Source organism: Nodularia spumigena CCY9414 (genome assembly GCF_000340565.2).
GTDB classification, from domain to species: Bacteria; Cyanobacteriota; Cyanobacteriia; order Cyanobacteriales; family Nostocaceae; genus Nodularia; species Nodularia spumigena.
This window is the reverse complement of sequence record NZ_CP007203.1, coordinates 4,136,184-4,251,526: the sequence shown is the minus strand read 5'-3', so window position 1 is coordinate 4,251,526 and position 115,343 is coordinate 4,136,184. Positions and strand designations below refer to the sequence as shown.

Below are 115,343 nucleotides of genomic sequence, written 5' to 3'. Positions count from 1 at the left end.
GCTTACAATATTAGGCTGGCAATGAGAATAAATGGCTGCTTAGATATTTCGGCATTTGAAGCAGCTTTTCAAGAACTTGTGATCCGCCACGAAATTTTGCGAACTACCTTTACTAATGTGGAAGGAAATATTCAGCAAATTATTCATGAGCAAGTACCTAAAGAGCAACTAATATTTTTTAGAGATTTAAGAGAAGAAAAGAATGCTGAAGTAGTAGCGGATACCTTGATTCAAGAATCAGCAAACTCGCGTTTTGATTTAGAGAAATTATCACTGATGCGAGTTTTGTTAATGCAGATTAAGTCAGATGAATTTTTGTTTTGTTTGACTATACACCATATTATTGGTGATGCGCGATCGCTCGATATACTTTTCCAAGAATTTTTAACCTTATACTGTGCTTATACCCAACAAAAAACTGCTACCTTACCTCAACTACCATTGCAATATAAGGATTATGCTGCATGGCAAAATAAGTTGTTAGAAAGTGAAGAGGTACTAGAACAACATAATTATTGGTGCGATCGCTTTACCGAACAACCACCCATACTCAACTTACCAACTGACTTTCCCCGACCTAAATTTAAATCTTCTCAAGCAGCTTTATATACTTGTCGTTTTAGTCATAGTGTGAGTGAACAATTACGCACTTTGGCTACTAAGAATCATACAACTCTATTTATCACTCTACTAACTTTATTTAAAATATTACTCTATCGTTATACAGAACAGCGTGATTTAGTCATTGGTGTCCCGATTTCTGGACGCAATCATCCAGACTTAGAAAACCAAGTCGGATTTTATGTTAATACCCTAGCTTTAAGAAGTTTACTCCCAGAAAAGGGAACTTTTAAACAAGCACTGGCAGAAATTACCAACACTTGCCTCGATGCTTATGAATATAGTGATTATCCTTTTGATAAATTAGTATCTACCCTCGATTTAGAACGTGATTTATCACGAAATCCGTTATTTGATGTGATGTTTTCACTCCTCAGTCAAGAAAGCAAAGCAGTGATGAAAATTCCCGGACTTGAGCATCAAGAATACCCCCTGGCACCACGAACTGCTCAATTTGATTTGAGTTGGAGTCTCTTTGAAGATAGTAATGATTTAAGATTGGTCATAGAATATGAACCAGATATTTTTCGAGAAGAAACGATCTCCAGAATGAGCGGTCATTTTTTACAAATAATTCAGGAAGTAGTAAAAAATCCTCATTGCCAATTATCACAAATTAATTTATTAACTCCTGAAGAACGTGATCAGTTACTCATAGAATGGAATAAGACAGCAGTTTCATATCCTCAAGATAAATGTATCCATCAGCTATTTGAAGCACAAGTAAAACTTACCCCCGCAGCAGTAGCGGTAATATTTGAAGGTCAAACATTGACCTACCAACAGTTAAATGAACGAGCTAATCAGTTGGCTCACTATTTGCAAGCAAAAGGTGTAAACCGAGAAGTATTAGTGGGAATATTTGTAGAACGTTCCCTGGAGATGGTGATTGGAATATTGGGGATTTTAAAAGCAGGAGGAGCATATCTGCCTTTAGACCCTAGTTATCCAGCCGACCGTTTAGCTTATATGCTCTCAGATGCAGCGCTGTCAATATTGCTCACCCAGCAATCCTTAATAGCCTCTTTACCAACAAATCAAGCCGAGGTGCTGTGTTTAGATAGTGATTGGCAACTAATTGCTCACTATAGCCAGCAGAATACCGTCAGCCAAGTGACATCGGAAAATTTGGCTTATGTCATTTATACCTCTGGCTCCACAGGCAAGCCAAAGGGTGTGATGAATCTTCATCAAGGTATTTGCAATAATTTATTGCGGACAATGGATGCTTACCCACTGATAGCAAAAGATGCCTGGGTTGGCAAAAGCCAACGCATTGTGCAAATAACTCCCTTCAGTTTTGATGTTTCAGTCTGGGAAATCTTCTGGCCTTTAATAGCTGGGGCTACTTTAGTGGTGGCTAAACCTGACGGTCATAAAGATCCTAATTACTTAATTAATTTAATTGTCCAGCAACAAGTTACCCAAATCAATTTTGTTCCCTCAATGTTGCGAGTTTTTCTGCAACAGCCAAATTTAGAAAATTGCCGTTGCTTGCAGCGAGTATTTTGTGGTGGAGAAGCACTATCTTATGAACTTACTCAACAATTTTTTGAGCGCTTGGACTGTGAATTACACAATTTCTACGGGCCAACTGAAACAGCAGTTGATGCCACTTTCTGGCAGTGTACACCACAGTCTAATTATCAGATAGTTCCCATTGGTCGCCCAATTCCTAATACCCAAATTTACATCCTCAATTCTCAGTTACAACCAGTTCCCATTGGCATTCCTGGAGAATTGTATATTGGTGGTGTCTCTTTAGCTAGAGGTTATCTCAACAAACCAGAATTAACTGCCCAAAAATTTATTGATAATCCCTTTGGTCAGGGCAGAGTATATAAAAGTGGGGATTTAGCTCGTTATTTACCAGATGGGAATATTGAATATCTTGGTCGCATTGATAATCAAGTCAAGCTGCGAGGCTTACGGATTGAATTAGGAGAAATAGAATCGGTTTTAGACACTCATCCTCAAGTAGGGCAAACAGTTGTGATTCTGCGAGAAGATATTGCAGAAAATAAACAATTGGTAGCTTATGTACTGAGGAAAGACCAGTCATTAAATCCTGGTGAACTGCGTCGTTTTCTACAGGATAAATTGCCTGGTTACATGATCCCTTCAGCTTTTGTAATATTGTTAGATTTTCCCTTAAATCCTAATGGCAAGATAGACTACAAAAAATTGCCCAAGCCTGATGAAATATCCCTAGTCGAATCACTATATTTAGCCCCACGGAATCAATCAGAAAGTATTTTAGTCAAAATTTGGCAACAAATTTTGCAAATATCAAAAATAGGGGTGAATGACAACTTCTTTGATTTAGGTGGTCATTCATTACAAGCAATGAATCTCATGGCACTAATTTATCAAGAGCTTGAGATTGAAATTCCTTTATCAATGATTTATGAAAAGCCTACTGTAGGGGAATTGAGTGAGTATATCATCTATGCCAAAGAGATGAATATCCAACCAAAGGAACGTCCCTATGTAGTTTTCCATAAAGAGCGAGAAAAAGCAGTTTTCCTGTTTCCTCCCGCCTTGGGTTTTGCCGCAGCTTATGCAAATTTAGCTGAGTATTTAAGAGATTATGCTATCTACACTTTTAGATATATTGCCGATGAAGCAACTTTAGAAAAATATGCAGAATTGATAGACAACCTCACACCAAATCAAGATATAAAATTGATGGGACACTCAGCAGGTGGTTTTTTGGCAATGTTGATAGCTCAACAATTAGAAAGGCGCGATCGCGTGGTTTCGGATATAATTTTACTAGATACTTATCGAGGAGGTCGTGAAGCAACCCAAGCTGAAATGTCAGAAATTAAAGAAGGGGTTGATAGTTTCTTATTAAATCCCAAACGTCAAGAATTGAGACGTTACTTTATGGATAACCAAAAGTTACGCGATCGCACCTACAATCAAGTTTGGGAATACTTTAATTTTCTCTGGCATTCAGACCTCAAAAATTTGCAGATTAATGGGACTATTCATCTGATGCGTGCTGAGGAAAACTATGATTGTGAAGATGACTGGACACAAGCTACAAAAAGTCAACGAATCAATCATTATGCCTATGGCACTCATCGTGAGATGATTAATCCCCCCTATCTCAATCAAAACGCCACTATGATTAATGCGATTCTTAGTCAGAACTGAGAGGATGTTTGAAAAGCTCTTTGGGCATAAGCTGTAGATACCCCAGAAATCACCACTGATGCTCAAGAGGTCAGTTAAAAGCGTTGAATAATAATTTTAATGCCTCACTGTTATGGTATGTGAACTCATCCTTAGCTCGACTTTATCCAAAATTAAGAACTCGGTTTCTTTATCTTAGGACTTACGCACAAATCACGGAATAACGAACCACACCAGACGCAGAGGACACAGAGTTAAGAGGGCTTGAGAGGGTTTTTGCGTAAGTCCTGTATCTGACAAAAACCCTGGCTTTTCAGAAATTTGGATGTGAAATCATAGTCGCTGACCGTTGGTATCCATCAAGTAAAACTGGCTCTGTTTGTGGACATCAACAAGAAATGCCTTTAAAAGAAAGGATATTCCAGTGTGGCAATTGTGGGTATACCATAGATAGGGATTTAAACGCATCGATTAATTTATCGCGTTTGGCTAAAGCGTGAATGCTTACCGAGGGATAACTGCTCCCATGCTCCCATTGAAGTAAGAAATAAATGTCTAGAGTTGTCTAGGTGTTATATAGCAGACAGATATCACTAAATGAGCAGGTAAATACTATGAAAAAGGTAATCTGATACTTTCAGGAAAATTCATGGGACCTTATCCTACTGATGCCACTGAAACCGCTTATAACAGGAAAGATCGTAATGCTTTGAAATTTGGGTTTACGCCTCAATCTGAACTTTGGAATGGTCGCTTGGCGATGATTGGGTTTGTCGCTTACCTACATTGGGATCTCAATGGCTACAGCGTCCTGCGGGAAGTACTCAATTTCGGTTCCTAATACTGACTTTCTGAGTTTTAGACTTCGGCTGTTGAGAACATATCCATGAAGAAATACTGCTTGCTGTGGATACTAAGTAGGTGGGTAGGGAAAAACCAAACTATATTACGACTCGTAAACACCCATGAAACCCTTACCAATGACCAATGACAAAGGACAAATGACGACCCCCGCCAGTTAACTTTATTTACGCCCACCTACTTACACAGTGTCTTCACCGTCGTTACCTATTCTCTTAGCTGAAGACAGTTTTTGGTATGGCGATTATTATGTGTAATAATAATTAAGTTTCTTAATATTTCTACACAGTTGAGGATTATTAGCACTGCCTAGTGCAGAACGCTTACCACTAAAATTGGTTTCTGGCTAATACGCAGTGCTTTTCCATAACTGTATTTTGAGAATTTTCACCTGAATCCTACGCGGAGTAAAAGCGTGTTCCAGTTAGAACAACCACCATTACCTGAAATTAAAATCACTGCTACCACCCCGGCCGTGAAAAGTAAATCCCTATTTGGGGGCATTTTCATGGCGATCGCCATTATTAGTATATGGGCTATCAGCCTAGGTTTGTTACTTTATATTGATATATCCGAATTCAAGTTTTGGATGTTGTTGCCGCTCATATTTTGGCAAACATTTTTATATACGGGATTATTTATTACAGCTCATGATGCCATGCATGGGGTAGTTTTTCCCAAAAATCCTAAAATCAACCATTTCATTGGCTCATTGTGCCTGTTTATTTATGGTCTTTTACCTTATCAAAAACTTTTAAAAAAGCATTGGCTACATCACCATAATCCAGCCAGTGAAACAGATCCAGATTTTCACAACGGTAAGCATAAAAACTTTTTTGCTTGGTATTTATATTTTATGAAGCGTTACTGGAGTTGGTTACAAATTATCACATTAATGATTATTTATAACTTACTAAAATATATATGGCATTTTCCAGAGGATAATATGACTTATTTTTGGGTAGTTCCCTCAATTTTAAGTTCTTTACAATTATTTTATTTTGGAACTTTTCTACCCCACAGTGAGCCTGTAGAAGGTTATAAAGAGCCTCATCGTTCCCAAACTATTAGCCGTCCCATTTGGTGGTCATTCATAACTTGTTACCATTTTGGTTATCATTACGAACATCATGAATATCCCCATGTTCCTTGGTGGCAATTACCAGAAATTTATAAAATGTCTAAATCAAATTTGTGACGGTGGCATTAATATCACGCTAAATACTTTTCATCTGAGTAGCTACGTAAGGCGGGCATCTTTGCCCTCTCACACAAGATTTATTCTGGTTAAGATAAGAATAATTAAACGCCGATAAACGCCGATAAATCAAGATGTTTAATGCTTTTATTTGGTTTTTTTAGTGGGAAAGTTCTGTATTAATGTTGGTTTCAAGTAAAGGCGATCGCACAGATAAATAAATCAAGGGGCCGAATAGGGGAATCAAGGTGATTAACCAGAAAAATGGCTCATTTTTCATACCCCGACGTGCCATATCATCTCCCAATAATGCGGGAAATAATAGAGAAAGTACGCAGAAGTCTAAACTCATTACATGGATGAAGCGGCTAGTTTGCCACTGCTGTACAAAATTTCCCCAATCTCCTTGTAAACCATAGGCGACTAGAATCGCTGCGCCTATAGTCAAAATCAAACCCGTGATCCGAGAATCTAGTAATTTCAGCCAGAAATTCTTTTCACCAGAAAACTCCTGATTTGGTTCCCGTAAAGCTAAATAAGGCAATAAAGCAAAAGCACCGAGGGCAAAAGAAGCGGTAGCAAATGGCCATGCGGGTATTTTTTGCCCTCTACCATCCATAAACAAGACTGCACTATAAATTACAGGCCAAATGCCCATCACGTTAAATAATGCGATGACTAGGGGGTTAATACCTTCCCATTTACCAACGGAAAGATTTTTAATTAATTCAAATGTATCAGGTTGATCTGGGGGAGCAAAGAGAAAAGCATAGGTAAGAAATCCCAGCCATAGTAAACCAAAGGCAATTTTTCTAAACATAATTTAAACAAATTAACTAAAAGCGTCTGAGAGGTAATCAGCCGCAGCCGCTACAACTGCGATCGCACTATCATAATCTAGGCGGGTTGGCCCCAAAACTCCTACACTTCCTACAGGTAGCAAACCCCGGCGATAGGTAGAAGTAATTAAAGTGCAGGTACGTATTGGCTCTAGGGGGTTTTCTGTACCAATGCGAACCGTTACCTTAGACTTACCCGCCTCTTCTGTTTCCGGTTCTGCAAAGATTAATCGCCACAGTTGGTCTTGTTCTTCTTCCAGCAGTTGGATAATTGTCTGTACTTGTTGTAATTGAGAAAATTCTGGCTGACGCAAAACTTCCGCCACACCGCGAACCATAATTTGGGTTGTAGTTGGTGTCAGATGGCGACGAGTTAATTCTGTGACTGAACCTTTCAAGAATTCGCCATAGCGTTGGAACTCCTGATCTAAATCACTCCAGTCCAAGGTAGCTAATTCCAATAAACTGCGTCCCCGCAAGTGGGTATTCAAAAAGTTAGAGACAATCTTCAATTCATGATCTATTCCGTCTGCATCAAGTTTTGCTTCTTCCTCGGTGGGCGACAAATTCATCAGCTTGGAATGTGTCTCATAATCATCCGTCACCACAATCAGCATGATCTTGTTGGCTTCAATTTGCATTAATTGCAGATGTCGCAAGATTGCTGTAGTGGTTTGCGGCATAGTAATTAAGCTAATGCAGCCACTCACGGTGGCTAAAATTTGCGCTGCACCTTGTAGTACCGCTTCCAAACTCCAATCTTCCCAGTGGAGGCGATTTTGCAGCGCCAGTTCTACCTCTTTGGCTAAAACATCCGTTCGCGCCGCATCTCGCAAACCAGGTGTAATTAACTGGTCAACATAAATCCGATAGCCTGAGTCTGAAGGTATTCGTCCAGCAGAGGTGTGTGGCTGGTAAAGTAACCCAGATTTTTCTAGCACACCCATCACATTCCGAATTGTGGCTGAACTCACACCCAAGTCATACTCATCAACCAAAGCTTTTGAACCTACAGGCTCTGCTGTAGCGATATAGTGGCGTACTGTTGCCCAAAGTATATGCTGTTGTCGATTCGTTAACTGGACTTCCATAGGGTATGTTTTGCTGAAGGCAAATTTTAATTAAGCTGGGAAAAAATTTGGGATTTGAAAGCAAAAAATATGAATAGTAGTTAATTAATTTAGCAAAATATTTAATTTTGTTGTGTTTTACGAGCAAAGTCAGCATCTTTAAGTATTATTGCAGGTCTTTAAGAAAAAGCTGTATTTAAAAATACTTATTTTTAGACAGAATTCATATATGCAAAATCAGTAAAGTCCAACTGCTACTAAGAGGATGAATGCACAAGTCTAATTTATTATGAGCCTCGGCGACAGGAAGTCGCGGTCCAACAAACCAAACCCGCCTGCGCGGGTTAAAAACCTGACTTTTTCATTAGTCCACGCAGGTGGACTTTGCTTGTGTAGTAGCGAATTATATTCGCCCAAAACTTTTAAAACATCCTCTTAGAGTCGCGAGTTTTGTTTGCTAGATCCTCAACTGAAACGGTATTGTGTTTAGAATAGCATTGCTCAGAGGGAAATATTAGCCGCATCTTCGCAATGCCATCTTTCAAGGGATGATCAAACCGCTACGCCGAGTCAAAACAGAGGAAAGGGGGCTGGGGCTAGGGGAGAAGACCCCATACATAAATATGACTAATATTGCGGAATTGAATCATCAACTAATAGAGAATAGGCATCAATGCCACCCGTAATATTTTTAACATTTGTAAAACCTTGAACCATTAGCCACTGGCACATCTGGGCAGAGCGAATACCGTGATGACATAATACAAGGGTTTCAGCTTGGGGATTGAACATAGTGGGGACTTGATCGCCCCATTCTACAAATTCGCTCAGGGGGAGGTTGACAAAGCCTTCAATTCTAGCGGCTGCTAGTTCTTGAGGTTCGCGCACATCTACTAACTGAATACTTGCATCACCAAAAGACAGACGTTGCGCCAGTTCCTCTACACTAATCTGAGTAATGATTTGACCAGAAGGATTCCCTGTCATGAGATTTTTGTAAACAACCTTATATCCTTTATGGTGGCAGAAAATCTGTTTCGTAGCATCAGCATCTATTCCCACAGGAGTAGTTATTAGTCATTCCCTATCGCCCATTCAGCAGTTCTCAGGCGGTGGGCTGGCAAATCAAATCACTGTAAAATTTATTTCTGGTTTAGTATGTCTAATGTCAATGGTCAACGCTCATTGTTTGGTTTCTTGGTAGCTGGTGCGATCTCACTATTAATTATAGCCGCAGGTTTTTACTGGTTTTTCGCCAAGACTCCGGTTAAGTTCTTCGCCTCAACCTCACAGCCAAATGCTACTATATTCGTGTCAAAACTGGCTCCGGTGACGGTTTCGTTGCTGACAAATCCTGAGCGATTGCAGTCATTTGAGCGCAAAGGGGAATTATCTCAACTCAAAACCAGTTTATTGGCTAAGAGTGGCATCGATTACAAACAAGATATTCAGCCCTGGCTAGGAAATGAAATTACTCTCTCCGTTACTACTGTAGATATTGATCGCGATCCAGAGAACGGACGACAGCCAGGGTATTTAATGGCACTAGCTACCGAGAAACCAGAGCAAAGCCGTGAGTTTTTAGATTTGTTATTTTCTCGCAGGGTATTGGCTGGCGCAAATTTGGCTGTTGAGCAATATAAAGGCGTAAAGCTAATATCTGACAATTCCCAACCACAGCAAGATTCCCTCGCTGGTGCAGTTGTCGATGGCTTTGTCTTATTTGCCAATAATCCTAAAGTGCTGCGAGACGCAATTAATAACGTCCAGGCTCCTGATTTAAATTTGTCCAGTTCGTCTAAATACCAAAAAGCTGCCCAACAACTGCCTAAAACTTCCCTAGCTACAGCTTTTCTCAATCTTCCCGCCGTGGCAGAATGGCAAGGTTTAGAACTACCAGAAGCCACCTTCCATAGCCAAATTATTTCTTTGTCATTGAACCCCAAGGGACTGCTAGCAGAAACTAACTTTCTGACTGACTCGGAAATCATCTCGGCTGCTCCACCACTGACTCAACCTGTAGGGGCGTTAGAATATATACCAGATGCGGCAGGTTTGGTGATTTCCAGTTCTCATTTAAACAATTTGGGGAACAGCGATTTAGCTCAACTGTGGACACAAGTCAAAACGGCTTTCTCTGATTCGGGAACTGATGCAATTTCTAGCTTGGTAAAACCCTTGGCAGAACTGCAAAAAAACCAGGGTATAAACTTGGTAGAGGATATTTTTGGTTGGGTAACAGGAGAATATGCCTTGGCGGTGTTACCCCATGCGGGAGAAAGCGCTGCTGATTGGGTTTTTGTAGTGGAAAAATTAGAGGATGTTCCAGAAGGAATTTCTCGTTTAGATGCGATCGCCTCATCCCGTGGACTCAGTATTAGTTCTTTCAACTGGAATCAACAAAAAATCTTTGCTTGGACAGAGTTAACAGCTGCAACTAAACAAACCGATACTCAAGAACGCCGATCATTCGCCATCGAGGCCAAAGTTCAGGGAGTACACACAACTCTCGGAAAATACGAGATTTTTGCCTCTAATTTGGAAACTTTGGACGAAGTAATCACAACCAAGGAAAGTGCTTTGATTGGCAATAGCAATTTCCAAGATATTATTGCTGCTATTCCCCAACCGAATCAGGGGTATGTCTATCTTGATTGGACAAAAAGCCAAACTCTGTTAGAGCGTCAATTGCCGATTTTGCAGTTGGTGGAAATAGTGGGTAAACCGTTGTTTCAAAATTTGCGATCGCTCACAATCAGTAGTTACGGTCACGAGGAAGGATTACTCAAAGGTGGAGTATTATTCCGATTCTTGGACTGATAAATTTTTACAGAGGGTAAAAAAACGTTTTGTGACATTTTTCCTTTGATCCCGACTGTGAAATTTGCCAATTGTCCAAAAACTTATCTGGAATTGTTGCACAAAAATATGTTGTATATATCATCAAGATAAAGCCTGTTGGGATGCTCCTTTATGAAATACCTTCGCCCTCGGCATCATTTTCGAGGGAATTTTCTGGTGGTTATAATTGTCGCCATTACAGCTACACCTGCAATAGGAGAAACATCACTTTTTGGTACATTTAGCCTATCACCAGGTTTTGAGCCAGCAGCAGGAATAGTGACTGGTAACACAGGTGGTTCTTACTCCCTGTCTAACATTAGCAGACGCGATCGCGATCGAAATGCCTGCGTCGGTTTTGCTGACCCCCAACCAGATCACATTCTCAAGTTGGAAGAAGACTTTGATCGGCTCAACATACCAGTCAACAGTGGCGGGTATGACACCACGTTACTCATCCAAGGGCCAGACGACAACACAATTCGCTGCGGCGATGACACTGGTATAAACAAAGATGCCAGCATTGACGACAAAAACTGGAAAAGTGGTACTTATAGGATTAGTGTAGGTACTTTTAATCCTGGGATGAGGCGTAACTATACTCTAACAGTGCAGGAAAAATAACTCCCCACTCCCTACTCCCCACTCCCCACTCCCCAACTTTGAGAGTTGACACCAGGAACGATATTATGGGAAGGTAGCTCGTTTTGCTTTCCGAGGGTACTATCTCGTGCTATCTAGACTACGTGCTGATTTTCGCATCATATTTGAACGGGACCCGGCTGCCCGTAACTGGTTAGAGGTCTTGTTTTGTTACCCAGGTTTGCAAGCCCTGCTATTTCATCGGCTGGCTCACTGGCTGCATCATATTGGTCTCCCATTTTTACCCCGCTTGATTTCTCACACAGCTAGGTTTTTGACCGGAATCGAAATCCATCCAGGCGCAACAATTGGGCAGGGTGTGTTTATTGACCACGGCATGGGCGTGGTAATCGGTGAAACGGCCATAGTGGGCGATTATACCCTGATTTATCAAGGTGTCACCCTTGGGGGAACTGGTAAACAAACCGGCAAGCGCCATCCCACTGTGGGCGAAAATGTCGTAGTTGGAGCCGGCGCAAAGGTGCTAGGCAATATTCAAATTGGCAATAATGTCCGCATTGGTGCAGGGTCAGTTGTTCTCAGGGATGTGCCTACTGATTGCACAGTTGTAGGAGTACCTGGTCGTGTTGTCTATCGTTCTGGTGCGCGAGTCGCTCCCCTAGAACACAACAACTTGCCAGATTCGGAAGCTCAAGTAATTCGTGCTTTAGTTGATCGGATTGAATCATTGGAAGAACAAGTCCAAAATCTCCAAAACAATCAGTCTTCACCAAAAACTCATGTTTTGGCTGTTTCTGTAGTTTCTCCCGAAAGTGATTTGTTAAAAGATGCTCCCTTGTGTAGCCTCAGAGATAAAGCAATTCAAGAATTTCTCGATGGTGCAGGAATTTAAAGAGGCAGGGGGGCTGGGTGCTGGGTGCTGGGGGGAGAAGACGGTAACTTCCCAATGACCAATAGACATCTGATTACAAATAATGTAGAGACGTTCCATGCAACGTCTCTACAAGGGTGATGAAAGACGCATATTTAAATTCGTTCGATGACTAATGACTAATTACTAAGGATTAATTTCTTGGGTAGACCACTCTTCTTGCTCATCGCGGCAGTAAATTCGGCGATTTTGTGGTTCACCCCGCAATTCTAAATGGTCTACTTCCAGGGGGTCGAGTAGCAGTAGGCAAAAATTCGGCACTGGCTGGGCGGGATTAGGTGGTGATGGCTCAAAGGCTGCTGGTTTATCTACTCTGGGTTTACCAGGATCAGGCCAAGCAAATTGTAAACGCGCTGCATCACTTAATTCTTGCCAAATTTTGATCCGGGCTGGTTGGAAAATAGGGTGAGAATTATCATCTCTAATTAAAGTTAAGCAGCCAGAAAGCCGAAATTGTTCTCGCGTGTTGGGGAAGTACCAACAAATCTCTGCCCAAGGTTGTTGTTGTATTTGGTCAACTTTATCACTACGGGCATCAGTAATAAATTTTAACTGGTTGCTATCTTCCAGAAAACCACGAAAAACAACGGTACGGTTAGCAGGACGATTATTTTCCCGGACTGTTGCTAGTTGTAGGTAACGGGCATAAGCTAGGCTACGATTACGATGCAACGCACGAGCGATCGCACTCCGCCAAGGAGCAATAGACATTATTCTAATTACCTACCATTGTAATCTTTGCTGCTTAACTTCTAAAATATCTCAATAATCCTCAGTAAACGCTTTTCGTAACAGCGAATGGGGCATAAACTGATCATACTTTTGCAGTTCGAGGGCTTCTTGCTGTTTGAGCTAAATATTCTGCGGTAATTATTTTCTCACACAGTGAAACAAGTTCTGTTGGCAGATGTTTAAATTTATGCGGTTCGTTTTTTCAAAACTTTGCGTAAGTCCTGTTTAAAAATTTCTCTACACTCCGAACAAATATTTCCACACCCATTGCTAAGGCAGTTTCATCAAAATCAAATCGGGGATGATGATGGGGATAGGCTAAATTTTTGGCAGGGTTGGCAGATCCGAGGAAGAAATAACAACCAGGGACTTCTTGTAAGAAAAATGACATATCTTCACCGCCCATAGTTTGGCACTCTGGGACGATACCGATAGGGGTTTCAATCACTTCTTCTGCTACTGACTTCACCAGTTCTGCTATACCCGCATCATTGATGACTGGTGGATAAAGACTCCAGTATTCTAAGTCATATTTTGCCCCATGACTTTGACAAACTCCGGCGATGATTTGCTCAACTCGCTGGTTAAAAAATCCTTTTAAATCAGGGTTAAAGTATCTGATAGTACCACTCATGCGGGCTTGATCAGCAATAATATTCAGCTTCGTTCCTGCATGAAGTTCGCCGACTGTTACCACTGCGGAATCAATGGGGTTGACGTTACGGGCTACAATGGTTTGTAGGGCATTGACAATTTGGGCAGCAACGATGATAGAATCAATGGTTTGATGAGGCATAGCACCATGTCCACCTTTACCCAAAATGGTGCAGTTAAAGCACTCTACAGATGCCATTAACGCCCCAGGACGGACACCTACTGTCCCTAATGGCAAATTATTCCACAAATGTAACCCGATAATTGCATCCACATCAGGGTTTTTGAGTACCCCGGCTGCAATCATTGGTTGTGCGCCGCCTGGCCCTTCTTCGGCTGGCTGGAAGATGATTTTAACTGTACCGCTAAAGTTGTGCCGATGCTGCTGAAGATAGTATGCTGTACCAAGTGCGATCGCAGTATGTCCATCATGTCCACAAGCGTGCATCACTCCATCATGCTGCGATTTATAGGGAACCTCATTCAGTTCTTGAATTGGTAAAGCATCCATATCAGCCCGAATCGCCAACACTTTATCAGAACCGGGTTTGTTTCCCTTAATAATAGCCACAATACCAGTTTGAGCTATCCCTGTTTCATGCTCAATTCCCCATTCTTGCAACTTGCTCGAAACCAACTCAGCCGTGAGTTTTTCTTTAAACCCCAACTCTGGTTTTTGATGCAGTCGCCGCCGCCACTCTACCAATTGCGGTTGCAATGAGCGAATTTCCAGACGAACGCGAGATAAATCAACAGAAGAGTTGGGAAAAGTGGAAACCATGATCAAAACAAGCTCGTTTGAGTAAAGCTAACTGAGATTATTTTCCAAGTTTAATCTTTCTCAAAGAGTTCAGCGTGAATATTTCATCTGTGTTTTTTGGGGAATGCGGATTTAATTCAATACACTAACCTGCTATATAAAACCTAGACAAAACTAGACTTTACTTTCTACTTCAACGGGAGCATGGGAGCAGTTATCCCTCAGTAGACTTTCACGCCTTAGCCAGACGCGATTGTGTTCCAATTAAGTTTCTGAAAAAGACTACCACCATCATTGCTTGGTTTTCGCGTCGGCAATAGTCTCAATTCAATACTTGATATCACCGTATTATATATCAAGTAGTTGATTTTTTCCTAAAATATATATTGATTTTTGTCAATATAAGTATAGTTTTGTCTATGAAATTGTCAACTTAGGACTTGCTCTTTTCTAGCTTGACCTGGCAGAGGATTCAGGTTAACTTGATCACTGATTTTTCTTTTTTGACTAAATTTTTGCTAAGAATATGATCAGGGCCAATCTATCTGTTACCCAGAGCCGATGAAGTAAATTGTCATCTATCGAAAGTTAGAAAGATTCCCTGACTTTAAATACTTTACTTTAGATAGGTACATTTACACAAGCCAGTCTTGGAGGATAACTCTGGAAGTAGCCGATGGTAAATTTTGTTCAAGGAGGTATTTGAGTGCGCTTTCAATTTTTGGCGATCGCCAAGCGAGTCCTGTTGTCCAATTTTGCTTCTATTGAGCAGAAACAGGCATTATTAGACGAACATTGCCTTGGTAATAGCCGGAATGCGGCAAAGCAGATGCCAAATTTAGAGGTATCTAATCAAGCCTCCCACACACCAATGAGGCGGATATCACCCAAAGGTATTTTCGGTAAAGGTGTGATGGTGACAATGGCAAGTTCAATGGCTATAGCTGTTGTTTCGATCCCAAAAGCTTCCGCTCACGATTCCCATTGTGCCTTTTCTACAATCTCCCAGTGGTATCAGTAGCGATGCAGATAGCAGAATTGTTTCTGGGTGGATTTATTTGGACGGCTACCAAGTATTTCAGATAGCCGCAACAAAAACCAATTTATCCGAGCGTTCCCGAAATATCCAACAAAATTTAAATCAAATACACCAAAATTACTTAAGGTTACCTGAACCAGAAAATAACGTTGAAACCCAAACAATAAATGGATTACCAGTAATTTATGTTAATGGTCAATACCTGATGACCGTGACGACCGAAGATGCGAGATTGCGACGAGAAGAGCCACCTGTATCGGCAATTCAAATCACCGAACAGTTGAAAACAGCCTTGCAACGATCTAGCAGAGAGCGCACAACTGTAATTTTAATCAAACAAGCTCAAATTGCGGGTGGTATTGCACTGTTAATAATTGTGTTGAGCGGGGGAGTATATTACTTTCAACGCCGTTCCAAAGAACATTCCAAACACCCTATTTTGCCGATAGCCGATAATGCTCAACAACTGACAACTCAACTAAATAAACAGCAAGATCGAGATATTCAGGAAGTGAAAAAAATCCTGTTTCAATTAACTCAATACGGGATTTGGGGAGGTGGAATTGTTTTCATATTGGGTCTATTTCCTTATACGCGAGTGTTTCAGTTGGGGATTCTTTCGGCAGCCCAAATTCCTGTAAGATTGGGTGTTGTAATATTAGGAATTTATGTTGCAACTCGTTTCACCTATGCTCTGATTGACCGCTTCACCTCAACTTTGATCAGCAGTGGTATTTTATTAAACTCAGAAGCTTCCAGACGTATGGAACTGAGAGTTTCTACATTTTCTGGTGTGTCTAAAAGTATCATTACTGGGATTTGGTTGGGAATTGGTATCTTATTAGCCCTGATTTCCTTGGGTATAGATATTGTCCCCTTATTAGCCGGTGCTGGTTTAATTGGTGTGGCTTTATCTCTGGCTTCCCAAAGTTTAATCAAAGATGCGATTAATGGCTTTCTCGTCATCGTTGAAGACCAGTATGCTTTGGGCGATGTGATTGTTGTGGGCGATGTGGGAGGCTTAGTAGAAAATCTCAATCTGCGGATTACTCAGCTGCGGGATGCCGAAGGGCGTTTGATTACAATTCCTAATAGTGAAATTAAAGTTGTAGCGAATCTTTCTAGCCGTTGGTCACGCGCTGATTTAACTATTCCCGTTGCTTACCAAAATAACATTGATGATGCTTTACACTTACTGAAACAGGTAGCCTCGGAGATGAATCATGATCCGCACTGGAAACGTCTCATACTAGCACCGCCGGAAGTTCTAGGAATAGATAATTTTGGCGATCGCGGTTTGATGATTCGTGTCTGGATAAAAACACTCCCACTCAAGCAATGGGATGTAGGGCGAGAGTTTCGCCGTCGCTTGAAAATTGCCTTTGATCACGCCGGATTTGCTATTCCTGTTCCTCAACAAGGTATTTGGTTAAATGAAGGTCAATTGCTGCATTCAGAAGTTAATGGCAAATCTGAATAGTCATTTGTCATTTGTCATTTGTCATTTGTCATTGGTTATTTGTCATCAACCGAATTCAGATATGCGTCTTCGGTGAACTCTTATAGAGACGTTGTATACAACGTCTCTACATTCTCTTTGGTGGGGTTCTGGGTTGAATCGAAAACAAAGGATCAAGTCGATGTGAGATATTTAATTAGGGCGGAGTCAAAGACATAGACAATTCTGCTGCGTGTTTCTTCCACAGTGGGATATCCCCGTTCAATTTTTCAATAATGTAATCTCCCACACTCGCTTCTGAACATTTATGCTGCCACCAATTCAACGATTTATAGTGCAATTCTTCCATGAGTTGCTTATTATCTATCAGGTTTCCTAATATACTCTCTAAATCCTGCCAATCCTTTATTTGAATAATAGGCGCTCCATCTAAATACCACCTGGAAGGCAAAGCTTCTGCCACCAAAATACAACCATATTTCATACCTTCAAACAAACGAGTAGTTTCAAAAGACGTACCTCTGGGAACCAAACATATTTTAGTATCCATCATGATTTCGCAATAACTACGCTCATCTTCAGTAGTTCTATTACGGTAGCCCCCAGTAATGGATAACTCGATATTCAGACCAGGATTTTTTTTCTGAAACTTGTTTAAACTCGAAATCATTAGTTTTCGAGCCAGGGCTTTGGGAGTTCCTAACCAGTATTTCAAAGACCATAGGGGATATGGTATATGTATGATGCTACCAGAAAAATAAGTTTCATAGAGACGATCTTCGATATTCTTGATTGGCATATCTTTGGAGTTGTTGTAACCCAAAGGTATTTCATAAATTCTGCCAATTGGATCTTCGCCTAAAAACAAGCTTTTAAACTTGTGGAAATGATAATTAATCAGACCAGGCAAACCAACAAGCAATACTCTTAAAAATTGAATTAGCGTTAATAAATTTAGCAAAGAAAGTTTACGCAAGGGATTACATCCAAGTATTGGTTTTATACCTATGCATTTAAATACTGCCCTGACTTTGTGAGCATACTTGGGTATGCGATACCACTCATCGCCTATTACTAAAACAACAACATTTGTCCCATAGGATGGTAGTTCATCAATTTCATCCCAAGTTAGATAAAATATTAAACCGCTAACCTGCAAACTATTCTCAAGAATCTGTAATATTTTAGTAAAATATGTAGCTGAACCAAAGTTAATCGGTGGATTAATGTCATATATATCCCAAGGTATTGGTTGTTCTCCTCGTTTCATGTAGATATAATACTGATTGGCAAGTGCATTAATTACAGACATCTCAGTTTGGTTCATTTGTATAAAGAGAGGTAATGTTTGTTCACAATCTCAAGAAAAGGCTTTGCTGAATCAAAAGATGAATTCCCTTTTTGGGAAACAATTAAGACCTACAACCCAATTTTGTAGAGATGTCACGATAGAAGTTATCCCTGCAACCAATCGGCAATTGATACTTAAATGCAGCCATGCCAAATACTTTTGAAATGTTTGATTTAATTTTTTATACCTTTTTTTCTGAGGATACCCCTAATTACCTGGAGTTTGTCGGCTTATTTGTGTAGCTACAGGTAAAAGATTCAAGGTGAAGATAACTGAGCCTCACGTAGAATTGGTATGAGAAATAGGAAGATGCACGTGCAGAAAAAATCATTGGGTGCTTATTTTTTCTATATTGAATTCAATCATATTTTTTGATGATATTTATTAAGATTGTGTGTATTTTTAAACTTATTTTTTGAACATATTATAAACACTTGTATGAGCAATATATACTTAGCTAAGTGTAAATTTAATTAATATTTAATTTTAAATGTTCTTATTAATACTTTTTCAGTGCCTGTGTATTTTCATCTGAGCGCTCATAGGCTTGCAGAAATCAATAGACTAAACGAAGAGCGATCGTTAGGTAGCAGGTATGCAAAAAATGAAGGGATGCCTGTAAGCTGGGTTTAGACTACTCCAGATAATCGGATAACAGTGACTGCCGATCGCGATCGCCTGGGTCGTCAGCGAGTCAAGTTACACTGGCGTTGGAATGAGATTAATTCATCCTCATAGCTAGCAAATAAGCCCTTGCTTTATTAGAACATTTGTACTATAATGATCATAGCGCTCACAAAGCCTAGTAAAGACCAAAACGGCTCTGTAAAAGAGTTCACCGAAGATGGATTTAAGGGTTAGTCCAATGATGAAGCATTATATTCTCAACCTCAATCCGACTGCCAAGCACGAATGGGATCGGTGTATTTTACGTGACCCACTGACTGCGAAACGCCCGGATATTGCTAAATTAATCGCTGAAGCTGTTGGTACTGACACTGGTAGTTATTTAGTGAGTGTAAATATTCAAGTACAAGTTTTAGAACAAGCTGCTGCGCCTCAGTCCGAACAACTCTCGCTACCACTTCCAGAAGTAAATATCCCGTCACAACTGCGAGAAGTGGCGTAAGAGTTGGGGAGTCGGGAGTGGGGGGAGTGTGGGGAGTAGTTTTTTTATGAGGAAGAGGATTTGATGGTAGAACTAAGTCATTATCCCACTGCGATCGCTCAAGCTGCCGAACGGGTGGCTGAAATAGATTCTCAGTTAATGGCGGTACAGCAGCAAATTGACCGATTTGAAGGTAATGCGGATCGCGCTGCTGCTTTTGATGTGGATTTGAAAAATGATGCTCAACGCAAAGCCCGTCGGTTTGAAGTTTTGCTGGTGAATCAGGAATATCAACAGGCTATGGATACTCAGATTCGCTTAACTGGGGAAAAAGCCCATGCGATAGCTCATTTGGAATATCTGCGTAACCAGTTTAGTGTAGCTAAATTATCAGCCAGATTAGCGATCGCCCAACAACTGACTGACTTTGAATCTCGTGAATTAGTCGGTTTATAATCGCCTGTCAAATCTGTTCACTGATAACTGTTCACTGATAACTGATTTAATAGTTGAGCAATTTGTTGATTAATAGCGACTATATCAAAACGCTGACAAGCGATCGCTCTCCCATGATTCGCCATAGTTGCAATCATAGCTGTTTCTGCAACACAAGTATTAATCACCTGTGCCAATTCCGCAATTTCTCCAGGTGTCACCAAAAAACCATTAACGCCATGTTCCACTAATTCCATCGCCCCCCCAGCCTGAGCAGCTACCACAGGCGTACCGCATAGCATCGCCTCAACAATCACTCTCCCAAAGGGTTCTGGGGCTGTTGAGGTATGCGCTACCAAGTTACAAGCAGCCATTAATTGGGGAACATCTGCCCTAAATCCTAAAAACTTCACCCGGTTTTCTAATTTCAACTGTGCAACTTGTTCATGCAATTGCTGCACATAATCTTGTTCGCCAAACAAGGCATCACCAACTAAAATTACTGTTACTTCTGGCGGACATTGAGACAAAGCCGCAATTAAAATATGTTGCCCTTTCCAGGGTGCAAGCCGGCTGAAGTGTCCAACTACAAATTTGCCTTCTAGCCCTAACTTTTGCTGTAATTCTTTAACTTCAGATGCAGAAATTTGATAATTTTGGCACTCAAAACCATTATACACAATTTCGGTGATTTTTGCATTTCCTCCTGCTTGGATAAAGGCTGTTTGACTAGCTTGAGAATTAGCAATTACTAATGAAGCAAAACGATTTGCTAAAGTAACAGCAATCCGCAGGTTAGTTTGGCTAAAGTGTTCTAAGGAAAGAATATCATGTAAATGATAAACCAAGGGACGACGGGCTAAAAAGCTCGCCAGTGCGCCAATAACTAAGGCTTTTTGGGTGTTGGCGTAGATGACATCATATTCCTTAGCTGTTTGTACTACTTTAGCTAATAGTGGTGCAAGTTGTCCGACACTGGCTAAAGATTGCAGCAAATTACTTTGTTTGCGAACTTGAATTGCTTGAGTTGCTAACACTTCTACCGGGATATGATGCTGCTGGAGTAACTTTCTAAAATCACCATCTGCAAACAAGCCTACCAAAGCGCGATCGCCATAGGGTTTAGCAATATCTATTAAACAAAGTTCCGCACCACCAGGTTTACCGCTTTGGTCTAAAAACAGAATTTTCATATATGATAATCTTCTGGGTATATTCTACACTTAAGCTAAGAGAACATGGCGGACTTTTTGGGCTATTTGTTGCCAATCAAAATTATTGACTGCATACTCACGGCAGATTTCTCTTACAGGAATTGATAAATTTCCTAAAAGTATCTGGGCTAATTTTTCCGCAATGGCTGAAGCTTCGGCAGAAGTAGTAATTAAATCGGGGGAAAATGATGCTAAAATTTCTGGCATTCCCCCAATTGGGGTACATAAAACTGGAGTTCCACAAGCTAAAGATTCAATAATTGCTAATCCAAACCCTTCAAAAGATTGGCTAGGCATAACTGTTAATTCAGCCGCTTGGTAAGCTAGGGGTAATTGTGCATCAGGGAGAAAACCTAAAAATTTTACGTTGTCTTCTAAGCCTAATTCTTTAACCTGTTTTTGTAGTGTAGCTTGCAAATGACCACGACCAGCGATCGCTAGCCAAACATCAGGAACTTGTGGCTTAATTATCGCCAAGGCTTGTAATAATTTGTCAATCCCAACTCGCTGTACTAAGCGGCGAGATGTAAACAGAATGCGGCGATTTTCCGGCCAGTCTAGCTGCTTTCGTGCGGCTTGGCGTGACAAATTGGCTTGAAACCACTGAAGATTCACTCCCCCAGGGATAATATGAATTCTGCTCCAAGGTATTTGATACTGTTGATGTAAAATATTACCGAATGCTTTACTTAGAACAATAAAGCGATCGCAACGATTATAAGTGCTTTGTTCTATGAGTCGGCGCTTGAGAAAAAGACTAACTTGATTATTAACTGTTTCCTCTTGAGTTTCAGCCGCCCAAGGGCCATGAAAGTTAAATGTTATGGGTACGCCTTTGGGCAAAAGATCCAAAATCGGAAAGCTATATAATGCAAAATGCAGATTAATTGCATCTGGTTTACTGACTCTTGTTTTCTTAAACTTGTGACGAATAGATCCCATGCGTTGCCAAATTCTTTGATCTGGATCAGCCAAATTAGTCAACTTTATTGGCACATTTAATTCAGTTTCTGGTAAACCAACTCCACATAATTCTATTTGGTCTTGATTGGCTGCTAAGTTATGAGTTAGTTCATAAATATACCTTTCTAATCCTCCGGGAGTTTGGGGAAACCAGCCTATTCCTAGTGTGAGAATAGATGCAGATGTTGAATTAAAATGTTCTTTTTTATCTTCCACCTACTTAGCTCCTATCATATATTGAACCTGCATACAGCAGTTTGCAACTGAATCTAGTACATCAAAAAATCATTAACTAAAGATGTCGGGTACACAAATAAGTCAGTACTTCATCTCCATCAAAACTGCTGTATGTTTATTTTGATACTAATCAGCGATAAATCATTTTATGCTGCTAGTAATTCTATCCTGCCATTCTCAACAAAATCCGTAATTTTCACGTCCTACTCTGTAGATATTTTCCGAAAACAATAATTTATAAACTATTTATATTACCCTGTCAATACCTGTGTTTGATTAGTGGCATTATTTCAATTAGTTTGTCGTGAACTTTGGGGAAAGTTTGGTATTAAAGGTTACTATTTTTTCTTGATTAAAAGTCAATATTAATACATTTACAGTAAATTAAAATCATGTGTTTTTTTGGTAAATTTTTAGTAAACATGGAATTTTTAGCAAGAATTATTTATCATTAAATATGTAAATCAAGAGAAAACCTGAAATTCGTGGCAGATAATTAAATTTCGGTATTTTAGGTTTTTAAATTCATTTTTGTGCTGATTATTGGTATTTAATTAGGAGTTAAGCACAAGTTAAGTAGGTCGGCGTAAATAAAGTTAACTAGCTAGGGTCGTCATTGGTCATTTGTCATTGGTCATTAGTAAGGGTTTGGGTCTTGTTTACGAGTCTTAACATATTTTGGTTTATTCATGCTTACCTACTTAGGAAAGAATGAACCACGTTCGCGTTAGCGTCTCCCCTTCTCCCAAAGGGAGAGGCTAGCGCCAAGGGAGAAGGAAAGAGGTTTGAGAGAGATTTTGCGTCAGTCTTGTTAATCTCAGTGACTCAATTTTATGATTCATAACGCTTGAAAATAATATGCGAAATAGATTAATACAGCAGTTGGGCGAAATTTACGACAAGCTGAATCAATACATCAATAGACTAACTGGAAATAGAAATTTTCACAGGTTAAAATTTGTCAATTTTGTCTTATTTATAGCCGTAGGGATAATTTTTACGGCTATTGGGTTTTCCAATGATGGGGCTAATAGTAAAACACCTCAACTCACATATCAAACTTCTTGGATTGGTAATACTTTTGGTGGTGGAGAAAAGTGGGTACAAAATAATATTGAGGGGATGTATGTTGCACCCAATGGCACGGTTTATACTAATAGCATTTGGGATGAAGCAGGTAGAGAAGCCGGCATATATAAAGACGGTGATGTAATTGGTAAATTGAGTGATACCCACGGCTGGAATCGTATCGGGGGAAAAGCTGTAACGGCAAATAGTAAATATATTTACATTGCTATGCGCCAAGATCATGTTAATAGGAAAGATCAAGATTATCCTCCAGAAGGCACAAATTGGTATTGCGTTAGACGCTATGATTTATCGGGAAAATCTGCACCCTTTACCGAAGGACGTGGTTGGGATAAAAGTATGTTAATTGTCAGTAACAAAAGTGCAGTTACTGGATTAGCAACGAGGGGAAATGAGTTATATGTCAGTGATGCTGCTGCTAATCGCCTGCGTGTCTATAACACCGAAACCATGAAGGAAATACGCAGTTTTAGTGTTGCTAGTCCGGGGGGAATAACTGTTGATAAACAAGGGAATCTGTGGATTATTCAAGATAAAAATGGCAGTAATCCTGCTAAGATTGTGCATTATTCCCCGGAAGGAAAGCAATTATCCCAAGAGATAACTAATATTGTAGAACCAAGTGCGATCGCTGTTGCTCCTCAAGACAGGCTTTTGGTAGCGGAAAATGGTCCTCGTCAGCAAGTGCTGATTTACCAAATTAAAAAACAGCCCGTACAGATTGGTACTTTGGGTAGTCAAGGGGGAATTTTTGCTGGTGTTGCTGGTGAAGTCAAAGATGTGAAACTTTATGGTTTGACTGGAGTTGGTACAGATACCGCAGGTAATATCTATGTAAATAGTAATGGTTTCAATAATTCCGGCACAGATTTACGCAAGTTTTCATCATCGGGAAAGCTGTTATGGAAATTAATGGGATTGAAGTTTGTTGATAATGCTGATGCTGATCCCAAGACTGATGGGGTAAATTTATTTACCAAACAAGAACAATTTTTGATGGATTATAGTAAGTCGGCTGGTCAGCAATGGACTTACAAAGCTTACACATTAAATCCTTTCAAATATCCCCAAGATCCACGTTTGCATACATCCCCAGATGCTACCTGGGTACGCCGCATCCAAGGAAAACCCTTTGTTTTTCTGACTGATATGTATGAAAGCTTTTTGCAAATTTATCGCTTCAATCCCGATACAGATGGCAAAATTGCGATTCCGGCGGGAATGTTTGTGGGAACTCGTGGGGGTGGGGGAAAATCAATTGGGGGAAATTGGCCTCCGCAGCAACCAGAATCAGGTGAATGGATTTGGCGCGATCGCAACAATAACGGTAAATTTGACAAGGGTGAATACGATACCAGCGAAGATTATCCTTATATCGGCGGATGGTGGGTAGATAGTCAAGGCGATGTCTGGAAAACCTTGCGAACCAAAGACGGTATCCGACACTATCCTTTGCAGGGTCTAGATAATCATGGGAACCCCATCTACACCTATAGTTCGATGGAAAAGCAAAAAACCCCCAGCCTATTTAGCGATTTGCGGCGCATCGAGTATTTACCAGAAACCGATACCATGTATTTATCCGGCTTTACAGTCGATCATCCCCCAGTTGGTGATGACACCAAAGTTCTGGGATCGGAGATTGTGCGTTTTGACAATTGGAGTCGCGGAAATAGCACACCTCGTTGGCGGATAGTAGTTCCCCACGATACCACTGGTAAACGCGAAGTTTCCACCGCAGCCATGAGTATAGCGGGAGACTATGTTTTTGCTGTGACAGTAAAAACCGCAGAAGTATATGTATATAATGCCAAGACAGGGGCTTTTATCAAAAACTTAAAACCAGGGCCAGAAGTTGCAAAGGAAAGTGGCTGGGTTGATATCCCCTATGGGATTCGGGCGATGCGCCGAGCTAATGGTGAGTATCTCGTATTTGTAGAAGAAAATGCCAAAGCTAAAGTGCTTGTTTATCGCTTTAAGCCGTAAATATTACCTCAAAGTTGATCGTAAATAATTCTAACCGGGTTTCTGGCTATTCTCTAGTAACCCGGTTTTTTTTATGTCTTGTTTTCCTGCTATATAAAACCTAGACAAAACTAGACTTTACTTTCTACTTCAACGGGAGCATGGGAGCAGTTATCCCTCAGTAGACTTTCACGCCTTAGCCAGACGCGATTGTGTTCCAATTAAGTTTCTGAAAAAGACTACCACCATCATTGCTTGGTTTTCGCGTCGGCAATAGTCTCAATTCAATACTTGATATCACCGTATTATATATCAAGTAGTTGATTTTTTCCTAAAATATATATTGACTTTTGTCAATATAAGTATAGTTTTGTCTATGAAATTGTCAACTTAGGACTTGCTCTCTGTTTACTCACATCCCCGTACATAATTTCATCGCAGAAAACAACCTCATTTAGCCATAAAAACTGAGTTATTTTTTGGCAATTTGAGACATGAGTTAATATTAATATTTTTCCTTTTCCAAAAAAATAAATTCTTTTCATTTAAAAGCAGCAATAATTGAATTATTATGCAACAAGCAGGAAAGAAAATCAGGACTTACGCAGGAACTCTCTGAAATCCTCTTCCCTTCGTGTCCTTCGTACCTTCGTGGTTCGTTTCTCCGTTGCTTGTGGGTAAGTCCTAAAAATTATATACACCAAGTCAAACCATCAATGAGACAAATTCTGATTTAAGCTGTTTTTAGGCTCTTATGAATCTTTTTAAGGTGAAATAACTGCTGAGGATAAAAATTGTATGCGGATATTACATATAATCAATCATGTGCAGAATATTGGTAATGGCATTGTCAATGTAGCAGTAGACTTAGCTTGTTTACAAAGTAAAGATGGTCATACTGTGGCTGTAGTCTCAGATGGTGGAGAATATGAGGCATTATTAGCATTTCATGATGTGAGACACTGGCAATTAAGTCAGTCTAGGGAACCCCTAAATATTCTCAAAGCTGCTTGGGGTTATTGGCAAATTGTGCAAGAATTTCAGCCAGATATTGTTCATGCACATATGATGACAGGGGTTGTATTAGCGGGGATTTGCAAAAGCGTTTGTAAGTACAGTTTAGTTTCTACGGTACATAATGAGTTTCAGCGTAGTTCTGTACTGATGGGATTGGCGGATCGAGTTATTGCAGTTAGTTATGCAGTAGCTAATTCAATGGTACGGCGTGGTATACCACAAAAAAAGTTGCGGGTGGTATCTAATGGGACATTAAACAGTCCTCGACATCGCAGTATTCAAGATTACCAACCACTACCCCTACAGCGTCCAGCAATTACCACTGTGGCTGGGATGTATTCTCGTAAAGGAATTGGGGAGTTAATTACGGCTTTTGTGACAATTGCGGCAGAATTTCCCGACGCACATCTATACTTAGTGGGAGATGGTCCAGACCGTGCTATGTTTGAGATCATGGCGCAAGATACAGTTTATAGCGATCGCATTCATTTTGCAGGTTTCCAGCCAGAACCGCAACGCTATCTGCTAGCAACGGATATTTTTGTTTTGGCTTCTCATTGCGAATCCTTTGGTTTAGTGCTAACAGAGGCGCGGGAAGCAGGTTGTGCAATTATCGCCAGCGATGTAGATGGTATCCCGGAAACTTTAGATAATCGTCTAGCCGGGATTTTAGTTCCACCTCAAGATAGTCAAACTTTAGCCACGGCTTTGACAGAATTGCTCAGAGATTCAGTACAATTACACAGGTGGAAATATCGCGCCCAAGAAAATTTACAGCGTTTCAGTGCAGCGCGGGTGAATGCGGAAACCTTGGCTGTATACCACGAATTAGCCACGAATTACAATGCCCCGAAAATATTCGCCAAAAAAGAAGTTTTAGTTGGTAAATAAGACGATGAGGGGACGGGTGAGGACACCCATCCCACAAGAAATTTTGGGCTGTTTTTTGATTTTTCAGGTTCTAATTTTCAGCTAATAATGTCTTTGTTGCTGACTCTCCGGCTTTTTGCAATTGGCGCTTGATTTGGAACAGCAATAAACTTAAAATACCTGCGTGTACCACAATTGCGAGCATCGGAACCATTGCACCTAAAGAAGCGTTTGTTGGTGGGAATAAGAAGTCCTATTGCCATTGTACGGGGAAGCGATCGCTTGTTTCTTGAATAAACTGGTTTAAGCGTTCTAAACTGAGAGTACCGGGGACGGGATAACGGGCTGAGATATTGCGTTTGAGGTCAGTATAATAACGAATTAATGTTACGAAATTTCGGGGAAAATCCTCTTCTACCATCCCGATAAATTCACCGCGCTGGCGTGCGTATTTGAAGACCTCGCGCCATTGGGAAATGCTAGGTAAACCCACTGATTCCACGCCGTGAGAAAATAAAATCATGAAAATCTCATCGTATGGGTCAGCTTTGCCCAGATAATCTTTAATCCAATCTAGGGAAGGTTCCATGTTAAACTTCATCCAGAATGGGACTGAGCCAGTACGTAAAGTCCACATGGGTTCGAGTAAAATGAAAGACTCTACTAATAACCGATTAGCAATGATTCCCCGTTGTTTGTACCACCAACGATAAAGTTCGGCGACGAAAGGACTCAGGTGTTCTGGTTCTTTAAAGATAATTCGCCGGACACGATAACCGCGATCGCGTGCAAAGTTTTCCACATCTTGCCGTAAACTAGTTTCAAAACCCCATTCTGCTTCCGGACTATCTCCGTCTGGTGTTGGTGCGTCCCAATGTCGCCGATGTGATTGGTATTTTTCTAAGTATCTCCTGACACGATCGCTGTTGTCAAAGTATTCCTCTGGTGTCGCTCCACCCAACGCCCCAAACTGGAAAAAATGGCGATCGCCTATGGAAGTTGTCGGCCAAGTTCGTTCACATTCTACAATAAAAATTGTCCCACCTCTGGGTAAATTCTTTTCTAAAAAGCGCTTGTATGCTGAACTCAAACGCAAATATTTCACTCTAAAATAGGTCATTCCCCGCAAAGTCAAACGGTCTTGACTGGGGTCATACATATGATGTAATTGCAGGTCAGGATTGGCATCCAGAAGGGGCTGGGCTGTCCTTCTACCCCACTCCATCGCCTTTTTTGGCTCATCGGGATGCAATTCCGGATACAGCACCGGAATCAGAAAAGTTTGGGGTAGCCAAGGCATACCCAACGCCGCACACAGATGCACCAGCGCCCCACTCGCAGAACCAATTGCTACAGCCTGATATTCATTTTGGGGATATTCACTGACCATCCACTCTGAGACTACCTCAGAACTGACATCTCCCAATCGTTCTGGCGGGATGGATTCCCCTGCACTACCAACTGTATAGATTAATTCTTTAGCTGGTGGAGGTAGCTTGTTAAGTGCAGTGGCAATTGGCTCTAGAGCCGTCGGTAATGTCCCCATTCCGGGAAAATCATCGCCGCGCAAGTAAGCAGCAGTGGCGCGGAGCATGGCTGTACCAGAGTCAAATCCGGCAAGGTAGGGCGGAGCAACCCGGAATTGTGCCATGAAGGAAGCTAACATTCGGTTATATATGGGCGTTTGCATTGAATTTCTCCTGAAACGAACCACACCAGGCGCAGAGGACACAGAGGAAGGAGATTTTGAGAGGTTTTTTGCGTTAGGTGATTTCGTGTTTTTTTGTTTGGAGGTCTTTAGCTTCTATGAAGGCGCGAGTGACGCGGGTTAATTCTAGGGGTCTGCTGTAATTCAGGGTATGTCCACCACCGGGAATCACCGCAAGTCGAGCATTGGGTAAAAGATGCACTACTTCCTCCGCCCACTGCTGCGGCACAACGGGGTCTTCTTTGCCACGCACAACTAATGTGGGTACGTGCATATACGGTAGTTTTTCTTCAATGCGGTCTGCGAGAGCTATTTGGACAGTGCGGACAAGGCGCGGCCATCCAGCTACCCAGTAATCGTATGCTTGCAGAGGAGCCTGGGATGGGTCTTCTAGGGGAGAATTGAGGAGTAAACGCCACATCTGCTGCGGTAAAGTGCGGGCGTGACGGTCGATGGTTGGCCCTTGTAATATTGCTCTTTCGATGCGATCGCCATAACGCACAGCAAATTCAACTATAATTTGACAACCAAAGGAATTACCCAGCATGGTGGCGCGTTGAATACCGACTGCATCCATCCATTTACACAAACTATCTGCTAATTCGGACAATTCCAGCGTGTGTTTTGGTTTGTCGCTTTTACCGTAACCAGGTAAATCTGGTGCATATACTCGGTAATTAGGTGCTAGTAATTCCGCCGTTGGCATCATATAACTACTGGAAACCACCACTCCATGCACTAAAATCACTACAGCCGCATCTGGTGGTTCGGCTGATACCCGTGCGTGCATCAATAAACCATTCACGATGGTATATTGACTCTGTAATCTCCCCTGACGTAAACTCATAATCTACTTTTCCCCACACTCCCCACACCCCCCACACATTCAAGAAAGGGGTAAACCAATTTTCTGTGCTGTTTCTCTAGCCATATCCCAGACATCTTGGGATGTTATGCCGCCAGTACCGCGCCAATTACCACTGATGCCTGTATAATCGTGCATTGGCTCAAATACATTGCCATCACTGATGGGGGCTGGTTTATGATCCTGAAAGTGATCTTGATCAACTTGTTTGGCCATCATCGGTTCATATAGGTCTGGCGCTAAGGTTTTTTGCAAAAGCTGCAAGTATACAGCTTGACCAACGATAATTTCTCGCTCTGGTTTATCCACTAACCCCACAATAGCTTCGGCTACCTGTTTTGCCGGATATACAGGCGACATTGCCTTAGTCTGACGACCCGTATAATTAGCGGCGTGTTGAAAAATTGGTGTATCTATAGAACCTGGTAAGACTGTGCTGACATGAATATCTTTGGCATTATCTAAATATAATTCCATCCGCAGAGAGTCAGAAAGTCCGCGAATGGCATATTTACTGATAGTGTAAGGGCTGGTGTATGGCTGACCAGTTACGCCAACTACTGAAGAAACATTAATTAAATTACCGCTACCTTGTTCCCGGAAGTGCGGTAAAACAGCACGCGCACCATAAATGTAACCAAATAAATTTGTTTCAATTACTTGACGGAAAAGATCCGGGGGTGCTTCTTCAAAGCGGGCAAATAAGCTGACGGCGGCGTTATTCACCCAAACATCAATTCGCCCAAAGTTAGAAATTGCACCACGTGCTAAGTCTTGAACTGCTGACTCTCTACTAACATCAGTTCGCATGGCTACAGCAGTTGCACCGAGGCGTTGACAGTCTTGGGCTACTTCTTCTAAAGCTGTCTCATTGCGTGCTGCTAACACCAAGGTGGCGCGCTGTTTGGCAAACTCCAGCGCTGTGGCACGTCCAATACCAGTGGATGCACCTGTAATCACGATGACTGAATTTCTAATTGGTCGTGGCATATTCCTTTCTCCTTAAGAGCTTGATTTAGGGCAAATTTACATTTGATTTGCTGAAACTTTGTTATTTATCTAATTACTGCCCTATTGTTTCTGAACTTTTATCCTTTTATTTTTATAGCTATTTATTTATGAGTTGGATATTAAAAACACTCGTACTAATATTACAAAAATTATTTACATTTCTATTACAGTCTTCAGATAGATATTTGTGATTTCATGCAGACTTATTTTGAGGTTTATTGTAATTTTGGTCACTAAAATAATTTACATAAATCTACCTCTTAGCACCTTGCTGCTTAAATAATGGTTCCCCCCACTGATAGAATAAAAACCCTCATTACCGAGTTAAATTCAAATTAGCATTATTCTGTTTATTCTTTAACTACACCTACTTAAACTCATAAATCAGCACACACCAGACGGAAATTTCTCAATTTCATGCTCCCTCTCCTTAATAAGGAGAGGGTTGGGGTGAGGTTTTTTAAAGCTTGCGAAAAAATAATAGAAAACCTATGTATGTAGCACTATGGCCGGGGGAAGTATATCCTTTAGGCTCTAATTGGGACGGTAAAGGCACAAATTTTGCTTTATTTTCAGAAAATGCCACAGGGGTAGACCTTTGTTTATTTGATGAAAAAGATAATGAAATTCGTTTACCTTTCAGCGAAAAAAATAATTTTGTTTGGCACGGTTATATACCAGGAATAGGGCCAGGACAACGGTATGGCTTTCGAGTGCATGGTCCCTGGTCGCCAGAAACTGGTCATCGCTTTAACCCCAATAAACTGTTAATTGACCCCTATGCTAAAGCAATTGATGGCGAAATTAAACATAGTCGAGCTATTTTCGGCTATTCTTGGGATGATCCTCAACCAGACTTAGCTTTTTCCAATTTAGATAATGCCCAAAATATGCCTAAATGTGTTGTCGTAGACCAATCTTTTGATTGGGAAGATGACAAACTGTTGTATAGACCGTGGCACGAAACTATCATTTATGAAACCCACGTCAAGGGCTTGACTAAACTACACCCAGATATTCCCCCAGAACTGCGGGGAACTTATGCAGGACTGGCACATCCAGCAGTAATTAAACATCTCCAGCAACTAGGAATTACCGCAGTGGAATTAATGCCTGTGCATCAGTTCTTCTCCTGTCCAGGATATTTACTAGAAAAAGGATTAAGTAATTACTGGGGTTACGATTCTATTAACTATTTCACACCCCATTCTAGTTATAGCGCCAGTGGCACATTAGGAGAGCAAGTCACCGAATTTAAGCAGATGGTTAAGGATTTACACTTTGCCGGAATTGAGGTAATTTTAGATGTGGTTTATAACCACACTGGCGAAGGAAATCATTTAGGGCCAACCCTATCACTGCGAGGTATTGATAATTCTGTATACTATCGTCTAGTGGAGGATGACCCCCGCTACTACATGGATTTTACAGGCTGTGGTAATTCTTTGAATGTGCGCCATGCCCAAGTCCTGAAGTTAATCATGGATAGCCTGCGCTATTGGGTGACAGAAATGCACGTCGATGGTTTCCGCTTTGATTTGGCTTCGGCGTTGGCGCGGGAATTATATGCGGTAGATAGCCTAGCAGCGTTTTTTGACATTATTCATCAAGACCCAGTATTGGCAGATGTAAAGTTAATTGCAGAACCTTGGGATGTGGGAGATGGTGGTTATCAAGTCGGGAATTTTCCCCTGCGCTGGTCTGAATGGAATGGCAGGTACAGGGATACGGTGCGGTCTTTTTGGCGGGGTGCAGAAAACAGCCTGGGGCAGTTTGCTTACTCTTTCACGGGTAGCCCTGACTTGTATCAAACAAATGGGCGCAGTCCCAATGCAAGCATTAATTTTATCACTGCCCATGATGGTTTTACGCTGAATGATTTGGTCAGTTATAACGAAAAGCACAACGAGGCGAATAAAGAAGATAGCCAAGATGGGGAAAATCACAATAATTCTTGGAATTGTGGTGTAGAAGGTGATACTAATGACCCAGAAATATTGCGTTTGCGGGAACGTCAGCGACGCAATTTTTTAGCCACTTTAATGTTGTCTCAGGGTGTCCCGATGCTGCTGGGGGGAGATGAATTTGGCTTTAGTCAGAAAGGTAATAATAATGCTTATTGCCAAGATAATGAGATTTCTTGGAAAGATTGGGATTTGCAAGAATCAAATGCAGATTTATTGAATTTTACGCGTGAATTGATTTATTTCCGCCATCAGCATCCAGTTTTTCGACGGCGTAAATGGTTTCAAGGTGAACCTATTTATGGTTTTGGTATTGGTGATATTAGTTGGTTCAATGCTGATGGTAGTGAAATGACTGATGAACAGTGGTTAGTTAATTATGCCAAGGTGATGAGCATTTTCTTGAATGGTGAAGGAATTGCTACTCCTGGCCCTCATGGTGAGCGCATTATTGATGAGAGTTTTTTACTATTTTATAACGCTCATTATGAGCCAATTGATTTTGTTCTACCCAATGGTTTTAAGGAGAGGGGATGGGAGATGGTGATTGATACTAATGAACCACGTTTCATTTTACCAGGAAAGTTGGTATCAGGTTATCAAATTGTACCATTAATTGAGCGATCGCTTGTTTTGCTTCGTCGTCTGGCTTAAATGTTTGTATGGGTTTTAGGAGGAACTAACCGCAAAGTACGCAAAGTACACAAAGGAAGAAGGAAGAAGGAAGAAAATTTGGCGCGGTTCCTTACAAGGAAATAGTATCAGGTTTTATGATGAAAATTGGCGCTCATTATTTAGGTGACGGTATTTGTGAATTTACACTTTGGGGACCACATTTAGAAAGCGTTGCCTTAGAAATTGTTTCTCCTTATCAGCGCTTATTACCCATGCGCCAAGAAGGAGGATATTGGCAAGTTACCGCCAGGGATATTGAACCAGGAACGCTTTATTTATATCAATTAAATAATAGCGAATCTAGACCTGACCCCGCATCAAATTTTCAACCTATCGATGTACATAGTCCTTCCCAAGTTATAAATCACAGCTTTGCTTGGAGTGACAGCAATTGGTCTGGTATTGCTTTAGAAACTATGATTATGTATGAGTTGCACGTTGGTACTTTCACACCAGAAGGAACTTTTGCAGCTATTATTCCCCGACTCTCAGATTTACGAGAGTTAGGAATAAATACTATTGAAATCATGCCAGTGGCGCAATTTCCAGGAGATAGAAATTGGGGTTATGATGGAGTATATCCCTTTGCTGTGCAGAATTCTTATGGTGGACCTCATCAGTTAAAGCAATTAGTTGATGCTTGTCACCAACAAGGAATAGCTGTAATTTTAGATGTGGTTTATAACCACTTTGGCCCTGAAGGTAATTATACAAGTCGCTTCGCCCCATATTTTACAGAAACTTATCGCACTCCTTGGGGAAGTGCTATGAATTTTGACGATGCTGATAGTTATGATGTGCGTCAATTTTTCATTCAAAATGCACTTTACTGGTTAGGTGAATTTCATATTGATGCTTTACGTTTAGATGCAATTCACGCTATTTATGATTTGGGTGCTAAACACTTTTTAGCAGAACTCGCCGAAAATGTGGCTACACTTTCTCAGCAACAGGGACGCAAACTTTATTTAATTGCTGAAAGTGATTTAAATGACCCTAAAGTAATTCGCCCTGCTGAATTAGGCGGTTATGGAATTGATGCTCAATGGAGTGATGATTTTCATCATTCATTATATAGTTTATTGACAGGCGATCGCACTGGTTACTACGCCGATTTTGGCAAGTGTGAACATTTAGCTAAAGCCTACAAAGACAGCTTTGTTTATGACTGGAAATATTCCTATTATCGCCAACGATATCACGGAAATCATGCAGGCGATCGCTCTCCCTCACAATTTATAGTAGCCATCCAAAATCATGACCAAATAGGTAACAGAGTTTTAGGCGAAAGATTATCACAATTAGTAGATTTTGAAGGTTTAAAATTAGCTGCTGGCGTAGTCCTACTTTCTCCCTATATTCCCCTGTTATTTATGGGAGAAGAATATGGAGAAGAATCGCCCTTTATATACTTTGTCAGTCACTCAGACCCAGATTTAATTAAAGCAGTTAGAGAAGGGCGTAAACAAGAATTTTTCGCTTTTCATTCTCAAGGAGAACCACCAGATCCAGAATCACCAGACACCTTTAATAATTGTAAGCTGAATTGGGAAAAACGCCAATCAGGTAAACATCAAGTTTTATTATCCTTTTACAAAAAACTGATTCAAATACGCACCCAGAACCCAGCCTTATTGAAACGCGAAAGAGAAAGTTTAAAAATAAGCTGTCATGAAGACCAAAAGCTAATTACCTGGTTTAAATATAGCCAAGAAAACCAAATATTCTGTGCAATAAACTTTAATAACTGTGACATTACATTTAGCCAAGAATTCACAGATAATAATTGGGTAAAAATTTTAGATTCTGCCGAAACAAAGTGGTTAGGTAAAGGTTCACAGTTACCCAAAAAAACTAAATTATATCAAGAATTAACCCTGTCTAAACAAAGTTTTGCCCTTTATGAAAAGCAATTTATAAAATAATGAAAAACCAAATACTTCACATCTTCTCACTAATATCTATTAATCATTAGACAAATCCTCTCATCCTTATTCACTTGGCGTACTTGGCGTACTTGGCGGTTCGTAAAATCTTAATTCTTACAAACTAAATTTACCCATGCGAATACCAACAGCAACATATCGAATTCAATTTAATTCCCAATTTGGTTTTAACTCAGCCCAAAAAATCATTAATTATCTGAACGAACTAGGAATTTCCGACCTTTACGCATCACCAATATTTAAAGCCAGAACAGGTAGTAGTCACGGCTATGATATAGTTGATCCCAATCAACTAAACCCAGAACTAGGAAAACCAGAAGATTTTACCGCCTTAGTTGAAGAATTAAAACAGCAAAATATGGGTTGGCTACAAGATATTGTCCCCAACCATATGGCTTATGATAGCCAAAATAAATATCTGATGGATGTTCTCGAAAATGGTGTTAATTCTATTTATGCTAATTACTTTGATATTGCCTGGAATTCTCCTATAAGCAATGGATTTGGTGATAGTCAACAACCAATTTTAGCACCTTTACTCGGTAACTTTTACGGTGAATCTTTAGAAAATGGAGAAATTCAACTCAAATATGATCAAAATGGCTTGAGCGTGAATTATTACGATTTCAGGTTTCCTCTAAAATTGGAATCTTATGCAATATTTCTCAATCAGAATATAGGTAAATTATCTCAAATTTTAGGCAGGAAAAATCCCATATTTGTGAGATTACTTGGTATTCTTTATTTGGTAAGACATATACCTGCTGATGCTACCCCAAAGGAGAGACAAGACCAAATAGATTTTGTTAAAGGGTTGTTGTGGGAACTTTACACAGATAATACAGAAGTCCAAACATTTATTGACGAAAATCTTCAACTTTTTAATGGAGAACCAGGTAAACCAGAAACTTTTAATCTTTTAGATACTTTACTTTCTGAACAGTTCTTCCGTCTAGCTTTTTGGAAGGTCGGCGCAGAAGAAATTAATTACAGAAGATTTTTTACAATCAATGAATTAATATCTGTCAATGTCGAAGATTTTCAGGTATTTGAAAAGACCCATGCTTTAATTACGAGGTTGGTGAAAGAAAATCAAATTACTGGTTTACGAATTGACCATATTGATGGACTTTATGACCCAACTCAGTATTTACAAAGACTAAAAGAAAAAATTGGTGATACATATACCACCGTCGAAAAGATTTTGGAATTAGGGGAAGAGTTACCAAACCACTGGTCAGTTCAGGGTACTACAGGGTATGATTTCTTAAATTATCTTAATGGTATTTTTTGTCAAACTGCAAGCCAAGAAGATTTTACCCAAATCTACTGGAATTTAACGGGTTTTAGAACAGCTTTAAAACAACTAGCTATTGAGAAAAAGCATTTAATTTTAGAACGAAATTTAGCCGGAGATATTGATAATTTAACTTATTTTTTAAAGAAAATAGCAAGTAAACATCGTTACGGTAATGATTTTACCATTAATGGCTTAAAACGTGCGATCGCAGAAGTTTTAACTCTCTTCCCAATTTATCGAACTTACACAAATCAAGATGGTATATTACCAGCAGACCGCCAATATATTCAAGCTGTAATTCAACAAGCAAAATCAAATATTCCCCTACTACATCATGAATTAAATTTCATTGAAAAACTGCTATTACTGGAATATGAAAATTATCTCACACCAGATGATCAAGAGCAATGGCTTTATTTTGTCATGCGACTACAACAATATACTGGACCCTTAATGGCCAAAGGAGTTGAAGACACAGCTTTATATGTTTATAACCGCTTTATTTCTTTAAATGAAGTCGGTGGAAATCCTGATAATTTTGGTGTAAGTATTGCCGATTTTCACGACTTTAATCAACAGCGAAAAACCCATTGGTTACACTCAATGAATGCTACTTCCACCCATGATACTAAACGGGGTGAAGATATCCGCGCCAGATTAAATGTTTTATCAGAAATTCCCGAAGAGTGGAAAACACAAGTTTACGCATTTTGTGAAATGAATCTTGATCACAAAACAAGTGTAAATAAAAGTTTACCTATGCCAGATAGGAACGACGAATATCAATTTTATCAGATGCTAATTGGTGCATTTCCATTCTTTGAACATGAGTATAATGACTTTTGCCAACGTATTCAAGATTATGTCCTCAAAGCTGCTAGAGAAGCTAAAGTCTACACAGCATGGCTGCGACCTAATGAAACTTATGAAAATGCTTTAACTAAGTTTGTTGCAGCAGTTTTAAAACCTTCAGATGAAAATACATTTTTGCAGAAATTTCTACCTTTTCAAAAGCGGATAGCATACTATGGTATTTTTAATTCCTTATCTCAAACATTACTAAAAATCACCTCTCCTGGAGTTCCCGATTTTTATCAAGGAACTGAACTTTGGGATTTCAGTATGGTTGACCCTGATAATCGTCGTCCGGTTGATTTTGAACTGCGAGAGACTCATCTCAAAGCCATTAAAGAACAAGCCCAGACTGATATTTTAAAATTAATAGATGAATTATTAGCAACGAAGGAAGATAGTAGAATTAAGCTGTTTCTAATTACCCAAGCTTTAAAAGCGAGAAGAGAAAATTTAACACTTTTCCAGCAAGGTAGCTATCTACCTTTAGAAACTAGGGGAAAATTTGCAGATAATATCATTGCTTTTGCGAGAATTCATAGTAATCAGACAATTATTACCATTGCACCCCGATTTTTTACCAATTTAATTCAACCCGGAGAATATCCTCTAAATAAGCAAATCTGGGAGGATACATATATTGATTTACCACCAGCAGCGCCTTCAGTTTGGCAAAATACCATTACTGGGGAAATAGTCAGCGCTGATAAAATCATGTTAATTGGTGATGTACTTAAACATTTCCCTGTAGCCTTGTTGAAAGGAAATAAGATTATCGTTCGCGCAGCGTGCGCGTAGCGCATACCGCCAAGTACGCCAAGAACGCCAAGGAAAAGAGGGATAATCAAAACTCTGCGAACCTTTGCGTGACCTTAGCGCCCCTCTGCGTTAAAAAACTCTAAAATTTAAGGTGCTAATCTCGCCTTACCTTGACGCTGCTTTTCATACCATTGTGCGATCGCAGGAGTCCAATCTGCAAAATGAGGCCACATCATTTCACACAACTGTTGAATTTCCAATTGAGCATCCTTCTTATTTCTCATATCACAAAAGTGCATAAAAGACCTTAAATTGAAACTGACGACAAAATGCTGGCGATAGTCAAAAGGTACTTTACCTCTAGCGTGTTCCTCAGACATTCCCCCCTCAAAATCAGCTTTGTAACGCTTCGCTGCTTCGAGACACCATGCTAAATCTGCGGCTCGTTGTTCTGGTGAATAGTAATATTTTTTGCCTTGTCTATCAGAGTAATCACCAACGGGACGCAAGTAGAAAACGTCTTCTATGTCTTTTTTACCTTCTACTACATCAATAAACTGGTTCCCCGTGTATCTAAAAGATTGGACATCAAATGATACACTAACCCGATGTGTACGAGCCTGCTGCATCACACTGTGAGGAAAATAACCACAGTTAAAAACAATCTGGGGATGCTCAAGCGGGCCATAGTGTCCCCTCTCGCCTGCCAAAAGTCGCCTGACAATAATTTCGCCGCATTGTGACTCCGAAGGCCAGGAGTCGCGCTCGTCATAAACAAAGCCATCGCTATAGTCTTGGTGCATCGCAGCATAAACCACTTGCTGCGGGTTTGGTGTTTTGGCAATAACCTCTACTCGGAATCGATGCATTGATAAATTGCAACCTGTTGGTGAAACGTCTTTGTGAACCCGATTCACTATGATATCTCGTTCAGGAGTGCTGATCTCATCAAATACAGAACCTCACCCCCAGCCCCTCTCCTTGCTAAGGAGAGGGGAGAAAGAGTTGAACCTCCCCACGTCTAAAGCCAGGGGATTCTTGCCCACCTGAAAAAGGCGACAACGGGACATTCAAGTATCCCTCTACTCACTCAAAGAGCTTTTGCTCTCATTCGCGCATACTTTCTGAGTCCTTCATATTTTAAAGATGAACGCTCCATATCCTGCCCTTATTTGCCCTTTAACTATTCCGAATCGAGTCGGATATGTCCGTTGCCGGGATTGCTCCGTACTAGGATATTTCAAGGCGCTGAAGGTTATTCCTACTTGTTTTCTCGCTAATCTATTTTAACACTGTGGCTAAAGCCACGCAATCGTTTGACGGAACTTAAAAGTTCTTACCGCCTTCTCCCCATGCCTAAAGTCAGGGGCTTGCGTCTCGTTTTTCGGTCAACCAGACTTGCTGATGATTCAAAAAAATTTGTCTCAGATACTTTACAAAGTTTAATAAGTTTGTTACAGTTGTTTACATACACAGAGAGAACAGGAAAAATTATATGCGTACCAATACAAGTATTATTGATGACCAAGGTCTAATGAACAACTTTGCCATAGAACCAAAGGTTTATATAGACGAGCAAGGCGATCGCACTGGGTTCACTCCCTACGCCGAATTACTCAATGGTCGTTTAGCTATGATTGGTTTCGTCTCTCTGATTGCATTAGAAGTATTCACAGGACACGGTATCATCGGTCTTTTGGCAAGTCTGTAAAAACTAATTTTAACAATTTAATATCTCACAAATGTAGAGACGGGAAAATTTCCGTCTCTAATTGTATGAATAGCCATCATTCATGCTTAAACTAATAACAGATAAAACAAAAGGTTAGGGACTCAGAATCGTCCCCTACTCCCCACTCCCCACTCCCCAATTGCTATGACTTTAACTGCATCTACAATGTTGCCATTAGGCACGCAAGCACCGGATTTTTATCTACCAGAAGTGGTATATGGAAAAAAAATTTCCCTCGCCACTTTTGCTGATCAAAAAGCATTGTTGGTAATGTTCATTTGTCAGCATTGCCCATTTGTTAAACATATTCAGACAGAATTAGCAAGTCTAGGAAACGATTACCCCTCAAATGATTTAGGAATCGTAGCCATTAGCGCCAATGATGCCGCAAAATATCCAGATGATGCGCCAGTTTCTTTAAAAGCAATGGCCATCAAACTGGGTTTTAACTTTCCCTTGTGTTATGACGAAACTCAGGAAACAGCAAAAGCTTATACAGCAGCTTGCACACCTGATTTTTTTGTATTTGATGCAGAACGCAAACTAGCTTATCGGGGACAATTGGATGATAGTCGTCCCAGTAATGGTAAACCCGTGACTGGTGCAGATTTACGCGCTGCGATCGCCTCCCTGTTGGCGGATAACCCCGTTACAAGTGAACAAAAGCCCAGTATTGGTTGCAATATTAAATGGAAACCAGGTAACGAACCCAGTTATTTCGGTTAATTCAACTCCTAAGCACCAGTAGAGTCAAAAACTTATTTTTGACTTTTGACGAACGCCTAGCGGCGGCGTTAGTGTTTAATTTCCAAATTGAGGATGTAGCTTCCCAATTGGACTTTTTCAGCCCACAATTCGTATTCCAGACGTAAATGTTCTGGCAAATGGTCTCCGCTAAGTGATAAGACTTTCGTAAAATTCCGTAAACGAATGGGATTATGAGGTTGCAATGACTCAGTGGGTAGCCAATAACGGCTAACGCCATAAACACCTTTTTCCCAGAAATGGCGATAACTAACTTGATCGTGACCTTGCATGGTCATGATTACCCGGTAGGGGGAAATTTCCAGCCACAAAATTCTGGGACTCCTGGGGGCTTGAGGGTTGCTCTGATTTTCGGGAGGAATGTCTTCTGAATTCAGAGAACTTGCCAGTTCACAGGTAATTAGGGGCGGTGCTGTCAACAGTAAATGAAATCTATCTGTGTCTTTTTGATACAATGTACCCGCAGCTTCAACAACAGACCAGAATGGCAGGTCAGTTGAAATAAGTGATAAACATACGGGCTTACGGTGATGGGTCAGCATGGGAGCGATAAGGGCTAAAAGCTATTGAACAAAGTGAAATTAACACCAGTATCTTTAACAGTCAGGAGCAGCCAGTCAAAAGAAGCAGGGGAGCAGGGGAGCACCGGAGCAAGGGGGAGTAAGAAATTACTTTAAACTTCCGGTTACTTAACAACCATTCCTCTTATCCTCTGCCCCCTTCCCCTCTGCCTCTTTGGTAAATAGTCAAACATCCTTCATATTAACTGATGATCCTGATTTGGTAAGCCGAATAAATCAACGTAAAAATAAATAAAAGATTATAAATTCAAACATTTTCTCTGCTGTTATTGATAAAAATTTTTAGAAAAATATCAAGTGATAATGGCAAGAAACACAAGACCCCTAAGAGTGATTTTTGCCCAGTAAAAAAATATGAAGTGAAGATTTATCATATATTAGGTAGATTTTGGTAAATTTCCATGAACAAAAAGCGATAGGATACTAGGCAGGAAGTGTCCAGTCGTGGCAAACTTAGTCGCTGATGAACTTCCGGTGTATCCAAGAAGTGTAACCTCATGTCAGCGTCTGTCATTACTGTAGAAACTCAAAAAGACCTTTCTGGGAAGTTAATTATCCAGCGACCCTCTGCTGGGCTGTCGTTACAGGGTCGTATCCGTGTCCCCGGTGATAAGTCTATATCCCATCGGGCTTTAATGTTAGGTGCGATCGCTCAAGGTGAAACCCAAATCCAAGGGCTGCTATTAGGCGAAGACCCCCGCAGCACAGCCAGCTGTTTTCAAGCTATGGGGGCGCAAATTTCGGAACTAAACACCGAATTAGTCACAGTTCAGGGTATTGGTTTGGGACAATTGCAAGAACCAGTGGATGTGTTGAATGCTGGTAACTCTGGGACTACACTCAGACTGATGTTAGGGCTTTTGGCTTCTCATCCAGGGCGGTTTTTTACAGTCACAGGGGATAGTTCTTTGCGATCGCGTCCCATGTCCCGTGTAGTTAAGCCTTTGCAACAAATGGGCGCAGAAATTTGGGGACGTAAGGGTAATTCCTTAGCACCCTTAGCAATTCAAGGACAAGCCCTCAAACCAACTCATTACCATTCCCCCATCGCTTCCGCCCAAGTTAAATCCTGTATATTACTAGCAGGTTTATTAACAGCCGGAAAAACTACCGTCACCGAACCCGCCCTTTCTCGCGACCACAGCGAACGGATGTTACGGGCTTTTGGTGCAGAACTCACTATTGATCCCGAAACTAATAGCGTTACCGTCATCGGACCGGCGCAACTGCGGGGACAAAAAGTCATCGTTCCAGGAGATATCAGTTCAGCAGCCTTTTGGTTAGTCGCTGGCGCAATTGTCCCCGGTTCAGAATTGGTAGTGGAAAATGTTGGTGTTAATCCCACCCGTACAGGGATATTAGAGGCTTTAGAACTGATGGGGGCTGATATTCAACTGGAAAATCAGCGCGAAGTTGCTGGGGAACCAGTAGCGGATATCAGAGTGCGTTCTAGTCGGTTAAAAAGCTGCACCATTGCTGGGGATATCATTCCCAGAATGATTGATGAGATTCCCATTTTAGCAGTAGCGGCTGTATTTGCCGAAGGTACAACCATTATTCGGGATGCAGAGGAATTGCGAGTTAAAGAAAGCGATCGCATTACTGTGATGGCGCAGCAACTCAATAAAATGGGCGCAAAAGTCAGTGAATTACCCGACGGTATGGAAATTACTGGTGGTACGCCTTTAGTGGGTACAGATGTCGATAGTTATACAGATCATCGCATTGCTATGAGTCTGGCGATCGCCTCTCTAGTTTCCACAGGAATCACCACCATTCACCGTGCAGAAGCCGCCGCCATTTCCTACCCCGACTTCACCGCCACACTACAAAAAGTGCTGAATACCTGAGTAGGGTGTGTTACGCCGCAGGCTAACGCACCGGAAAATTTTCAACCACAGATGAACACAGTCCAGTAGGGTGTGTTACGCCGCAGGCTAACGCACCGGAAAATTTTCAACCACAGATAGACACAGATAAACACAGATAATTTCTGGACGTTTATCTGTGATTTAATTTTCTATAAATTCCCACTTAGCTGCTATTTTTTAACCACTTCATCCCGGTTATGAGGTGCATCAAAATCAATCACCGGACCTTTCGGCACAATGCGGGTCGGGTTCACATTCGGATGACTCTTGTAATAATGCCGTTTAATGTGGTCAAAATTACAAGTTTCCTTCACACCCGGTAATTGATAGAGTTCCTTGAGGTAATTCCACAAATTAGGATACTCAACCATCCGGCGTAAGTTGCATTTAAAATGCACATAATAAACTGCATCAAAACGCAACAAAGTAGTGAACATACACCAGTCAGCTTCAGTCACTTTATCCCCGCAGAGATAGCGCTGTTTTCCTAATATATTCTCCCAGTCATCAAGGGCTGCAAATAACTCTGTTACCGCCTCATCATAAGCTGATTGAGAAGTGGCAAATCCCGCACGATATACACCGTTATTTATTGGTTGATAAATAGCATCAATCGTCTCATCAATTAATTCTTGTAAATCTTCGGGATAAAAATTGATATCTTCTTGAGCAAAATCATCGAATTGCGTATCAAACATTCGGATAATTTCGCGGGATTCATTATTGACAATTGTCCCCTTGTGCTTATCCCATAAAACTGGCACTGTTACCCGTCCACTATAATTAGGATCAGCTTTGAGATAAAGTTGCCAAAGATATTGAGTACCATTTACAGAATCAGGAATCGCCCCAGGTTCATCAGTGAATTCCCAACTGTTTTGATCAATTTCCGCCCCAACTACCGATAGCCCAATCACATCTTCTAAACCTTTCAATTGGCGGATAATTGCAGTCCGACAAGCCCAAGGACAAGCCCAAGAAATATATAAATGATAGCGCCCCGGTTCAGCCTTAAAACCACTAGAACCATCTGCGGTAATCTGATGACGGTAAGTTGTGGATGGGCGAATAAATTTACCTTGTGAATCTTCTTGCTCCCGTCTTGATATCCACTTACCATCCTGGAGGATTCCCAAACCCATATATATCTCCTTTTTCAGTTATCAGTTATCAGTTATCAGACATCATTGGATAGAAATCTCTGACTAAATCTGCTTGGTAACTGTTTACTGTTAACTGTTCACTGATTCAACCCTCCCTAATCATTGGTATTCATAATTTTTGGTACTTTGAAAAATTCGCCTTCTTGTTCAGGCGCACCATTGAGAATAGCTTCTCGCTCAGGATATGGTTGTAACTCATCTTTTCGAGTCACATTACTCACATCAATTGCTCGTGTTGTCGGGGGTACATCACTGACATCTACTTCATTCAACTGTTCGATATAATCCAAAATACTTCCCAGTTGGGTAGTAAATTGCTGCTCTTCTTCTGGTGTTAATTCTAAACGAGCCAGAAGAGCTACTTTGTGAACTTGTTCCCTGTCAATCATGGTTCCTCAATCGTTAATTTTCTTTCTTCTAGTCAATTCTCAAGAAAAACACACCCCGCCAAATCCACATCTTGCTCCCCTCCTCGCACCCCCCGAAATCCCCCCGCAACGGGGGGAAGAAAAGGATAAACCTTTGATATGGGAGGGGCAGGGGGTGGGGTTGCTCCCCTCCTCGCTTGCACCGGAGGGGCAGGGGGTGGGGTTCTTTCTTATAACCCAACCTACTAATATTTAAAAGAATATGTCAATTTGCATCCGTCCAGTGGTTTTTAGCCAGTTTTGGGCTTCAATGTAGTTATTGGGAGCCATGCGAATAGCTCTAATCCAATAATCTGCTGCTTGATCAAACAGGGCTTCACCAGCGTCATTATCGCCGGATTCTTTCGCCTTTTCGCCTTGATAATGGTAAATTACAGCGATGTTATTCAAGGCTTGGGGTAAACGTGGGTTGATTTCAATGGCTTGGTGATACATTTTTAAAGCTGTATCGTGATCACCATTACTGGCATAGATTAGCCCCATATTATAGTGAATATAACTGCGATCGTAGCTGTCTTCTTCTAGAGTCAGCGCTTCTTCGTAATAGTCTAAGGCTTCGGCATATTCGCCTTCCGCCTGCGCTGACATCCCATCGCGATAATACACAAATGCTTCTTTAGCTTTTTTGTTGGCTGGGAGAAGTTTCAGGATCAGATCCGCCATCACTGTAAAGGATTTGTCAACAAAATTATCGTTTTTTTGGGTTCTTGGCATATGTGTTTCTATGGTTTTAAAAGATATTCTCAGGCAGTGAATTTTCCCCAACCAAAGGGATAATACATTCAGAACTATTGTGTCGCGAGTTGTTCACCAAGCTACTAACTGGATAGCCAGTCATAACTTGATCGGGATATGGACACAATAGCTGCTGTAGTCGCTCTGGTGTTGGCATTTGGGAATTTAACCACAAATCGTAATCTTGTGGAGAGACAATCACAGGCATTCGATCATGAATTGGTTGGACTAATTCATTAGCTGCCGTTGTTAAAATTGTACAAGATATAATTTCTTCGCAGTCAGGCTTTCCTTGTGGAGGTTGCCATTTTTCCCACAACCCCGCAAAGCCGAAGGGCTGTCCATCCGAAAGACGAAAGTAAAACGGCTGTTTTTTACCATTTTGTCGTTTCCACTCATAAAAACCATCAGCTAGCACTAAACAACGCCGATACCAGAATGCAGACCGAAAAGCTGGTTTTTGGGCGACTGTTTCGGCTCTAGCATTGATTAGCTTCACACCCATTCCTGGATCTTTCGCCCACGCGGGTATCAACCCCCAACGTAACTGTTTAAATTCACGCTGATTAGTTTCAGGATTATTTAACACTGTTGCTACCCTTTGCGTAGGTGCAATGTTATATTGAGCAGCTAAATTTGGAATTTGACCATCTACACCGAAAAATTGGGCTAACGCCGCTAATGACTGATTTAAAGTAAATCTTCCACACATACTTTTATTTTCCCACACTGAATAAAATTAAAATTTTCAATACAAAGATTAAATAATACTATTATTTTCTTGTTTTTTATATCTTGGAAAAATCTATCTTGTCCCCATATACTAAAAATAAAGAAAATCATCCTGTTTCCCCCAGTTTTATTTGTAATATATTGTATTTTAGCCCCGCAATAATCTCGATCTTCATTATTATAATTTTGGAAATGAAAAATCAGAAATTGTATGATTTCTTACCATCAGGCAATAGTTACAAGATCCGGCTTTTATTGACACAAATGGGTATGCCTTTTGAGAGAATAGACGTTAATATTTTGAAAGGAGAAACTCGCACACCAGAGTTTTTAAGTAAGAATCCTAACGGTAAAATACCAGTTTTGGAAGTTAACACTGGGCAATATTTGGCAGAATCAAATGCCATATTAGTTTATTTGAGTGAAGGCACAGAATTTTTACCATATGATCGCTTTTTAAGAGCGAAAGTATTGCAATGGTTATTTTTTGAACAATATAGCCATGAACCTTTTATCGCTACATCAAGATTTTGGATTTCTATTTTAGGTAAAGCTGAGGAATATCGCACAGCTATTGAGCAAAAACATGAACCTGGTTATGCAGCACTCAGAGTTATGGAACATCATTTAATGACTCACGAATTTTTTGTCAGTGAGCGTTATACAATTGCTGACATTGCCTTATTTGCCTATACTCATGTGGCTGATGAAGGTGGGTTTGATTTGACAAAATTTCCTGCTATCCAAGCTTGGATAGAACGAGTCAAATCTCAGCCTAGATATATAAAGATTACACAAGATAAAAATTTTGCTGAATAAAGATTTGTGTATTCTTTCCTGAAATATTTGGTAAGATGGTACACATAAAAGTTAAAAAATTAAATATCTGTGTCAATTTCAATCAGCTTTTGCCGAGAGGATACCCCAGACTTAATTCTGATATGAGATTTTGGTACATGGAATTTTTCAGCTAATAGTTTAATTAATTCTTCATTAGCTTTACCATCTACTGGCGGAGACTTTAACCTGACAATCAAACTCCCATCAGTTTGTTCTTCAATTTTTTGTTGTTTGGAATTAGGTTTAACTTTAACTCAGGACTTACGCAAAAACCCTCTCAAACCCTTATTCCTCTGTATCCTCTGCGTCTGGTGTGGTTCGTTATTCCCTAATTTGTGCGTAAGTCCTAAAATATTTGATTTTTCTATCCAGAGTGACGACAGCGATCATTCAAAAGAAAGATGGAATTTACCTAAGTTGTATGCCACTCTGAAATAGAGTAATAATCCGAACAATTTTCAGAGGATAACGCAGCATGGTAACCACATTAGATGATACAAAACGCAATGCTATTGCGATGAAATTGGCAGACATGAAATTAATTCAACAGTTGCTGATCGAAAATGAGCAACTGTTTTTGAGAGAATCAACTGATGCTGAAATATCTGATCGCCTGCGGAAAATGCTAGAAGATGACCAGAAAAATCAAGGCGTTCTGGAAACTACAATTGTGCAGTATGGTATCCAAAAAGAACCAGCACAAATGGTTGAAGAAATGTGCAATACAATCCGCCAATTAATGCAAGGATCCCAATTGAGTTTCTATGAAAAAATATTTAAGCATGAATTGTTAAAACATCAACAAGTAATGTCTGGTGTGGTAATTCACAAAGCGGCTCAAAAAGTTGGTGCTGACGTAATGGCCGCAATTAGTCCTTTAAATACCGTTAACTTTGAAAACCGCGCTCACCAAGAGCAACTCAAAGGTATTCTAGAAGTTTTGGGTGTGCGTGAACTGACTGGACAAGATGCAGATCACGGGATTTGGGGACGAGTTCAAGATGCGATCGCTGCTTTTAGTGGCGCAGTAGGTAGCGCTGTTACCCAAACCAGCGATAAAAAAGATATGAATATCCAGGATGTGATTCGTATGGATCACAATAAGGTGAACATCCTGTTTACAGAATTACTACAAAGCAACGATCCGCAAAAGATCCAAGAATATTTCGGTCAAATCTACAAAGATTTAACAGCTCATGCTGAAGCTGAAGAGGAAGTCGTCTATCCCAGAGTACGTTCTTTCTATGGTGAGAGCGACACCCAAGAACTTTATGACGAACAAGCCCAAATGAAACGATGGTTAGAAGAAATCCGCGCGATTAATCCCTCAGCTTCTGAGTTTAAAGATAGAGTCAGAAATTTGATGGATCTTGTCGGCGATCATATTCGTCAAGAAGAAAGCAAAATGTTTGCTGCTATTCGCAATAACTTGAGTACTGAACAAACTGAACAACTAGCGACTCAATTTAAAGCCGCTAAGAGCAGAATTCAAGAAAGATTGGGCGGTACTAAAACCGGAGCGAATGTTTAGTAACTCGCCATCATCCGCCGACTAACAGTAAATAAAGATTGTGAAACCCACCCAGGTGGGTTTTATTTACTGGTCAAACAATTTTAGATTTTAGATTTTAGATTTTAGATTGACCCCACAGATAAATCTACGGGCTTGAGGATTTTAGATTTGGGATTTTCGATTGATTGATTCCACAGATAAATCTGGGGGCTTGTACCATTAAGGAACTATTGGTCAAACAATTTTAGATTTTAGATTTTAGATTTTAGATTGACCCCACAGATAAATCTACGGGCTTGAGGGATTTTAGATTTGGGATTTTCGATTGATTGATTCCACAGATAAATCTGGGGGCTTGTACCATTAAGGAACTATTGGTCAAACAATTTTAGATTTTAGATTTTAGATTTTAGATTGACCCCACAGATAAATCTACGGGCTTGAGGATTTTAGATTTGGGATTTTCGATTGATTGATTCCACAGATAAATCTGGGGGCTTGTACCATTAAGGAACTATTGGTAATATTTATAAGCGGCGTAAGCCATAGTTACAACCCCGGTGATAATGGCAGATTCATCGACTTCAAATTCGGGATGGTGTAATGGGTGATTAATAATTCTATCTTTGTAGCCTACACCTAAGCGAAACATGGAACCGGGGGCGTGTTCTAAATAAACAGAGAAGTCTTCAGCACCTAGAGAAGGTTCAGGTAAGACTTGGACGCGATCGCAACTCCAAGCTTCTTCCGCCGATGATTGTAACAATTGAGTCATAGCATAGTCATTCTGCACACTCGGTACACCTTGGCGATAATTAACTTGATAACGCGCCCCGAAAGAATGGCAGACATTAGCTACAATATTTTCAATCCAGTTGGGGAGTTGAGTCCGAGTTTCCGGATGAAGCGATCGCACTGTTCCCAACAACTGTACATGATCCGCAATCACATTTGGCGCTCGACCACCAGTAATCTTCCCAATACTCAACACCACAGGACGCAAAGGATTCTGTGTCCGGCTAATAGCCTGTTGTAAAGCCGTAATCACTTGTGAAGCAATCCAAATTGCATCAATCGCTTCATGAGGACGCGCCCCATGGCCAGATTCTCCAGTAATGATAATCTCTAAATCATCAGCCGCCGCAGTTAATGCACCGTAACGAATACCAATAGAACCTGCGGGGATAGAAGGGAAAACATGAACCCCTAATACCGCCGAGACATTTGTCATCGCCCCATCATTTACCATCCAGCTTGCTCCCTGAGCAATTTCCTCAGCTGGTTGAAATAAAAACCGCACCTTACCGCCCAATTCTTCCGCCATTTCGGACAACACCATTGCTGTTCCTAAGCCCACAGTAGTGTGAACATCATGACCACAAGCGTGCATCACACCTTCTGTATGAGAAGCATATTCTAACTTTGTCCGTTCTTGAATCGGCAAAGCATCCATATCAGTGCGAATTGCCAATACACGCTCATCAGTGCCAGTATTTTGCAATTCTCCAATCACCCCAGTTTTACCAATCCCCTCTTGTACGTGCAGGCCACTGGAAGACAACACACCAGCCACAAAGGCAGATGTTTGGTATTCCTGACCGCTTAGTTCTGGGTGAGAGTGGATATGGCGGCGAATTTCAATTAAGCGGGGCGCTAATTTTGTGGCTGAGTCTTTAATACGGGTTAGCATTACTATATTTTATCATTCAGTTTGTTCCCATGATAAAGAAATCTTGAGAAACAAAATGCTCTTACTTTACAGCCAGTGTGAGGGTTTGACCCGCATGAAGTGGTGATGAAGAACCATAAAAATCTGATAAATTCTAGTTATGGGACTACACAAAACCAGATTTAGGGTTTAGAATTAATTTCGTAAGGCACTATACTGAACCATTTATAGACTACCACATATGTGATCCCCCTAGCTAAAAGCAAAAAAAGCTAGGGGGATCTTGTTTTCGGCATGGAGAAAAACAGTTATCGTTCACTGATAACTGATAACTGTTCACTGATAACTGATAACTGTTTTAACGCCATCCCAAAAAGCGTAACCCAGGCACAATTAGGTAATAACTCACCCCTAACCAAAAGCTCATCAACAGACTCACCAAACTAAAAAATACCATGGGCAGGTATAATTCTAACCAGAGGGGCTGACCAGAAACTTGAAACACAGTAGTGGGAAAGCCAAATATAATTAACATTGCGAAGATAATTACCGTCCCCAATGCAGCAACCACAGCATGAACTATGTGATGACTGCGAAAACCTATACTCAACGTCAACAAAAAAACTGCAACTAAAATTACTCCCAATAGTCCTTCACCGCTATCTTGGGTTGTGATTTGCAAAACTAACCAGCTCAACCCATAACTGATCATACCCATGAGCGATGCTACTAAAAACCGTCGTCGTTGACCAAAACACCCGGATATTGTCAGTCCCCATGCAGTTCCTAACCCTGCGCCGACAAAGACAATAATTTCTGTCGTCATCACAGGTTGAGTATCGCTGACTAATTCCGGTAGCTGACGAAAAATATATTCGGAAATTTGTTCGCCTACAACTGTTCGAGCGGCTACAATATAACCGATAATCGTACCAACACAAGCACCAAACCCAGTTAGTAGCATTGCCCAAATTGTCGCCCAACAAGCTTGTAAAACTTGGAAAATTGTCACAGCTATAAACAGAACCGTTTTACCTATAGCTGTGGTGAGATTGTTGAATCCTTGCTCAATAGCTTGTATTAATAGTGTAAATTGACGGGAAACCTCTGTTGTTGCTTGCTGAACAGAGTTTTTTATGCGGGAAAATAACCCAGGCTGGGAAGATGTGCGGATAATCTTAGTTAAGCGTTTTTGAATAATTATGGCATTTACCGGACGCGATCGCACATCTTCAAGTACCATTTCATCTAGTAAATCTGCCAGTTTCGGGTTAACGTTTACCTGATTTCGCCAGTGCAGAACCCCAGTTTGCGGATCTCCCAACTCTGGCGGATATTTACCCGTAAGTAATTCAATCATCGTCCGACCGAGAGCATAAAAATCAGCCGCCGGTCCCACATTACCGCCAGTCATCTGTTCTGGGGGACTGTAACCAGAAGAATATAACTTAGTTGAACTAGACTCTCGACGCAGTTTAGCGGTGTTAAATTGTTTCACCCCACCAAAATCAATTAATACCAGTTCTTCCTGATTACTCCCTGGAGTCGGGGGTGTAGTTGAAGAGGGAGTTCGCAACATCAAATTAGAAGGTTTGATGTCCCGGTGAATAATCTGGCGTTTGTGCAATTCTTGTAAAATTTTTACAGCCTGAGAAAACCAATTTAACACGGATTTCTCTGGACATCCTTGAGGATAATCCTTGAGTTTCTCCTCCAAAGTCAGCCCGTTAATTTTTTCCATCACCAGACAAGCTAATTGACGTGGTTTAGGAGTGGGTAAATTAACTTCAAAATAACCATCAGATTCCACCCTGGGAACACCCGGATGGCGCAATTTAATTAAAACCTCAGCTTCTTGTGTGAACAATTCCAGTGCTTTTGGTGAATGTTCCACCAAAACTTTCAGGACTTTCTCTGTCTGGGTTTTTTCATCCCAAACCGTGTAAATTTGGGCAAATCCTCCCGAACCCAAGGGCTGGAGAGGGACATAACGATTTAACATCTGTAGCAGTGCGCCACAGCTGTTACAAAACTTGTTTCCCCAGGGTTGAGGATAAGGTCGTTGACAATCAGGATTTATGCAGTGAACCGCACTTTTAGTGATGTGAGACACATCCCCTATAATACAAAGGCTGAATTGATTTTAAGCTGAATTCTAAAGTTTTGCTTTAGCAGTGGCATTACCGAAACCAAGGCTCAAGTCTATGACTGGCAGTTATAGAAGATGCGATCGCCCCTCTAACCTGCAAGCTATCATATATTGGAAAAATATGCAGCATCAGGCTGAGGTTTGAGATGAAAATAGCAGTCTTCAGTACAAAGTCCTATGATCGACAGTTTTTAGAGGCTGCAAATTCTTCCCCCCAACATGAGTTGGTTTTTTTTGAACCCCGCTTAAATCGGAATACTGCCATTTTAGCGGCTGGATTTCCGGCTGTTTGCGTATTTGTGCATGATTTGGTTGATGCGCCAACTTTAAAAATTCTCGCTTCCGGGGGAACTCGCCTCATTGCCCTTCGGTGTGCCGGATTTAACAATGTAGACTTACAGGCCGCAGCAGATTTGGGGATAAAAGTTGTCCGTGTTCCTGCTTATTCACCCTATGGAGTCGCAGAACACGCCGTTGGTTTGATTTTAAGCCTCAATCGCAAAATTCATCATGCCTATAACCGTGTCCGGGAAAGTAACTTTTCTCTCTCAGGACTGTTAGGATTTAACTTGAATGGTCGCACAGTCGGGATTATTGGTACCGGCAGAATCGGTCTGATTTTGGGACAAATTATGAAAGGTTTTGGCTGCAATATACTCGCTTATGATGTATATCGCAACGCCGAACTAGAGAAACTGGGTGGGAAGTATGTAGAGTTGCCAGAGTTATTTGCGAACTCTGATATCATTTCCTTACATTGTCCCCTCATGCCTGAAACTCATCACTTGATCAATGCTGAGTCCATAGCCCAAATGAAGCCCAGAGTTATGTTAATTAATACCAGTCGAGGAGCGCTGATTGATACTCAAGCAGTCATTGACGGTCTAAAGTCACACAAAATAGGCTTTTTGGGTGTGGATGTCTACGAACAAGAATCAGAATTGTTTTTTGAGGATTTGTCCGGCGAAATCATTCAAGATGATGTTTTTCTACGCTTGACAACATTTCCCAATGTATTGATTACTGGACATCAAGCCTTTTTTACAGAAGAAGCTCTCTACAATATTGCCGAAACAACTTTTGCTAATATTGCTGATATTGAACAGGGTCGTGCTTGTGCGAATGAGATCAGTTATCAACCAGAAATCCCCGCTAAGGCGCAGGTTAGCTAATATCAAGTTTGATCTACCAAAACTCAAGTCCTACCAAATATAAAATAAAAGCCGCTCTCCCAAAAGAAGGGCGCTTTTTAGTATTCAACGTCGCAGCCAGTTTAAAAGCACAAATTTCTTTTTCCCAATGCTTAATTAAACTTTGCTCAGGAATATCCTTCTCAAACCTTGTTATCCAAAAATATGTATTATTAGCCTAAATTCAGTAAATCGCAAAGTTTTTTTTCAAAAGAGCGATCGCGATCGCAATCAAACTAGATTCTCCAGGTACAATATTTTACAAACAAACCCGTGTAGGATTAAGTAGAAAATCATTTCAACTCTGGAAGTTTCGGACTATGAGAACTGATGCAGACAAACTGCAAAGCCTATTTTATTATCCCATATTTTTGCCAAGCACTTCCTCTGTTGGTCGTATTCACAATACTTCTACAGCCGTTGAACCCTCGTAATTTGGCTAAGGTATTGATAAATAATAAAACATCAAAAACTTGAGGCAATTCATCCAAACTCTAACAATGATACGTAAAAGCGTAATGCAGATAAAATTAGGAAATTTTGAGGTTTTGAGGACAAGATTACCTAATTTTATCTGTTTATTTATAGCAGCTTAGTCGCTAGTTCCCATTGCATTACCAGCTAAATATGAAGTCGTCCAAGCACTTTGGAAGTTAAAACCACCGGTAATCCCATCAATATCTAAAATTTCTCCGGCAAAGTAAAGACCAGGAATTAATTTACTTTCCATTGTCTTAAAATTGATTTCTTTCAGGTTGACACCGCCACAGGTGACAAATTCCTCTTTAAAAACTCCCTTCCCTTTGATTAAATATTCTCCCTGTGTCAGTTCTTGCACTAGCTGATTTAATTTGGTTTTGGATATTTCTGCCCAACGGTCTTCTGTGGTAATACCTGCACGGTCTACAATATATTGCCAGAGGCGATGGGCTAGGTCAATACCACGATGTAAGGCGATCGCCTTTTGTCCCCATTCTGTCTTAACTGCTAAGATTTTTTGCCGCACTTGTTCTTGGTTGAAATCAGGTAGCCAATTGACTAATAATGTAGCTTGATAGCGGTTGTCGTGCAGAAATCTCGCACCCCAAGCCGAAAGTTTGAGGACAGCCGGTCCACTCATCCCCCAGTGGGTAATTAACAATGGCCCTGTTTGTTCTAGTGGGGGTTTTCCTGTACCAGCTAACCGTAATTGCACAGTCGGAACACTCACGCCAGCCAATGACCTGAGTTTGGGGTCAGGAATATTAAAGGTAAATAGTGAAGGTACAGGGGGTTCAATGTGATGACCAAATTCCCTGGCGATTTTATAGCCTACAGGGTTGCTTCCTGTTGCTAATAGTAGGCGATCGCACTTTTGAGTTTCTCCCGATTTCAACAGAATTTCAAATCCTGCTGCTGGGTGAACTTTTTTTGCGGAAACTACTGGTGTCCCCAGGCGTAATTCTACCCCAAATTTGGCTGTAGCTTTAATCAGACATTCCACAATGGTTTCGGAATTATCTGTAATGGGAAACATTCGCCCATCGGCTTCGGTTTTCAGACGTACACCTTGGTCTGTAAACCAAGCTACTGTATCTTCAGCTTGAAAGCGGGTGAAAGCACCTCTGAGAGCTTTTCCACCTCTGGGGTAATTTTGGACTAATCGGGCTGGTTCAAAGCAAGCATGAGTTACATTACAACGTCCTCCCCCGGAAATCAGAACTTTCGCCAGTGGTTGACGACTAGCTTCGAGTAACGTGACGTGGGCGTGAGGATTAACTTTAGCACAAGCGATCGCGCCGAAAAATCCGGCAGCACCACCCCCAACAACTACAATATTTAACGGCAACAAATTAAAAAACGTCTCTATGATAATATGGCATTTAATTCTAGGCTAGTACAGCAAAGCATAAATAGGGACTCCATCAGTTGTTTGATTTTTGACTTTTGACTTTTGACTTTTAACTTCCGCCCTGCGGTACTAGCGGTTCAAATAAATCTTTGGTCGCGCCGCAAACTGGACACACCCAATCCTCTGGGATATCTTTAAAGGGTGTTCCGGGGGCTATACCGCTATCAGGATCGCCGATTTCGGGGTCATATTCGTATCCGCAAACAGTACATACATACTCTTCCATAGTTTTGTACCTCTTTGAGTCAGATATTGAGACTACAAGCGCCACCAGGTTCTCTGCACATAGCTCAGAACCCCTACAGCGATCGCCCCTAGTAATAATAGTCCAATAACTCCACCTGGAATAAACGTCAGAATCCCAAAACCTCTAAGTACCCAAACAGCTAGTCCAATGCCGAGAAGAATGCCAAAAATTTGGGTTAATGTCCGATTTAAGGAAGATTGATTCACTTCATTTCCCTCTCCAATCAAGGTTACTACTGTTTTGTTTCTATTTTGATATTTTTGATCATTCTCAACAACTACGCAAAAAATCTGGTTTTACATCATAAATTCCGACTTTTAGGTAAAATTATGGGCAATAAACCCAGTTTTTTCGGACATCTTTGATTTAAAGATTTATGTTGACAAGATAAATTAACGAGCCCCTAATTTATGGTTTTAATAAACAGTGGTAAGAAATACAGTTTTTACTGTATAATTTCGGAATAATTTCCTGAAAATGATTGGTTTAGGCAGCATGGTACTGAAACTAGAATTTAGTTAGTTGGACTCGATCCTATTTAATGATTCGCCGTTTCAGCGCTAACAGGTGGACAAGTTGAGGAGTAACTGAAATTAATATGTCTGCGTCTTCTTATATCTCAGACTCGATGATTAGAGGTTTGAATATGCCTTGGAGTCAAGACAAGCAATCGTCGCTGATGCAGGGTGAAATTTTATTGCAAACGCAATCGCACACAGGTTGCGGTGGATCTGTTACCGCCTGTATGTATTTACCGCTATTGCGATCGCAGGTATGGCAACAATTAACTGATTACCCTCGCTGGGTACAATATTTTCCTGATCTTACCAAAAGCCAAGTTCTGTCCCAAGGAGAAGTGAAAAGACTGTATCAAGCAGCACAGAAAAGCTTTTTATTTTTGACGGCGCAAGTCGAAATTTATCTAAATGTCGTAGAGTTACTAGGGCAACAAATTCAGTTCCGCATGGAAAAAGGGAGTTTTCTGGATTTTACAGCCATATTAGATTTAAAAGATTTGGGCAATGGTACTTTGTTAGCATATCAAGTAAAAGCTACGCCTAATATCCCCATCCCGGCAATTTTCATTCAACAAGCCATGAATTTTGAATTGCCTGCAAATATGCGTAAAATGCGACAAGTTTTATGTAAGGTTCAATAAAGGCAATGTTACAGGCAAAAACTATTTTGGAATTTTGGTTTGGTCATCCAGATGCACCTGATTATGGCAAACCAAAGGCTGATTGGTTTAGGGAAACAGCCGAATTTGATCGGCAAATCCGCAATCAGTTCCTCCCAGATTACCAAAAAGCAGCAGCAGGATATTTAGACGACTGGATTGATTCAGCCGAAACCTGTTTAGCACTGATTCTACTATTGGATCAGTTTCCCCGAAATATGTTTCGTGATACCCCTGAAGCCTTTGCAACTGACTGGGAAGCACTTTCCGCCGCCCAACACGCAGTTGTACAAGGCTATGATTACCAATTTTTGCCTGTACAACGCTGGTTTATTTATTTACCTTTTGAACACAGTGAAAACCTTACACATCAGCGTCAGTGTGTCAAGCTATTTCAGCAATTGAGTCACGATCGTGATAGTGCGAAAGCCATTGAACAGTCATTGATTCATCTGGCAATAATTGAGCGGTTTGGGCGTTTTCCTCATCGCAATAGCATTTTGGGACGTAATTCCACTGCATCGGAAAAAAAGTTTTTACAGCAACCAAGTTCATGGTTTTAGGCTAGTACCACAATCTAGCACCCCACCCCCAGCCCCTCCGGTGCAAGCGGTACGGTGTACACACAAATGATTGAATTACCCCAAATCTCTTTTTGTAGGGTGTGTTGTCGCGTAGCGCAACGCACCATCCTAAATTTCGGTGCGTTAGGACTAAAGTCCATAACGCACCCTACCAAATGAAAGGTTTTTGGACTTGTGTGTACACCTTAGCCGCAAGCGAGGAGGGGAGATCAGGTATAAAGCAGTGCTAGGTTGTCAAGACTTCGAGAGGTAAGCGACTGAAGGAAAGACGCTCATTCTGCACATCAACAAAAATGGTGTCGCCGTCGTGGAATTCACCACGTAAGATAGCTTTGGCAATTTGAGTTTCTAATTCTCTCTGAATTGCTCGCTTGAGTGGACGCGCTCCATATACAGGGTCATATCCTACTTCGGCTAAAAAGTCAAGGGATGAATCAGAGAGTTTTAAAGACATCTTGCGATCGCTCAATCTTTCTCTTAATCTTTCTACTTGTAACAGCACAATTTGCCGCAGTTCTTTTTTATCCAAACCGTGGAAGATGATAATTTCGTCAATGCGGTTCAGGAACTCTGGACGGAAGCTATTTCGCATTGCTTCCATGACTCGGCGACGCATTTCGTCATAATGTTCGGCTTCCCCAGCCACATCGAGAATATACTGAGAACCGATGTTACTGGTCATGATAATAATCGCGTTTTTGAAGTCCACTGTCCGACCTTGGGAATCAGTTACACGACCATCATCAAGAATTTGTAGTAAGATATTGAACACGTCAGCGTGGGCTTTTTCGATCTCGTCGAAGAGAATCACCGCATAGGGACGACGACGAATTACTTCAGTTAATTGACCGCCTTCTTCATAACCTACATATCCGGGAGGCGCACCAATTAATCGCGAAACTGCGTGTTTTTCCATATATTCAGACATATCAATTCGCACCAAAGATTCTTCAGTGTCGAACATATATGCTGCCAACGCTTTGGCTAGTTCGGTTTTACCTACACCTGTGGGACCGAGGAAAATAAAACTAGCAATGGGACGATTAGGATCAGCCAGTCCCGCACGCGATCGCTGAATTGCATCGGCTACAGCTGTCACAGCTTCGGCTTGTCCAATGACTCGGTTGTGCAGTTCATCTTCTAAATGCAGCAGTTTTTCTTTCTCGGATTCCACTAACTTGCTGATGGGGATTCTCGTCCACTTAGAAATAATTTCCGCAATGTCAGCTTCTGTAACTTCCTCACGCAATAGAGATTTGCCGGTTCTTTGAACGTTGGCTAATTCGCCTTCTGCGGTTTCTAATTGGCGGTGTAAATTGGTTAACTTGCCATATTTCAACTCAGCAGCGCGATTCAGGTCATAATTTCTTTCTGCTTGCTGAACCTCTAAGCTAACTCGGTCAATTTCTTCTTTAATTGACTGAATTTTATTGATAATATCTTTTTCAGACTGCCATTGAGCTGTCAGAGTTCTTTGTTCTTCTTTGAGATCCGCCAGTTCCTTTTCAATTCTTTCTAAACGTTCTCGCGAAGCTGCATCAGTTTCTTTTTGCAAAGACAGCTTTTCCATTTCCAACTGCAAAATCTTGCGGTCGATTTCGTCTAATTCCTCTGGTTTAGAGGTAATTTCCATTTTCAGGCGGGCGGCGGCTTCGTCTACCAAGTCAATGGCTTTATCTGGGAGGAAGCGATCGCTAATATACCGACTAGATAATGTAGCGGCTGCAACTAAAGCACTATCAGAAATTCTCACCCCGTGGTGGACTTCATAGCGTTCTTTCAAACCGCGTAAAATCGAAATTGTATCTGTGACGCTGGGCTGGTCTACATAAACCTGCTGGAAGCGTCTTTCTAGAGCCGCATCTTTTTCGATATACTTGCGATATTCATCTAAAGTTGTCGCCCCAATACACCGCAATTCACCCCGTGCTAACATCGGTTTTAACAAATTACCGGCATCCATCGCCCCTTGAGTCGCCCCAGCGCCGACCACAGTATGAATTTCATCAATAAATAGAACTATATTACCGCCGGATTCCGTAACTTCTTTTAATACTGCTTTCAGGCGTTCTTCAAATTCGCCCCGGAATTTCGCCCCGGCGATTAAAGCCCCCATATCTAAAGAGATTAATTTGCGGTCTTTCAGGGACTGGGGGACATCACCTGCAATAATTCGTTGTGCTAGACCTTCGGCGATCGCAGTTTTACCCACACCCGGTTCACCAATTAGCACAGGGTTATTCTTGGTACGGCGGGAGAGAATTTGCACAGTGCGGCGAATCTCATCATCCCGCCCAATCACTGGATCAAGTTGACCTTTCCGTGCTGCTTCTGTGAGGTCACGTCCATATTTTTCCAGTGCTTCATATTTGCCTTCTGGATTTTGGTCGGTCACTTTTTGACTCCCACGAATTTGCTTAATGATTTTCTTGAGCTTGCCTTCGTCTAAACCGAATTCTTGAAATAAACTCTTACCAAAGCGGTCATCTTTGGCATAAGCGAGCAATAAATGCTCAATTGAGATATATTCGTCCTTGAAATCTTGACGATAGACATCGGCTTTATCTAATAGTGTATCTAAACTTCGTCCCAAAAATACAGATGTGCTGCTACCAGATACTTTTGGCTGACGTTGGAAAAATTGCTCAGTGCGATCGCGGATTTTTTGCAAATCAACACCCGCCTTGGTTAAAATGCTGTTAGCTAGACCATCTTGTTCTAGCAGCGCTTTCATCAGGTGTTCACTTTCGAGTTGCTGTTGTTGATATTGTTTAGCAATATCTGGGGTATGGGCGATCGCTTCCCAGGCTTTTTCGGTAAATTGATTAGGATTAGTGGGTTGCATAAGCTTTTCGATAAACCACTCCAAATATGAGGCGCACAGAGAACAAGAGCCAGTTTTGTTTTTATATGGTTATTGTAGGAACACAGACAGAAATACCAGGATCGGTCTTCACGTCTTCAGTAAGTGGTATTTTCCTCTAGTCTTGTACTCAACCTGATCCTGAATTATTATTTGCCATTACACGATACACATATCTAAGCATCCATTCCATCAAAATCAACAACAATGTAATTTTTCTTTTATCGGATATTGGGATTTTTTTCCATCTCGAATATCTGTCGGTGAACAAGTTGAGTGAACCAAAGCAAATTATTGATACCAATTAATGTAGCCAGTATTGAAACAAATACAGCTAGGCATACTGTAGAACGATCATATTTGGTCATGGCAATGGTACTCAAGGTTAGGGGTGCAGTTTTCCAATAATAAGCCCGGCCTAACTCGATTAGGGACTTACTCGAAATAAATTATCCAAATAAAGGAACCACAGAGACACAGAGGACACAGAGTTATGAGACTTTGAGAGCTTTTTTGGGTTAGGTGATTGAGTATTTTTTATTTGGAAGTCCCTTACAAACTAAAAATGTGGGAACCTATACCCATTATCCACCGCTAATTTTGGCTTTATAACCTAACTTAGTCAAAATATCCAAAATTTTCTGTTTATGCTCGCCCTGAATTTCAATTTCATTATCTTTCACAGTACCACCAGAACCGCATTGACTTTTTAACTGTTTAACTAAATCAGTCAAAACTTCTGGTTTAGTCTGGAAACCGCTAATCACAGTCACAGTTTTACCCTTGCGTCCTTTGCGCGAAGCCTCCACCTTCAGGTTTTGTTGCTGCGGAGGTAATTCCGGAACCCCTCTTTGGGTAGCCGCAGAGTTATCATTACCAAATTCACGGTAAACAAAGCGTTTGTTAGAAGATTTATCAGAAGACATAAAACGTTTGATTAAGAAAAAATTCCAGTTTTAGCACCAGGCGACGGTCAGTCACGGCTACACAGGCGTGACGCGTAGCGTCTTCCCGGAGGGAAGGCCGCCTACGCGGGTTGAAAACCTTGATTTTCTGTTAGTCCGCGCAGGCGGACTTTGTTTGGGTGGTTCCGCGATTTCTAATCGCCAGGGCTGAGTATGCTTTTATAATAATTAAATCTATCCTGTCATCAAAAACTTTCCGTGACTACTACACCCCTCTCCCCCAGTTCCCTATCAAATACTCAGGTTCCCGACATCCTTGGACGCTTTGGACGCTTTGGCGGTAAGTACGTCCCGGAAACACTGATGCCGGCTTTAGCTGAATTAGAAACAGCTTATCAGCAATATCGCCACGACCCAAGTTTTCAAGCAGAATTACAAGATTTACTGCGAGATTATGTCGGACGCGCCACACCGTTGTATTTTGCCGAACGCCTCACTGCTCATTATGCCCGTCCCGATGGTACAGGAGCGCAAATTTACTTAAAGCGTGAAGACTTAAATCACACAGGCGCACATAAAATTAATAATGCCTTGGGTCAGGTATTGTTGGCGCGGCGCATGGGCAAGAAAAGAGTAATTGCCGAAACAGGCGCAGGACAGCATGGAGTAGCCACAGCGACGGTTTGCGCTCGGTTTGGGCTGGAATGTGTGATTTACATGGGCGTTCACGACATGGAACGTCAAGCCTTGAATGTATTCAGAATGCGATTGATGGGGGCTGAAGTTCGTCCAGTGGAAGCGGGAACCGGAACCCTCAAGGATGCGACTTCTGAAGCTATCCGCGATTGGGTGACGAACGTGGAAACAACTCACTACATTTTGGGTTCTGTCGCTGGTCCCCATCCTTACCCGATGATGGTACGGGATTTTCATGCTGTGATTGGTGTAGAAACTCGCGTTCAAGCAATGGAAAAGTGGGGCGGTTTACCTGATATTCTCATAGCTTGCGTGGGTGGTGGTTCCAACGCGATGGGATTATTCCACGAGTTTGTCAATGAGTCTTCTATCCGGTTAATTGGGGTAGAAGCAGCCGGCGAAGGTGTGAATACAGAAAAACACGCTGCTACCTTGACAAAAGGACAGATTGGTGTACTGCACGGAGCAATGAGCTATTTGTTGCAAGATGAAGAAGGGCAAATCATTGAGGCGCATTCCATTAGTGCAGGTTTAGATTATCCTGGGGTAGGGCCAGAACATAGCTATTTGAAGGATATGGGAAGGGCTGAATATTATAGTGTGACTGATGCAGAGGCTTTGGCAGCGTTCCAGCGACTATCTCGCCTAGAGGGAATTATACCAGCTTTGGAAACTGCTCATGCGATCGCTTATCTAGAAACCCTATGTCCTCAACTGAGTGGTAGTCCGCGAATTGTACTTAACTGTTCTGGACGCGGTGATAAGGATGTACAAACCGTAGCCAAGTTTTTAATCCCCGAATAACTCTGATTGCATTATCAATAACGCTAGGGTAGGCACTGTCCACCCTATAAAAATCAAGTCTGTAAATGGGAATGCAACCAAAATACAGACTTGAAAATTTATGTTTCGGGAAATGGACGACGGATTCTTGTCTGGATTTCATCTGCAACCACAAGACAACCCTTTAAAGCTACTAAAGATTGTTCATTTACAACGCGAGTTAAAATTTATAGCACAGCTTGACGGCTACGATTACGCGATCGCAATAATAAAATACCAGGATGCGTACCTGGTGGAAAACGGCGAACATCAGAAAAATCTAAATCAAGGGTAATGAAAAATCTTCCTTCAGCACAGACTTGTTGCCAAACAACTTCATCTTTTGCACCAGATAGTCCCTCATCTGTTACCCTGTCAGCACTATAACCAGATTGTTGTAAAAACTCAACGTGTTTTTGTGCCATGTTTTCGTCAAGTTTCACTAACATTTTTGTCATCGCAGTGGTAACAGTTCCTCTTCCCTAGTTAGTTGTGCTGCATAAGCAATAGCCGCTTTGATATCTTCTAAAGTTAGTGGTGGATAATCTTTGACTATTTCTTCAAAGGTCAGTCCATCAGCAAGGTTATCAAGAATAACTGATATCATGATACGTGTATCTTTGATACATGGTTTCCCGTGACACACTTGAGGATTAATACTAATGCGTTCTTGCCAGTTTTTCATATATTGGGTTTGCTTGTAAATAAGATTTGGGAAAATCACGATCAATAATTTTTTTACATAGTTAGCGCCTAAGCCTTGTTACCTACCTATAGCCCCTTTGCTTTCCCCACTCAAGCCATGCTTGAGTCATTTCTTTTGTATTTCCTCTGGATTCTGGAGATACAGGATCTTCTCTGGAAATAGATTTTAATGCCCAAAACCAACATCCAGAGTTTTTTTCTAATTCTCTAAGTAGTAAAGGTATAACAGGTTCACCCATTCCTATAATTTGTTGATAAGCTGGGTGCATACACATTTGGTTAGTTGATGATACACCACGATTTTCTTCATGCCACTGATTAGCAAGTGCTGTGAAAGTAGCTTCTATTTCTGCTTCTTTAGATGAGGCTTGTAGAGTTAATAAGTCTTCATTAGCTGTATATAGATTTTGAATTATTATTAGCATATCTAACATTAAGAAATTCCAAATATCAATAGATTTGGGTACTAAATCATTAGATTGCTTTGGACGCAAATGAACAATTTGATTTCTCAGCTTATACAAATAAGAACTAGCACTGCCATTTGGCTTGTCGGCATATAGATAATTTATATCTATTGATGCGAGTAGCTTTTTTAAAGAATCTTCTAATTTAGGTTCTAATTTTGTAGTTTCATAAAAATCAATATAAAAGTCTTGAACAGATTTACCTTTCAATGTAAATTTATCATAAAAATCTTTTAAGAAATAAAGAGGTTGTAGTCCTTCTATGCACCTATACAAGTCCAAATAAGCAAACTTGAAATCTGAGGCTACATAACTCGCCACAATATTTTCAAAAGGAATATATTTATTCCCTCTTCCAAATGTATTTTTAAACTCTTGTAAAACTTCTGTACTATATGGTAGCAAACAAGAACTTTCACTTTCAGTTAGCACAATACCTGTAATTTGATTTAGTTCTTCTTTATGAATAAATGTGTTAATTATTTTATATAAAAAAATACTTGTAAAACAATCTTTTAGGCTATAATCACCAATTACTGTATCAACATTAACTTCTTTAAATCCTGTTGGATTTGTGTCCCACTCACTTCCCAAAATTTCCTTTAATATATCGGTATCTCCTGTAAGAGGCAGGTCTAATTCGTCAATAATGGCTACCCACGCACCTGAATTAAGATTTTCTTCTTGTAGAAAACTGGGAATTCGATATTTAAATTTATGATTGACTAATACCAAATAATTCTCATTTTCATAAATGAGCCAAGCACTATAAAAATTAGGAAATAAACGTATTTTATTATCAATAGTTAAAAATTCTAACCATTTTTCACACGTTTTATCACCATAAATAGTGTATTTCTCTTCTGTATTAATAACAGCTTGTATTTTTACTACCACTTTTTTAATCGAGCTTGTTTTATTTCTTGTCATATATATTTTTAGTACATTTTGTTCCAGCAAACAGCAAAAGAGTTTATTTCATGTTCAGAAAAAATTACTTTAAAGCCATCTAAAAAGGCTTGTCTGTGTTTTTCTTTAGGAATAGAGCTTAATTTCTCTTTCAAAAGGTCTAAAGCAAGAAATTTGTGATTGTCTTGGAATTTGATTTGACCTTTAATTTGACCTTTAAGTTTCTCTAATTTAAAAATTATATTATTAAAATTATCCTCTACCTGTGCATAGTCTTTCTCAATATTACTTCCCAATAACCCAAAAGTTTTTTCCGCACAAGCTACTATAAATCCAACTCTTGCTGTTTGATTATTGAAAACATAGCGGTCTTCAATTCCTGAAAGTATTTGATCAATTTCAGTCATCAATTTAAAAATATCTTCAAATTTATCAATAATATGTGCCGATTTTTCCCTAATTAGACTCATAATATCTAAAGCTGCATGATATTCAGCTAATTGTTGTTTTTTGTCAATTCTTACTTTTCTAGAAGCAAACGCCAAAAACATCTCTACAATTTCTGACTGTGTATATAATTTCTGTGAGATTAACTTATCTAAATAAGGAACACGATATTTCAATTTTTTAAGAATTGGCTTAAAAACTACCTCTAATTGTTTATCAAGTCCCCAAGGAATTTGACCAGAATTAAGTACCAACATTCTATACAACAAAGCAGATTCATCTTGAGCAAACCAAAATTCAACTCTAAGATTATGATTAATATCTGATTTTTTTAGAGCATCTTTTAATGCTTGTATTCTTTGCATCCCATCTAAAATAGTAATAATATTTTCTTTTTCTTCTTTGTTTTTAATCTTGGGTTCAAAAAATTTCAAACATACATCTTCATCGATTTTTTTTATGTTTTCGCTAACATCAATAATTCCTAATACTATAGGAGGTAATATTCCTCCTTTTTGCAAATCTTCCACCATTTGATTACGAATAATTTTGGCAGACCTAGTTTGTAGAACTTCTCTTTGCTCATCAAGGTTGCCTTTCTGTCCGTGAATAGGTGTAACAAATTCTATAAAATCACGGATGCTAACTACTGTAAGGACAGAGTAGCAATTCAGATTTGTATCTTTTTGAATATCAATTATTCTGAATATTCTGAATTTCATAGATTAAGTGATATTTAGTGATACTAAAATTATAGGCTACTATTTTATTGATTTCATAAAGCTCAAATAGAATAAGCATAGACAATAAACTTCTCTCTTTCTCCTAATGACCCATGAAAAAATCCCCCACCTTAAGGCAGGGGACTTTTATTAACCTACAAAACTAGCAGCCGAATTAACCGAACTTACCAGCAGTTGAGGCAATCAAGAACGCCGCGTAGGTAACAACATAGCCGACAGTGAAGTGGGCTAGACCTACCAAACGAGCTTGAACAATGGATAGAGCAACGGGCTTGTCTTTCCAGCGAACCAAGTTAGCTAGAGGAGTACGCTCGTGCGCCCAAACAAGGGTTTCAATCAACTCTTGCCAGTAACCTCTCCAAGAAATCAGGAACATGAAACCAGTTGCCCAAACAAGGTGTCCGAATAGGAACATCCAAGCCCAAACAGATAGGTTATTCACGCCGTAAGGATTGTATCCGTTAATCAACTGAGCCGAGTTAGCCCAGAGATAGTCACGGAACCAGCCCATGAGATATGTAGAGTTTTCGTTAAACTGAGCAACGTTACCTTGCCAAATACCTAGATGTTTCCAGTGCCAGTAGAAGGTTACCCAACCAATGGTGTTTAACATCCAGAACATCGCTAGGTAGAAAGAGTCCCAAGCTGAGATGTCGCAAGTACCGCCACGGCCCGGACCGTCGCAAGGGAACGCATAGCCGAAGTCCTTTTTATCGGGCATCAACTTGGAACCACGAGCGTCCAAAGCACCTTTAACAAGTACCAAGGTGGTGGTGTGAATAGCCAAAGCGAATGCGTGGTGAACCAAGAAGTCGCCAGGGCCGATTGTTAAGAATAGGGAGTTGGTACCAGAGTTAATGGCATCCAACCAGCCACCCAACCAAACGTTGCCGTAGTTAGGATAAGCTGTGTAGGCGATGCTGTCTGGGTTAGACAGCAATGTGTCTAAACCGTAAAGTACTTTACCGTGAGCAGCTTGAATGAATTGTGCGAACACAGGCTCAATCAAGATTTGCTTTTCAGGAGTACCGAAAGCTACTACTACATCGTTGTGTACATACAGACCAAGGGTATGGAAGCCCAAGAATAGCGATACCCAGCTGAGGTGAGAAATAATCGCTTCTTTGTGCTGTAATATCCGGTCAAGTACGTTGCCTTTGTTTTGTTCGGGGTCGTAGTCACGTACCCAGAAGATGGCGGCGTGGGCAAAAGCACCAACCATCAAGAAGCCAGCAATATACTGGTGATGAGTGTACAGCGCTGCTTGAGTTGTGTAGTCCTTAGCAATGAATGCGTAAGGAGGCAGGGCGTACATATGCTGCGCTACCAACGAAGTGGCGGTTCCCAGTGCTGCTAAAGCTAGAGACAACTGGAAGTGCAGGGAGTTGTTAATGGTGTCGTACAAACCTTGGTGAGGCAGGTTGAATTGACCTTCACTCTTGCTACCAGGGATTAAACCGGATTTGGAATTCAGCATTTCTTTGATGCTGTGACCAATTCCAAAGTTAGTCCGGTACATATGACCAGCAATAATGAAGATAACTGCGATCGCCAAGTGGTGGTGAGCCATATCGGTCAACCACAAGGATTCTGTCTGAGGATGGAAACCACCCAAGAAAGTCAGAATCGCTGTACCTGAACCTTCAGATGTACTAAAAATATGGCCAGCAGTATCAGGGTTAGCAGCGTAAACTCCCCAGTTACCTGTGAAGAACGGAGTCAAACCTGCTGGGTGGGGCAGTGTGGTGAGGAAGTTATCCCAACCAACGTGCTGTCCGCGAGATTCGGGGATAGCAACGTGAATCAAGTGACCAGCCCAAGCCAAAGAACTAACACCAAACAACGCTGACAAGTGATGGTTCAGGCGAGGTTCAGCACTCTTAAACCAAGAGAGGCTAGGACGGAACTTGGGTTGTAAGTGCAACCAACCAGCAAATAAGAATAACGCTGATAACAAGAGGAGGAACACAGAACCGGTATACAGTTCGCTGTTCGTCCGCATCCCGATTGTGTACCACCAGTGGTAAACACCAGAGTAAGCAATGTTTACAGGATTGCTTGCGCCACCTTGGGTAAATGCTTCAATCGCAGGTTCACCAAAGTGGGGGTCCCAAATCGCATGGGCGATCGGGCGGATGTGAAGGGGATCTTTAATCCACTGTTCAAAGTTACCTTGCCAGGCCACGTGGAACAGGAGGCTGGAAGCCCACAGGAAAATGATTGCCAAGTGACCGAAGTGAGTGGCGAAAATCTTTTGGTAAAGATTTTCTTCAGTCATGCCATCGTGGCTTTCAAAGTCGTTTCCTGTAGCGATCGCATACCATATCCGACGAGTCGTCGGGTCCTGTGCGAGATCCTGGCTAAATTTTGGAAATTTCGTTGCCATAGGTTTGAGAAATCCTCTGACTTTTAGCCATCAGGTGTCATCTTTTGAAGTTCTGAGTTTTGAGTAACTAGGTTTTGAGCTTTGATCACTCAGCACCCAGCCCTCAGCCCTCAGCACTTCTGAAGTGAATTGCTACCCTACTGAAAGGATGTGTGCGTGGAAGAATGCCCAGGTGGTTACAATTCCTCCTAAGAGGTAGTGAGCTACACCTACAGCTCGTCCCTGAATAATGCTCAGAGCGCGAGGCTGAATTGCTGGTGCTACTTTCAACTTATTGTGCGCCCAAACAATGGACTCAATCAGTTCTTGCCAGTAGCCGCGACCACTGAACAGGAACATTAAGCTGAATGCCCATACAAAGTGAGCGCCTAAGAAGAGTAGACCATAAGCAGATAAAGCACTGCCGTAGGAGTTGATTACTTGTGCAGATTGCGCCCACAAGAAGTCACGCAACCAGCCATTAATGGTAATGGCACTTTCAGCAAAGTTACCACCAGTAATGTGAGACACATTACCTGCTGCATCTACTGTTCCCCAGACATCTGATTGCATTTTCCAACTGAAGTGGAAGATCACAATCGATAGGGAGTTGTACATCCAGAATAATCCGAGGAACACGTGGTCCCAACCAGATACTTGGCAAGTACCGCCACGGCCTGGACCGTCGCAAGGGAAGCGGAAGCCTAAGTTTGCCTTGTCTGGAATCAGACGAGAACTACGGGCGTACAATACACCCTTGAGCAGAATCAGGACGGTGACGTGAATGGTGAAGGCGTGGATGTGGTGAACTAAAAAGTCCGCTGTACCCAAAGCAATAGGCATCATTGCCACTTTGCCGCCAACAGCCAAAATACCGCCGCCAAAAGCATAACTAACTGGCTCTATAGCATTAGGAGCAGTACCACCAGGAGCTAGGGTGTGCAAGTTTTGCACCCACTGAGCAAATACTGGCTGCAACTGAATTGCCGAGTCGGAGAACATATCTTGGGGACGACCCAAGGCACGCATTGTATCGTTGTGGATGTACAAACCAAAGCTGTGGAAGCCTAAGAAAATACACACCCAGTTCAGATGGGAAATAATAGCATCCCGGTGACGAATCACACGATCTAACACGTTGTTTTGGTTCACAACAGGATCGTAATCCCGCACCATGAATATGGCTGCGTGAGCCGCACCACCAACAATCAAGAAGCCACCGATCCACATATGGTGGGTGAATATACACAATTGCGTTGCGTAGTCCGTTGCCAAGTACGGATACGGGGGCATTGCGTACATATGGTGAGCAATGATGATCGTCAGTGAACCCAAGAAAGCAAGGTTAGTTGCCAACTGAGCGTGCCAGGATGTGGTCAGGTTTTCATACAAACCTTTATGACCTTCTCCTGTGAAGGGACCTTTATGGTTTTCCAGGATTTCTTTAATACTGTGACCGATACCCCAATTGGTACGGTACATATGACCAGCAATGATGAACAGAACCGCGATCGCCAAATGGTGATGGGCAATATCGGTCATCCACAAGCCGCCTGTTACAGGGTTCAAACCGCCCTTGAAGGTGAGGAAGTCAGCATACTGACCCCAGTTCAAGGTGAAGAATGGTGTTAACCCACTAGCAAAGCTGGGATACAAATCTGTCAACAAGTCTTTGTTCAGGATTAACTCATGGGGTAAAGGTATATCTTTAGCAGCTACACCTGCATCCAAAAGTTTGTTGATTGGTGCTGACACATGGATTAGGTGTCCAGTCCATCCCAAGGAACCACAACCTAGCAATACTGCCAAGTGATGATTCAGCATTGACTCCACGTTCTGGAACCATTCCAGTTTAGGAGCGCGCTTGTGGTAATGGAACCAACCAGCAAATAAGAACAATCCTGCTAATACCAAGCCGCCAATAGCTGTGACATAAAGCTGGAATGAGCTTGTGATGCCCCAGCCGCGCCATACTTGGAACAAGCCAGAGGTGATCTGAATACCGCGGAATCCACCGCCGACATCACCATTTAAAATGTCTTGTCCCACAATGGGCCATACAACTTGAGCGCTGGGACTCACATTTAATGGGTCGCTTAACCAGGCTTCGTAATTCGAGAATTTAGCGCCGTGGAATAACATCCCGCTTAACCAAATCGCTACTACGGATAAATGTCCGAAGTGTGCCGCGAAGATTTTACGAGAAATGTCTTCTAAATCGCTTGTATGTGTATCAAAGTCATGGGCGAGGGCATGAAGGTTCCAAATCCAGGTGGTGGTTTTGGGGCCTTTGGCTAAGGATCTGTCGAAGTGTCCTGGTTTTGCCCATTTTTCAAATGAGGTAGGAACAGGATCTTTATCAACTATGACTCTTGCCTTCTTTTCCTCTCGCTCCGGAGGACTAATCGTCATTCGACCTCCTCTCTTAGTAAGGAATGAGGAATCATAAATACCACAAAGTTAAACCTAGTCGCAAACTACAGAATTTCCTGAAGCAGTGATGAAGAATCTATGTGGAAGTTTGTTTCTGTTGAATTATAGACTCATTACAGGTGCATTGTTAAACACATTTTAACAATAATTCAAATTAGCTGAAATAATTGCCATACAAGCTTTTTATTTGCGAACTTTCTCGCGAAAAGTCAAGAGTTTATTCATTTAATTTACAAAGGATAACAATTCGTCAAACTTATGGCTTAACACAATTAACCCCATTTAGCTGGCATTACAGCTGAATCTTTTTATTTTTTTTCTATGTTTCAATTGCTACGGGAAAAATTTGGAGAAAGTATTAATTATTTTAAATTTATCTAAAAAAATCAAAATAAAATGTTATGCGATGTGAGAAACATTTCACCTTTTGGGCTATGGTGTCCGATGTACGGTTTAAGTCAGAATAACTTAAGTAGTTCTGGTTCGAGGACTTGCAGCCGTAGGGCATACGGTCAAGATGCTTGCAGAGGGTAAATTCATTGGAATCCCAGTGAAGCAAGAATCCCCGAATTTATAGGGGAGTGTCAATGACGACTAACCATCACTAGGATCAAATGCATGAAATTTTGGCAGCCAGGAATGCTCAACCAGATATTTTATCGGAGATTTACTATTATCAGGTGGCTGATGACATTGGTGCTGGTATTGACTTTAGCCAGTTGTGGTGAAAAAGCTGGTAGCCAAGAAGTGGCTGTGAGCCAGAGAAATAACCCGCCCAAAATTTCTCAGATTTCTCAGCAATTTTCCGAAGTTTCCCCACCAGAGGTCATTCAGGAACTACGCCTCACCTTGGAAAATTATCGGCCACAGGTGACATTTTTATCCCCCCAACCTGATGAAATTCTCCAAGACAGCAAAGTTACAGTTAACTTTCAGGTAAAGGATATACCAATATTCAAAGATCCTGAATTGGAATTAGGGCCTCATTTACACGTAATTCTCGATAACCAACCTTATATAGCTGTTTACGATGTAAATAAGCCTTTAGTTTTACCAGAAGTTTCCCCTGGTACACATACCTTACGCGTTTTTGCTTCTCGTCCTTGGCACGAAAGCTTTAAAAATGAAGGTGCTTACGCCCAGACAACATTCCATATTTTCACGAAAACTGAGGACAATAACCCTGATCCTACTCTGCCTGTACTAACTTACAGCCGTCCTAAAGGCAGTTATGGAGCAGAACCAATTTTACTGGACTTTTATTTAACTAACGCGCCTCTGCATCTTGTCGCTGAAGACAACCCCAACGATACAGTCAGCGATTGGCGCATCCGTTGCACTATTAATGATGAAAGCTTCATTTTGGATCGCTGGCAACCAATTTACCTCAAGGGCTTCAAACCTGGTAAAAATTGGATAAAACTAGAATTCCTCGATAATCAGGGAAATCCTCTAAAAAATGCCTTTAATACCACAGCCAGACTGATTAATTATCAGCCCCAGGGTAAAGACACACTTTCGAGAATTGTCAGAGGAGAATTAAAAGCGGATCAGGCGCGTAGTATTGTAGACCCCAATTACACTGCGAATAAACCAGTAGTTGAACCTACACCTACTCCCAGCGTTGAAACAACACCAGAATCACAGCCTCAGATTATTCCTAAAACTGAAGTTCCAGAAACACCTGTAAAACCTACACCCCAAGTTGAAGCATCCGAAACATCAAAATCTGAGGTATTCTTCAAACGTCGTGCAGTCCCGACAATAGAACCGTCACCGAGTTTACCCCCGACACTACCAGAGATTATTGAGTCACCTGCACCGGAAGCTCAACCTGAGATAATTCCCACGCCTCCAGTGGAAGCACCGGAAAAATTAGCGAAACCAGAAACACCTAAATCTGAGGGATTTTTCCAACGTCGTTCAGTCCCGACAACGGAACCGTCACCGAGTTTATCCCCGACACTACCAGAGATTATTGAGTCACCTGCACCGGAAGCTCAACCTGAGATAATTCCCACACCTCCAGTGGAAGCACCGGAAAAATTAGCGAAACCAGAAACACCTAAATCTAGTGAGTCAACTGCACCGGAAGCACAACCAGAGGAAACGCCAACAGGTGAATCAATACCGTTACCCACAAAAATTGCTCCCGATCCTGAAGAACCGTCATTAAAAAGATATTTCAACCCTAAACAACTGCCAAATTTTAAATTATCTCCTAGTGAGCCTTCAGTAGTTCCAGAAACTACGCCTGTACCAGAACAGGAAGAAAGGGCTGGGGAATACAAAGTTACCACTATGGAGGAATAACAGAACCACCAGTTAGGAGGATAGATAAGAAGGAATTTGGCAGAAATACAGCAGTTTGCAAGTGAGTATAGTTGATCAAAAAATACTCAACTATATCTGTACTTCATTTCAATGAAAACTGCTGTATTTCAACCATTTTGTGGGGTGGGCATCCTGCCCGCCCGGATTATGAGACAACTATATTAGTATCGCCTACCACTAAGGCCAAAGGATATTCCATGACTCCCCGTGTCAGAGCGCCGGAACTACCACAAAATTACACTTGGCTTAACACTGATAAACCCTTATCTCTCAAAGAACTCAAGGGTAGAGTCGTAATTTTGGACTTTTGGACATATTGCTGTATTAATTGTCTCCACATTCTGCCAGATTTAAAATACTTAGAACAAAAATATCAAGACAGCCTGACGGTTATCGGCGTACACTCGGCTAAATTTGACAACGAAAAAGAAATTGAGAATATTCGCCAAGCCATCCTGCGCTACGACATCGAACATCCAGTTTTAGTAGATAGAGATTTTCGGGTTTGGGAAGAGTATACTGTGCGTGCTTGGCCTACCTTCATGATTATTGATCCAGAAGGTTACGTAGTAGGTTATCTTTCTGGTGAAGGCAAGCGTGATAGTTTAGACGAGTTAATTCAGCAGTTAATTAGTGAACACCAAGAAAAAGGTACGATTAATTTCCAGGAAATCAGCGTAACTTTAGAAAAACAACGTCAAGCATTAACTACACCACTAGCCTTTCCCGGTAAAGTTCTCGCCACTCCCGCCGGGTTATTCATCGCGGACTCTGGACATCACCGTGTAGTAATGAGTAGCTACGACGGAGAAATTCTGCACTTAATTGGAACGGGAAAATCTGGCTTAACCGATGGTGCATTTAACGAAGCGCAGTTTTTCGCACCCCAAGGAATGGCATTTGATCCAGAAAATCAGATGCTTTACGTTGCTGATACAGAAAATCATACCCTGCGACGAGTTGACCTCAAGCGTCAAATAGTAAAAACCATCGCTGGAACTGGTGAACAAAGCCGCAATATTTATCCTCATGGGGGTGCAGGAATAGAAACCGCTTTAAATTCCCCTTGGGATGTAGTGCAATTGGGACAAACCCTATTTATTGCAATGGCTGGGTCGCATCAAATTTGGCAAATGAACTTAGAAAGCGGTATCGTTAAAACCTATGCTGGTACTGGTGCAGAAGCTTGTATAGATGGTTTACTTACCGACTCAGTATTTGCCCAACCCAGTGGAATCACGACCAATGGACAAGAATTGTATATTGCTGATAGTGAAGTAAGTTCAATTCGTGGCGTAGGACTAAAGGAACCGCAACAAGTCAGAAGCATTTGTGGTAGTAAGCAATTATTTGGTTTTGGTGATGTTCATGGACAAGGTGAAAATGTCCGCTTACAGCATTGTTTAGGAGTTGAATATGCCCAAAATTATCTGTGGGTAGCAGATACCTACAACCACAAAATTAAATTAGTCAGTCCCAGTACAGGTAATTGTCAAACAATTTTGGGAGATGGTTCTGCGGGTTTACAAGACGGTCAAGGGCAAAATACACGTTTCTTTGAACCTTCGGGACTGAGTGTGATGGGTGACTATCTATATATTAGTGATACGAATAACCATGCTATCCGTCGCGGAGATTTAAATAAGTTTGAGGTGACAACTTTAAAATTTCCTGGTTTGTGTGCGCCAGACGTATGTACACCGTAGCCTATGGGGTATTTCTGTAAATAACCACCGATAAACACAGATAAATACAAAAAACCTCCGCGTACCTTTGCGCTTACCTCCGCGCCCCTCTGCGTTAAAAAATCATAAAATTAATTTATGTCAACTTACTCTAAATAAATAGAAAAATTACTGAAAAATTAAAACAAATATTACAATACAAGCTTATTACTTGAGCAACATACTCTCACAAAATCATATACTTGACGAGTCACCGATGTATTCACAAGTACGAAGTAACAAAACTATCATAAAACACTCGTAATCTCTTCCATAAAAAACAAGCGAATGCATGGTAAATTTTAAATCCATCGTATTCCGTTCAAGGGTCGCCCCATGCATCTGCACTATTTACACACCCAACACCTTGAGGAATTAGTCAAGAGTAGCAGTATAGATTTACACTTATCACAACTGAATTTTAAATCTCTCCAAGACGCATCAGCCTATGAGTATCTGTTAATTTCTGAGCATCTTCCCCGTACCAACACTGGTAGGGTGAGAAATGGTTGGTTACAGCGTTATAATCATGTCACCGCAGGCGGTTGGTGGTGTTCTGGTTTAGATCCTTTAAATAACTGGGAATCAATGGAATGGGGATGTTTTAAACCAAACCAACCCCGAATTAATCAGAATGGTAAATCCATCAAGTACGAACATCCACCCAGCACACCAACACGGGTATTTTGTCTGCGGGTGACAATAAAAATTTGGCAGCAAGTATCGCAACGGTATAATCTAACGATGCCCAGCAATATCAACGTTAATGCTCATGGAGAAGCTGAGGGGTTTTGGCAATGGGTAATGCAACAAAATTTACCCGTCATCATCTGCGAGGGTGTGAAGAAAGCAGCAGCATTATTAACACAAGGATACGCTGCGATCGCCATTCCGGGAATTACCAGTGGTTATCGAGTTTTTAAAGATACCTTTGGCAAAGTCACCAGTCGTCAACTGATTCCCGACCTAGCAGCATTTGCAACAACAAACCGCGCCTTTTATATTTGCTTTGATTTTGAAACTCAACCGAGGAAAATTGCTGCTATCAATAACGCCATTTCCCAACTAGGTTGTTTATTCCAAGAAAAAAAATGCCCTGTTAAAGTTATCGAACTTCCAGGAATAGAAAAAGGTGTTGATGAACTAATTGTTGCTAAAGGTGCAAGTGCTTTCGATAAAATTTATCGCCAAAGCGTTGATTTAGAGATTTATTTAGCCCAAAGTAAACCCCATACTCAGTTAACTATTCCAGCTGGACTCACCGTCAACTGTCCTTACTTAGAAGAAGTATGTTATCCCGCTTCTGGGTTAGTGGGAGTAAAATCAGCCAAAGGAACAGGAAAAACCACAGCCCTGCAAGGCATTGTTAACAAAGCTCAAGCTATAAATAGACCTGTATTATTAATTACACACAGAATTCAATTAGGTCGTTTTTTGTGTGAGAAAATTGGTATTCAATGGGGATTTAATAATAAACAACATTTAATGCAAGCAGATAAGAATTTACCTATTATCAGCGATCCATTAAACAAAACAAAGTCTTTCGGTTTATGTGTTGATTCTATTTGGAAACTTAACCCTAAAGATTGGCAAGGCGCAATATTAATTCTGGATGAAGTAGAACAATCTTTGTGGCATCTACTTAATAGTAATACTTGTAAACATAAACGAGTTAAAATTCTAAAATTATTTCAACAGCTAATTTCAACAGTTTTGACAACAGGGGGGTTAGTAATTGCCCAAGATGCTGATTTGTCAGATGTATCTTTAGAATATTTGCAAAAATTATCAGGAATTAAAATAACGCCTTGGGTGTTGTTAAATCAATGGAAACCTCAGAAAGGCTGGAATGTGACTTTCTATGATTCTCCTAACCCCACACCCTTGATTCATAAACTAGAATTAGACTTAATAGCAGGACTTAAATGTTACGTAACTACAGATAGTCGTTCTGGGCGTTATAGTTGCGAAACAATTGAAAGCTACCTCAAAGAACGTTTAGAAAAATTACGACAGCAATTTCCCAAATCTCTAGTAATAAGCAGTCGCACAACCAGCACACCTGGTCATGCAGCCGTTGATTTTGTGGGAGATATTAATCAAAAAATACCTGAATATGATACCGTTTTTGTCACTCCTAGCCTTGGAACAGGAATTAGTATTGATGTCCAACACTTCGACCGAGTTTATGGGATTTTTCAAGGAGTAATTCCTGACTCAGAAGCCCGACAAGCATTAGCCAGAGTCCGGGATAATGTTCCTCGTATTGTCTGGTGTGCTAAGAGAGGAATAGGCTTAATTGGGAGTGGGAGTACAAATTATCGCTTACTATCTGACTGGTATCAAGAAAATCAAAAAGAAAACTTAGCCTTGCTGAGTCCTTTACATAAAATAGATGTAGATTTACCATTAGTTTATGACCCAATACATTTACGGACTTGGGCAAAATTATCTGCTAGGGTAAACGCCTCGATTCGTCTCTATCGCCAATCAATGCAAGATGGTTTAATAGCAGATGGACATCAAATCTGGTTGCGAAGTAATGCTGTTCACAATAATATTGTCAGAGATTTACGCCTAGCATTTTTGGCAACAGATTCTGACGATGTGGAAAACCGCAAAAGGTTAGTTATAGAAATCGTGAAAGTGCAAAGAGATTGGTCAGAAAAGCGTCAAAAAGCGAAAGATATTAAATACCAAATTCGAGAGATTAAGCAACAACATCAATTATTAGCCGCGATTGCTGTAGCCAAAGCACGAGATATTAATTATTTAGAGTATGAGCAACTATTAAATAAACATTCTCTATTAGAAGCAGAACGTCACCAAATTGATAAATATACTCTCAGACAAAGATATGGGATTCCAGTTACTCCTGAATTAAAGTTGCGGGATGACAAAGGGTACTATGTTCAATTACTGCTTCACTATTACCTTACACATGAAAGCGAGTATTTTCATGTCAGAGATCAGCAAGAATGGCAGCAACAATTATTGTGGGGTGATGGGAAAGTTTTTCTGCCAGATTTAAAAACTTATACCTGCAAAGTTGAAGCTATGAGAGCGTTAGGAATGCTGCAATTTTTAGAACCAGAAAGAAAATTTACAGAAGATCATCCTGATTTACTTTTGCTTAAAGATGTTGCTTCTCAGCATAGTAAACACATTAAAAGAGTCTTAGGGATTGATTTGGTTAGAGGCAAAGAAAGTATTTCAGCAATAAAAATACTCAGCCGACTATTAAAACTATTGGGTTTGAAACTAAAACGAGTCCATAAAACATATCAAATAGACTCAGATACATTCTATGATGGTAGGGAAAAAATATTTACCATTTGGCATCAACGCGATGAGTTAATGTTAGCTGGGATCAATAATTTTGAGGGTAAAACGGCTAATAATTATCCAAAATCAAAGGTTGAGTCGGGGAAGAATAAATATGTCGGGGTAAACAATTAAAGAACCTCACCCCAACCCTCTCCTTACTAAGGAGAGGGAGCAAGAATTTTGTTTGTTCAGTTAATAAATGGGGGTGATTTAGATTAAGCAACTTGAAAATTTGTTGCTTCTTCTATTGGTTGATAACTATGATTTAACTGTTCAATTCCTAGGTCAATTAAATCTAAACCTTGCTGCACTGTTTCAATCAAACTTAACTTTCCACGCAACTCAGCCGCACCGACAAAACCTTTCGCGTACCAGGTCATGTGCTTACGGGCTTGACGTACACCGCGATCGCCTTTATATTCCCATAATGCTTGTAAATGATCTCTGGCACATTCCAAGCGTTGAATTGGGCTTGGTGGCGCTAACATTTCCCCGGTTTTCAAGAAATGGTCAATTTCTCCCACCAAAAAGGGATAACCCAAAGTCCCACGAGAACACATCACCCCATCAGCGCCAGTTTGTTCTAAACATCTCACAGCCGCTTCAACTGAAAAAATATCTCCATTCCCAATTACCGGAATCGAAAGCACTTCTTTTACACGAGTAATCCATTCCCATCGAGCATTACCATTGTACCCTTGAGCGCGAGTGCGTCCATGCACTGTAATCATTTGCGCTCCAGCATCTTCCATCCGCTTGGCAAAATCAAGGATCGTAATTTCCTTATCATTCCAGCCAATGCGAGTTTTTACTGTGACTGGGACTTTAACAGCCTTCACTACTTCTTGCACAATAGCTTCCGCCACTTCCGGTTGACGCAATAAAGATGAACCGCCACCATTTTTAGTAATTTTATTGACCGGACAACCCATATTAATATCAATAGTATCAGCACCCTCCGCAACAGCCTTAATTGCGGCTTCTGCCAAAAAATCCGGGCGACAATCAAACAACTGAATACTGATTGGTCGTTCCCTGGGGTCTACCTCCATAATTTTCGGTAACTCTTTCACATAGTGCAACCCTGTAGCATTTACCATTTCTGTATACAACATCGAATCTGGCGCATACCGACGCACCAGACGACGAAACACCATATCTGTCACCCCAGATAAAGGCGACTGAAGAACTCGACTTTTGACCTCAAAAGAGCCGATTTTCAGGGGCTGAGAGAGTTTAGCTTTTAAAGTAGGAGATAGTGTAAGCATAATAAAATTGAAACTTGTGAAAATTGAAGATGATGGCATTTAGGGTTATTTACGTGCGTTTAATCTCCTTGTGTAGCTTGCCTAACCTGTTCAACATTCAAATCTAAAGCCTGGGCAATTTGTTCAACCGTCAAACCCAACGCTAATAATCGAGATACTGCTGCTAATTTCGCTTTTAAACTTCCTTCCTGTAAGCCTTCTTGTTTTCCTTCCTGTAAGCCTTCTTGTTTAGCTTCTTGATAAACTCGTGTCTGTTTCAAATCGCTTAACCGAAACATTTCTTCAATCTCCTTTCGGCTCATGGTGGGAAATTTGTAAACCAAAATAGTCTCTATTAGTTGTAGTAACTGTTGCCGTTGTGATTCACCGTTAGGCTCTTGCTGGGTTCGGTCTATTAATTCCCTGGCAGTTACAATGGCTGTATCTTTATTCTCGACTATTAATTTAATAGTAGCAATCCCAATGGGCAATGATATTGTTTCCCCTAATTCATCCAGATAAATGCGGGTAACACGCTGGCTGGTGAAAAACTCGCTGTAATTATTGATATCTGAAGTATCAACGCTGCGCGTGGGATAAATTACTACTCCTCGCCATGAGTTTTTAGGTTTATTTTGCCGCAAATATAAATATATTTCAGAAAACAGCCGCGAATAAATTTCTGTATCAGTTTGAAACTGAACTTCAACAAAGTAGATGGGGTTTTGTTCGCCTTGTGTCGGCAGAAAAACGCCATCTATACGAAATGCCGTTTGCTTAATTTCTATGGAAGAAAATGTGTAAGTTTCAGCAAGCTGGGGTGAATTACCAATTAATTCAAAAAAAATACTGGGCAATTCTTGAAAAAGGCGATAAAAAATACTGTCTGTTTTCACTCGTGATGTAGTGCGGAGATTTGCGATTTTACCTCTGATGGGTGAACATTATCCACTCATGCACTCAATAGTATTATTGTACTAATAAACATAATTTTGTATAGCATGACTGTCATTTAACAGTGTTATTGGGGATATAGCGCCTTTTTTTGGCTATTTATCCTGAGTAAATCTAGGGTTTGTTACACCTAAAGACGGCAAACACCACTTTGAGATTACGGTTCACCCTAATTGCTGAAAGTATTAATTCTCATACATTAGACAGAGTGAAAGCAAATTTCTCAATGAACGAACTAAATACATCCTTTAAAATTAACCGTCCCGTCCAAGGTTCGGGAAACCCTCCTTCATGGACTGGCTATAACTGAAGTTCTCAGTATATATATCAGGATAACTTGAGGTTTTAACCCCAGGAAAGCCGAATTAAAGGTTGTTAATGCTGAACTAACTGTTTTTTTAACCCGTTGGTTCCAGATTTAGTCCCTTAATATTCCCATTCATTCATTTGTAGTTATACGGAGCCAATAATTAAAATGGCAAAAGTTGTTGGAATTGACTTAGGTACCACGAACTCTTGCGTAGCAGTTATGGAAGGCGGTAAACCCACCGTTATTGCTAACGCAGAAGGTTTTCGGACAACACCATCAGTAGTGGCATTTGCCAAAAATGGCGATAATTTAGTTGGTCAAATCGCCAAACGCCAGGGCGTAATGAACCCTGAAAATACTTTTTACTCTGTTAAACGCTTTCTGGGACGACGTTACGACGAAGTTGGTAACGAGTCTACGGAAGTTTCTTACAAAGTTCTGAGCAGCAACGGCAATGTTAAGTTAGATTGTCCGATAGTTGGTAAACCCTTTGCGCCTGAAGAAATTTCTGCAAAAGTTCTTCGCAAACTCGTTGAAGATGCCAGCAAATATCTGGGTGAAACTGTTACCCAAGCTGTAATCACTGTTCCAGCATACTTTAACGACTCCCAGCGACAAGCTACAAAAGACGCTGGTAAAATTGCAGGCATTGAAGTTCTACGGATTATCAACGAACCTACCGCCGCTTCTCTCGCTTATGGTTTTGATAAGAAGAGCAACGAAACCATTCTGGTATTTGACCTTGGTGGTGGTACTTTCGACGTATCCATCCTAGAAGTAGGTGATGGAGTATTTGAAGTTCTAGCTACTTCTGGTGATACTCACCTGGGTGGTGACGACTTCGATAAAAAAATAGTTGATTTCTTGGCTGAACAATTCAGAAAAGCAGAAGGAATTGACCTACGTCAAGATAAACAAGCTTTACAACGTTTGACTGAAGCGGCAGAAAAAGCAAAAATTGAGCTTTCTAGCGTTTCTCAAGCGGAAATCAATTTGCCATTTATCACCGCTACCCAGGATGGTCCCAAGCACCTGGATACAACTCTCACCCGTGCTAAGTTTGAAGAACTCTGCTCGGATTTAATCGACCGTTGCCGCATTCCTGTGGAAAACGCGATTCGGGATGCTAAATTAAGCAGAGCCGATATTAATGAAGTTGTACTAGTGGGTGGTTCTACCCGTATTCCTGCCGTGCAACAGGTAGTGAAGAAGGTATTAGATAAAGAACCCAACCAAAGTGTTAACCCTGATGAAGTAGTGGCAGTTGGTGCGGCTATTCAAGCAGGTGTACTAGCGGGTGATGTCACAGGCATCTTATTGTTAGATGTGTCCCCACTGTCTTTGGGTGTAGAAACCTTGGGCGGTGTGATGACTAAAATTATCCCTCGGAATACCACCATCCCCACCAAGAAGTCGGAAGTGTTCTCTACGGCTGTGGATGGACAAACCAATGTAGAAATTCACGTTCTTCAAGGTGAACGGGAGTTCTCAAACGATAACAAGAGTTTAGGAACCTTCCGACTTGATGGTATTCCTCCCGCACCGCGTGGAGTACCACAAATTGAAGTTACCTTTGATATTGATGCCAACGGTATCCTTAACGTTACCGCTAAAGACAAAGGTACTGGTAAGGAACAGTCTATCAGTATTACTGGCGCGTCTACTTTGGATAAATCTGACGTTGACCGCATGGTGCAAGAAGCTGAAAAAAATGCTTCTTCTGACAAAGAACGTCGGGAAAAAATTGAACGCAAGAACCAAGCTGATTCCTTGGCGTACCAAGCTGAGAAGCAGTTGCAAGAATTAGGTGATAAGGTTCCTGAAGCTGACAAGACGAAGGTGGAAGGTTTGGTGAAAGACCTTCGTGAAGCTGTTGCAAAAGAAGACGACGAGCAAATCAAGAAGCTGACACCAGAATTACAACAAGCATTGTTCGCGGTTGGTAGCAATATCTATCAGCAAGCTGGTGGTGATGCGGCGGCTCCTGGTGCTGCACCTCAAGATGGTGGACCTACTCCTCCTGGTGGCGGTGATGATGTGATTGATGCTGATTTCACTGAAAGCTAGTAGTGTTCAGATTTGCCCCCATTTATTTAATACTTTGACCCATCCAAGCATTTGCCTGGGTGGGGATTTTTTTTAATGCTTGAGAAGATAAAATGAAACCCCACCCCCAACCCCTCCTCGCTTGCGAGGAGGGGAACTTGATTTCCGTTTAATTATTGTTTTTAGAACTGAAAACTCGCTCTAGGCCAATTTGTGTGTACACCATAGCGCAAGCGAGGAGGGAAGACCAAAAAATTAATTACCCAAAAATTGTAGTGGACTGAGAAGCCTAAAATAATGCATTAGTTTAGAGGTAACAAACCGCCGATGAACGCCGATAAACGCCGATGATATGGACTTTGGCTAATGCAACATTTTAGGCTTGCCACGCCACTACAAATTGGGGATTTTTTTATTTGGAAATCCCTGAATCAATATTTAGCACTTTCCGTAATAGTGCTTGGTCTTCTGCTTTAACTTTCAAACGACCATTTTCTACATCGCGAATCCAGCTTTGGCTTTTACCTGTTAACTTTGCTAATTCCCTCTGGGAAAGTTGCAAATTTTTTCGCGCCTGTAAAATCTGTTCGCCGGGTAAATCGCTGATGGTGTTGGTTTTTCTTCTACTTTTTACAGTTCGCCTTGGCTTTTTTTGTAATTGAGAGGTGCGTTGTTCCCATTCTGGCGGTAGTTCAAAAGACAAAATTCGCGCATTCATCAGCAGATTCCACTTACCACGGGGGCCTGAATCTGTGAGGCGGTTGTTACCTCCACCGTCATTAGTCCAAAATTCTAAAGCTTCCTCTGGATCTTCGGGAATACCCATTAACTTCGCCCACAAAGGTTGAATTTCTAACGGGTAAGTTACTGGATCAAAATTGGGTTTAATTCCATGATGATTAAGAACTTCTAAATCACTTTCAAAAGTTCGTAGTAAGCGTTTACGTTCTTCCCTTTGTCTAGAGGCAATGGTAACTTTTTCTTCACCGTAAGCAATGCGTAGTAATGTAGGAACAGTGATGCGTTGTTCTTTGCCCATTTTGGTTTTAAACAGCAACCACAGCATTAATCGTACTGCGCCTTCATGCTGCTGCCAAATGCTCATAACAGTAGTTAATAGCGTTTTTGGTAAACTGCCATATTGATAAAATGCAGTTCGCTCTTTACAGGCTTGTTTGTTTAAGAAATACTGCGCCCATATTCCGGCTTTTACTTTAAAAGTTAGTCCGACCAAATATTTGCACCCCAAATCATCTTCTTGAAAGTGATGCTGAATATTGATTAAATCCCACAAACGGCTACCTGTGACTGAAAATCCGGGAATACGCCCTTGCTGAGGCCAGTCAATGGAAATCATCAATGAACAAGCTTGCTGGACAATATTTTTGATTAAAGCTAGCTTGGCATTTTTGCTTAAGTCCTTGCGCTTCTCTAAGCCTAAATATTTCTCAATTTGGCGTTCATCAATGGCAAACTCCTGTTCCCAAGGTTGCTCTAAGGAGGTAGCATAGGCAGCAAACATGAGATGAATACAAGTAGCTCTAATATCAAGTGCGGCAATTGCTGCTAACTCAGTTATACTTTTACTAGCGTGAGCGTTGACTGGAAATGGATCTTCGAGATGAAAGGCGATCGCACCCCGTCCTTGTTTAACTTTTCTGCCATAAGATAAGTAACCTGCTTGATTAATTTCCCAATTCAGGGATGTGCGTTGTGCTAATACATTACAAGCTTCCCAAATCACAATCGCCGAAGCAAAGGGATTATTTTGACCATTGGCAAATAAATCTGGGCTAGGTGCATCTCTCGGTTCAACTTTGCATCTACCTTTTTTGGCTTGCCAAGGTATGGGCGAATTAGTGGGACACACTATTACACATTGTGGTTCAGGATAATAGCCCTCACAGTTATTACAAAGATTAGGATCGATCCAGTATTCATCGTTCTCGATTTTGATTGCACCCGTAGGACATTGGGGGCGGCAGTTGTCACATCCAACGCAATTGTTGTTAGGAATTGTATAAGGCATACGGCTATCGGGCTTCTTCCCACTCTAATTGTTGAGATGTTTGGCTTAAGTCTCCCCTGGATGTTTTTTCGCTATTTATCAATGGCCACCAAATTATATTTTCAGCAAAAATAATCTCTGATTGCTGTCATAATTCCCCACATCCATATTTTAATTACACATCCAATAGAAAGATATTTCTGGCTTTTAAGGAAAGTATTAAATTACTTCTTTATTAACTATACATTTCATAAATAATTAGAGAAGTTTGTTCATAATGAGCTTGAAAACTGTTCTTAAGACTTTAATTAAAAGTTTGGTTATAAACTGTTTCGGTTGATCTTAGAGCATTAACCAAAGTGGTTTTCTAGAACATAGATGTATCTGCTGAGGATAATTCATTTTCTTTATTAATAATTTTAATATTTAAAATAGCTAAATCTTCTGTTACAAGCTATACATTTTTATGGGTGTATGAAGAAAGGAACAAGATGATTTTTTGATTATAAAAATGAAGGCGCTTAAATTAATTCAAAGACGGGCATTTTTATTTTATAAATGACAAATTGAAAACTTTTCAATGTAAGAAATGAACATATAAACTGTACTTTATAATACTGTTGGGGATATATTTCTTATTCGTATAAAAGAAAAAATGTCATTATCTTGATTGTTAATTGAAACTGTAACATAGAAATTCGGTATTGATTTATGTTTATCAACACAGAAGTTTATGGCTGCTGGAATATAAAATAGCTAGCCAGAGAGGATAATTGCAACTTCACAGGATGTAATTTAGATAAAATCACTAAATTACTACTAAATCTACTCATCAAATTATTGATAATAAGTTTCATTTACTAGATAATTTTGCTAAATTCACAGAAGGATTTATAAAAAGTCATGGAAATTTAATTAAGAAAAAAATAATTCTTTTACAATAAATCAAGACAATAAGATTAGGTTATTATGATGATTAAAGTAGAAACAAATTCGTAGGCGTTTATTCATGGCACAACTAACAGGATTGACATTTGGAGGTAATACCTGGATACCTAAATTTGCCCAGGAAATTGACTACGAAAAATGTATCGGCTGTGGCAGATGCTTTAAGATATGTGGTCATAATGTATTAACCTTGAAAGCTCTCAACGAAGAAGGGGAATTTGTAGAGGATGAAGATGATGATGAAATTGAGCGCAAAGTAATGGTTGTTGCTCACCCAGAAAACTGTATTGGTTGTGAGGCTTGTTCACGAATATGTCCTAAGAATTGCTACACCCATACTGTGGTAGACAATTAAGGTTTGGGGGATTTGCTTACAGTTGTTCGGGTTACAAAGGGTACTCTGGAAATAACGCACGAAGGCACAAAGCAAGGTAACTAGAGGGGAATTATATATATTTACTGTAACTAGCAAAGAGTTCACAGTAAACAGAATTGTAAATCGTAAATTGTTAGTTATTAACAAATTCATACTTGCGGCTCAACTAGTACAGCACGGCGTAAATAGACCAATCATTCAAAGTTAATGAAAAGCCCATACAATAAGCTTTTTGACCCTTCTCTGCGAGACACTACGTGGTAAGCGCAGCTATGCCGTAGGCTTTACGACTAAGCTCAGGGTAAACTTTTGACTTTTGACTTTTGACTTTTAACTTCCGCCCTGCGGTGCTAGTCTGATCAATATTAAGGCTAACGGTTTCATCTTGGAGTACCTAACTTTTTTTTTGCAGTAGAAGCAGCTTTCGTCACAGTAATTTAAATATAGATTTAAGTTTTGGGGGTAAAGATATGAAATTATCTGGAAAATTCCCCCAAATTTTGTCAGAGTGAGATAGAAAGTTAATAAGTGAAGACAAAAAACGCTGACCTGTGAAAATGTAAAAACCAGTAGCCACGAATATGGTGAAAATCATAAAAATACAAGATAAAAAGTAAAGCATTATCTTGTTTGGCTAGGGTGATACATCGAAAGTGCAGGATGCGATGAACTGGGAATGGGGAAACTCATATCTAGCACCAGGCGATTGTAAATCGCGGCTACACAGGCGAAACCCGCGTAGGCGGGTTGAAAACCTTGATTTCCTGTTAGTCCGCGCAGGTGGTCACTGAGCTTGTGGAAGTGCGGACTTCCTTCCGAGAAGACGCTCCGCGTCATTTTTGTATAGCCGGGACTTCTAGTCGCCTGGACTAGGTGCAAGATGTGAAGAAAGACTAATTTCAATGTCCTATTTCTATCCCAGAAAATCACACCTTTAATGACCGCTTAAAAAGCAGGTAGCATATATGCAAAAAGTTCCTGTTTCACTATGGACTCTGGTTGCTGGAGTTGTAATTACAGCAATTAGTATTTGGCTCGGACAAAATCACAATCTACTACCAGAACAAGCATCTCAACAAGCGCCTTTGGTAGACGGATTTTTCAATGTGATGTTTACCATTGCGATCGCACTGTTTCTAATTGTAGAAGGAACTATTGTCGTATTTTTGGTGAAATTCCGTCGCCGTCGGGGTGATGATACCGATGGTGTACCCGTAGAAGGTAACGTTCCCTTAGAAATCTTTTGGACAGCAATCCCCACAGTGATTGTAGTCGCTTTGGGTATCTACAGCGTAGATGTTTACAACCAAATGGGCGGATTTGAGCCTGGAAGTCATCCCCATGCTGCGGCTCATGTTTCTCATGCAGGTGGAACGGCTCTTGCAGCTACTCTTGATGGTAGTTCAGCATCTGCAAGTACCACGAACATTGGTATTGGTGCTTCTCCCAACTCACAGGGTAAACAAGCCGACTTGGTTGTGGATGTCCAAGGAATGCAGTACGCCTGGATATTTAATTATCCCAATAGTGGGATTACCACTGGTGAGTTACACGTTCCCGTTGGTGCGGATGTGCAACTGAATCTGTCAGCCATTGATGTAATTCACTCATTTTGGGTTCCACAATTCCGGTTGAAACAAGACGCGCTTCCGGGTATCGCTACTCAACTGCGATTTGTCGCCACTAAACCTGGTACATATCCTGTAGTTTGTACGGAATTGTGCGGTGGTTATCACGGTTCTATGCGGAGTCAGGTAATTGTCCACACACCAGAAGAGTTTGATAGCTGGTTAGCCGAAAGCCAGATTGCAGCAAAACAAGACCTCAACCAAGCGGTTGCAGTTAATCCGGCTGAGTTATCAACTTCAGAATTTCTCGCTCCCCATGTTCATGATTTGGGTATGAGTGCAGCAACTCTCGCTCAACTTCAAAAGTAGTCGTTGTTCATTGGTCAGGACTTACCTAAAATCATGAATAAACGAACCACGAAGGACACGAAGAACACAAAGAAATAAGAGTTTTACTAGAGTTCTTGCGTAAGTCTTTTAGTTATTGGTTATTGGTGATGATGACTGACTGAGGGCAAAAATAAATTGTCGCAAAATAGCTTATGACACAGGTAGAATTTCCCCGGAATACGCCGACAGGGGGAAATCATCCCCAGGCGTGGAAATGGCAAGACTATTTTACATTTAATGTTGATCACAAGGTGATTGGGATTCAATACCTGGTGACAGCATTTGTGTTCTATCTCATCGGTGGATTGATGGCGGTGGCTTTGCGTGTGGAATTAGCAACGCCAGCATCAGACTTCCTCGACCCCAATCTGTATAACGCTTTCATGACTAACCACGGGACGATTATGATCTTCCTGTGGATTGTCCCCAGTGCGATTGGGGGATTTGGTAATTATCTCATCCCTTTGATGCTCGGTGCTAGGGATATGGCCTTCCCGAAGCTAAATGCGATCGCCTTTTGGTTGAACCCAGTCGCAGGATTACTGGTTTTAGCTAGTTTTATCTTCGGTGGTTCTCAATCTGGTTGGACAGCTTACCCACCATTGAGTTTGGTGACAGCACCAATGGCTCAAACTCTGTGGATATTAGCGATCGTTTTAGTCGGAACTTCCTCAATTTTGGGTTCGGTGAACTTCGTTGTCACCATCCTGATGATGAAGGTTCATAGCATGAAATGGGATCAATTACCCTTATTTTGCTGGGCTATCTTAGCAACTTCTGTCCTCGCTTTACTTTCTACACCTGTATTAGCTGCGGGTTTGGTGCTGTTGTTGTTTGACCTCAACTTTGGCACATCCTTCTTTAAACCAGATGCAGGCGGTAATGTTGTAATTTACCAACATTTGTTCTGGTTCTATTCCCACCCGGCAGTATATTTAATGATTCTGCCCATTTTCGGCATTATGTCGGAAGTAGTGCCAGTTCACGCCCGTAAACCGATTTTTGGTTATAAAGCGATCGCCTATTCTAGTGTAGCTATTTGCGTCGTCGGTTTATTCGTCTGGGTACACCATATGTTTACCAGTGGTACACCCGGCTGGATGCGGATGTTCTTCACCATCTCCACTCTCATCGTCGCCGTACCGACTGGCGTAAAGATTTTTGCCTGGGTTGCTACCCTTTGGGGTGGTAAAATTCGCTTCACCAGCGCCATGTTATTCGCCATTGGCTTACTGTCGATGTTTGTCATGGGTGGTTTAAGCGGCGTAACAATGGGAACCGCCCCCTTTGATATTCACGTCCACGACACCTATTATGTAGTCGGACATTTCCACTACGTTCTCTTTGGTGGTTCAGTGTTTGGCATCTATGCCGGTATTTATCACTGGTTCCCCAAAATGACCGGACGCAAACTGAATGAAACCTGGGGACGGGTTCACTTTGCCCTTACCTTCATAGGGACTAACTTGACTTTCTTACCTATGCATGAATTGGGTTTGCAAGGAATGCCCCGCAGAGTGGCTATGTATGACCCCCAATTTGTTGACCTAAATCAACTTTGTACCATTGGTGCATTTGTTTTAGGGATATCAGTAATTCCCTTCACCATCAACATTCTTCAAAGTTGGCGGAAAGGAGAATTAGCGGGTGATAATCCTTGGCAAGCTTTGAGTTTGGAGTGGACAACCAGTTCACCACCGATAATTGAAAACTGGGAAGTATTACCTGTGGTAACTCATGGCCCTTACGACTACGGCCATAGTGAAACAGAAGCATCTGGTATTCCAGAAATTAGTGCCTAAACATTGGTATAACCAGACTAAATTGTGGGGTGGGCATCTTGCCTATTCCACAAGAAAATCATCATTCTAAACAATATCTCACCCTTATTGGATATTTAGAGGGTAAACAATATGACCGTAGCTACGACGACTGAACATCACGAAGAACATCATCCAGATTTACGCATCTGGGGACTGTTAACGTTTCTGTGTTCTGAATCATTAATGTTTGGCGGCTTTTTTGCCACTTATTTGTTCTTTAGAGGCATTACAGAAGTTTGGCCTCCAGAAGGAACAGGAGTAGAATTATTTTTGCCAGCGATTAACACCGCTATTCTGTTATCTAGTAGTTTCGTCATTCATTTAGGTGATGTGGCGATTAAAAAGAATAATGTCGTAGGAATGCGGTTTTGGTATCTTGTTACCGCACTCATGGGGGCAGTTTTCTTGGTTGGTCAGGTTTATGAGTACATGAATTTAGGCTATGGCCTGACTACTAACGTTTTCTCCAACTGCTTTTATATCATGACTGCGTTCCACGGTTTGCACGTGTTTGTGGGACTGTTATTGATTTTAGGGGTAGTTTGGCGATCGCGTCGTCCCGGTCATTATTCTGCTACCAAACATACTGGTATCGAAATGGCAGAAATGTATTGGCACTTTGTAGATATTATCTGGATTGTGCTATTCACATTGGTGTACATTCTCACGCTGTTTTAACAGTTTATTTGTGGTTAATTCGTTTTTCGCTTTTATCGTGTCTGTTATTTAAGAGGAACGAACCGCAAAGGACGCAAAGATCACAAAGGAAGAAGGAAGAAGGAAAGAGATTCAGCTTACACTCACCAAAAAATAGTATGAGTAAGGAGTGGGATAATTCCTACTCCCTATTTCCCATCAAAGGAGATTTTTATGCAACTTGATGCAAATCAATTCTCATGGTTTCAGGTTCCAGATGATGTCAAAAATTTATTAATTTTGGCATCACAAACCTGGGAAAATACCTCGGAATCTGAAAAGTATATTCATGAAGCTTTAGCTAGGGCTGAGGGAAATACCGAGATTTTAGTATCAGCATATAGATTTTTTTATTATAAAAATAATTATCCACTAGCGCTACAAACTGCGACTAAAGTTTTAGATAAAATTAAAGAAATAGAAAACTTGCCAGATGATTGGGAACAACTTCAGCCGATATTAGTTAAACGGCTAGAGGAACCCCAAATCAGATTGTACTTGAATGCTTATGCCGCTTCTGGAATGGTATTAGCAAATTTAGGGGAATTTGACCAGGCTAAAGAAATCAGTAATCGCGTCAAAGAAATTGACAAAAACAACGATTTTGGAGCCGGAATCCTTTTGGATATTTTGACACGTCCACCCGATGAAGACGATTAATTAGTTAACCAATAACAATCAACAGCCATGAATAGTTTTTCCATCTACCAACCTATTTCGTTATCGGATACTTCTAACTCTAACCCTTTACTGCCTGTATTTACTATCACTCCTTTACCTCCTCGTCCCGGAACTCCTAGTAATGTTACTCCTCCTATATTAGTCTTGCCCCAGTCTTCTCAATTGATGATTTAATGATGATCCAAGGTAAGGATTGGCTTGTAACTGGAAATGGTGAATATCAGGCTTGTAAATCCGTGAGAGCATGGGATTTATTGAGAGATAATTATCGCCTCTATCGGTTTTTAACTGAGGTGGAAGATGTTCTCAATGAGGTGGAAGACGAATCGAGGTGTCTGCCAGAAATCCGAATGCTTGTGAGGCGCTTAATCGTAAATTCTTACTGGGTACAAAGTCAATATTCAGAACATGATCCTAAAACGGGAAACTCTGTTTTACTCCTGTACAATGAATTGGGTTTTCCCTTAACCGTGCAAACAGTAACATTTGCGCCGGGAACTCGTTCAACTATTCATAATCATGGGACGTGGGGAGTTGTCGCTGTATTAAAAGGTCAAGAAAAAAACACTGCTTGGCGACGTACACCCAGCCCGGATTTTACCGACAAAATTGCACCTACGGGAGAAATAACTTTATTTCCCGGAGACATTGTTAGCTTCACTCCCGATGCAATTCACAGCGTGGAAGCAGTGGGTGATGAACCAACTGTAACTTTTAATGTTTATGGAGAAACTGACCCACAACAGAGGTTTGAGTTTGACTCAGTTACCCATACAGCGAAAAAGTTTTGATGAGGGGAATCTTGGAAGATGAATCATACAGCAGTATTCATTGAGATGAAGTAGATACTCATCTGTGTTTATCTGTGGTTGATTACTTCTTACTACACTCAAATGCGCGTTGTAGCGTCTGGTAAGAAAAAGTTGATTTGGATAATTTCTTTCCGGAAAACCCTGAGAAAATTAGGAGTAAGTTCAATGGCTAGAATAATTTTCTACGAAAAGCCAGGCTGTAAAGGTGGTGTTAAGCAAAAAGTTTTGCTAACTGCTGCTGGTCATGAAGTTGTCGTGTGTAATCTGCTGAAAGAACCTTGGACAATTGAGCGCTTGCGGTCATTTTTTGGCGATCGCCCCGTCGCTGAATGGTTCAATCGTTCCGCTCCCAAGATAAAATCTGGGGAGGTGGTTCCGGAAAAAATCAATGCTCAAAAAGCTTTAGAACTAATGCTGGAAGACCCTTTGTTAATTCGCCGTCCTTTACTAGAAGTAGAAAGTCGGCGTGAAGTCGGTTTCGATGTGGAAAGAATAGATGCTTGGATTGGCTTAAAGCCTGTGGATGAGTCTTTACGAGTAGTTAGCGAAAGCCTCACGAGTCAGAATTTACAAGGTTGCGCTCACGGTCATAGCCATGACCATCATCACGAGGGTGGCTGTAAGCATTAGGGGAACACCAGAAAATAAATTATCTCATCTTGTGGGATGGGCATCTTGCCCGTCCTTGACTCCTGCACAAGAAATTTTGGGCTATTTTTTAATTGGGAAATTTTCAACTTGGTGTTGCTCTTTCAGCAACGCCTTTTTCATGCTGTGTATGACTTCGGATAGAATCTTGATCATTCAATAGTTAGATGTACTCTTTATTACATTAGTTAGAAGTAATTGCATCCACAAACTTTTAAGGTGAGTCAGGAGGTAATCACACCTCATAAGTCAACTTAAAAAGTTAAGGATTTATATCATGGCCATCGAACAACTGAGCTTAAACCAAGTTAATCGTGATCTCAAAGAGTGTATTCAAAACTGCTTGGATTGCCATAGCATTTGCCTAAACACTGTGACATATTGCCTACAACAGGGCGGTCGTCATTCAGAACCGAATCATATCCGGCTGATGCTTGATTGCGCGGAAATTTGCACCACCAGTGCTAATTTTATGCTCCGAAATTCAGATTTACACACTCGCACCTGCGATGTTTGTGCTGTACTGTGTGAAAGATGTGCAGATGATTGCGGTCGCATAGGTAGTAATGGTCAAATGAAAGCCTGCGCTGATATGTGCCGTCGTTGTGCCGAATCTTGTCGAAGATTAGCAATGACAGCCGCGTAAATCATTGTAGGGCAGAAATTAATCATCACTTCTTGTTGATATTTTTGAGAAGTGATGAGACTTCTTTCCGATTTTTTTAACGCAGATCACCAGTATTCAAAGACAAATCTTGAAACATCGGCGTGCTGAGATAACGTTCTCCAAAGGAAGGCTGAATCATCACGATTAACTTACCGGCATTTTCTGGACGTTGACCAACTTGAATTGCAGCACATAAAGCCGCGCCAGAGGATATACCAGATAATAATCCTTCTTCTTTGGCTAAACGCCGCCCATAAGCGATCGCTTGTTCATCACTAACTCTAATTACTTCATCAAGTAATTCTAAACGCAGTACATCAGGGACAAATCCAGCACCAATACCTTGAATTTTGTGAGGACCGGCTGTACCACCAGAGAGGATAGGACTATTGCTTGGTTCAACTGCGATCGCTTGCACACTCTGCTTGTATTGTTTTAATACTTCTGCAATCCCAGTAATCGTCCCACCAGTCCCGACCCCAGCAATCACAATATCTACTTCTCCATCAGTATCTGCCCAAATTTCTTCGGCGGTAGTTTCTCGGTGAATTTTGGGGTTAGCTGGGTTGCGAAACTGTTGCAGCATCAAAGCATTGGGAGTATTTGCCACAATAGCTTCAGCTTTATTAATTGCTCCTCGCATTCCTTCCGCCCCTGGTGTTAATTCTAACGTTGCACCATAGGCTTTGAGCATAGCACGTCTTTCTTGGCTCATAGTCTCTGGCATTGTCAAAATTAAACTGTAGCCACGTGCTGCTGCTACCATTGCTAAAGCAATACCTGTATTTCCTGAAGTTGGCTCAACTAAAATGGTTTTCCCAGGCTCAATTAAACCCTCAGCTTCGGCCGCCAGTACCATACTAATGCCAATCCGGTCTTTGACTGAAGCGGCTGGGTTCATGCCTTCGAGTTTGACAACTATCCTGGCTCCCACTCCCTCAGCTTGAGGAATTTTATTCAGTTGAACTAAAGGAGTTCTACCAATTAGTTCTGTAACATCTTTAGCAATTCTCATAAATTAACTCCTATGATTTCATCGATGAAAATCAACGTGTATGTATTTAATCTATATAGCGATTCCCACTTCAATAGGTACTACAAGAATTAATGATACTAAATTGATTGTCTAAATAATCAATTTGAAGTAATTTTCTCACTTATTCTTCACCCGTAATGTTTTTTATTGACCATAATCTATTTTAATAGCTAAATTTATTTGCCTGTGGTTCACTCCATCAGATTTACAAAACATTACCTTTTACATAAGAAAGTTATTCATTTAACTTTTACTAATTTATAGTTAGTATATGATGCGGCATTTGCAGTAAAAAATTAATAGATTATTTTGAGGCTTTAGTGTAGACTCACCACATAATCTATTTGCTTGAGTACAAGCTTCAAGGGTAAAAAACTAGAACAAAAACTGCCCTCTACTCTTGCCCCACATAGCTTTAAGCCTGAGTGCAGAAATACTAGCACCCCACCTCACAAATACTAGCACCCCACCTCACAAATACTAGCACCCATCCCCCAAAAAATTTATCTAAGCCTGATGAAATAGCAGTTATAGGCTGTGAGTACAACTTTAATAAGTTTAATAATCTTAATTTCGCTACATTAAACTCGGCTCAAAAGGGACGACTGCTATAAATTGTGTAGGATTTACGCAGAGATTCCCCTCTACCCCCCGAAGTTCCTAGGGTTTTACCCAACGAATCAGGGGGGACTTCTTAACTCTTGCAGTGACGAAGATGTGATTCCTCAGTTGATAATTATAGCTTTTGTGGAAAAATTGGGAAGTTTTCAGTCTTCAGTGAACAAAATGACGGCTGATAAATGGTTAAACTTTAGTATCAGAAATGTTTAAAAAGTGGAAAGTAAAAACTTGTTAGGTAAACAACAACAGATATTCATCTGGGTGCATATCACCTAGAGAAGGAGAGCAAATATGAAAGTTAAACTTCTAAATGTTCTCACAGTTTGTTTCGTTACCTTAGTAGTGCTTTCTCCAGGTTTAGTAGTATTTAGCATAGTTTGGGGGCGACATATTGAGTTCGTTAAAATGCAGAATTTATCCTGTGAAATCCACAAAAATCTCCCAGAAAATTCTGCCTTATTTTCCCAGACATCAGGTACAAGTTTATCTCAATATGAGACAAATAACGAAATCTCTGATCGCAATCTTGTGAACCGATTATTAATTGCTGCCGAGCAATATAGACTTGCAAGCATCTTGCAATGGTTTGTCTTAATCACCCCAATTTTTGTAGGATTAGGGATTATTGTTTATGACAGATATCTTGTTTATCGTGCTGCTATCTTAAGAGAAAAAGTTGAAATGTTGGAAAGGCTTTGGCAGCAAAGTATCGAGTAATTCTCTCGGCAAATTGTCCTCATTCAAAAAAACATCATCATCATGACAGAAGAACGCCAAATCCAGTATTTTGATCTCATTGACCAATTACTTAAATGTCCTAATGGTCAAGAACCAGAAGTTTTAGAAGCTCAACCAGAATTGATTGATGCTCCTTTTGTGGAGACAATGCTGCAAGTAGCATCTAGTTTTGCTCATGGTGGTAATCAAGAAGGCGCTCAGTTTTTATTCTTTGTGGCTCGTGAATTAGCCAAACAATTGGGTTTATATCCTGAAGTTTCCAATTCTGACGTTGCAAGTAAGGAGTAAATATGCTGCTGACTGAAACCGACGCTGGACAAATTGCGTTAGAGTTCCTCATGGCAGACTGGAATATCTCAGAAGACCATCGAGAGTGGTTTGTGATGTTTGGCTCTCGGCTAATTGGCGAGAGTTGGTACATTGTAGAATTGGGTGTAGAAGGGTTTCCTGATCGTTGGTTTATTGAAGTCTATGATACGGGAATGTGTGACCCTAACTATACATTTATTTCACCGATTCCGGCTTCAGAAGGATTTTCCGATTTTGTAGATGTGCCAGAAATGCTTGCTGAAGTTTTAGTGGCGGAACGCAAGGCTCGTTAATAAACATTAGAATTCAAAACTCAGAATGTACATTAATTAAAAATGAAGATTTTGAGTTTGCTATTTAAAAGTTTCTACCGAGCAGAGAACCTGAATTGCTGAAGTTTGTCAAATTTGAATAGGATTACTATAGGAATCCGATTTGATTATTGAAAAAATATAAGTATATGTAGTGGCGTGAGAAGGCTAAAATGTTGCATTATAATTTTCTTGTGGAACAGGCATCTTGCCTGTTCTGGGCTGGCAGGATGCCCACCCCACAAAAGTTTTGTCTATTGCACTATTTTAAGCTTGTCACGCCAGTAGGGTGTGTTATGGCTTTAGCCTAACGCACCGTCTTCTGTGGTCTTGGTGCAGTACTCTCCTCGATAACACACCCTACGTGTGTTTCATAAATCAAATATGAGTCCTATAGATGAGGTGATGCTAAATTAAAGCACACCTCATTTTTTGATAGGAAAAAAGAAAGAAATTCTGTGATTTGTCAGGCTTAATTGACAAGAATATGTTATATTAAATAGCGTGATGAGCGCTACAGAAATATCAGTTGATATGATTGCTGAACATATCCTAGCTAAAGAATTCACAAGAGTCGTCACTCACTATTACCCAACACTTGGAGAATTACTAGACGGGTCTCATGTGAGAGTAATTACCTGTTTTTGGGGACGGCCTGCTAGACGTTTGCAATATATAGGGATTTATTGTTCGGAAAAAATGCTTCCCTATGTGCAAGCCCAAAAAGATGTCCTCAGAGAACTAGCAGATAATATGGGGCTAATTCAAGTAGTTTGTATGAACGGATCGCGATTGCTACGCGATCCCATGTCGAAGCTCAAGCATACCAATCCTCGTTTATGGTTGGAGTTGCAATGGGTGACAACTTTAAATAGCGATCGCTAACAATGAAAACTGGAATTTTTTGCAATTACGAAAATCATCATCAGAATACCAGCCGCACAATCTTTGAACAAGTTGCGCTAGTACAACAGGCGGAAAGCTTAGGTTTTGAGTCAGCGTGGGTGAGTGAACACCATTTTAATGAATTTAATCTCAGTTCGTCTATGTTGCTGTTAATGGCACACTTAGCGGGACTTACTTCAACGATTCAATTAGCGACGGCGGCGGTATTATTGCCATTCCATAACCCAATTCGAGTCGCAGAAGATATTGCTACTCTGGATAATTTGTGTAATGGCAGATTATTATTTGGTGTAGCTAAAGGAGGTCCTTTTCCCCAACATAATAAGCATTTTGGTACACCAATGGGTGAATCTCGCGCCAAAATGTTAGAAGCGATCGCCTTAATTCAAAAGCTGCTGTATGATGACAACGTATCATTTAATGGGCAGTATTATCAATGCGATCGCTTGACAATTTACCCCAAACCATTGCAGTCTCAAATTCCAGTTTACATCGCCACAGGTGACGATCAAGGCATAGAATTTGCCGCCCAAAATTCCTTCGGTTTAATGGGGGGTCCGCCATTCTCCTTAGAGAGATTGAAAAACACCGTGGCTAAATATCGAGCCTTAAATAATAGTGGCTCCGAAAAATTTGTATTGGCACGCTTCTTTTATGTTGGTAAAACATACGAAGAAGCAGTGAGTGAAGCACTACCATTCATTCGCCAATTCAGCCAAAAAATGCAAGCTAATTCTGCTTATGTTATGCAGAATAGCACAAATACCAATCAAAAACCTTTTGATCGGACAAATATTTGTTTCGATGAAGACTATTTGATTGAGAATTCAATTATTGGTGATGTGAGGACTTGTCGCGACAAAATCAAAACATTTCAAGACGAGTTAAATCTCGGCACATTAGCGCTCAAACCCTCTTCTTTTGTTTTGCCAAAAAACTTAGAAAGTTTAGAGCGCTACAACCAAGAGGTTCGGAATTATGTCTAAACTGCACCAGCTTCCTCCTGATGATTTACCACCTATTGAGGTAACGAAACAGGATGGAATGCTGCATATGGAGTTAGAACGATCTACTGGCAGATGCTTTTTTCACGCTTGCGATCGCATTACGCAAGTCTTATTATCAAACTGTCAGTGGTATCTTACCAAGAATAGCACAACCTTGATGCTAATTATTGACTGCCCTGACCTAGTATCTTACTGGCATATAGTCAGTAATATTCCCCAGTTAGGGAATCGGCTAGAGAGGTTTACCAGTAACGCCAAAATCCGCGTTTATCCTCCATTTGGTAAAGGCACACCGTTTGAAATCAGCGTCAATGAAATTTCGGCTTATCGGGATTGGCTCTAATAGCAAAACTCTCGAATTGCCTAATATCATCTTACTCTTCCCCGCCTCCGGGGAGGCAATTAAAAAAGACATAAATATAGAAAATTTATGGCTAAATTATGTCAGAAAAATGTCAACTTGAAAACATAGCCTTCATTCCCAGATTTGCTCGAATATCGCTAACCTGTACATCCCAATATTTATCCCATCTTTGAGCAATAAACTTACCCGTAGTTTGGGAACCGAGATTGTAACCACGGGAAATTTCAGACATTAAATATTTTAAATTATGTGGTTGATAAAGACTAATCATCACCAGTCCAAAACTCACAATCATAGCGCTGATAGGAATCGGTGTTTGAGCGATAAAAAAAGCTTGTAATCCAATTTCACCAATTTCATCAGTATCAAATCCAGCAACCACATGATAGATATCATGGGTAGTTCGCCAAAGCATCTTGAGATAAGAGATATCATCAACTACAGGAACTGTCTTGTAGAAGTAAGGATTAAAGTCTTTAGACTTAATTTTATGAGCATAAACATGACCTAAAGTACCCTCTGGAAGCTGGCTTAACTCATCTAGATTAAAAAGATTAGGAAGCCAACGTTCTTTAAACAAGATGCTCACTTCTGGATTTTGTTTCAGTTCATTAACGGCTAGCTGTGCCATTTCCGTTTGATCAAGTGCGTCTTCAAAGTCAAATAAGGCATCAGTGGTACCACCATCAATTTTGAGATTACTAGATGCAAGAAATTGAATAATGTAAGTAAGAAGTCCCTTATCGTTGTCAAGAGTAATTACATTGACCATAGTGATTCTCTGCGTTCAATATAGCTTTGCTACTTAAAACCTGAAGTGCATTATTGAAAATTTATCCATTGCCATTTAAAAAAGAAGATGCACCATTTATTTTTGTTAAAAACAATTCATTTTTTCATGGATCTTTAGAGGGATTTTATAAACAATAAATTGTTGTTTATTAAAAGGTTAAACCAAAATCTAAAGACTAAAATAATGAACTTAATCTATGAATTAGTTGATTCATAAACTAGTACAAAGACCAAAAAACACAGATATATTGTCTTATCTGTGTTCATTTACCCAGCCACAGTAAAAACTTAAACAGAAACTGGAGTAGACAAATTACCTACTGTTGCAGATAGCCATCCATACCAAGTTTCTAAACCAGCACCAGTAGTCGCAGAAACCTGAAAAATTTGAATTTGGGGATTAACCTGTCGGGCATAATCTATACATTTTTGCACATCAAACTGCACATAAGGCAACAAATCAACCTTAGTGAGAATCATAATTTCACTAGCGCGAAACATATGCGGATATTTAATCGGCTTATCTTCTCCCTCAGTCACCGAGAGAATTACCACCTTAGCTTGTTCTCCCAAGTCAAACAAAGCCGGACAAACCAAATTTCCGACATTTTCAATCATCACCACCGAATTAAGCGGCGGGTTCAATTGCTGTAAACCCCTGTCAATCATAGCAGCTTCTAAATGGCAACCAGTACCCGTATTAATTTGTACAACCTTACAGCCTGTTTCCTGAATTTTTTGGGCATCATTAGCTGTTTCTTGGTCGCCTTCAATCACACTAATAGGTAACTGACTTTTTAAATCATGAATAGTCCGAGTTAACAGAGTTGTTTTACCCGAACCAGGAGAACTCATTAAATTTAAAGCTAAAATATTGCGTCCTTTAAACCATCCCCGATTTTGGGCTGCTATCAAATTATTTTTCGCTAAAATATCCTGTTCTAAAGATATTGTTGTATTATGTATTTTGGCATGAACTTGAGAAGCTTCATGCTGAGTATCATGATTATGGGAATGGCTAATTACAGTACCATCAAGTAAAGTGTGAGTATGATCATGGTGATTGTGTTCAACCTCACCAGTTTCCAAATTAGTAATTGTGCTTTCAGCATCATCAGAACAACCGCAAGTTACACACATAATTACTCTATTTCAATTTCCTTAATTTTCAATTCTTCACCAGCTATTAAGTCTAATTGCACGCTACCACAGCTACATACACCAAAAGGTTTATTTAAATGTATTTCCGCACCACATTCACGACATCGTGCTAAACCAGGAATTTCCCTAATTTCTAATATCGCCCCCACCAAAACTGTACCTTGAGTACAGATATCAAAACAGAACTTTATAGCATCAGGTAAAATCGCCGAAAGTTGACCAACTTCTAACACCACACGTTGAACCTTTGCACCTTGGGCGTGTTCACTAACAATAGCCACGATATTCTGCGTAATACCTAGTTCGTGCATAAAATTTATTTAAGATTTAAAACCATAGATGCACACAGATAAACACAGATAAATAAAATTAGAAAATCTCACAATTGTAGAAAAGTTGGCAGTAATTAACCAAAAACCCTTTTAAACCCTCTTAACTTTGCGTCCTTTGCGTCCTTTGCGGTTCGTTCCTCCAAAAAAAATCAACAAATCCGGGGTAATTGTTCACCCACTAACATATCGACAATACGTTCAGTCCCAAAAGCAGTTCTTAACAACACAACACCAGCAGGTGAAGCAATAACCTCACCAATCACACAAGCATCCTTCCCGGCTGAATGTAACCTCATAGCTGATAAAACAACTTCAGCATTCTCACCTCCTACTACCACCACTAACTTACCTTCATTAGCCAAATACAAAGGATCTAAACCTAGTATTTCACAAACTCCTTTAACTTCTTCCCGCACAGGGATAGATTCTTCATAGAGACGAATACCTACACCAGAACTCACAGAAAATTCATTTAAAACTGTCGCTAAACCGCCCCGTGTAGCATCGCGCATAGCGTGAACATCAGGACAAACACTCAGGATATTTGCGACTAAACTATGTAACGGTTGACAGTCACTTTCAACATTAGTTTCTAAAGCTAATTCCCCACGGGCGATTAAAATTGCTGCACCATGATTTCCCAATTCGCCATTAATAATTACTACGTCTCCCACTTGAATATTATGGGCAGAAATGTTAATTCCTTGCGGAATTACCCCAATACCTGTAGTATTAATAAATAGTTTATCAGCAGCACCACGTTGGACAACTTTAGTGTCACCTGTGACAATTTGCACGCCAGCTTTTTGGGCGGCTAATTTCATACTAGCAACGACACGCCGCAAAGTTTCTACTTCTAATCCTTCTTCTATAATAACGCTACAAGTGAGATATAAGGGTTTAGCACCACTGACGGCTAAATCATTAATAGTGCCATTAATTGCTAATTCTCCAATGTCACTACCAGGAAAAAATAAGGGGTCTACAACATAAGAATCTGTGGTAAATGCTAGTCTATCTCCCTGTTGGCTGAGACTAGCTAAGTTTAAACTGGCTTGGTCTTCTAATTGGGAGAGAATTGGATTATCAAAGCTATTTACAAAGATATCTTCAATTAAATCGCGCATGGCTTTACCGCCGCTACCGTGGGCGAGGGTAATATGGGTGTCTCGTGTTTTATTTTGGAGGGGTTTGCCGATTTTTTGTAGTAGGGGATTTTGTGTTTTGTGTTTGGGGGAAATATTCATATTAAAAAACGAACCGCAAAGGACACAAAGTGCGCGAAGGAAGAAAAGAAGAAGGAGGGTTAGATGCCTTTTTCTTTATGTCTACCGCTATGTTTATCTATATGTAGTTGACCGCCAACCGACCAATTTTCTCGTTCAAATTCATCAATATGTATGGTTATCCATTCTGGTTTAGCACCCAAGGTTTCAATTAGTGTCTCGGTTAGTGCTTTGACTAGTTGGCGTTTCTTTTCGACGGAGTGACCTTTGGCTATTTGTACGGTGATGAATGGCATATATTTTTTCTCCTTAAGAACCCCACCCCCAGCCCCTCCCCGCAAGCGAGGAGGGGAGTTAGAGAATAGTGATAGTTATTTGGATGTGGCTAGTTGTTGGGCTTTTTTACTAATTGCAGAAAGTCGTCCATATTTGTAGTAGGCTGCACACGCACCTTCTGAGGAAACCATACAGCTTCCAATGGGTGTTTCTGGTGTGCAAGCTGTACCAAATACTTTACATTCCCAAGGTTTTAAAACTCCTTTGAGAATTTCTCCACATTTACAAGCTTTATGGTCTGCTACTTTTAAGTTAGGAATAATAAATTTATTTTCTGCATCGAATTGGGTGTATTCAGTCCGGATTTTTAAGCCTGATTCTGGTATTTCACCTAAGCCTCGCCAATCAAAGTTTTTTCGCACTGCAAATACTTGGTTCATGGCTTGCAATGCTATTAAGTTTCCGGCTGGTTCTACTAATCTGTTATATTGGTTTTCTACTTCACAACGGTTTTCTACTAGTTGCTGTAATATCATCCAAATTGATTGCAGTATATCTAATGGTTCAAAGCCGGCAATTACTATGGGTTTATGATATTTTTGGGCAATAAATTGATATGGTTCTGTTCCAATTACCATGCTGACATGACCAGGGCCGATAAATCCATCTAGTTGTAAATCTGCGTTATCTAGTAGGGCTTGAAGGGCGGGAATTACGAGAACATGGTTGGAAAACATACTAAAGTTGGTGATGTTTTCGGCTGCTGCTTGCAATATGGTGAGGGCGGTACTAGGGGCGGTGGTTTCAAAGCCGAGGGCGAAGAAGACTATTTCTTTGTCTGGGTTGTCTCTGGCGATTTGCAGGCTATCTAATGGGGAGTATACCATGCGGATATCTGCGCCTTGGGCTTTGGCTTGGAGGAGGTTGGTATGGGAACCGGGTACTCTCATGGTGTCGCCAAATGTGGCGAGAATGACGTTATGATTTTGGGATATGGCGATCGCATCGTCTAATCTCCCTTTTGGCATGACGCATACTGGACAACCAGGCCCGTGGATGAGTTCTAGGTTGGGGGGTAGGATGTCTTCTATACCGTATTTAAATATGGAGTGGGTATGTCCACCGCATACTTCCATCAGTTTAAGGGGTTTGTTTAGTTGGTTGCTTAGTTGGGTTATTTGGTTGCGTAAGGCTGCTGCTTTTTCTGGTTCTCGAAATTCGTTGACGTATTTCATAGTTTTTTTTAACGAACCACAAAGGGCGCGAAGTTCACGAAGGAAGAGAAGAGAAGGAAGGGGTTTTAGTTGGTTATTTGGGCTTGGGCTGTTGCTAGTTCTTCTAATAGTTTTAATGTTTCGGCTGCTTCTTGTTCGTTGATACGATTCATGGCGAAGCCTACGTGAACTAATACCCAGTCTCCTATACATTTTTCGGGGGGATGTTGTTCGTTGACTATGCAGGCTATGTTTACTTGGCGTTTGACTCCAGCTATGTTAACTATGGCTAGTTTATGGTTAATGTCGCTGATTTCTACTATTTGTCCGGGGATTCCTAAGCACATTTTTTTTCCTTGAATTTACGAACCACAGAGGCGCAGAGAACGCAGAGGGAATATTAAGAGTCGGGGGTTAATTGGGCGGCTGTAATTACTGCTTGTCCTAGTGATATGTTGCCGTCGTTAGCAGGAAGTGAACTGTGAGTTAATACGGTTAGTCCTAAATTTTGTAAATTCTGGGTAACTTGTGTTAATAAAATGCAGTTCTGAAATACTCCTCCGCTTAATACAACTTGATTAATCAGATTTTCTTGACATAGATGTTTAACTACATCGACAATGGTTTTAGCTAAACTCTTATGGAATTTTGTGGCTATGTGTGATTGACTAATCTGTTTTTGCAAGTCTTGAAGCAGGGCTTGCCACATCTGTTTTGAGTCTATATAATATATGCTATCTGAAAAGTTAAGCTGAAAAGGATAATTTAGCGTTTCTTCATAATTATTTAAGTTGCTAGGATTGACTAAGGCTTCCATTGCGATCGCACTCTGTCCTTCATAGCTACATTCTTCTGGATAAATGCCTATAGCCGCAGCTACTGCATCAAACAACCTCCCTACGGATGAGGCTGGGGGCGAGTTAATGCCTTTATCTACAGCTTGTGTAAGTAGCTTTAATGGCTGTTGTTGCAAAAATTTGATAATTTCTAATTCAGGATATTTGTGTTGGCTTTCATCCCAAATATCAGCATTGAGTAAGTAGGCGTAGGTGTTACGCCAAGGCTGATAAATTGCTTTTTCACCGCCAATCATGGCGACTGGTTTAAATGTTGCGAGGCGCTGAAATTGACGATAATCTGCTAACAGAAATTCTCCTCCCCAAAATTTGCCATCTTCGCCATAACCTAATCCATCTAAAGCAATACCTAAAACTGGAGGGGAATCTAAAGGAATCCCATTTTCTGCCATACAAGCAGCAATATGGGCGTGATGATGTTGGATAGGATGAAGTTTAAGTTTATTAACAGATGCGAGTTCTTTACCGAGTTTTGTGGCAAGATATTCAGGGTGTTTATCGATAGCGATCGCTTGTGGTTGATGCTCAAATAAATTTAAATATAAATTGAGTGTATCTTGATAAGCATGAAAAGCCGCAGCGTTTTCTAAATCTCCCAAATGTTGAGAAAGAATTGCTTCGCCTCCGCGTAATAAACAAAAGGTATTTTTTAACTCACTACCCATTGCTAAAATTGGCGTTACTTTCTCAAAACCCGGTGGTAAAATTATCGGTGCTGGTGCGTATCCCCTAGCCCGGCGAATGATTTTTACTTGATTATTAATCACCCTAGCAACAGAATCATCTACTCGATTCACAATATCCCGATTATGTAAAAGAAAATAATCCGCAATATGACCTAACTTTTCTCTAGCTTCTTCATTATCAATACATTGAGGTTCATCAGCAATATTCCCACTGGTTAACACAATCGGGCGATTCATCCGCCGCAAAATTAAATGATGTAAAGGGGTATAAGGTAACATAAAACCGAGATAATTTAGTCCCGGTGAAACAGAAGGTGCAATTAGACAGTGAGGATTTTTCTGTAACAATACAATAGGCGCAGCAGAACTTGCTAATAATTCTTTTTCCTGAGTATTAACAGTACAATATTCTGCAATTACTGCTATATCCCGCGCCATTAAAGCCAAAGGTTTATGATAACGCCGTTTACGCTGACGCAACTTCTGTACAGCAGCTTCTTGAGTAGCGTCACAAGCTAGATGAATACCACCCAACCCTTTAATAGCCACAATTTCGCCTTTTTGCAACAAAGTACAAACAGCATCAACATCATCCATCATCGAAAACATTGAAGCCGTCACAGGTTTACCATCAGCCCGTTCTAACCAAGCTTTCGGTCCGCAAGTATGACAAGCTACAGGTTGGGCGTGAAAACGCCGATTTTCCACATTTTCATATTCCCGTTCACATTCAGCACACATAGCAAACGCAGACATACTGGTATTGCATCTATCGTAAGGAATCCCACGAATAATACTGAAGCGAGGACCGCAATGAGTACAATTCGTAAAAGGATAACGATAAAAACGGCTAAAAGGGTCAAAAATTTCCTGTTGACATTGGGGACAAATCGCCGCATCAGGAGTAATTTCTGTATTTCTAGAACTACTCACACTACGAGAAATCACAAAATCAGTAAAATCCTCATCACCTTCATAATTAACTCTCGTCAACTCCTGAATTTTCCCCAAAGGAGGACATTCAATATATAGTTTATTGATAAACTCAGTAATAGCCACCTCACTCCCAGCCACCCGAATTAAAACACCCTCACCATCATTACAAACATCACCAAACAAACCACAAACCTTAGCCAGACGATAAACAGTAGGACGAAATCCCACCCCTTGAACAGTCCCCCGAACCCTAATCTCTTCCATTCTTCTCCGCGCCTCTGCGCCTCTGCGTGAAACTCTTACTCCAACCCCCACAACAAAACCCGATTATTCCCAGAATCAGCAACTACAGCCGTATTTCCACAAACCTTCACCCCATAACACCAATTCAAAGTATTTCTCTGAGGTAAACCAAAATCCCGATTTTCACCCTTAGATTTAAAACTAACTTGTCCCACCAAACCATCAGCAACCGCCCCAGATAATAATTGAGACTCCGGCTTTCTCCATCCTAACAAACGAGAATTTGCAGTATCAGCAACCAGCAACCAATCATTACCAACCGCTACACCATAAGGCATACTTAAACTACTAGCACTAGGCAAATAAACACCTTGATTCATTTCCACAGAATCAAAACTTTTTTGTCCTAAAACCACCGCACAAGGGGCATTATTTTCTGTAGGTATTCCCTCCCAAATCATCACCCGGTGATTACCTGCATCAGCAACAACTAAATTATCTCCCCAAATAGTAATATCATGACACCAACGCATACTCGCAGCAGTAGGAGAACTCCCCCCATTTTCATTGCGAGATATCATATCTGGTTGTCCCAAAACTAAATCAGCAGGTTGACCATTTTCTGTAGGTAACTGATGCCAAATTAATAACCTGCGATTTCCCGTATCAGCTACAAATAGCTTTCCTTGGTGATAGAAAACACCATAAGGCCAATGCATAGTATTAGCACCAGCTTGATGAGTTCCTCTATTTGCTTCATTTTGACTAAAATCAGCTTGTCCTAACACCAAATCTGCTGGAACATGACTATCTTCTGGAACATTTTTCCAAATCAATATTCGATGATTCCAAGCATCAGCTACCGCTAAACCTGTACCACAAGCACAAATTCCCGTGGGGACACTAAAAGTATTTCTTCCTGGTGTACCTTTAGCATTTTGTCCTTCATGATAAAAGTCTGGTTGTCCAATTACCCAGTCAGCCGGTTGACTATCTCTGGTAGGTAAATTTCGCCATCCTAATAACCGATGATGTCCTGTATCTGATACCCACAAAGACCCAGTTTCTGATAATAAACAAGCACCACGAGGTCCGAACATATTTATCGGACTAGGTTCTATAGGTATAGCTAATATTTCTGGTGTAATAATATTACCTAATATCACTTCTGCACCATGAGATAATAAAGGTAATAAGTCTAACGCAGGATTAATATTGACGGGTATATCCATTAACCACAAATGAAGACTGATAGCTATTTAAACTTATCAACGGATATTGAATTGTATCGGTGGTGGCAGTTTTTCTATTAAATGGAATATTTTGGCAGTTTCACAAAAACCTTTTCTCCTTTAATTTGTACTGGATAAGACTGCAATGGCACATCAGCAACGGTTAAACATTCGCCAGTTTCTAAATTATACTGAAATCCATGAGATTTACAAGTCAGAATACCATTATCTAATTTACCCATATCTAAAGGAGTCGCTAAATGTGGGCAAGCATTCAGATAACAGGTAATATTTTCACCTTGGCGATATAAAATTAGGGAATTTTTTCCCACTTTACCTGTCAATATTCCAGACTCAGGAATTTGATCAATTGTTGTTAGTTTCACCCAAGTAGCGGTATCTTCTGGAGTAAATGGACTGTTGACAGTAGAAGTATGATTGACTGCTACAACTTTAGTAATTTCAGGACAATGATTTTTTATCGCCTGTTCTACACTTTGAGTTAAAGTTAAGGTTGAAGTGGGACAACTGCTACAACTTCCAATTAATTTAACTTCGACTGTATCTGGTGGTTTGATTGCTACAAATTCTACATCGCCATCATGACTTTTTAAGCCTGGGCGCACTTCTTCTAGGGCTGTGTTAATTCTTTCGATTAATGGTGCTTGTGGTGGTTTAATTAGTTCGTGATAAAGCAAAACTGAATATACTATGTCATCGTCTACGGCTTGGCGCAGGGCTGACATTGATTCTTGTTTTAGGCTTTTGATTAAATGGGTTAGTGCTGCTTTATGTAAATCTTCAATTGCTCTTTTTAGTCCTACTGCTACACATCTTTGGCTTTCTTCCCATTGGGATATTATTGCTTCAAATCTATTGATTTCTTGAATTAGTTCTTCCAGTTTTGTCATTATTATTTGTTGGATGGTTTAGGGATTTACCAGGAATAAATTTGAAACGAACCGCAAAGGACGCAAAGTACACAAAGGAAAGAAGGAAAGAAGTAATCCAGCACAATTTAAACAATAAATAATGTGGGATTATCTGAATTCTTTGGTTGGTTGATTATTGGGAGTATATCTATTTCATTTTGAAATCTTTGAAGAGAAATGGCATTACTGTACCTGTCACTAAACTAGATACTGTTATTGGTAGCCAAAGGGGTAATTTTGTTTGCGATAATGATAAGATGATCATGGAAGCAATGCTTGTACCAATCACAATTTGTTTGAAAAAATATCCGCGATCGCGCAGTAATTTTCCTTTGAAAAATAATTTCGCAGAAAGCCATGCAATTTCAAACATGATTACTCCTAATAATTGGTGAATAATTTTAGTACTGCAAAACTTAAGATTATGGCGGGAATTACACCAGCCGGTCCAAATAATGCTCCTAATGTTGCTGCAAATTGATAACCAATGTCTTTTCCAGCTAATAGCATTGCGCCAATAGCACCACCAATCATCGATAAGGCTGTGGCTATGACTATCCAGGCGAATTCTGTGGCGATGTTCAATTCACCTGCTAGTAAACTTGTGAAAAAATCTCTGATTTCTGGGTTGTTCAAAATGTCTGTCATGGTGGTTGTGAAATGAGGGGAAAAATGCAAGGTTAATCCATACCTACTCGCATTTCTACTTCTACATCTTGTATGGCTTGGGCGACGGCTTCTGCTTGTGCTGTTTGCTGATTTTGGGTAAATATTCCCCAGGCTTCTTGATAGTAGGTATATGCTTTTAACAGATTTTTAGGATTACCAGCTTCTGGTTTTTCGAGGTCGTCGGGTAAGTTGAATAAGGCGTTGGCTTTGTTAGATATGGTGTTAGCATATTCTAATGGTGTGTCTCTGGAATTACGCACTTTTAAGGCTTCGTCATAAGCTGCGATCGCTCGTAAGTTATTATCTACAGGATGGGAACTTACTAAATATTGCAACGCATTACCCAAGTTGTTCTGTAACATCGCATATTCCCTGGGATGGTCAATTAAGTTAATATGCTTTAATGCCACTTCAAAGGACTGCACGGCTAAACCTTGACGCAAGTATTCCCGTTCTGATGACATGGGCATGGAAAGGTAGGCGATCGCAATATTATTGTATAAAATCGCGTATTCTTGTGGGTAATCCTCCCAGGTAAATACCTGCAAAGCCTCGTGATAAGCTTTAATGCTGTCCGTCATTCTTGCCTGATTGAATCCTACCAGCGACTGTAACACCAACCCAAAATTCATCTGTGCCTCTGCTAATTCTTCGGGCAAAGCTAATTGTTGTAAAATTGGCAAAGCCTCTTCATAACTGGCTTTCGCTTGCAGCAGCAGTTGGGAACCTTCATCAGGAATACTCTGTAACGTGCCTGCCATCCCCACCAAGGCGCGGGCTTTCAATAGGGCGTACTCCTCACCACACATCTGATATGCCCGGTAATATAGCCCCACTGCGTTCCGCAAATCTTGGGCGGTTTTAGGCTGTTTATGAAAGCCTTGTGCCATTTCGATCAGCATCTCGATTTTTTCTGCTGCTGTGGCTGACTCTGATTTGATAGCTGCGAACTGACAAGTCAGCGCTTGCGCTATCGCCGCCTTTACTGCTGAATCTGTAATGCTGGGGTTCATAACTGCCTTGATTTTGTCAACGCCCATCAAGTGGGTTTATTAACTAAGCGGATTTACGCAGATTTTGAATCCCATACCCTTCTAGAGACGCAATTCATCGCGTCTATCTATCAATTTTTTTACTATAGAACAATCTATTTCTCAAATTCTAGGGGGAAATTGCTAATATTAATGTCAGCTTTAAACACATAAAATATTTAACAGCTATTTTGCCGTTGCTGATTGTGAGTATTAATTTTGTTTCCTACCAACTTACTTAAATAATTAATTTTTATTTAATGAAAAATCATTATGTAAAAACTTAGATTATATTAATAAATAAGTATTGGTAAACAGGTGATACTCTACAATCCTGATCACCCAAAACTGGCATGATCAACAATAGATAAGCGTGTAGCTAATGACTAACGTACTATGGCTGCAAGGTGGTGCGTGTTCAGGGAACACCATGTCATTTCTCAACGCCGAAGAACCGACGGTGTGCGATCTTATTGCCGACTTTGGCATCAAGGTACTTTGGCATCCCTCCTTGGGATTGGAAATGGGTGACGACCTGCAAACCCTCCTCCGGGATTGCATTTCAGGCAAAATACCTCTAGATATCTTAGTCTTTGAAGGCAGCGTTGTAAATGCCCCCAACGGCACCGGCGAATGGAATCGGTTTGCCGATCGCCCGATGAAAGATTGGTTAACAGACTTATCCCAAGCGGCTAAATTTATTGTCGCCGTGGGAGACTGTGCAACCTGGGGCGGAATCCCAGCCATGTCACCCAACCCCAGCGAGTCACAAGGTTTACAATTTCTCAAGCGTGAAAAAGGCGGCTTTTTAGGCAAAGACTTTGTTTCCAAAGCCGGCTTACCTGTAATCAACATTCCCGGATGTCCCGCCCATCCTGATTGGATTACGCAGATATTAGTAGCGATCGCCACTGGACGCATAGCCGACATCGCCCTAGACGAACTACAACGTCCTCAAACCTTCTTCAACACATACACCCAAACAGGCTGTACCCGTAACATTCACTTTGCCTACAAAGCCTCAACCGGCGAATTTGGTCAACGTAAAGGTTGCCTATTTTATGACTTAGGTTGTCGTGGTCCCATGACACACTCATCCTGCAACCGCATTTTATGGAACCGTGTTTCCTCCAAAACTCGTGTGGGGATGCCTTGTTTAGGCTGTACAGAACCAGAATTTCCCTTCTTTGACCTCCAGCCTGGAACCGTATTTAAAACCCAAACAGTGATGGGGGTTCCCAAAGAATTACCGCCAGGAGTCAAACAAAAAGACTACGCCGTATTGACAATGGTCGCTAAAGTTGCAGCACCAGCTTGGGCAGAAGAAGACTTTTTCACGGTTTAGAAGTCAGGAAGAAACAAACCACAGAGGCACAGAGTACACAGAGTTATGAGAATTTGAGTGGTTTTTTGTGTAAGTCTGATTATGCCGTTCTGTACAGGTAGGGTGTGTTATCCAGGAGAGTACGGCACCAATTCTGATTTTAGGTGCATGAGGAGAAATGTCTGTAACGCACCCTACTAATTAATTAAAAGAGAGGAGAGGAGAATGACAATTCAAACACTAGATATTTCGCCCGTTGGTAGAGTCGAGGGCGATTTAGATGTGCGCGTCGATATCGATAATGGGCGAGTAGTTAACGCTTGGACACACGCGGAACTGTTTCGCGGATTTGAAATTATTCTCCGAGGTAAAGACCCCCAAGCCGGATTAATTGTCACACCCCGGATTTGTGGTATCTGCGGTGGTTCTCATCTTACCAGTGCATCTTGGGCATTAGATACACTTTGGGGTACAGAAGTTCCTCGCAATGCAATTTTGGCGAGAAATTTGGGTCAAATTGTCGAAACAATGCAAAGTATTCCCCGCTATTTTTATGGACTGTTCGCTATTGACTTAACTAATAAAAAATACCGTCGTAGTCGCCACTATGAAGAAGCTTGTCGCAGGTTTGCGGCTTACACTGGCAAGTCTTACGAAATCGGTGTGACAATTTCTGCCAAACCTGTAGAAATCTATGCCCTTTTAGGGGGACAATGGCCTCACAGCAGTTATATGGTGATAAATTACGGAATTGCTTATATAGTCAGGATTTGTCAGGATATGTGCAATGATTCCCTAGCGTTTCCTTAAATCAGGAGATTCTGAAGTGGTATCTAGCAGTCAATCCCTTGATTTTTCTCTGCTAAAAGTTATTTGGTTTTCTGAGACATTACCTAATTCTTCCCTACATTGCCTCCCCCAACCCCAAAATCGTCTAAACTCAAAGTGTCCGCTAACTGCCAAAATCATCATGACTCACTGGTTTAATATTGCAGGTCCGTGTGAAGACGATATCCACTATATGCTATCTCCAACAATACGATTACCAGATTTGGAGGAGCTAATTCAACAGCGTAGTTATTTTGTCCTTCACGCACCACGACAAACAGGGAAAACCACCGCAATGTTATCCCTAGCACAGCAACTTACCGCCACAGGAAGTTATGCAGCAGTAATGGTATCAGTGGAAGTAGGAAGCGCTTTTAATCATGACCCAGGTGCAGCAGAATTAGCGATTTTGGGAACTTGGTATAATACAATTGCCATCCGATTACCCGATGAATTGCAACCACCTGTGAAGCAATGGGAAAAGGAAGAGCCAGGACAAAGAATTAGGGCTTTTTTGCAAGTTTGGGCAAAAGCTTCACCCCGACCTTTGGTAGTATTTATTGATGAAATTGATTCTTTGCAAGATGAAACTCTAATTTCGATATTAAGGCAATTACGAGATGGTTTTCCCAACCGTCCAGAAAATTTTCCCTCATCGGTGGGATTAATTGGTTTACGGGATGTGCGAGATTATAAGGTAGCATCCGGTGGTAGTGACAGATTAAACACATCCAGTCCTTTTAATATTAAAGTCACTTCCATTACTCTGAGAAATTTTAATGCCGAGGAAGTTGCAGAACTATATCAACAACATACAGAAGAAACAGGACAAATTTTCACAAAAGAAGCCACAGAAACAGCTTTTGATTTAACTCAGGGACAACCTTGGTTAGTGAATGCTATTGCTAGAGAAGTTGTGGGAAAAATGGTTAAAGATAGAAATATTGCTATTACCAAAGAACATATTTTACAGGCAAAGGAAATATTAATTGCTCGTCAAGATACTCACTTGGATAGTTTAGCTGAACGCTTAAGAGAACCAAGAATAAAAGCGATTATCGAGCCGATGTTAGCGGGTTTGGAATTGGGGGATATACCCAATGATGATATTCAATTTGTGATTGATTTGGGTTTGTGTAAAATGCACCCCCAGGGTGGATTAACCATTGCTAATCCCATTTATCGGGAGGTTTTACCCAGGGTGTTAACGGTGACACCAATGGCTTCTCTACCAAGGATTGCACCAACTTGGTTAACCCTGGAAGGGGAGTTAAATATAGATGCGTTACTTGCAGCATTTCTCAAGTTTTGGCGACAGCACGGAGAACCGTTATTAGGTAGCACTGGCTATCATGAAATTGCTCCCCACATAGTATTAATGGCTTTCTTGCATCGTGTTATTAACGGTGGTGGAACTCTGGAACGGGAATATGCAATTGGTAGTGACAGAATGGATTTATGTCTGCGTTATAAAGATGTAATTTTAGGTATTGAGTTAAAGGTATGGCGGGAGAAAAAGCGTGACCCCCAAACTCAGGGTATTGAGCAATTAGAATCCTATTTAGGGCGTTTGGGGTTAGATTTTGGTTGGTTATTTGTGTTTGATAGGCGTAAAAATGCCCTACCAATGGAAGAACGTTTATCAACTCAGGTTGTGGTGACGGAAAATCAACGTCGGATTACTGTGATTCGGGCGTGAGTATTTTGATCAGGAGTAGGTTGGCGATCGCAATTAGGAGAAATCCAACGCAAGTAGTTAAGTATAATTATTTTCTTACTCTTGAAATATAAACCCGCTTTTTTCTCAATATAAATACGCAAATAACGATAAAATAGTTAAAATAGTTACGTTTAAACCTGAGTATAGAAGTATTGATTTATTTGGATATTGAGCGTTTTTCTCAAAGATGTTTAACGGTGAAGTTAGGGACTTCCAAATAAAAAAATACTCAACCACCTAACGTAAAAAATCTCTCAAACCCTGATTACTCTGTGTCCTCTGCGCCTCTGTGGTAGCCTTCGGCAAGCTACGCTAACGTTAATCCGGATAATTTATTTCTTGGAAGTCCCTTATTGAGTTTTTAGCAGAAATACAATGATGTTGTTTGAGATCAAAGATTTGTAGCTTTCCTGTAGAAATTTTATGAATAAAGATTTTTGGAGCATCTACTCCTACTCTTTTTTGTAATAGATAGCAGGTTTGGTGTGACGACGCACCAGGTTGTAATAAATTGCTGATTAGCTAAATCTTGAAATCGTTTTTTGGCGGATATATGAACTGCATCTTTTTTATTGGCAAGAGCTAACCAAAAGCCTGTATCAACTATGATCATATTTTTGGTTAAGTTCACTGTCTAAGTAGTTTTTATGGTTTTTTGAGAGGTCTGTTTCAGCTTCTATGCAACCGATAAAGTCTGACCAGTCTTCCGAGGAGTTTTCTGAAGATTCGTGTTGATTCAAAAGGTAACGTTTTTTCAGGACTTCTACGAGTTCCACTATGATTAGTTGTGCATCGGGAGGAAGAGACGCAATATCTTGTTGAATTGTATCTAAGTTCATAATCTCATCTTGTGTTTCCCTGATTATAGTTTAGCAAAAAAGCGTATCGCACAAATAATAAGCATCAAAAAGGTGCATTAATGAAATGTAATGCACCACTTTCAATAAATTTCTCTACTCTGCTTCTCAGCATATCAGGGTTAAGAAATGGGAATTTAAACCAGAACTCCTGCTATCTCCCTAATTCGATTTGCCCAGGTTTGAGACAAAGTTGAAATTTCCAGACGACTAGAATCACTTGCCCAAGTTGACCACCAATGAATATGCCATCGAGACAATTGACGTTGCATTTGAGCCAGTTCAAAGGCACTGTCCACATCTAAATCAATCGCTGTCAGTTCTAAAAATACTTTACTTTCTCTAACAATCCCAAGTACCGCTTCCCCATTAACCCCATCCAAACTGAGAGATGCCATTTGCAGAAAGTTCTGTGCCAATCGTTCAAGACGTACAGAAAGGCGATAGCTTCGCTCGCCGTAGGCAACGCACCGAAA

The 115,343-nt window shown here is 40.7% G+C and carries 96 protein-coding genes and 3 pseudogenes (2 of these 99 cut by a window edge); 48 read left to right on the top strand and 51 right to left on the bottom strand.

The window, feature by feature from the left end; genetic code table 11:
* The 4 genes from NSP_RS18565 to crtW all read left to right on the top strand — a co-directional run.
* On the top strand, positions 1-3,783 hold the 3' portion of the coding sequence (locus NSP_RS18565; RefSeq protein WP_017804327.1) for a non-ribosomal peptide synthetase. 117 nt of this gene lie to the left of the window's left edge; only the last 3,783 of its 3,900 coding nucleotides appear in the window; its start codon lies off the left edge, out of view; it ends in the stop codon at positions 3,781-3,783.
* A gap of 266 nt (positions 3,784-4,049) precedes the next feature.
* Positions 4,050-4,262: a zinc ribbon domain-containing protein gene (locus NSP_RS24450; protein ID WP_082209973.1), complete on the top strand. Its 213-nt coding sequence runs from the start codon at positions 4,050-4,052 to the stop codon at positions 4,260-4,262.
* Positions 4,263-4,411: 149 nt separating this feature from the next.
* Entirely contained in the window at positions 4,412-4,603 is a 192-nt protein-coding gene (locus NSP_RS18560) for a chlorophyll a-b binding domain-containing protein (protein WP_006198780.1), read from the top strand.
* Positions 4,604-5,038: 435 nt separating this feature from the next.
* Positions 5,039-5,821 (top strand): beta-carotene ketolase CrtW, encoded by a 783-nt coding sequence (gene crtW / locus NSP_RS18555; protein WP_006198782.1) that lies wholly within the window; start codon positions 5,039-5,041, stop codon positions 5,819-5,821.
* 160 nt (positions 5,822-5,981) lie between these two features.
* On the opposite strand, the gene NSP_RS18550 is transcribed toward crtW, so the two are convergent.
* From NSP_RS18550 to NSP_RS18540, 3 genes are all read right to left on the bottom strand, one after another.
* A complete protein-coding gene (locus NSP_RS18550) occupies positions 5,982-6,641 on the bottom strand; it encodes a hypothetical protein (protein ID WP_006198783.1) in 660 nt (219 codons plus the stop codon).
* 12 nt (positions 6,642-6,653) lie between these two features.
* The gene (gene hrcA / locus NSP_RS18545) at positions 6,654-7,751 is read right to left on the bottom strand and encodes a heat-inducible transcriptional repressor HrcA (RefSeq protein ID WP_006198784.1); all 1,098 of its coding nucleotides are present in this window, start codon (positions 7,749-7,751) and stop codon (positions 6,654-6,656) included.
* A 606-nt stretch (positions 7,752-8,357) separates the two neighbouring features.
* Positions 8,358-8,717 (bottom strand): rhodanese-like domain-containing protein, encoded by a 360-nt coding sequence (locus NSP_RS18540; RefSeq protein WP_006198785.1) that lies wholly within the window; start codon positions 8,715-8,717, stop codon positions 8,358-8,360.
* A gap of 171 nt (positions 8,718-8,888) precedes the next feature.
* Here NSP_RS18540 and NSP_RS18535 point away from each other — a divergent pair, with 171 nt between their 5' ends.
* From NSP_RS18535 to cysE, 3 genes are all read left to right on the top strand, one after another.
* A complete protein-coding gene (locus NSP_RS18535) occupies positions 8,889-10,550 on the top strand; it encodes a DUF3352 domain-containing protein (RefSeq protein ID WP_006198786.1) in 1,662 nt (553 codons plus the stop codon).
* Between the two features lie 153 nt (positions 10,551-10,703).
* On the top strand, positions 10,704-11,195 hold the full coding sequence (locus NSP_RS18530; RefSeq protein WP_017804326.1) for a hypothetical protein: 492 nt from the start codon (positions 10,704-10,706) through the stop codon (positions 11,193-11,195).
* 106 nt (positions 11,196-11,301) lie between these two features.
* Positions 11,302-12,066: a serine O-acetyltransferase gene (gene cysE, locus NSP_RS18525; protein ID WP_006198788.1), complete on the top strand. Its 765-nt coding sequence runs from the start codon at positions 11,302-11,304 to the stop codon at positions 12,064-12,066.
* A gap of 165 nt (positions 12,067-12,231) precedes the next feature.
* Here cysE and NSP_RS18520 read toward each other — a convergent pair whose 3' ends face one another.
* Complete coding sequence (locus tag NSP_RS18520; RefSeq protein ID WP_006198790.1) at positions 12,232-12,816, bottom strand: Npun_F5749 family FMN-dependent PPOX-type flavoprotein; 585 nt, start codon at positions 12,814-12,816, stop codon at positions 12,232-12,234.
* Positions 12,817-13,039: 223 nt separating this feature from the next.
* Entirely contained in the window at positions 13,040-14,272 is a 1,233-nt protein-coding gene (locus NSP_RS18515) for a M20 metallopeptidase family protein (RefSeq protein ID WP_006198792.1), read from the bottom strand.
* Positions 14,273-14,957: 685 nt separating this feature from the next.
* On the opposite strand from NSP_RS18515, the gene NSP_RS27420 reads away from it, so the two are divergent.
* Both NSP_RS27420 and NSP_RS18510 read left to right on the top strand, forming a co-directional pair.
* The gene (locus NSP_RS27420; RefSeq protein WP_017804325.1) at positions 14,958-15,272 is read left to right on the top strand and encodes a hypothetical protein; all 315 of its coding nucleotides are present in this window, start codon (positions 14,958-14,960) and stop codon (positions 15,270-15,272) included.
* Entirely contained in the window at positions 15,238-16,770 is a 1,533-nt protein-coding gene (locus NSP_RS18510) for a mechanosensitive ion channel family protein (RefSeq protein WP_017804324.1), read from the top strand. The genes NSP_RS27420 and NSP_RS18510 overlap by 35 nt, the downstream gene beginning before the upstream one ends.
* Before the next feature lie 175 nt (positions 16,771-16,945).
* Here NSP_RS18510 and NSP_RS18505 read toward each other — a convergent pair whose 3' ends face one another.
* Positions 16,946-18,076, bottom strand: a complete 1,131-nt coding sequence (locus tag NSP_RS18505) for a hypothetical protein (protein WP_006199243.1) — start codon at positions 18,074-18,076, stop codon at positions 16,946-16,948.
* 889 nt (positions 18,077-18,965) lie between these two features.
* Here NSP_RS18505 and NSP_RS18500 point away from each other — a divergent pair.
* Both NSP_RS18500 and NSP_RS18495 read left to right on the top strand, forming a co-directional pair.
* Positions 18,966-19,229 (top strand): hypothetical protein, encoded by a 264-nt coding sequence (locus NSP_RS18500; RefSeq protein WP_044482846.1) that lies wholly within the window; start codon positions 18,966-18,968, stop codon positions 19,227-19,229.
* 63 nt (positions 19,230-19,292) lie between these two features.
* The gene (locus tag NSP_RS18495) at positions 19,293-19,664 is read left to right on the top strand and encodes a hypothetical protein (RefSeq protein WP_006199277.1); all 372 of its coding nucleotides are present in this window, start codon (positions 19,293-19,295) and stop codon (positions 19,662-19,664) included.
* 17 nt (positions 19,665-19,681) lie between these two features.
* On the opposite strand, the gene NSP_RS18490 is transcribed toward NSP_RS18495, so the two are convergent.
* Together NSP_RS18490 and NSP_RS18485 are read right to left on the bottom strand one after the other, a co-directional pair.
* Positions 19,682-20,836 carry a glycosyltransferase family 4 protein gene (locus NSP_RS18490; protein WP_006199276.1) on the bottom strand — a complete coding sequence of 385 codons (1,155 nt, stop codon included), beginning with the start codon at positions 20,834-20,836 and terminating at the stop codon, positions 19,682-19,684.
* 30 nt (positions 20,837-20,866) lie between these two features.
* On the bottom strand, positions 20,867-22,036 hold the full coding sequence (locus tag NSP_RS18485) for a glycosyltransferase family 4 protein (protein WP_017804322.1): 1,170 nt from the start codon (positions 22,034-22,036) through the stop codon (positions 20,867-20,869).
* A gap of 879 nt (positions 22,037-22,915) precedes the next feature.
* Between NSP_RS18485 and NSP_RS18480 the strand changes: the two genes are divergently transcribed.
* Together NSP_RS18480 and NSP_RS18475 are read left to right on the top strand one after the other, a co-directional pair.
* Positions 22,916-25,132 carry an NHL repeat-containing protein gene (locus NSP_RS18480; protein WP_006198709.1) on the top strand — a complete coding sequence of 739 codons (2,217 nt, stop codon included), beginning with the start codon at positions 22,916-22,918 and terminating at the stop codon, positions 25,130-25,132.
* A 777-nt stretch (positions 25,133-25,909) separates the two neighbouring features.
* Entirely contained in the window at positions 25,910-27,019 is a 1,110-nt protein-coding gene (locus tag NSP_RS18475; protein ID WP_006198708.1) for a glycosyltransferase family 4 protein, read from the top strand.
* Positions 27,020-27,251: 232 nt separating this feature from the next.
* On the opposite strand, the gene NSP_RS18470 is transcribed toward NSP_RS18475, so the two are convergent.
* The 3 genes from NSP_RS18470 to NSP_RS18460 all read right to left on the bottom strand — a co-directional run bounded on the left by NSP_RS18470 (position 27,252) and on the right by NSP_RS18460 (position 30,561).
* Entirely contained in the window at positions 27,252-28,688 is a 1,437-nt protein-coding gene (locus NSP_RS18470; RefSeq protein WP_042202976.1) for a hypothetical protein, read from the bottom strand.
* Between the two features lie 73 nt (positions 28,689-28,761).
* A complete protein-coding gene (locus tag NSP_RS18465; protein WP_006198705.1) occupies positions 28,762-29,553 on the bottom strand; it encodes an alpha/beta fold hydrolase in 792 nt (263 codons plus the stop codon).
* 39 nt (positions 29,554-29,592) lie between these two features.
* Positions 29,593-30,561, bottom strand: coding sequence for an SDR family oxidoreductase (locus NSP_RS18460; RefSeq protein ID WP_006198704.1), 969 nt, complete (start codon positions 30,559-30,561; stop codon positions 29,593-29,595).
* A 512-nt stretch (positions 30,562-31,073) separates the two neighbouring features.
* Between NSP_RS18460 and glgX the strand changes: the two genes are divergently transcribed.
* The 3 genes from glgX (at position 31,074) to treY (ending at position 38,117) form a co-directional block, all read left to right on the top strand.
* Entirely contained in the window at positions 31,074-33,200 is a 2,127-nt protein-coding gene (gene glgX / locus NSP_RS18455) for a glycogen debranching protein GlgX (RefSeq protein WP_006198703.1), read from the top strand.
* A gap of 119 nt (positions 33,201-33,319) precedes the next feature.
* Complete coding sequence (gene treZ / locus NSP_RS18450; protein ID WP_017804319.1) at positions 33,320-35,146, top strand: malto-oligosyltrehalose trehalohydrolase; 1,827 nt, start codon at positions 33,320-33,322, stop codon at positions 35,144-35,146.
* Positions 35,147-35,282: 136 nt separating this feature from the next.
* Complete coding sequence (gene treY, locus NSP_RS18445; protein ID WP_017804318.1) at positions 35,283-38,117, top strand: malto-oligosyltrehalose synthase; 2,835 nt, start codon at positions 35,283-35,285, stop codon at positions 38,115-38,117.
* 107 nt (positions 38,118-38,224) lie between these two features.
* Here treY and thyX read toward each other — a convergent pair whose 3' ends face one another.
* Positions 38,225-38,947: an FAD-dependent thymidylate synthase gene (gene thyX, locus NSP_RS18440; RefSeq protein WP_006199302.1), complete on the bottom strand. Its 723-nt coding sequence runs from the start codon at positions 38,945-38,947 to the stop codon at positions 38,225-38,227.
* A 626-nt stretch (positions 38,948-39,573) separates the two neighbouring features.
* Between thyX and NSP_RS18435 the strand changes: the two genes are divergently transcribed.
* Both NSP_RS18435 and NSP_RS18430 read left to right on the top strand, forming a co-directional pair.
* Complete coding sequence (locus NSP_RS18435) at positions 39,574-39,789, top strand: chlorophyll a/b-binding protein (protein WP_006194454.1); 216 nt, start codon at positions 39,574-39,576, stop codon at positions 39,787-39,789.
* Between the two features lie 165 nt (positions 39,790-39,954).
* Positions 39,955-40,536, top strand: a complete 582-nt coding sequence (locus tag NSP_RS18430) for a thioredoxin family protein (RefSeq protein WP_006194455.1) — start codon at positions 39,955-39,957, stop codon at positions 40,534-40,536.
* Between the two features lie 68 nt (positions 40,537-40,604).
* On the opposite strand, the gene NSP_RS18425 is transcribed toward NSP_RS18430, so the two are convergent.
* Positions 40,605-41,117: a hypothetical protein gene (locus tag NSP_RS18425; protein WP_006194456.1), complete on the bottom strand. Its 513-nt coding sequence runs from the start codon at positions 41,115-41,117 to the stop codon at positions 40,605-40,607.
* A gap of 536 nt (positions 41,118-41,653) precedes the next feature.
* Between NSP_RS18425 and aroA the strand changes: the two genes are divergently transcribed.
* Entirely contained in the window at positions 41,654-43,006 is a 1,353-nt protein-coding gene (aroA, locus tag NSP_RS18420; RefSeq protein ID WP_006194457.1) for a 3-phosphoshikimate 1-carboxyvinyltransferase, read from the top strand.
* A 191-nt stretch (positions 43,007-43,197) separates the two neighbouring features.
* On the opposite strand, the gene NSP_RS18415 is transcribed toward aroA, so the two are convergent.
* The 4 genes from NSP_RS18415 to NSP_RS18395 all read right to left on the bottom strand — a co-directional run bounded on the left by NSP_RS18415 (position 43,198) and on the right by NSP_RS18395 (position 46,065).
* A complete protein-coding gene (locus NSP_RS18415) occupies positions 43,198-44,169 on the bottom strand; it encodes a glutathione S-transferase family protein (protein WP_006194459.1) in 972 nt (323 codons plus the stop codon).
* 116 nt (positions 44,170-44,285) lie between these two features.
* Positions 44,286-44,579: an Asp-tRNA(Asn)/Glu-tRNA(Gln) amidotransferase subunit GatC gene (gene gatC, locus NSP_RS18410; protein ID WP_006194460.1), complete on the bottom strand. Its 294-nt coding sequence runs from the start codon at positions 44,577-44,579 to the stop codon at positions 44,286-44,288.
* A 231-nt stretch (positions 44,580-44,810) separates the two neighbouring features.
* Positions 44,811-45,332 carry a photosystem I assembly protein Ycf3 gene (locus NSP_RS18400; protein WP_006194462.1) on the bottom strand — a complete coding sequence of 174 codons (522 nt, stop codon included), beginning with the start codon at positions 45,330-45,332 and terminating at the stop codon, positions 44,811-44,813.
* 16 nt (positions 45,333-45,348) lie between these two features.
* Positions 45,349-46,065 (bottom strand): SOS response-associated peptidase, encoded by a 717-nt coding sequence (locus NSP_RS18395; RefSeq protein WP_006194463.1) that lies wholly within the window; start codon positions 46,063-46,065, stop codon positions 45,349-45,351.
* A 212-nt stretch (positions 46,066-46,277) separates the two neighbouring features.
* On the opposite strand from NSP_RS18395, the gene NSP_RS18390 reads away from it, so the two are divergent.
* The gene (locus NSP_RS18390; RefSeq protein ID WP_017804316.1) at positions 46,278-46,904 is read left to right on the top strand and encodes a glutathione S-transferase family protein; all 627 of its coding nucleotides are present in this window, start codon (positions 46,278-46,280) and stop codon (positions 46,902-46,904) included.
* Between the two features lie 59 nt (positions 46,905-46,963).
* Here the strand turns inward: NSP_RS18390 and NSP_RS24445 are convergent.
* Positions 46,964-47,179 (bottom strand): annotated as a pseudogene (locus NSP_RS24445) (DUF167 domain-containing protein); the annotation flags it as partial.
* 221 nt (positions 47,180-47,400) lie between these two features.
* Here NSP_RS24445 and NSP_RS18385 point away from each other — a divergent pair.
* Positions 47,401-48,456, top strand: coding sequence for a hemerythrin domain-containing protein (locus tag NSP_RS18385; protein WP_006194468.1), 1,056 nt, complete (start codon positions 47,401-47,403; stop codon positions 48,454-48,456).
* Between the two features lie 496 nt (positions 48,457-48,952).
* Here NSP_RS18385 and NSP_RS18380 read toward each other — a convergent pair whose 3' ends face one another.
* Together NSP_RS18380 and NSP_RS18375 are read right to left on the bottom strand one after the other, a co-directional pair.
* Entirely contained in the window at positions 48,953-50,128 is a 1,176-nt protein-coding gene (locus tag NSP_RS18380) for a M20 family metallopeptidase (RefSeq protein WP_006194470.1), read from the bottom strand.
* Positions 50,129-50,465: 337 nt separating this feature from the next.
* A complete protein-coding gene (locus NSP_RS18375) occupies positions 50,466-52,220 on the bottom strand; it encodes a serine/threonine protein kinase (RefSeq protein WP_173403306.1) in 1,755 nt (584 codons plus the stop codon).
* Positions 52,221-52,402: 182 nt separating this feature from the next.
* Here NSP_RS18375 and NSP_RS18370 point away from each other — a divergent pair, with 182 nt between their 5' ends.
* Both NSP_RS18370 and NSP_RS26080 read left to right on the top strand, forming a co-directional pair.
* Positions 52,403-53,428: a 2-hydroxyacid dehydrogenase gene (locus tag NSP_RS18370; RefSeq protein WP_006194472.1), complete on the top strand. Its 1,026-nt coding sequence runs from the start codon at positions 52,403-52,405 to the stop codon at positions 53,426-53,428.
* Positions 53,429-53,661: 233 nt separating this feature from the next.
* Positions 53,662-53,793, top strand: a pseudogene (locus NSP_RS26080) (sugar transferase); the annotation flags it as partial.
* Positions 53,794-54,038: 245 nt separating this feature from the next.
* Here NSP_RS26080 and NSP_RS18365 read toward each other — a convergent pair.
* The 3 genes from NSP_RS18365 to NSP_RS18355 all read right to left on the bottom strand — a co-directional run bounded on the left by NSP_RS18365 (position 54,039) and on the right by NSP_RS18355 (position 55,790).
* The gene (locus NSP_RS18365) at positions 54,039-55,277 is read right to left on the bottom strand and encodes a BaiN/RdsA family NAD(P)/FAD-dependent oxidoreductase (protein ID WP_006194473.1); all 1,239 of its coding nucleotides are present in this window, start codon (positions 55,275-55,277) and stop codon (positions 54,039-54,041) included.
* Positions 55,278-55,386: 109 nt separating this feature from the next.
* The gene (rd, locus tag NSP_RS18360) at positions 55,387-55,563 is read right to left on the bottom strand and encodes a rubredoxin (protein ID WP_006194474.1); all 177 of its coding nucleotides are present in this window, start codon (positions 55,561-55,563) and stop codon (positions 55,387-55,389) included.
* Positions 55,564-55,595: 32 nt separating this feature from the next.
* Positions 55,596-55,790 (bottom strand): hypothetical protein, encoded by a 195-nt coding sequence (locus tag NSP_RS18355; protein WP_173403279.1) that lies wholly within the window; start codon positions 55,788-55,790, stop codon positions 55,596-55,598.
* A 392-nt stretch (positions 55,791-56,182) separates the two neighbouring features.
* On the opposite strand from NSP_RS18355, the gene NSP_RS18350 reads away from it, so the two are divergent.
* Together NSP_RS18350 and NSP_RS18345 are read left to right on the top strand one after the other, a co-directional pair.
* A complete protein-coding gene (locus NSP_RS18350) occupies positions 56,183-56,743 on the top strand; it encodes an SRPBCC family protein (protein WP_173403305.1) in 561 nt (186 codons plus the stop codon).
* Between the two features lie 5 nt (positions 56,744-56,748).
* The gene (locus tag NSP_RS18345; RefSeq protein ID WP_006194477.1) at positions 56,749-57,324 is read left to right on the top strand and encodes a DUF924 family protein; all 576 of its coding nucleotides are present in this window, start codon (positions 56,749-56,751) and stop codon (positions 57,322-57,324) included.
* 247 nt (positions 57,325-57,571) lie between these two features.
* On the opposite strand, the gene clpB is transcribed toward NSP_RS18345, so the two are convergent.
* Both clpB and NSP_RS18335 read right to left on the bottom strand, forming a co-directional pair.
* A complete protein-coding gene (gene clpB, locus NSP_RS18340; RefSeq protein ID WP_006194478.1) occupies positions 57,572-60,190 on the bottom strand; it encodes an ATP-dependent chaperone ClpB in 2,619 nt (872 codons plus the stop codon).
* Positions 60,191-60,792: 602 nt separating this feature from the next.
* A complete protein-coding gene (locus NSP_RS18335; RefSeq protein WP_006194479.1) occupies positions 60,793-61,134 on the bottom strand; it encodes a translation initiation factor in 342 nt (113 codons plus the stop codon).
* A gap of 237 nt (positions 61,135-61,371) precedes the next feature.
* Here NSP_RS18335 and trpB point away from each other — a divergent pair, with 237 nt between their 5' ends.
* Positions 61,372-62,613 carry a tryptophan synthase subunit beta gene (trpB, locus tag NSP_RS18330; RefSeq protein WP_017804315.1) on the top strand — a complete coding sequence of 414 codons (1,242 nt, stop codon included), beginning with the start codon at positions 61,372-61,374 and terminating at the stop codon, positions 62,611-62,613.
* 206 nt (positions 62,614-62,819) lie between these two features.
* Here the strand turns inward: trpB and NSP_RS18325 are convergent, their stop codons facing one another.
* From NSP_RS18325 to psaA, 6 genes are all read right to left on the bottom strand, one after another.
* Positions 62,820-63,080, bottom strand: coding sequence for a DUF5615 family PIN-like protein (locus NSP_RS18325; protein WP_197538889.1), 261 nt, complete (start codon positions 63,078-63,080; stop codon positions 62,820-62,822).
* Between the two features lie 5 nt (positions 63,081-63,085).
* Positions 63,086-63,316, bottom strand: a complete 231-nt coding sequence (locus NSP_RS18320; RefSeq protein ID WP_006194482.1) for a DUF433 domain-containing protein — start codon at positions 63,314-63,316, stop codon at positions 63,086-63,088.
* A gap of 82 nt (positions 63,317-63,398) precedes the next feature.
* Positions 63,399-64,733 carry a hypothetical protein gene (locus tag NSP_RS18315; RefSeq protein ID WP_006194483.1) on the bottom strand — a complete coding sequence of 445 codons (1,335 nt, stop codon included), beginning with the start codon at positions 64,731-64,733 and terminating at the stop codon, positions 63,399-63,401.
* An 8-nt stretch (positions 64,734-64,741) separates the two neighbouring features.
* On the bottom strand, positions 64,742-65,881 hold the full coding sequence (locus NSP_RS18310; protein WP_006194484.1) for a hypothetical protein: 1,140 nt from the start codon (positions 65,879-65,881) through the stop codon (positions 64,742-64,744).
* A 175-nt stretch (positions 65,882-66,056) separates the two neighbouring features.
* On the bottom strand, positions 66,057-68,288 hold the full coding sequence (psaB, locus tag NSP_RS18305) for a photosystem I core protein PsaB (RefSeq protein WP_006194485.1): 2,232 nt from the start codon (positions 68,286-68,288) through the stop codon (positions 66,057-66,059).
* A 132-nt stretch (positions 68,289-68,420) separates the two neighbouring features.
* Positions 68,421-70,679, bottom strand: a complete 2,259-nt coding sequence (gene psaA, locus NSP_RS18300; RefSeq protein ID WP_006194486.1) for a photosystem I core protein PsaA — start codon at positions 70,677-70,679, stop codon at positions 68,421-68,423.
* A gap of 708 nt (positions 70,680-71,387) precedes the next feature.
* Between psaA and NSP_RS18295 the strand changes: the two genes are divergently transcribed.
* The 3 genes from NSP_RS18295 to NSP_RS18285 all read left to right on the top strand — a co-directional run bounded on the left by NSP_RS18295 (position 71,388) and on the right by NSP_RS18285 (position 78,217).
* Positions 71,388-73,013 carry a hypothetical protein gene (locus NSP_RS18295; RefSeq protein WP_017804313.1) on the top strand — a complete coding sequence of 542 codons (1,626 nt, stop codon included), beginning with the start codon at positions 71,388-71,390 and terminating at the stop codon, positions 73,011-73,013.
* 218 nt (positions 73,014-73,231) lie between these two features.
* Complete coding sequence (locus tag NSP_RS18290) at positions 73,232-74,740, top strand: thioredoxin-like domain-containing protein (RefSeq protein WP_006194488.1); 1,509 nt, start codon at positions 73,232-73,234, stop codon at positions 74,738-74,740.
* A gap of 354 nt (positions 74,741-75,094) precedes the next feature.
* Positions 75,095-78,217 (top strand): plasmid replication protein, CyRepA1 family, encoded by a 3,123-nt coding sequence (locus NSP_RS18285; RefSeq protein WP_006194489.1) that lies wholly within the window; start codon positions 75,095-75,097, stop codon positions 78,215-78,217.
* 83 nt (positions 78,218-78,300) lie between these two features.
* Here the strand turns inward: NSP_RS18285 and dusB are convergent, their stop codons facing one another.
* Together dusB and NSP_RS18275 are read right to left on the bottom strand one after the other, a co-directional pair.
* Positions 78,301-79,353, bottom strand: coding sequence for a tRNA dihydrouridine synthase DusB (gene dusB / locus NSP_RS18280; RefSeq protein WP_173403304.1), 1,053 nt, complete (start codon positions 79,351-79,353; stop codon positions 78,301-78,303).
* 59 nt (positions 79,354-79,412) lie between these two features.
* Complete coding sequence (locus NSP_RS18275) at positions 79,413-80,228, bottom strand: Rpn family recombination-promoting nuclease/putative transposase (protein WP_006194491.1); 816 nt, start codon at positions 80,226-80,228, stop codon at positions 79,413-79,415.
* A gap of 533 nt (positions 80,229-80,761) precedes the next feature.
* On the opposite strand from NSP_RS18275, the gene dnaK reads away from it, so the two are divergent.
* A complete protein-coding gene (gene dnaK, locus NSP_RS18270; RefSeq protein ID WP_006194492.1) occupies positions 80,762-82,663 on the top strand; it encodes a molecular chaperone DnaK in 1,902 nt (633 codons plus the stop codon).
* Between the two features lie 391 nt (positions 82,664-83,054).
* Here the strand turns inward: dnaK and NSP_RS18265 are convergent, their stop codons facing one another.
* Positions 83,055-84,671 carry a helix-turn-helix domain-containing protein gene (locus tag NSP_RS18265; RefSeq protein WP_006194493.1) on the bottom strand — a complete coding sequence of 539 codons (1,617 nt, stop codon included), beginning with the start codon at positions 84,669-84,671 and terminating at the stop codon, positions 83,055-83,057.
* Between the two features lie 988 nt (positions 84,672-85,659).
* Between NSP_RS18265 and fdxB the strand changes: the two genes are divergently transcribed.
* Complete coding sequence (gene fdxB / locus NSP_RS18260) at positions 85,660-85,953, top strand: ferredoxin III, nif-specific (protein ID WP_006194494.1); 294 nt, start codon at positions 85,660-85,662, stop codon at positions 85,951-85,953.
* A gap of 642 nt (positions 85,954-86,595) precedes the next feature.
* On the opposite strand, the gene NSP_RS25590 is transcribed toward fdxB, so the two are convergent.
* On the bottom strand, positions 86,596-86,811 hold the full coding sequence (locus NSP_RS25590; protein WP_144360565.1) for a hypothetical protein: 216 nt from the start codon (positions 86,809-86,811) through the stop codon (positions 86,596-86,598).
* A gap of 128 nt (positions 86,812-86,939) precedes the next feature.
* On the opposite strand from NSP_RS25590, the gene NSP_RS18255 reads away from it, so the two are divergent.
* The 8 genes from NSP_RS18255 to NSP_RS24435 all read left to right on the top strand — a co-directional run bounded on the left by NSP_RS18255 (position 86,940) and on the right by NSP_RS24435 (position 93,238).
* On the top strand, positions 86,940-87,911 hold the full coding sequence (locus tag NSP_RS18255; protein ID WP_006194495.1) for a cytochrome c oxidase subunit II: 972 nt from the start codon (positions 86,940-86,942) through the stop codon (positions 87,909-87,911).
* Positions 87,912-88,084: 173 nt separating this feature from the next.
* On the top strand, positions 88,085-89,734 hold the full coding sequence (gene ctaD, locus NSP_RS18250; protein WP_006194496.1) for a cytochrome c oxidase subunit I: 1,650 nt from the start codon (positions 88,085-88,087) through the stop codon (positions 89,732-89,734).
* 111 nt (positions 89,735-89,845) lie between these two features.
* Entirely contained in the window at positions 89,846-90,433 is a 588-nt protein-coding gene (locus tag NSP_RS18245) for a cytochrome c oxidase subunit 3 (RefSeq protein WP_006194497.1), read from the top strand.
* 192 nt (positions 90,434-90,625) lie between these two features.
* The gene (locus tag NSP_RS18240) at positions 90,626-91,111 is read left to right on the top strand and encodes a hypothetical protein (protein ID WP_006194498.1); all 486 of its coding nucleotides are present in this window, start codon (positions 90,626-90,628) and stop codon (positions 91,109-91,111) included.
* Positions 91,112-91,138: 27 nt separating this feature from the next.
* A complete protein-coding gene (locus NSP_RS26075) occupies positions 91,139-91,306 on the top strand; it encodes a hypothetical protein (protein WP_017804311.1) in 168 nt (55 codons plus the stop codon).
* 5 nt (positions 91,307-91,311) lie between these two features.
* Positions 91,312-91,923: a cysteine dioxygenase family protein gene (locus tag NSP_RS18235; RefSeq protein WP_042201629.1), complete on the top strand. Its 612-nt coding sequence runs from the start codon at positions 91,312-91,314 to the stop codon at positions 91,921-91,923.
* 186 nt (positions 91,924-92,109) lie between these two features.
* Positions 92,110-92,574, top strand: coding sequence for an ArsC/Spx/MgsR family protein (locus NSP_RS18230; protein WP_006194500.1), 465 nt, complete (start codon positions 92,110-92,112; stop codon positions 92,572-92,574).
* 295 nt (positions 92,575-92,869) lie between these two features.
* Positions 92,870-93,238, top strand: coding sequence for a four-helix bundle copper-binding protein (locus tag NSP_RS24435; protein ID WP_071839330.1), 369 nt, complete (start codon positions 92,870-92,872; stop codon positions 93,236-93,238).
* A gap of 76 nt (positions 93,239-93,314) precedes the next feature.
* Here NSP_RS24435 and cysK read toward each other — a convergent pair whose 3' ends face one another.
* The gene (gene cysK, locus NSP_RS18225; protein ID WP_006194502.1) at positions 93,315-94,274 is read right to left on the bottom strand and encodes a cysteine synthase A; all 960 of its coding nucleotides are present in this window, start codon (positions 94,272-94,274) and stop codon (positions 93,315-93,317) included.
* A gap of 933 nt (positions 94,275-95,207) precedes the next feature.
* Between cysK and NSP_RS18220 the strand changes: the two genes are divergently transcribed.
* From NSP_RS18220 to NSP_RS18195, 6 genes are all read left to right on the top strand, one after another.
* Complete coding sequence (locus NSP_RS18220) at positions 95,208-95,633, top strand: hypothetical protein (protein ID WP_006194503.1); 426 nt, start codon at positions 95,208-95,210, stop codon at positions 95,631-95,633.
* A 42-nt stretch (positions 95,634-95,675) separates the two neighbouring features.
* Positions 95,676-95,942 (top strand): hypothetical protein, encoded by a 267-nt coding sequence (locus NSP_RS18215; RefSeq protein WP_006194504.1) that lies wholly within the window; start codon positions 95,676-95,678, stop codon positions 95,940-95,942.
* A 2-nt stretch (positions 95,943-95,944) separates the two neighbouring features.
* Positions 95,945-96,256 carry a hypothetical protein gene (locus NSP_RS18210; RefSeq protein ID WP_006194505.1) on the top strand — a complete coding sequence of 104 codons (312 nt, stop codon included), beginning with the start codon at positions 95,945-95,947 and terminating at the stop codon, positions 96,254-96,256.
* Positions 96,257-96,781: 525 nt separating this feature from the next.
* Positions 96,782-97,159, top strand: coding sequence for a hypothetical protein (locus NSP_RS18205; protein WP_006194506.1), 378 nt, complete (start codon positions 96,782-96,784; stop codon positions 97,157-97,159).
* Between the two features lie 2 nt (positions 97,160-97,161).
* Positions 97,162-98,166 carry an LLM class flavin-dependent oxidoreductase gene (locus NSP_RS18200; protein ID WP_006194507.1) on the top strand — a complete coding sequence of 335 codons (1,005 nt, stop codon included), beginning with the start codon at positions 97,162-97,164 and terminating at the stop codon, positions 98,164-98,166.
* Positions 98,159-98,530 carry a hypothetical protein gene (locus tag NSP_RS18195; RefSeq protein ID WP_006194508.1) on the top strand — a complete coding sequence of 124 codons (372 nt, stop codon included), beginning with the start codon at positions 98,159-98,161 and terminating at the stop codon, positions 98,528-98,530. Before NSP_RS18200 ends, NSP_RS18195 begins: the two co-directional genes overlap by 8 nt.
* 112 nt (positions 98,531-98,642) lie before the next feature.
* Here the strand turns inward: NSP_RS18195 and NSP_RS18190 are convergent, their stop codons facing one another.
* The 13 genes from NSP_RS18190 to NSP_RS18130 form a co-directional block, all read right to left on the bottom strand.
* The gene (locus NSP_RS18190) at positions 98,643-99,323 is read right to left on the bottom strand and encodes a Coq4 family protein (protein ID WP_006194509.1); all 681 of its coding nucleotides are present in this window, start codon (positions 99,321-99,323) and stop codon (positions 98,643-98,645) included.
* Positions 99,324-99,631: 308 nt separating this feature from the next.
* The gene (gene hypB, locus NSP_RS18185; RefSeq protein WP_006194510.1) at positions 99,632-100,483 is read right to left on the bottom strand and encodes a hydrogenase nickel incorporation protein HypB; all 852 of its coding nucleotides are present in this window, start codon (positions 100,481-100,483) and stop codon (positions 99,632-99,634) included.
* A 2-nt stretch (positions 100,484-100,485) separates the two neighbouring features.
* Positions 100,486-100,815, bottom strand: coding sequence for a hydrogenase maturation nickel metallochaperone HypA (gene hypA / locus NSP_RS18180; RefSeq protein WP_006194511.1), 330 nt, complete (start codon positions 100,813-100,815; stop codon positions 100,486-100,488).
* 170 nt (positions 100,816-100,985) lie between these two features.
* On the bottom strand, positions 100,986-102,083 hold the full coding sequence (gene hypE / locus NSP_RS18175; RefSeq protein ID WP_006194512.1) for a hydrogenase expression/formation protein HypE: 1,098 nt from the start codon (positions 102,081-102,083) through the stop codon (positions 100,986-100,988).
* A 59-nt stretch (positions 102,084-102,142) separates the two neighbouring features.
* The gene (locus tag NSP_RS18170; RefSeq protein WP_478212180.1) at positions 102,143-102,403 is read right to left on the bottom strand and encodes a tautomerase family protein; all 261 of its coding nucleotides are present in this window, start codon (positions 102,401-102,403) and stop codon (positions 102,143-102,145) included.
* A gap of 30 nt (positions 102,404-102,433) precedes the next feature.
* Positions 102,434-103,573, bottom strand: a complete 1,140-nt coding sequence (hypD, locus tag NSP_RS18165) for a hydrogenase formation protein HypD (protein WP_006194514.1) — start codon at positions 103,571-103,573, stop codon at positions 102,434-102,436.
* 65 nt (positions 103,574-103,638) lie between these two features.
* Positions 103,639-103,899, bottom strand: a complete 261-nt coding sequence (locus NSP_RS18160; RefSeq protein WP_006194515.1) for a HypC/HybG/HupF family hydrogenase formation chaperone — start codon at positions 103,897-103,899, stop codon at positions 103,639-103,641.
* 53 nt (positions 103,900-103,952) lie between these two features.
* Positions 103,953-106,295, bottom strand: a complete 2,343-nt coding sequence (hypF, locus tag NSP_RS18155) for a carbamoyltransferase HypF (protein ID WP_006194516.1) — start codon at positions 106,293-106,295, stop codon at positions 103,953-103,955.
* Between the two features lie 35 nt (positions 106,296-106,330).
* The gene (locus tag NSP_RS18150) at positions 106,331-107,506 is read right to left on the bottom strand and encodes an NHL repeat-containing protein (protein ID WP_006194517.1); all 1,176 of its coding nucleotides are present in this window, start codon (positions 107,504-107,506) and stop codon (positions 106,331-106,333) included.
* Positions 107,507-107,583: 77 nt separating this feature from the next.
* Positions 107,584-108,417 carry a NifU family protein gene (locus NSP_RS18145; protein WP_006194518.1) on the bottom strand — a complete coding sequence of 278 codons (834 nt, stop codon included), beginning with the start codon at positions 108,415-108,417 and terminating at the stop codon, positions 107,584-107,586.
* Between the two features lie 169 nt (positions 108,418-108,586).
* Positions 108,587-108,811, bottom strand: coding sequence for a hypothetical protein (locus tag NSP_RS18140; RefSeq protein ID WP_006194519.1), 225 nt, complete (start codon positions 108,809-108,811; stop codon positions 108,587-108,589).
* 8 nt (positions 108,812-108,819) lie between these two features.
* On the bottom strand, positions 108,820-109,086 hold the full coding sequence (locus NSP_RS18135) for an asr0689 family protein (protein WP_006194520.1): 267 nt from the start codon (positions 109,084-109,086) through the stop codon (positions 108,820-108,822).
* A 32-nt stretch (positions 109,087-109,118) separates the two neighbouring features.
* Positions 109,119-110,120 (bottom strand): hypothetical protein, encoded by a 1,002-nt coding sequence (locus NSP_RS18130; protein ID WP_173403353.1) that lies wholly within the window; start codon positions 110,118-110,120, stop codon positions 109,119-109,121.
* Between the two features lie 400 nt (positions 110,121-110,520).
* On the opposite strand from NSP_RS18130, the gene NSP_RS18125 reads away from it, so the two are divergent.
* From NSP_RS18125 to NSP_RS18115, 3 genes and pseudogenes are all read left to right on the top strand, one after another.
* On the top strand, positions 110,521-111,483 hold the full coding sequence (locus tag NSP_RS18125) for a hydrogenase small subunit (RefSeq protein ID WP_042201617.1): 963 nt from the start codon (positions 110,521-110,523) through the stop codon (positions 111,481-111,483).
* A 204-nt stretch (positions 111,484-111,687) separates the two neighbouring features.
* Positions 111,688-112,200: pseudogene (locus NSP_RS18120) on the top strand (nickel-dependent hydrogenase large subunit); the annotation flags it as partial.
* A gap of 232 nt (positions 112,201-112,432) precedes the next feature.
* The gene (locus NSP_RS18115; protein ID WP_006194524.1) at positions 112,433-113,989 is read left to right on the top strand and encodes an AAA-like domain-containing protein; all 1,557 of its coding nucleotides are present in this window, start codon (positions 112,433-112,435) and stop codon (positions 113,987-113,989) included.
* 620 nt (positions 113,990-114,609) lie between these two features.
* Here NSP_RS18115 and NSP_RS18110 read toward each other — a convergent pair.
* Together NSP_RS18110 and NSP_RS18105 are read right to left on the bottom strand one after the other, a co-directional pair.
* Positions 114,610-114,849, bottom strand: coding sequence for a hypothetical protein (locus tag NSP_RS18110; RefSeq protein WP_006194525.1), 240 nt, complete (start codon positions 114,847-114,849; stop codon positions 114,610-114,612).
* 155 nt (positions 114,850-115,004) lie between these two features.
* Positions 115,005-115,343, bottom strand: the 3' portion of a protein-coding gene (locus NSP_RS18105; RefSeq protein ID WP_006194526.1) for a hypothetical protein. It continues 30 nt past the right edge of the window; only the last 339 of its 369 coding nucleotides appear in the window; its start codon lies off the right edge, out of view — the gene reads right to left on this strand; it ends in the stop codon at positions 115,005-115,007.

Bases quoted from the DNA above. Each gene is read 5' to 3' on its own strand.
- NSP_RS18560 (WP_006198780.1), top strand. From the start codon at position 4,412: ATGGGACCTTATCCTACTGATGCCACTGAAACCGCTTATAACAGGAAA.
- NSP_RS18550 (WP_006198783.1), bottom strand. From the start codon at position 6,641: ATGTTTAGAAAAATTGCCTTTGGTTTACTATGGCTGGGATTTCTTACC.
- hrcA (WP_006198784.1), bottom strand. From the start codon at position 7,751: ATGGAAGTCCAGTTAACGAATCGACAACAGCATATACTTTGGGCAACA.
- NSP_RS18540 (WP_006198785.1), bottom strand. From the start codon at position 8,717: ATGACAGGGAATCCTTCTGGTCAAATCATTACTCAGATTAGTGTAGAG.
- NSP_RS18535 (WP_006198786.1), top strand. From the start codon at position 8,889: ATGTCTAATGTCAATGGTCAACGCTCATTGTTTGGTTTCTTGGTAGCT.
- NSP_RS18530 (WP_017804326.1), top strand. From the start codon at position 10,704: ATGAAATACCTTCGCCCTCGGCATCATTTTCGAGGGAATTTTCTGGTG.
- NSP_RS18520 (WP_006198790.1), bottom strand. From the start codon at position 12,816: ATGTCTATTGCTCCTTGGCGGAGTGCGATCGCTCGTGCGTTGCATCGT.
- NSP_RS18515 (WP_006198792.1), bottom strand. From the start codon at position 14,272: ATGGTTTCCACTTTTCCCAACTCTTCTGTTGATTTATCTCGCGTTCGT.
- NSP_RS18505 (WP_006199243.1), bottom strand. From the start codon at position 18,076: ATGAACCAAACTGAGATGTCTGTAATTAATGCACTTGCCAATCAGTAT.
- NSP_RS18500 (WP_044482846.1), top strand. From the start codon at position 18,966: ATGATGAAGCATTATATTCTCAACCTCAATCCGACTGCCAAGCACGAA.
- NSP_RS18495 (WP_006199277.1), top strand. From the start codon at position 19,293: ATGGTAGAACTAAGTCATTATCCCACTGCGATCGCTCAAGCTGCCGAA.
- NSP_RS18490 (WP_006199276.1), bottom strand. From the start codon at position 20,836: ATGAAAATTCTGTTTTTAGACCAAAGCGGTAAACCTGGTGGTGCGGAA.
- NSP_RS18480 (WP_006198709.1), top strand. From the start codon at position 22,916: ATGCGAAATAGATTAATACAGCAGTTGGGCGAAATTTACGACAAGCTG.
- NSP_RS18475 (WP_006198708.1), top strand. From the start codon at position 25,910: ATGCGGATATTACATATAATCAATCATGTGCAGAATATTGGTAATGGC.
- NSP_RS18470 (WP_042202976.1), bottom strand. From the start codon at position 28,688: ATGCAAACGCCCATATATAACCGAATGTTAGCTTCCTTCATGGCACAA.
- NSP_RS18465 (WP_006198705.1), bottom strand. From the start codon at position 29,553: ATGAGTTTACGTCAGGGGAGATTACAGAGTCAATATACCATCGTGAAT.
- NSP_RS18460 (WP_006198704.1), bottom strand. From the start codon at position 30,561: ATGCCACGACCAATTAGAAATTCAGTCATCGTGATTACAGGTGCATCC.
- glgX (WP_006198703.1), top strand. From the start codon at position 31,074: ATGTATGTAGCACTATGGCCGGGGGAAGTATATCCTTTAGGCTCTAAT.
- treZ (WP_017804319.1), top strand. From the start codon at position 33,320: ATGAAAATTGGCGCTCATTATTTAGGTGACGGTATTTGTGAATTTACA.
- treY (WP_017804318.1), top strand. From the start codon at position 35,283: ATGCGAATACCAACAGCAACATATCGAATTCAATTTAATTCCCAATTT.
- thyX (WP_006199302.1), bottom strand. From the start codon at position 38,947: ATGCATCGATTCCGAGTAGAGGTTATTGCCAAAACACCAAACCCGCAG.
- NSP_RS18435 (WP_006194454.1), top strand. From the start codon at position 39,574: ATGCGTACCAATACAAGTATTATTGATGACCAAGGTCTAATGAACAAC.
- NSP_RS18430 (WP_006194455.1), top strand. From the start codon at position 39,955: ATGACTTTAACTGCATCTACAATGTTGCCATTAGGCACGCAAGCACCG.
- NSP_RS18425 (WP_006194456.1), bottom strand. From the start codon at position 41,117: ATGCTGACCCATCACCGTAAGCCCGTATGTTTATCACTTATTTCAACT.
- aroA (WP_006194457.1), top strand. From the start codon at position 41,654: ATGTCAGCGTCTGTCATTACTGTAGAAACTCAAAAAGACCTTTCTGGG.
- NSP_RS18415 (WP_006194459.1), bottom strand. From the start codon at position 44,169: ATGGGTTTGGGAATCCTCCAGGATGGTAAGTGGATATCAAGACGGGAG.
- gatC (WP_006194460.1), bottom strand. From the start codon at position 44,579: ATGATTGACAGGGAACAAGTTCACAAAGTAGCTCTTCTGGCTCGTTTA.
- NSP_RS18400 (WP_006194462.1), bottom strand. From the start codon at position 45,332: ATGCCAAGAACCCAAAAAAACGATAATTTTGTTGACAAATCCTTTACA.
- NSP_RS18395 (WP_006194463.1), bottom strand. From the start codon at position 46,065: ATGTGTGGAAGATTTACTTTAAATCAGTCATTAGCGGCGTTAGCCCAA.
- NSP_RS18390 (WP_017804316.1), top strand. From the start codon at position 46,278: ATGAAAAATCAGAAATTGTATGATTTCTTACCATCAGGCAATAGTTAC.
- NSP_RS18385 (WP_006194468.1), top strand. From the start codon at position 47,401: ATGGTAACCACATTAGATGATACAAAACGCAATGCTATTGCGATGAAA.
- NSP_RS18380 (WP_006194470.1), bottom strand. From the start codon at position 50,128: ATGCTAACCCGTATTAAAGACTCAGCCACAAAATTAGCGCCCCGCTTA.
- NSP_RS18370 (WP_006194472.1), top strand. From the start codon at position 52,403: ATGAAAATAGCAGTCTTCAGTACAAAGTCCTATGATCGACAGTTTTTA.
- rd (WP_006194474.1), bottom strand. From the start codon at position 55,563: ATGGAAGAGTATGTATGTACTGTTTGCGGATACGAATATGACCCCGAA.
- NSP_RS18350 (WP_173403305.1), top strand. From the start codon at position 56,183: ATGTCTGCGTCTTCTTATATCTCAGACTCGATGATTAGAGGTTTGAAT.
- NSP_RS18345 (WP_006194477.1), top strand. From the start codon at position 56,749: ATGTTACAGGCAAAAACTATTTTGGAATTTTGGTTTGGTCATCCAGAT.
- clpB (WP_006194478.1), bottom strand. From the start codon at position 60,190: ATGCAACCCACTAATCCTAATCAATTTACCGAAAAAGCCTGGGAAGCG.
- NSP_RS18335 (WP_006194479.1), bottom strand. From the start codon at position 61,134: ATGTCTTCTGATAAATCTTCTAACAAACGCTTTGTTTACCGTGAATTT.
- NSP_RS18325 (WP_197538889.1), bottom strand. From the start codon at position 63,080: ATGTTAGTGAAACTTGACGAAAACATGGCACAAAAACACGTTGAGTTT.
- NSP_RS18320 (WP_006194482.1), bottom strand. From the start codon at position 63,316: ATGAAAAACTGGCAAGAACGCATTAGTATTAATCCTCAAGTGTGTCAC.
- NSP_RS18315 (WP_006194483.1), bottom strand. From the start codon at position 64,733: ATGACAAGAAATAAAACAAGCTCGATTAAAAAAGTGGTAGTAAAAATA.
- NSP_RS18310 (WP_006194484.1), bottom strand. From the start codon at position 65,881: ATGAAATTCAGAATATTCAGAATAATTGATATTCAAAAAGATACAAAT.
- psaB (WP_006194485.1), bottom strand. From the start codon at position 68,288: ATGGCAACGAAATTTCCAAAATTTAGCCAGGATCTCGCACAGGACCCG.
- psaA (WP_006194486.1), bottom strand. From the start codon at position 70,679: ATGACGATTAGTCCTCCGGAGCGAGAGGAAAAGAAGGCAAGAGTCATA.
- NSP_RS18295 (WP_017804313.1), top strand. From the start codon at position 71,388: ATGACATTGGTGCTGGTATTGACTTTAGCCAGTTGTGGTGAAAAAGCT.
- NSP_RS18290 (WP_006194488.1), top strand. From the start codon at position 73,232: ATGACTCCCCGTGTCAGAGCGCCGGAACTACCACAAAATTACACTTGG.
- NSP_RS18285 (WP_006194489.1), top strand. From the start codon at position 75,095: ATGCATCTGCACTATTTACACACCCAACACCTTGAGGAATTAGTCAAG.
- dusB (WP_173403304.1), bottom strand. From the start codon at position 79,353: ATGCTTACACTATCTCCTACTTTAAAAGCTAAACTCTCTCAGCCCCTG.
- dnaK (WP_006194492.1), top strand. From the start codon at position 80,762: ATGGCAAAAGTTGTTGGAATTGACTTAGGTACCACGAACTCTTGCGTA.
- NSP_RS18265 (WP_006194493.1), bottom strand. From the start codon at position 84,671: ATGCCTTATACAATTCCTAACAACAATTGCGTTGGATGTGACAACTGC.
- fdxB (WP_006194494.1), top strand. From the start codon at position 85,660: ATGGCACAACTAACAGGATTGACATTTGGAGGTAATACCTGGATACCT.
- NSP_RS25590 (WP_144360565.1), bottom strand. From the start codon at position 86,811: ATGACGCGGAGCGTCTTCTCGGAAGGAAGTCCGCACTTCCACAAGCTC.
- NSP_RS18255 (WP_006194495.1), top strand. From the start codon at position 86,940: ATGCAAAAAGTTCCTGTTTCACTATGGACTCTGGTTGCTGGAGTTGTA.
- ctaD (WP_006194496.1), top strand. From the start codon at position 88,085: ATGACACAGGTAGAATTTCCCCGGAATACGCCGACAGGGGGAAATCAT.
- NSP_RS18245 (WP_006194497.1), top strand. From the start codon at position 89,846: ATGACCGTAGCTACGACGACTGAACATCACGAAGAACATCATCCAGAT.
- NSP_RS18240 (WP_006194498.1), top strand. From the start codon at position 90,626: ATGCAACTTGATGCAAATCAATTCTCATGGTTTCAGGTTCCAGATGAT.
- NSP_RS26075 (WP_017804311.1), top strand. From the start codon at position 91,139: ATGAATAGTTTTTCCATCTACCAACCTATTTCGTTATCGGATACTTCT.
- NSP_RS18230 (WP_006194500.1), top strand. From the start codon at position 92,110: ATGGCTAGAATAATTTTCTACGAAAAGCCAGGCTGTAAAGGTGGTGTT.
- NSP_RS24435 (WP_071839330.1), top strand. From the start codon at position 92,870: ATGGCCATCGAACAACTGAGCTTAAACCAAGTTAATCGTGATCTCAAA.
- cysK (WP_006194502.1), bottom strand. From the start codon at position 94,274: ATGAGAATTGCTAAAGATGTTACAGAACTAATTGGTAGAACTCCTTTA.
- NSP_RS18220 (WP_006194503.1), top strand. From the start codon at position 95,208: ATGAAAGTTAAACTTCTAAATGTTCTCACAGTTTGTTTCGTTACCTTA.
- NSP_RS18215 (WP_006194504.1), top strand. From the start codon at position 95,676: ATGACAGAAGAACGCCAAATCCAGTATTTTGATCTCATTGACCAATTA.
- NSP_RS18210 (WP_006194505.1), top strand. From the start codon at position 95,945: ATGCTGCTGACTGAAACCGACGCTGGACAAATTGCGTTAGAGTTCCTC.
- NSP_RS18205 (WP_006194506.1), top strand. From the start codon at position 96,782: ATGAGCGCTACAGAAATATCAGTTGATATGATTGCTGAACATATCCTA.
- NSP_RS18200 (WP_006194507.1), top strand. From the start codon at position 97,162: ATGAAAACTGGAATTTTTTGCAATTACGAAAATCATCATCAGAATACC.
- NSP_RS18195 (WP_006194508.1), top strand. From the start codon at position 98,159: ATGTCTAAACTGCACCAGCTTCCTCCTGATGATTTACCACCTATTGAG.
- NSP_RS18190 (WP_006194509.1), bottom strand. From the start codon at position 99,323: ATGGTCAATGTAATTACTCTTGACAACGATAAGGGACTTCTTACTTAC.
- hypB (WP_006194510.1), bottom strand. From the start codon at position 100,483: ATGTGTGTAACTTGCGGTTGTTCTGATGATGCTGAAAGCACAATTACT.
- hypA (WP_006194511.1), bottom strand. From the start codon at position 100,815: ATGCACGAACTAGGTATTACGCAGAATATCGTGGCTATTGTTAGTGAA.
- hypE (WP_006194512.1), bottom strand. From the start codon at position 102,083: ATGAATATTTCCCCCAAACACAAAACACAAAATCCCCTACTACAAAAA.
- hypD (WP_006194514.1), bottom strand. From the start codon at position 103,573: ATGAAATACGTCAACGAATTTCGAGAACCAGAAAAAGCAGCAGCCTTA.
- NSP_RS18160 (WP_006194515.1), bottom strand. From the start codon at position 103,899: ATGTGCTTAGGAATCCCCGGACAAATAGTAGAAATCAGCGACATTAAC.
- hypF (WP_006194516.1), bottom strand. From the start codon at position 106,295: ATGGAAGAGATTAGGGTTCGGGGGACTGTTCAAGGGGTGGGATTTCGT.
- NSP_RS18150 (WP_006194517.1), bottom strand. From the start codon at position 107,506: ATGGATATACCCGTCAATATTAATCCTGCGTTAGACTTATTACCTTTA.
- NSP_RS18145 (WP_006194518.1), bottom strand. From the start codon at position 108,417: ATGACAAAACTGGAAGAACTAATTCAAGAAATCAATAGATTTGAAGCA.
- NSP_RS18140 (WP_006194519.1), bottom strand. From the start codon at position 108,811: ATGTTTGAAATTGCATGGCTTTCTGCGAAATTATTTTTCAAAGGAAAA.
- NSP_RS18135 (WP_006194520.1), bottom strand. From the start codon at position 109,086: ATGACAGACATTTTGAACAACCCAGAAATCAGAGATTTTTTCACAAGT.
- NSP_RS18130 (WP_173403353.1), bottom strand. From the start codon at position 110,120: ATGAACCCCAGCATTACAGATTCAGCAGTAAAGGCGGCGATAGCGCAA.
- NSP_RS18125 (WP_042201617.1), top strand. From the start codon at position 110,521: ATGACTAACGTACTATGGCTGCAAGGTGGTGCGTGTTCAGGGAACACC.
- NSP_RS18115 (WP_006194524.1), top strand. From the start codon at position 112,433: ATGACTCACTGGTTTAATATTGCAGGTCCGTGTGAAGACGATATCCAC.
- NSP_RS18110 (WP_006194525.1), bottom strand. From the start codon at position 114,849: ATGAACTTAGATACAATTCAACAAGATATTGCGTCTCTTCCTCCCGAT.